The sequence below is a fragment of the Exilibacterium tricleocarpae genome (genome assembly GCF_007004655.1).
GTDB classification, from domain to species: Bacteria; Pseudomonadota; Gammaproteobacteria; order Pseudomonadales; family Cellvibrionaceae; genus Exilibacterium; species Exilibacterium tricleocarpae.
In genome coordinates this window covers 1-115343 of the sequence record NZ_ML660106.1, presented here as the reverse complement: position 1 = coordinate 115343, position 115343 = coordinate 1, and the positions used below count along the sequence as shown (strand labels likewise).

General features: G+C 58.3%; 92 protein-coding genes and 1 pseudogene (1 of these 93 running past the window's edge). 44 read left to right on the top strand and 49 right to left on the bottom strand.

The window, feature by feature from the left end:
- The 11 genes from FKG94_RS23730 to dksA form a co-directional block, all read right to left on the bottom strand.
- Nucleotides 1-7460 carry the 5' portion of a hypothetical protein gene (locus FKG94_RS23730; protein ID WP_142929434.1) on the bottom strand. Its footprint begins 1978 nt before the window's first position, so only the first 7460 of its 9438 coding nucleotides appear in the window; it begins with the start codon at nucleotides 7458-7460; the stop codon falls past the left edge of the window.
- 112 nt (nucleotides 7461-7572) lie between these two features.
- Nucleotides 7573-7842, bottom strand: a complete 270-nt coding sequence (locus FKG94_RS23725; RefSeq protein ID WP_142929433.1) for a hypothetical protein — start codon at nucleotides 7840-7842, stop codon at nucleotides 7573-7575.
- 877 nt (nucleotides 7843-8719) lie between these two features.
- A complete protein-coding gene (gene panB / locus FKG94_RS23720) occupies nucleotides 8720-9547 on the bottom strand; it encodes a 3-methyl-2-oxobutanoate hydroxymethyltransferase (RefSeq protein ID WP_142929432.1) in 828 nt (275 codons plus the stop codon).
- Between the two features lie 2 nt (nucleotides 9548-9549).
- Nucleotides 9550-10245 (bottom strand): deoxynucleoside kinase, encoded by a 696-nt coding sequence (locus FKG94_RS23715; RefSeq protein ID WP_142929431.1) that lies wholly within the window; start codon nucleotides 10243-10245, stop codon nucleotides 9550-9552.
- 109 nt (nucleotides 10246-10354) lie between these two features.
- Nucleotides 10355-10852 (bottom strand): 2-amino-4-hydroxy-6-hydroxymethyldihydropteridine diphosphokinase, encoded by a 498-nt coding sequence (folK, locus tag FKG94_RS23710; RefSeq protein WP_142929430.1) that lies wholly within the window; start codon nucleotides 10850-10852, stop codon nucleotides 10355-10357.
- Nucleotides 10849-12240, bottom strand: a complete 1392-nt coding sequence (pcnB, locus tag FKG94_RS23705) for a polynucleotide adenylyltransferase PcnB (protein WP_142929429.1) — start codon at nucleotides 12238-12240, stop codon at nucleotides 10849-10851. The genes folK and pcnB overlap by 4 nt, the downstream gene beginning before the upstream one ends.
- A 520-nt stretch (nucleotides 12241-12760) precedes the next feature.
- Nucleotides 12761-14170 carry a sigma-54-dependent transcriptional regulator gene (locus FKG94_RS23700; RefSeq protein ID WP_142929428.1) on the bottom strand — a complete coding sequence of 470 codons (1410 nt, stop codon included), beginning with the start codon at nucleotides 14168-14170 and terminating at the stop codon, nucleotides 12761-12763.
- A gap of 98 nt (nucleotides 14171-14268) precedes the next feature.
- A complete protein-coding gene (locus FKG94_RS23695) occupies nucleotides 14269-17226 on the bottom strand; it encodes an ATP-binding protein (RefSeq protein ID WP_142929427.1) in 2958 nt (985 codons plus the stop codon).
- Entirely contained in the window at nucleotides 17216-17392 is a 177-nt protein-coding gene (locus FKG94_RS28800) for a hypothetical protein (RefSeq protein ID WP_179957784.1), read from the bottom strand. The genes FKG94_RS23695 and FKG94_RS28800 overlap by 11 nt, the downstream gene beginning before the upstream one ends.
- A 414-nt stretch (nucleotides 17393-17806) precedes the next feature.
- Nucleotides 17807-18742, bottom strand: a complete 936-nt coding sequence (gluQRS, locus tag FKG94_RS23690) for a tRNA glutamyl-Q(34) synthetase GluQRS (RefSeq protein WP_142929426.1) — start codon at nucleotides 18740-18742, stop codon at nucleotides 17807-17809.
- Nucleotides 18743-18806: 64 nt separating this feature from the next.
- On the bottom strand, nucleotides 18807-19253 hold the full coding sequence (gene dksA, locus FKG94_RS23685) for an RNA polymerase-binding protein DksA (RefSeq protein ID WP_142929425.1): 447 nt from the start codon (nucleotides 19251-19253) through the stop codon (nucleotides 18807-18809).
- Between the two features lie 432 nt (nucleotides 19254-19685).
- On the opposite strand from dksA, the gene sfsA reads away from it, so the two are divergent.
- The gene (gene sfsA, locus FKG94_RS23680; protein ID WP_142929424.1) at nucleotides 19686-20402 is read left to right on the top strand and encodes a DNA/RNA nuclease SfsA; all 717 of its coding nucleotides are present in this window, start codon (nucleotides 19686-19688) and stop codon (nucleotides 20400-20402) included.
- On the opposite strand, the gene FKG94_RS23675 is transcribed toward sfsA, so the two are convergent.
- The 5 genes from FKG94_RS23675 to FKG94_RS23655 all read right to left on the bottom strand — a co-directional run bounded on the left by FKG94_RS23675 (nucleotide 20399) and on the right by FKG94_RS23655 (nucleotide 24303).
- On the bottom strand, nucleotides 20399-20749 hold the full coding sequence (locus tag FKG94_RS23675; protein ID WP_246125370.1) for a Rieske (2Fe-2S) protein: 351 nt from the start codon (nucleotides 20747-20749) through the stop codon (nucleotides 20399-20401). The genes sfsA and FKG94_RS23675 overlap by 4 nt on opposite strands.
- A gap of 21 nt (nucleotides 20750-20770) precedes the next feature.
- On the bottom strand, nucleotides 20771-21838 hold the full coding sequence (locus FKG94_RS23670) for a S1C family serine protease (RefSeq protein WP_425460068.1): 1068 nt from the start codon (nucleotides 21836-21838) through the stop codon (nucleotides 20771-20773).
- A 19-nt stretch (nucleotides 21839-21857) separates the two neighbouring features.
- Complete coding sequence (htpX, locus tag FKG94_RS23665; RefSeq protein WP_142929423.1) at nucleotides 21858-22748, bottom strand: protease HtpX; 891 nt, start codon at nucleotides 22746-22748, stop codon at nucleotides 21858-21860.
- 313 nt (nucleotides 22749-23061) lie between these two features.
- A complete protein-coding gene (locus FKG94_RS23660) occupies nucleotides 23062-23850 on the bottom strand; it encodes a cyclic nucleotide-binding domain-containing protein (RefSeq protein ID WP_142929422.1) in 789 nt (262 codons plus the stop codon).
- A 174-nt stretch (nucleotides 23851-24024) separates the two neighbouring features.
- Nucleotides 24025-24303, bottom strand: coding sequence for a TfoX/Sxy family protein (locus FKG94_RS23655; protein ID WP_142929421.1), 279 nt, complete (start codon nucleotides 24301-24303; stop codon nucleotides 24025-24027).
- Between the two features lie 180 nt (nucleotides 24304-24483).
- On the opposite strand from FKG94_RS23655, the gene FKG94_RS23650 reads away from it, so the two are divergent.
- From FKG94_RS23650 to cysE, 3 genes are read left to right on the top strand one after another with little or no spacing between them, the layout of a single operon-like run.
- Nucleotides 24484-25239, top strand: coding sequence for a M15 family metallopeptidase (locus FKG94_RS23650; RefSeq protein ID WP_246125368.1), 756 nt, complete (start codon nucleotides 24484-24486; stop codon nucleotides 25237-25239).
- Between the two features lie 2 nt (nucleotides 25240-25241).
- Nucleotides 25242-25889, top strand: a complete 648-nt coding sequence (locus FKG94_RS23645) for an HAD family hydrolase (protein WP_142929420.1) — start codon at nucleotides 25242-25244, stop codon at nucleotides 25887-25889.
- Between the two features lie 49 nt (nucleotides 25890-25938).
- The gene (gene cysE, locus FKG94_RS29420; protein WP_142929419.1) at nucleotides 25939-26736 is read left to right on the top strand and encodes a serine O-acetyltransferase; all 798 of its coding nucleotides are present in this window, start codon (nucleotides 25939-25941) and stop codon (nucleotides 26734-26736) included.
- 237 nt (nucleotides 26737-26973) lie between these two features.
- Here cysE and FKG94_RS23635 read toward each other — a convergent pair whose 3' ends face one another.
- The 5 genes from FKG94_RS23635 to FKG94_RS23615 form a co-directional block, all read right to left on the bottom strand.
- Nucleotides 26974-27192 carry a hypothetical protein gene (locus FKG94_RS23635; protein ID WP_142929418.1) on the bottom strand — a complete coding sequence of 73 codons (219 nt, stop codon included), beginning with the start codon at nucleotides 27190-27192 and terminating at the stop codon, nucleotides 26974-26976.
- Between the two features lie 62 nt (nucleotides 27193-27254).
- The gene (locus FKG94_RS23630; protein ID WP_246125365.1) at nucleotides 27255-27542 is read right to left on the bottom strand and encodes a hypothetical protein; all 288 of its coding nucleotides are present in this window, start codon (nucleotides 27540-27542) and stop codon (nucleotides 27255-27257) included.
- Between the two features lie 155 nt (nucleotides 27543-27697).
- Nucleotides 27698-28906 carry an organoarsenical effux MFS transporter ArsJ gene (gene arsJ, locus FKG94_RS23625; protein WP_142929417.1) on the bottom strand — a complete coding sequence of 403 codons (1209 nt, stop codon included), beginning with the start codon at nucleotides 28904-28906 and terminating at the stop codon, nucleotides 27698-27700.
- Nucleotides 28903-29913, bottom strand: coding sequence for an ArsJ-associated glyceraldehyde-3-phosphate dehydrogenase (locus FKG94_RS23620; RefSeq protein WP_142929416.1), 1011 nt, complete (start codon nucleotides 29911-29913; stop codon nucleotides 28903-28905). The genes arsJ and FKG94_RS23620 overlap by 4 nt, the downstream gene beginning before the upstream one ends.
- 113 nt (nucleotides 29914-30026) lie before the next feature.
- A complete protein-coding gene (locus FKG94_RS23615) occupies nucleotides 30027-30365 on the bottom strand; it encodes an ArsR/SmtB family transcription factor (protein WP_142929415.1) in 339 nt (112 codons plus the stop codon).
- Nucleotides 30366-30823: 458 nt separating this feature from the next.
- On the opposite strand from FKG94_RS23615, the gene FKG94_RS23610 reads away from it, so the two are divergent.
- Nucleotides 30824-31660, top strand: a complete 837-nt coding sequence (locus FKG94_RS23610) for a hypothetical protein (protein WP_246125363.1) — start codon at nucleotides 30824-30826, stop codon at nucleotides 31658-31660.
- Between the two features lie 53 nt (nucleotides 31661-31713).
- Here FKG94_RS23610 and ppa read toward each other — a convergent pair whose 3' ends face one another.
- Nucleotides 31714-32262, bottom strand: a complete 549-nt coding sequence (ppa, locus tag FKG94_RS23605; protein WP_142929413.1) for an inorganic diphosphatase — start codon at nucleotides 32260-32262, stop codon at nucleotides 31714-31716.
- A 287-nt stretch (nucleotides 32263-32549) separates the two neighbouring features.
- Between ppa and FKG94_RS23600 the strand changes: the two genes are divergently transcribed.
- Nucleotides 32550-34571 carry a sodium-translocating pyrophosphatase gene (locus FKG94_RS23600; protein ID WP_142929412.1) on the top strand — a complete coding sequence of 674 codons (2022 nt, stop codon included), beginning with the start codon at nucleotides 32550-32552 and terminating at the stop codon, nucleotides 34569-34571.
- Nucleotides 34572-34923: 352 nt separating this feature from the next.
- The gene (gene nhaC, locus FKG94_RS23595) at nucleotides 34924-36408 is read left to right on the top strand and encodes a Na+/H+ antiporter NhaC (RefSeq protein WP_142929411.1); all 1485 of its coding nucleotides are present in this window, start codon (nucleotides 34924-34926) and stop codon (nucleotides 36406-36408) included.
- Between the two features lie 19 nt (nucleotides 36409-36427).
- Here nhaC and FKG94_RS23590 read toward each other — a convergent pair whose 3' ends face one another.
- Entirely contained in the window at nucleotides 36428-40666 is a 4239-nt protein-coding gene (locus FKG94_RS23590; RefSeq protein ID WP_179957783.1) for a PAS domain S-box protein, read from the bottom strand.
- A 221-nt stretch (nucleotides 40667-40887) separates the two neighbouring features.
- On the opposite strand from FKG94_RS23590, the gene msrA reads away from it, so the two are divergent.
- Nucleotides 40888-41502: a peptide-methionine (S)-S-oxide reductase MsrA gene (gene msrA / locus FKG94_RS23585; protein WP_142929409.1), complete on the top strand. Its 615-nt coding sequence runs from the start codon at nucleotides 40888-40890 to the stop codon at nucleotides 41500-41502.
- Between the two features lie 30 nt (nucleotides 41503-41532).
- Here msrA and FKG94_RS23580 read toward each other — a convergent pair whose 3' ends face one another.
- Both FKG94_RS23580 and FKG94_RS23575 read right to left on the bottom strand, forming a co-directional pair.
- Entirely contained in the window at nucleotides 41533-42186 is a 654-nt protein-coding gene (locus FKG94_RS23580; RefSeq protein WP_142929408.1) for a protein-L-isoaspartate(D-aspartate) O-methyltransferase, read from the bottom strand.
- Nucleotides 42187-42286: 100 nt separating this feature from the next.
- Complete coding sequence (locus FKG94_RS23575; protein ID WP_142929407.1) at nucleotides 42287-43549, bottom strand: 6-phosphofructokinase; 1263 nt, start codon at nucleotides 43547-43549, stop codon at nucleotides 42287-42289.
- Between the two features lie 266 nt (nucleotides 43550-43815).
- Between FKG94_RS23575 and mpl the strand changes: the two genes are divergently transcribed.
- The 3 genes from mpl (at nucleotide 43816) to FKG94_RS23560 (ending at nucleotide 46652) form a co-directional block, all read left to right on the top strand.
- Nucleotides 43816-45219 carry a UDP-N-acetylmuramate:L-alanyl-gamma-D-glutamyl-meso-diaminopimelate ligase gene (mpl, locus tag FKG94_RS23570; RefSeq protein WP_142929406.1) on the top strand — a complete coding sequence of 468 codons (1404 nt, stop codon included), beginning with the start codon at nucleotides 43816-43818 and terminating at the stop codon, nucleotides 45217-45219.
- The gene (locus FKG94_RS23565) at nucleotides 45219-45830 is read left to right on the top strand and encodes a flavin prenyltransferase UbiX (protein WP_179957782.1); all 612 of its coding nucleotides are present in this window, start codon (nucleotides 45219-45221) and stop codon (nucleotides 45828-45830) included. The genes mpl and FKG94_RS23565 overlap by 1 nt, the downstream gene beginning before the upstream one ends.
- A 78-nt stretch (nucleotides 45831-45908) precedes the next feature.
- Nucleotides 45909-46652 (top strand): PP2C family protein-serine/threonine phosphatase, encoded by a 744-nt coding sequence (locus FKG94_RS23560; RefSeq protein ID WP_179957781.1) that lies wholly within the window; start codon nucleotides 45909-45911, stop codon nucleotides 46650-46652.
- A gap of 80 nt (nucleotides 46653-46732) precedes the next feature.
- Here FKG94_RS23560 and FKG94_RS23555 read toward each other — a convergent pair whose 3' ends face one another.
- On the bottom strand, nucleotides 46733-47575 hold the full coding sequence (locus FKG94_RS23555) for an FHA domain-containing protein (RefSeq protein WP_142929403.1): 843 nt from the start codon (nucleotides 47573-47575) through the stop codon (nucleotides 46733-46735).
- Nucleotides 47576-47879: 304 nt separating this feature from the next.
- Here FKG94_RS23555 and FKG94_RS23550 point away from each other — a divergent pair, with 304 nt between their 5' ends.
- The 3 genes from FKG94_RS23550 to FKG94_RS23540 all read left to right on the top strand — a co-directional run bounded on the left by FKG94_RS23550 (nucleotide 47880) and on the right by FKG94_RS23540 (nucleotide 51167).
- Nucleotides 47880-48218, top strand: a complete 339-nt coding sequence (locus FKG94_RS23550) for a hypothetical protein (protein ID WP_142929402.1) — start codon at nucleotides 47880-47882, stop codon at nucleotides 48216-48218.
- Between the two features lie 121 nt (nucleotides 48219-48339).
- The gene (locus FKG94_RS23545) at nucleotides 48340-48564 is read left to right on the top strand and encodes a hypothetical protein (RefSeq protein ID WP_142929401.1); all 225 of its coding nucleotides are present in this window, start codon (nucleotides 48340-48342) and stop codon (nucleotides 48562-48564) included.
- Nucleotides 48564-51167, top strand: coding sequence for an efflux RND transporter permease subunit (locus tag FKG94_RS23540; protein WP_142929400.1), 2604 nt, complete (start codon nucleotides 48564-48566; stop codon nucleotides 51165-51167). Before FKG94_RS23545 ends, FKG94_RS23540 begins: the two co-directional genes overlap by 1 nt.
- A 530-nt stretch (nucleotides 51168-51697) precedes the next feature.
- Here FKG94_RS23540 and FKG94_RS23535 read toward each other — a convergent pair.
- The 5 genes from FKG94_RS23535 to FKG94_RS23515 all read right to left on the bottom strand — a co-directional run bounded on the left by FKG94_RS23535 (nucleotide 51698) and on the right by FKG94_RS23515 (nucleotide 56528).
- Entirely contained in the window at nucleotides 51698-53380 is a 1683-nt protein-coding gene (locus tag FKG94_RS23535; protein WP_142929399.1) for a patatin-like phospholipase family protein, read from the bottom strand.
- Nucleotides 53381-53411: 31 nt separating this feature from the next.
- On the bottom strand, nucleotides 53412-54767 hold the full coding sequence (locus FKG94_RS23530; protein ID WP_246125361.1) for an ATP-binding protein: 1356 nt from the start codon (nucleotides 54765-54767) through the stop codon (nucleotides 53412-53414).
- Between the two features lie 28 nt (nucleotides 54768-54795).
- Entirely contained in the window at nucleotides 54796-55497 is a 702-nt protein-coding gene (locus tag FKG94_RS23525; RefSeq protein ID WP_142929398.1) for a response regulator transcription factor, read from the bottom strand.
- Nucleotides 55498-55550: 53 nt separating this feature from the next.
- Nucleotides 55551-55871, bottom strand: coding sequence for a PepSY domain-containing protein (locus FKG94_RS23520; RefSeq protein WP_142929397.1), 321 nt, complete (start codon nucleotides 55869-55871; stop codon nucleotides 55551-55553).
- Between the two features lie 111 nt (nucleotides 55872-55982).
- On the bottom strand, nucleotides 55983-56528 hold the full coding sequence (locus FKG94_RS23515) for a glycine zipper 2TM domain-containing protein (RefSeq protein ID WP_246125359.1): 546 nt from the start codon (nucleotides 56526-56528) through the stop codon (nucleotides 55983-55985).
- Nucleotides 56529-56834: 306 nt separating this feature from the next.
- Here FKG94_RS23515 and FKG94_RS23510 point away from each other — a divergent pair, with 306 nt between their 5' ends.
- From FKG94_RS23510 to FKG94_RS23440, 16 genes and pseudogenes are all read left to right on the top strand, one after another.
- Nucleotides 56835-58091 carry a glutamate-5-semialdehyde dehydrogenase gene (locus tag FKG94_RS23510; protein ID WP_142929396.1) on the top strand — a complete coding sequence of 419 codons (1257 nt, stop codon included), beginning with the start codon at nucleotides 56835-56837 and terminating at the stop codon, nucleotides 58089-58091.
- A gap of 105 nt (nucleotides 58092-58196) precedes the next feature.
- Nucleotides 58197-58892 (top strand): annotated as a pseudogene (gene nadD / locus FKG94_RS29055) (nicotinate-nucleotide adenylyltransferase); the annotation flags it as partial.
- 78 nt (nucleotides 58893-58970) lie between these two features.
- Nucleotides 58971-59312 (top strand): ribosome silencing factor, encoded by a 342-nt coding sequence (rsfS, locus tag FKG94_RS29050; RefSeq protein ID WP_218943623.1) that lies wholly within the window; start codon nucleotides 58971-58973, stop codon nucleotides 59310-59312.
- Complete coding sequence (gene rlmH, locus FKG94_RS23500) at nucleotides 59312-59779, top strand: 23S rRNA (pseudouridine(1915)-N(3))-methyltransferase RlmH (protein WP_142929394.1); 468 nt, start codon at nucleotides 59312-59314, stop codon at nucleotides 59777-59779. The genes rsfS and rlmH overlap by 1 nt, the downstream gene beginning before the upstream one ends.
- Before the next feature lie 223 nt (nucleotides 59780-60002).
- The gene (gene mrdA, locus FKG94_RS23495; protein ID WP_142929393.1) at nucleotides 60003-61889 is read left to right on the top strand and encodes a penicillin-binding protein 2; all 1887 of its coding nucleotides are present in this window, start codon (nucleotides 60003-60005) and stop codon (nucleotides 61887-61889) included.
- A 29-nt stretch (nucleotides 61890-61918) separates the two neighbouring features.
- On the top strand, nucleotides 61919-63037 hold the full coding sequence (gene rodA, locus FKG94_RS23490; RefSeq protein ID WP_142929447.1) for a rod shape-determining protein RodA: 1119 nt from the start codon (nucleotides 61919-61921) through the stop codon (nucleotides 63035-63037).
- A 64-nt stretch (nucleotides 63038-63101) separates the two neighbouring features.
- Nucleotides 63102-64151: a lytic murein transglycosylase B gene (gene mltB, locus FKG94_RS23485; RefSeq protein WP_246125357.1), complete on the top strand. Its 1050-nt coding sequence runs from the start codon at nucleotides 63102-63104 to the stop codon at nucleotides 64149-64151.
- Nucleotides 64144-64986, top strand: a complete 843-nt coding sequence (locus tag FKG94_RS23480) for a septal ring lytic transglycosylase RlpA family protein (protein WP_246125355.1) — start codon at nucleotides 64144-64146, stop codon at nucleotides 64984-64986. The genes mltB and FKG94_RS23480 overlap by 8 nt, the downstream gene beginning before the upstream one ends.
- 186 nt (nucleotides 64987-65172) lie before the next feature.
- Nucleotides 65173-66339 carry a D-alanyl-D-alanine carboxypeptidase family protein gene (locus FKG94_RS23475; RefSeq protein ID WP_142929392.1) on the top strand — a complete coding sequence of 389 codons (1167 nt, stop codon included), beginning with the start codon at nucleotides 65173-65175 and terminating at the stop codon, nucleotides 66337-66339.
- A gap of 15 nt (nucleotides 66340-66354) precedes the next feature.
- Complete coding sequence (locus FKG94_RS23470; protein WP_142929391.1) at nucleotides 66355-66627, top strand: YbeD family protein; 273 nt, start codon at nucleotides 66355-66357, stop codon at nucleotides 66625-66627.
- A gap of 25 nt (nucleotides 66628-66652) precedes the next feature.
- Nucleotides 66653-67318, top strand: a complete 666-nt coding sequence (gene lipB / locus FKG94_RS23465; RefSeq protein WP_142929390.1) for a lipoyl(octanoyl) transferase LipB — start codon at nucleotides 66653-66655, stop codon at nucleotides 67316-67318.
- A 269-nt stretch (nucleotides 67319-67587) separates the two neighbouring features.
- Entirely contained in the window at nucleotides 67588-68571 is a 984-nt protein-coding gene (lipA, locus tag FKG94_RS23460) for a lipoyl synthase (protein ID WP_142929389.1), read from the top strand.
- Nucleotides 68552-69031 carry a GNAT family N-acetyltransferase gene (locus FKG94_RS23455; protein WP_179957780.1) on the top strand — a complete coding sequence of 160 codons (480 nt, stop codon included), beginning with the start codon at nucleotides 68552-68554 and terminating at the stop codon, nucleotides 69029-69031. Before lipA ends, FKG94_RS23455 begins: the two co-directional genes overlap by 20 nt.
- 490 nt (nucleotides 69032-69521) lie before the next feature.
- Nucleotides 69522-70589 (top strand): DUF3080 family protein, encoded by a 1068-nt coding sequence (locus FKG94_RS23450; RefSeq protein WP_342779117.1) that lies wholly within the window; start codon nucleotides 69522-69524, stop codon nucleotides 70587-70589.
- A 250-nt stretch (nucleotides 70590-70839) separates the two neighbouring features.
- On the top strand, nucleotides 70840-71400 hold the full coding sequence (locus FKG94_RS23445; RefSeq protein ID WP_142929386.1) for a hypothetical protein: 561 nt from the start codon (nucleotides 70840-70842) through the stop codon (nucleotides 71398-71400).
- A gap of 324 nt (nucleotides 71401-71724) precedes the next feature.
- On the top strand, nucleotides 71725-73788 hold the full coding sequence (locus tag FKG94_RS23440) for a thioredoxin domain-containing protein (RefSeq protein ID WP_142929385.1): 2064 nt from the start codon (nucleotides 71725-71727) through the stop codon (nucleotides 73786-73788).
- Nucleotides 73789-73893: 105 nt separating this feature from the next.
- On the opposite strand, the gene FKG94_RS23435 is transcribed toward FKG94_RS23440, so the two are convergent.
- Nucleotides 73894-74610: a glycerophosphodiester phosphodiesterase gene (locus tag FKG94_RS23435; RefSeq protein ID WP_142929384.1), complete on the bottom strand. Its 717-nt coding sequence runs from the start codon at nucleotides 74608-74610 to the stop codon at nucleotides 73894-73896.
- Between the two features lie 153 nt (nucleotides 74611-74763).
- Here FKG94_RS23435 and FKG94_RS23430 point away from each other — a divergent pair, with 153 nt between their 5' ends.
- The 4 genes from FKG94_RS23430 (at nucleotide 74764) to FKG94_RS23415 (ending at nucleotide 80640) form a co-directional block, all read left to right on the top strand.
- Nucleotides 74764-76236: an SLC13 family permease gene (locus tag FKG94_RS23430; protein ID WP_246125353.1), complete on the top strand. Its 1473-nt coding sequence runs from the start codon at nucleotides 74764-74766 to the stop codon at nucleotides 76234-76236.
- Nucleotides 76237-76423: 187 nt separating this feature from the next.
- A complete protein-coding gene (locus FKG94_RS23425; protein WP_142929383.1) occupies nucleotides 76424-78712 on the top strand; it encodes a putative bifunctional diguanylate cyclase/phosphodiesterase in 2289 nt (762 codons plus the stop codon).
- A gap of 367 nt (nucleotides 78713-79079) precedes the next feature.
- Nucleotides 79080-80243 carry a hypothetical protein gene (locus tag FKG94_RS23420; RefSeq protein ID WP_142929382.1) on the top strand — a complete coding sequence of 388 codons (1164 nt, stop codon included), beginning with the start codon at nucleotides 79080-79082 and terminating at the stop codon, nucleotides 80241-80243.
- Nucleotides 80236-80640, top strand: a complete 405-nt coding sequence (locus FKG94_RS23415; protein ID WP_142929381.1) for a hypothetical protein — start codon at nucleotides 80236-80238, stop codon at nucleotides 80638-80640. Before FKG94_RS23420 ends, FKG94_RS23415 begins: the two co-directional genes overlap by 8 nt.
- Nucleotides 80641-80673: 33 nt before the next feature.
- Here the strand turns inward: FKG94_RS23415 and holA are convergent, their stop codons facing one another.
- Genes holA through leuS form a run of 3 tightly spaced genes read right to left on the bottom strand, consistent with a single transcriptional unit; the run spans nucleotide 80674 to nucleotide 84983 of the window.
- Nucleotides 80674-81735 carry a DNA polymerase III subunit delta gene (gene holA / locus FKG94_RS23410; protein ID WP_142929380.1) on the bottom strand — a complete coding sequence of 354 codons (1062 nt, stop codon included), beginning with the start codon at nucleotides 81733-81735 and terminating at the stop codon, nucleotides 80674-80676.
- 11 nt (nucleotides 81736-81746) lie between these two features.
- The gene (locus tag FKG94_RS23405; RefSeq protein WP_142929379.1) at nucleotides 81747-82328 is read right to left on the bottom strand and encodes an LPS-assembly lipoprotein LptE; all 582 of its coding nucleotides are present in this window, start codon (nucleotides 82326-82328) and stop codon (nucleotides 81747-81749) included.
- A gap of 42 nt (nucleotides 82329-82370) precedes the next feature.
- Nucleotides 82371-84983, bottom strand: a complete 2613-nt coding sequence (gene leuS / locus FKG94_RS23400; protein WP_142929378.1) for a leucine--tRNA ligase — start codon at nucleotides 84981-84983, stop codon at nucleotides 82371-82373.
- A gap of 150 nt (nucleotides 84984-85133) precedes the next feature.
- Between leuS and FKG94_RS23395 the strand changes: the two genes are divergently transcribed.
- Both FKG94_RS23395 and FKG94_RS23390 read left to right on the top strand, forming a co-directional pair.
- Entirely contained in the window at nucleotides 85134-85895 is a 762-nt protein-coding gene (locus FKG94_RS23395) for a YdcF family protein (RefSeq protein ID WP_142929377.1), read from the top strand.
- A 9-nt stretch (nucleotides 85896-85904) separates the two neighbouring features.
- Nucleotides 85905-86366, top strand: coding sequence for a riboflavin biosynthesis intermediates N-glycosidase (locus FKG94_RS23390; protein ID WP_142929376.1), 462 nt, complete (start codon nucleotides 85905-85907; stop codon nucleotides 86364-86366).
- Between the two features lie 179 nt (nucleotides 86367-86545).
- On the opposite strand, the gene FKG94_RS23385 is transcribed toward FKG94_RS23390, so the two are convergent.
- From FKG94_RS23385 to FKG94_RS23355, 7 genes are all read right to left on the bottom strand, one after another.
- A complete protein-coding gene (locus tag FKG94_RS23385) occupies nucleotides 86546-87211 on the bottom strand; it encodes a transmembrane anchor protein (protein ID WP_142929375.1) in 666 nt (221 codons plus the stop codon).
- Nucleotides 87212-87223: 12 nt separating this feature from the next.
- On the bottom strand, nucleotides 87224-87913 hold the full coding sequence (locus tag FKG94_RS23380) for a HupE/UreJ family protein (protein WP_142929374.1): 690 nt from the start codon (nucleotides 87911-87913) through the stop codon (nucleotides 87224-87226).
- 4 nt (nucleotides 87914-87917) lie between these two features.
- Nucleotides 87918-88160 (bottom strand): hypothetical protein, encoded by a 243-nt coding sequence (locus tag FKG94_RS23375; protein ID WP_142929373.1) that lies wholly within the window; start codon nucleotides 88158-88160, stop codon nucleotides 87918-87920.
- 9 nt (nucleotides 88161-88169) lie between these two features.
- Entirely contained in the window at nucleotides 88170-91352 is a 3183-nt protein-coding gene (locus FKG94_RS23370; RefSeq protein ID WP_142929372.1) for an efflux RND transporter permease subunit, read from the bottom strand.
- Between the two features lie 11 nt (nucleotides 91353-91363).
- Complete coding sequence (locus FKG94_RS23365) at nucleotides 91364-92611, bottom strand: efflux RND transporter periplasmic adaptor subunit (protein WP_142929371.1); 1248 nt, start codon at nucleotides 92609-92611, stop codon at nucleotides 91364-91366.
- On the bottom strand, nucleotides 92608-93906 hold the full coding sequence (locus FKG94_RS23360; RefSeq protein ID WP_142929370.1) for a TolC family protein: 1299 nt from the start codon (nucleotides 93904-93906) through the stop codon (nucleotides 92608-92610). Before FKG94_RS23360 ends, FKG94_RS23365 begins: the two co-directional genes overlap by 4 nt.
- A 71-nt stretch (nucleotides 93907-93977) precedes the next feature.
- Nucleotides 93978-94355: a hypothetical protein gene (locus FKG94_RS23355; RefSeq protein ID WP_142929369.1), complete on the bottom strand. Its 378-nt coding sequence runs from the start codon at nucleotides 94353-94355 to the stop codon at nucleotides 93978-93980.
- Between the two features lie 625 nt (nucleotides 94356-94980).
- On the opposite strand from FKG94_RS23355, the gene FKG94_RS23350 reads away from it, so the two are divergent.
- Complete coding sequence (locus FKG94_RS23350; protein WP_142929368.1) at nucleotides 94981-95937, top strand: nitrate- and nitrite sensing domain-containing protein; 957 nt, start codon at nucleotides 94981-94983, stop codon at nucleotides 95935-95937.
- 282 nt (nucleotides 95938-96219) lie between these two features.
- Nucleotides 96220-96633, top strand: a complete 414-nt coding sequence (locus FKG94_RS23345) for a hypothetical protein (RefSeq protein WP_142929367.1) — start codon at nucleotides 96220-96222, stop codon at nucleotides 96631-96633.
- Here the strand turns inward: FKG94_RS23345 and lnt are convergent.
- Together lnt and FKG94_RS23335 are read right to left on the bottom strand one after the other, a co-directional pair.
- On the bottom strand, nucleotides 96602-98173 hold the full coding sequence (gene lnt / locus FKG94_RS23340) for an apolipoprotein N-acyltransferase (protein ID WP_246125351.1): 1572 nt from the start codon (nucleotides 98171-98173) through the stop codon (nucleotides 96602-96604). The two genes, FKG94_RS23345 and lnt, sit on opposite strands and share 32 nt — an antisense overlap.
- Before the next feature lie 128 nt (nucleotides 98174-98301).
- Nucleotides 98302-98934 carry a response regulator gene (locus tag FKG94_RS23335; RefSeq protein ID WP_142929366.1) on the bottom strand — a complete coding sequence of 211 codons (633 nt, stop codon included), beginning with the start codon at nucleotides 98932-98934 and terminating at the stop codon, nucleotides 98302-98304.
- Nucleotides 98935-99179: 245 nt separating this feature from the next.
- Here FKG94_RS23335 and FKG94_RS23330 point away from each other — a divergent pair, with 245 nt between their 5' ends.
- On the top strand, nucleotides 99180-101168 hold the full coding sequence (locus tag FKG94_RS23330; protein ID WP_179957778.1) for a sensor histidine kinase: 1989 nt from the start codon (nucleotides 99180-99182) through the stop codon (nucleotides 101166-101168).
- A 76-nt stretch (nucleotides 101169-101244) separates the two neighbouring features.
- Here the strand turns inward: FKG94_RS23330 and FKG94_RS23325 are convergent, their stop codons facing one another.
- The 4 genes from FKG94_RS23325 to miaB all read right to left on the bottom strand — a co-directional run bounded on the left by FKG94_RS23325 (nucleotide 101245) and on the right by miaB (nucleotide 105252).
- Nucleotides 101245-102114 (bottom strand): CorC family transporter, encoded by an 870-nt coding sequence (locus FKG94_RS23325; RefSeq protein WP_179957777.1) that lies wholly within the window; start codon nucleotides 102112-102114, stop codon nucleotides 101245-101247.
- A gap of 42 nt (nucleotides 102115-102156) precedes the next feature.
- Nucleotides 102157-102645, bottom strand: a complete 489-nt coding sequence (gene ybeY, locus FKG94_RS23320; RefSeq protein WP_142929364.1) for an rRNA maturation RNase YbeY — start codon at nucleotides 102643-102645, stop codon at nucleotides 102157-102159.
- Nucleotides 102642-103757 (bottom strand): PhoH family protein, encoded by a 1116-nt coding sequence (locus FKG94_RS23315; protein WP_142929363.1) that lies wholly within the window; start codon nucleotides 103755-103757, stop codon nucleotides 102642-102644. Before FKG94_RS23315 ends, ybeY begins: the two co-directional genes overlap by 4 nt.
- Before the next feature lie 124 nt (nucleotides 103758-103881).
- Nucleotides 103882-105252 (bottom strand): tRNA (N6-isopentenyl adenosine(37)-C2)-methylthiotransferase MiaB, encoded by a 1371-nt coding sequence (gene miaB / locus FKG94_RS23310; RefSeq protein ID WP_142929362.1) that lies wholly within the window; start codon nucleotides 105250-105252, stop codon nucleotides 103882-103884.
- Between the two features lie 289 nt (nucleotides 105253-105541).
- Here miaB and FKG94_RS23305 point away from each other — a divergent pair, with 289 nt between their 5' ends.
- On the top strand, nucleotides 105542-105883 hold the full coding sequence (locus FKG94_RS23305; protein WP_179957776.1) for a DUF1820 family protein: 342 nt from the start codon (nucleotides 105542-105544) through the stop codon (nucleotides 105881-105883).
- A gap of 58 nt (nucleotides 105884-105941) precedes the next feature.
- Here the strand turns inward: FKG94_RS23305 and FKG94_RS23300 are convergent, their stop codons facing one another.
- The gene (locus tag FKG94_RS23300) at nucleotides 105942-107636 is read right to left on the bottom strand and encodes a sodium:solute symporter (protein WP_142929361.1); all 1695 of its coding nucleotides are present in this window, start codon (nucleotides 107634-107636) and stop codon (nucleotides 105942-105944) included.
- Nucleotides 107637-109011: 1375 nt separating this feature from the next.
- On the opposite strand from FKG94_RS23300, the gene FKG94_RS23295 reads away from it, so the two are divergent.
- From FKG94_RS23295 to FKG94_RS23280, 4 genes are all read left to right on the top strand, one after another.
- A complete protein-coding gene (locus FKG94_RS23295) occupies nucleotides 109012-109944 on the top strand; it encodes an RHS repeat domain-containing protein (protein WP_142929360.1) in 933 nt (310 codons plus the stop codon).
- Complete coding sequence (locus FKG94_RS23290) at nucleotides 109941-110384, top strand: DUF7684 family protein (protein WP_142929359.1); 444 nt, start codon at nucleotides 109941-109943, stop codon at nucleotides 110382-110384. Before FKG94_RS23295 ends, FKG94_RS23290 begins: the two co-directional genes overlap by 4 nt.
- Nucleotides 110385-111054: 670 nt before the next feature.
- A complete protein-coding gene (locus FKG94_RS23285) occupies nucleotides 111055-111573 on the top strand; it encodes a hypothetical protein (protein ID WP_142929358.1) in 519 nt (172 codons plus the stop codon).
- A gap of 90 nt (nucleotides 111574-111663) precedes the next feature.
- Nucleotides 111664-115343: RHS repeat domain-containing protein (locus FKG94_RS23280; RefSeq protein WP_142929357.1), on the top strand; the 3680-nt coding region annotated here is incomplete at its 3' end.

Sequence of the window (115343 nt, the reverse complement as noted above, 5' to 3'; positions counted from 1 at the left end):
CCGGACGATGTTCCAATAATGCCATAGCCTCCGTAATAATGAGATCGAACAGTTAGCGATGTCGATATGTCCTCGGAAGTGGCGTTGGTTAGTACCTCCAGATAACGTGCGTAGTTTCCATCCGCCGGCACATAAATTCTTCTTGTGATATCCAGTCCACCCAAAGTTCCCGATGGTGTCGTCACCTCCCGGCCATTGTTTACCAGCAAGCCCGTATAGGATGAAGGAGAGAACGACGTCAATTCAAGGCCGTATTGATTAAACCCACTCTGATCCAATCGACTAATACTGCCGTCGGCATCGAGAAACCAGCCAGCACCCGTGGCGTCCTCTAGCGAACGATACGGAAAGGTAATGCTCTGAGTGGTAAAACCCGGGTCGAGCGCATCGAGTGGATCGGTACCACCAGCCTGCACCTCCTGTCCATCACTGAGTCCGTCCCCGTCGCTGTCGGCAGTGGTCGGGTCGGTGCCATAGATGTTGACTTCTTGATCATCGGTCAGATCATCACCATCAGAGTCGATAGCTACCAGGCTTGATCCCGAGGCTGACTCCTCTGCATTGGTCAAACCGTCCTCATCCAGATCGCCGCCGGCATCGGCCGGGTCTAATGGATTGAGACCAACAGCCACCTCATATCCGTCATCAAGACCATCGCCATCCGAATCAACATTGAGCAAATCAAACCCGTAAAGCCTTTCCCGCCAATCGACAATCCCATCTCCGTCGGCATCTTGAAGGTGGTAGGCCTCAAGGTTAACCACTTGAGCCCTTTCCAGCGGCGACATACCGGCTGTAATCTCCTCGCTAAGCCCCGCCAGTGCTTCGACCGATGCAACAGCACTCTCGGCATCCGGTTCGTGCGATTGTATATGCATTAAAATACGTGTCTGCCCCGAAGGAACAAATAAGCTGAACTCGTATTCAGGCGTCGGTTTTGATGAGGCCAGACCCGTAAACCTGATGGGTTCCAGCAATCCTGGTTGAACATCAGAGAACATGTAGAAGATAGCGTCTTGGGTGCGACGATATGCCTCGCTCGTATCAGTTACGAAATAGTTATCCTCCACAGAGAATTCGAGGTCTCGAGTCGAAGTAGCCACCACACGCCTTTGATACTGTGCCCCATCGGACCTGAGCTCGACAGGTACCCTGATATTCGACCCTGTGGGATTGTGGAAAATATCCATCACCCTGGCAAAGTTATCTGTCTTCGGGATGTACAGTTTACGTGACATGATAAGTCCCGACCTTAAGGTAAATGGGGTTATGGTAACTTCATCACCATCTCGATTTACTGACAACCGGTCTACGGTTGGGAAAGACTGCCCCCAGCGGCCATCTACACGCACTAACAGCGTTCGCGAAAAACCGTCATCGCTAAAATCACCATCGGTGGCCACTTTGCGCACAAAACCATCACCATCGTGCGACACAAATGTGCCCTCAAAAGCCGACGTGGTAACAAGGTCATCGTTGCTCAGCAGCGGGTTCGTACCGTCTTCAAGCACTTCTATACCATCGTGCACACCTCCACCATCGGTGTCACGGCGAGTGGGGTCTGATGCGTAAATGTTAACCTCATCACCGTCAGACAAGCTATCGCCGTCGGAGTCTTGCGCCCTGGGGTCAAGACCCAGGGCGTGCTCCTGGCTATTTGTCAGTCCATCGCCATCGCTGTCCAAAGCCGCCTCGCCCACCGTCAGGGGATCAAAGCCAAAGTAGCTTTCGAACCTATCGTTAAGCCCATCGCCATCAGTGTCAGCGGCATCGGGTCGGGTCCCCAGATTCATTTCATGCAGAAGGGTCAATCCGTCGCCATCGGTGTCATCCTCACTGCTGTCGGCGACCAATGGATCGAGCCCGTTTTCAACTTCAAATCCATCGGGAAATCCGTCGCCGTCACTGTCTGCCTCCAGCGGATTTGATCCCACATGCTGTTCTTCCAGATTGGTGAGGCCGTCACTGTCGGTATCGACAGGCGCATCGCCATCCACTAATGGATTAAACCCAAACCTGACCTCGAATCCGTCCAGTAAACCGTCACTGTCGGTATCTGCTGACAGCGGATTAGTGCCCAATTCAGCCTCGTCTGCGTCTTTTAGGCCATCGGCATCGGAGTCCAGGTAGTTATAGGCTTCGAAGTTAATCACCTGCCGTCTCTCGGTGAGGGTCATACCGGAGAGCTTTTCTGCATCGAGATGAATCAAATCCTCTGCCGCAGCCAGGGCACTTTCTTCACTGGCATTGCGAGATGCAAAATGCATCACGATGCGTGTTTCTCCGGCGGGAATCGCCACTTCAAAGGTAACTGAGGTGACAGTGGCACTGGCTGTAATACTGGAAGGCTCGACGACATTGATATACGCATCGGAAAACGCATGTACCCTGCCTCTCCTGCCCGGATCATCTGACGCTGATATGTTGGTAATAACATAATTGTCTTCCGGTGTGAGTCTTTCATCCCCGGTGGAAGTCGTTACCACACCTATGTCATTGTATTGATCGCCGATGTAAAACATTCTGACAGTGGCTATCGAGTCTAACTCTGAGGGGTTGTGAAGCACTTCGAGGAATCTGGCGAAGTTCGATGTCTCGGAGATGTAAATTTTCCGACTCACTGAAAGGCCGGAGAAATCGACTGTGCCGATACTGACTTCACGCCCCTGGTTTTCAGTGTGCGCCGTATCTACAGTTGGCATGGATACCCCATCTACCGACAGCCCATAGTTCAGTCGACTCATCCGTGAGCTGCTAACAGGCCAGGACACTCTTCCTCCCCCTGTCGCATTAATATGCCAGGGAAAACCACCCCCATCGCTTAATTCGTAGGGTAGGGTCACCGGTTCGGGAGCGGCGTAGAAATCCGTCGCATCCAAAGGATCGGTACCATCCTCAAGCACTTCCCGACCATCGTTGACCCCGTCACCATCTGTATCATCAAGGCCTGGATCGGTCCCATATTCATTGACCTCCTCACCATCCAACAGACTATCGGCGTCGCTATCGGCCACCCTTGGGTTTGTGCCCAAGCTCTGCTCTTCGAGATTGGACAACTGGTCGGCGTCGGTATCCAGGGGCGCCTCTCCTGGAACCAGGGGATTAAAACCGTATTGGTGTTCAAAACCATCAAGCAGAAGATCGCCGTCACTGTCCGGGTTGTTGTAAATAGTGCCAAGTGTCACTTCCTGAAGGTTGGTCAGGCCATCCGCATCAGGGTCCTGCTCGGCTTCTCCGGGCGCCAGCGGGTCCCAACCATTTTGCACCTCTATACTGTCACTGAGTCCATCGCCATCCGTGTCGACACTAATGGGTGATGTTCCGAGTGTCTGTTCGTCGATATTACTGATACCATCACCATCGGTATCCAGATTTTCCTCCCCCGGGGTCGTCGGATCGAGCCAGTACTGAACCTCGAAACCGTCCAGCAAGCCGTCATTGTCAGAATCCGCGTTATTGATATCTGTGCCAAGGTTTTGTTCGAGCGTGTTTATCAAGCCGTCGCCATCGGTATCCAATAACCCTTCTCCCGCCACCAGTGGGTTCCAGCCTTGGGCTATTTCTATGCCGTCCAGCAGGCCATCGTGATCGCTGTCTCCTAAATAGGGATTTGTGCTCTCCACCTCAATTTCTTCGTAGTCGCTAAGGCCATCCCCATCGGAATCTGCAACCGCGATTAACGTGCCTAAATTAACCTCTCGCAAATTGGAAAGCCCGTCACCGTCCTTATCACCGGCAGCATCGGTATTGTCTGCCGGGTTTAAACCCAACTGCGTCTCGAGACAATCAGTAATACCGTCGCCATCGGTATCTATCAGGTGATCCATTGTTTTATCGTCGGAGCGGGCAAGTAGAATGGCTCCGATACGTATATAATCAGTGCTTTTACAGTCGAGAATACTGTCTTCAAAAATCAGATGGCCGGCCCGACTGTAGAGACTGTATTGAATATCATAGCTACCATGATTCCTGACAATTGTGCGCTGCCCATTGCCATCGTATGAAAAGCTTTTATTTACCTCGCCATCGGCCTTGACATAATAAAGGTTGTTCGCTTTGCTGTAGAAAAGTTCCTGATAACTCACGGGGATTTCCTGGTTGCCTATCTGTTCATAACGAACTTTTCTATTGGCATTACCCAAGTCGTCATAGCCATACACAATACGTTTAGCGCCTGCGTTCATCTGTGCCAGACGACGGGAAGAGTAGGCGTAACTGAAATTGTCTACACCCTCTGCCTTGGATGAAATATTGCCAAACACATCATAATCCATAACGCTGTCGCCCCAGGGACCGCTGGCCGCTCTGAGCCGATCCAGTCCATCGTAATCACCGGGCCGACTCATGTCTATGTTTTGCGCTGTGTCTATGGTATCTACGATGGATGTTATATTACCTATCTCATCATAGTCGTAGTTAAGGTCGACAAGAGCGGTACTTGTGATCCGTTGCGGAAACAGGCGTTGATTAAGCGATATCGTCGTTTCAACGCCGTTGGCACGGTCATAACCCCTAAGCTGACCATTGGGGTGGTAGAGCAGATTTGAGACAAAAGCACCAACCTGTGTTGGGCGATTGAGATTGTCGGGTTGATAATCTACGATCAATCCGCTGGGATAGGTGACACTGCCGGCAATATCCAGATTGTTGTAGGTATAAGCTACTTGATAGCTTCGACTTAGTGGCTTGGTAATTGTCACTGTTTCAGATAGCAAATTGTCATTGTCATCGTAGCCGTAGACCCACTGTATATCGCCTTTTGTAAGTTTCTTGAGCAGATCGTTCTTGTAGTACTCGCGCACGATGTCCGGGGTAGTATCCGGATAGTCAGTTAAAATCAATCGATTCAGGTTGTCATATCTGAAGATGGTTTCTGGAACGCCTTCCACTGTTTCCCTGATTAAATTTCCTACTTCATCGTAGTCATACTTTGTGGTTCCGATCTCGGGCTGAGTCTTGCTAACTAAAAGGAATCGGCTGTCATATTGGTATTCGTGCGCATAACCTGAGACCACACTGCCAATCAACTCGCCCTGAAGAACCCTCGTTGGCTGGTCGAATACATTGCGGTCTATAATCGTCGCGCTGCTCTCTGGTGATTCTATGTAGTGTAAAGCTTGTTTGCCTTGATCCACACCATACATACGGTAAACGTATTTAGTGACATGAGAGCGCTCATTGATTAGCGTCATTTCAGTATCGTTGTATCGATATTGCCGGTAAACCCCGTCGGGATGCCGCTCTCGTGTCACGCGATCCAGGCTATCATGCTCGTAGCTGACACCTGAGATTGAGTTGGGATAGGATGTAAAAACCGCGCGACCCAAGGCGTCATACTGAGTCGACAGGGTGATCGCCTCATTTAAATTCACGTCTTTTCGCTCCGTTTGAATTAACCGGCCAAAGCCATCAAACGTTTCAGTTTGCTGATAACCACCGCGATTTAAAATTCTTTTATAAGTTGAGCCTTGCGTCTGATAACTAATGCTTGCATCTGCATTAAGCGGGAAATCGATACCGCTAAGCCGGTTTAAGCTGTCGTAGGTAAACCGGGTGGTACGTGCTAAAGCATCTGTTTCGAACTCGACAGTACCGGTGTTGTTTACACCCCGACTGATGATAACAGATTCAGGATGGGTTTCCTGGCGGGCAATACCGCGCTTATAGTTGGAATAAGAAACTGTGTTGCCGCGGGCATCTTTTATCGAAGCGATATCACCTTCAGGCGTGTAGGTGTAATGTGTGGCAACGCCAAAGCGGTCTTCTTTCTGCAAACGGCCCTTATCGTCATAAGTTCGGTCAATAATTCCGACAACATCAGCGGACCCGCTGCCGTCATTTTCTACCAATGCTATTTCTTCGACTTCGGCCAGGCCTATGATCCATTTGTCGGCATCGTTGTAGTAAGTGTAACGCGTCTGTTTGTTGTCGCCCTGAAGGTTGGACTTCTCAAGCACCCGGCCAGGGTTGCCATACTGGTCATGGTCGTAGTACTCCGTGGCATGCAGGTAGCTGCCGGGCTCAACGGTGTCGCGTGAGTAATACTGACCTATCAGCACCGGCGTATTGGTTTCATGCTCTATCCACCAATCCCTGTAACCGGCGCCATGCCAATAATTTTCTTCTGAAATTTTTCGGTTACCCCAAACATACTCAACACGCTCCAGCAGGCTGTCTGACAGATCATATGTCTCTTTTATAGCCTGAGATCCCACGTAAGACGGGCGAAAATAAAAGTAATTGTTAGCGTCGGTATGGAAGGATTTACCGAAATGAAAATACTTATATCGAGCCGCCGGCGTGGTAATGGTGGTCACATCGTAATAGAGGTTGTCTCTATAAATCTCACTGGCCGGAGAAAATTCATATAACCAGGTGCCATCCTGTATAGAAGAGCCGGAGGTATTTTTCGTTTTAATCGACGTAGTTTTCAGTCGTGAACCCGGGTCAAATTCCACGTACTGGTAAGTGTAGTTTATCTCCGCGCCGTAGGGGTATCTGACGCTCTTTAAAGAGTAACTACCCACGCCGTCTTCATCAATCCCGTCATCCGGATCCGGATCATCAATTTGTCCGTTGTAACTATACACCCAACTCTGTCCGTCGGGACGCTTAACCTTCACTAGCTGTTGATAGACACCGCTTAAAAACCCTGGAATGGGCCGATATTCATACTCCCAGCGCTGCCCATTGGCAACGATTGCAGTCAGCGAGATTGCCGCAGTTGTTTCATTCGTATATTCGTATTGAACGATCGGTATGGATGGTCCGACATCGCTGCGAAAAATTTCTGTAATGTAGCTTATTCCCGCTGCATTAGTGGCATAGTCAATAGCGATCCAGTTGCCGTTGACATCTTCGATACGCGTCGTCAACCAGTTTGGCTCGCCCTGAAAAGCATCGTATTGATCCATGGTATAGCGCGTGCCATCCGGGCTGGTCACGATCATTCCCGAGGCGGTATCATTACAACGGGCACGCCAATTGCTTCGGGTAATCAGGCTGCCGTCGTTGTTGATACTGTTCAGCACTAGCAGTTCGCGACCACCATCAGCATACTCCAGGGATGGGTTATCGGCAGTTGTAACGGAAAACAGATGCTGCGCGCAAATCTTGTCGGCATTACTTTTTGAGGCAACAATTCGGCCAAAATGCATGACCCAACCGAAACCATTGATATTCAGCGTTGGATATACATTTGCCTGTATGCTCGTATAAACCCGATTGATGTTAATGTCCAGGCCTCCATTGCCTGGCACGGTGATATCCGTGTACTTCAATTGTAAGGTTCCGGAAAAAGGGTCTATATTTTCGCTAAAATTTTGATTGAGCGTTTCCTTAAAAGGGTTGATACCAGGTTCAGCATAGTAATCCCGAATCTCTTCAGCAGCGGAGAAAAGACTCATAAAAGAAAAATTGAAAACGAGTGCGCTTACAAAAAAGCGAAGTAAAAAATTCATGAGTATGTCCCTATTGTCGCTAGAATGCGCTTTGCTGATTACTTTCGAAATACAGCGATCTGCGCAATTCAACCTTTCCCTGTGAAAGTAATTAGTAATGGGAAGGCGGTGTTTACTGCTGATAATCCTTCGAATAACTACCGATTACCGATGACTCCCGATAGCTGGGTGTCGAGCGCTTGGGCACGGGCTTTTCCAGGGAGGATGTCTCGCTCGTCTTAGGAGCCGAAGTTATTGGCAATATTTTTCTATTTTCCAAATCTTCCGGTTGGCTCGAAAAAGTTAACAGCCAATACATCAAGGCGATAATAAAAACTGCGAACAGAGAAAAAACTACTAATGTACTGGTTTGAGTAAAAAAACCAAGTCGTCCTTCATTCATAACTATTCCCTCACAATTGTATCGACATGGCTGTATCGGAATGCTTGCCTTTAGAGCGCTGACAAAAATCGTGAACGCAATTCACGCAGGCTCGCTTGCAAGCCTAAAACAAGCTTCGCAACGGAGGCTCACACTAAAAGTGCTTCAAAGACAATTTCTAAAACACGCTGATTGTATTGCTGAAATTCTCTTACGCTTGTGCCTGTATTGATTGCATACAGAATAAGACTGTTAACACTTATTTCTCGATTAACATGCTGTCTTTCTCCCAGTCCCTGACATGGAAGGCAAGTCCAATATTCGCAAAGCTACGCCCACGCCAAAATATTGTCAAGTCGGCTCAGCACTCTATATGGCATATATTATTTTGGTTGCTATCAACAACAGAGCGGGTAAGAATTTAAGGGCGCAAATTATCGGTATTCTCGGGGAGTGTAGATCTACAGTAAAACCGGTCGAATCTGATTGATATATTGCACGATACCGAGCTGTGACACAGCCGCATGTCACTCAAAACGCATGTCGCTCAAAAGGGGAATCGAGTAGTGTCTGGAAAATCCTATCAAAATAGCCCCGGCGTATCTTATTTTTTCAACAAAAAGCGTTGTTCATGCAAAACACTACATCTTGCCGCGAGCCGCAATTCTGAAATTGAAACGTTGAAATTACCACTAACCTGTGCTTGTCCATAAATAGTGAAATTTTTAAAATTAGAAAAAATAGTCTTCCGCTTTATTTATCAACAAGTTGAAGAATGAGATTTTGCAAAAGTGTCTGTTTAAGGGCGGGCACTAAATAGCATGCATTTGGTCAAGGCAGTGCGTTCGGGTCGGGGATTACCGGTTACCGGTGGGTTGGGACATCGCCGGGCGCTCAGCTAACCAAACGTATGACTGTCGTCCGGAAACACTCGGGCTTTCACATCCGCCACATACTTGCGCAGGGCGCCCGGAATGTCCTCCGCTTCCACTAAAAAGTTCTTGGAAAATTTCGGCGGCTGCGGTGTCAGGCCGAGAATATCATTGATCACCAATACCTGGGCATCGGTATCGCGGCCGGCGCCGATGCCGATGGTCGGCATATTCACGGCGGCGGTGATCGCCGCCGCCAGCGCATTGGGTACGCACTCGAGCACCAGCAGGTCGGCGCCGGCCCGGTCCAGCCGTTTGGCATCCTCGAGAATTTGTTCGGCCTGGGCCTGATCCCGCCCCTGCACCCGAAAGCCGCCGAATTTATTCACCGATTGCGGTGTCAGGCCCAGGTGTGCGCACACCGGTATGCCGCGCTCACCGAGCATGCGCACGGTATCGGCGAGCCAGGCGCCGCCCTCGATTTTCACCATATGGGCGCCCGCCTGCATAATGCGCGTTGCGTTGACCATGGCCTGCTCGGTGGTGGCGTAAGTCATAAACGGCATATCGCCCATAATCAATGATTTGTCGTTGCCGCGCTTGACCGCCTCGACATGGTAAATCATCTGTTCCATGGTCACGGGAATGGTGCTGTCGTAACCCAGCACCGTCATACCGAGACTGTCACCTACCAGTAGCACCTCGACGCCGCTCTTGCGGGCCATGGCCGCCATAGGCGCATCGTAGAGCGCCACGGTGACGAATTTGTCGCCCTCGGCTTTCATTTTGCGCAGGGTGTTGATGGTGATCGGCTGACTGAGCGCCGTATCCGCGGACGCGTTAGCGTATGGCATGGCTAGCCTCTGGACTGGTTGTGATGGGGATTGTAGTAGTGACGGCCGCTGTTAATGGTCAACATATACTCGACTAACTGGGCGTAGTGTTCGGCGTTGCCGGCCAGATCGATCTCGGTGGCGTTGACGATCAGCAGCGGCGCGCTGTCGTAGTAGTGGAAGAAGCGGGTGTAGGCATCGTTGAGCGACGCCAGGTAATCGGCATCGATATGGCGTTCTGCCGCCACCCCGCGCTTGCGGATGCGGTCCAACAGAATATCGATGGGGGCCTGCAGGAAGATCACCAGATCGGGCGTGGGAGCGTCCACCGTTATCTGTTCGTAGACTTGGTTGTAAAGGCGCAGCTCGTCGTCATCGAGCGTGACCTGGGCGAACAGCGGGTCTTTTTCCAGCAGGAAATCCGCCACCCGCACCGGTGCGAACATATCGGCCTGGCGCAGCGCCTGTAATTGTTTGCTGCGCTGGAACAGGAAGAACAGTTGTGTGGGCAGGGCGCTGGCGCGCGGGTCGGTATAGAAGCGCTCCAGGAACGGATTGGCCTCGGCCTGCTCCAGCAGGGTCTCATAGTTGAACGTGTGGGCGAGGTGTTTGGCCAGAGTGGTCTTGCCGACGCCTATGGGCCCTTCGATGGCAATATAGCGCGGTAGCGCGATACCCGAGAAGTCGAAGTGCAGGTCGAAACCATAATCCACAGCCATCAAATCCCCATTTTATCTACGAAAACGCCAGCCTACATGAACTTTACGCGTCAGTATGAACCATAACCGTTCACCGTGCCCGTTATCCGCTCCCTTTCGGTCGACCGGTTCAATTGTCCAGGCGCCGCAGCCCGTCCGCCGCGCACTTCGCTAATAATGACTCAACTGACACACCGTTGGGAAGGGTTAAGTCTCCCCCCAGGTCCGCCAGCGGATAGAGCACGAAATTGCGCTCCGCCAGGCGCGGGTGTGGTATTTGCAGGGTGTCGGAATGTATCTGCTGGCTGCCGTAGAGCAGGATGTCCAGATCCAGCGTGCGCGGGCCCCAGTGTTGGGTACGCACCCGCCGGTGCTGCTGTTCGATGGCCTGCAACGCCAGCAGCAGCGCCTGGGGCGCGAGGCGGGTACGCAGGTGGGCAACACCGTTGATATAGTCGGGCTGTGAGCCGGGCCCCACCGCGCGGCTCCGATACCAGGGAGAACTGGCCAGCAGTCGCGTCTGTGCCAGGTCCGACAGCTCCGCCAGGGCAGTTGTGACCTGCTGCAGCGGATCGGCCAGATTGCTCCCCAGGGCGATATAGGTATCGGTGGCGCCGTCGTCGATCATTCGGGGTCGGTGGGTGTAGCGGCCGGCCGGCGCCGGCGCCGGCGCGGTTTGCCGGCGCGGCGTCCGCCCAGTTGTTCCTGCAGTTTACTGCGTTGCGCGGCGTCGCCGTCCTGGTAGCGGGTCCACCATTCGCCCAGTCCCTGTAGATCTTCGCCGGCCTCTTCGCGCAGGAGTACGAAATCGTAGGCGGCGCGAAAGCGCGGGTGTTCCAACAGGCGCTCGGCGCGCTTGCCCTGGCGCCGGGGCAGCCGCCACTGCAAATCCCAAATTTCCCGCATGGTGATCAGAAACCGCTTGGGAATCGACGTGTGCGCCAACTGGGCGCTGATCACCGCCTGCATCGCCTGCTGCTGGGCCTCGACACTGGGTTCGCCACGTTGTTGAAACTCTTGTTGAAACTCTTGCTGAAGCCGGCGCTGCAGGGCCGGCCACAGCAGGGCGGCATAGATAAAGGCCGGCGTCACCCGTTTGCCGCGCTGGATCCGGTGATCCGTATTGCGCATGGCCTGGTGTACCAGGGCGCCGGCGATCTCATCGCCGCCGGTCAGAACGGCGTCGGTGGCGGGAAACAGATGGCCGAGCAGATTGTATTCCCGCAGCAGTTCGAAGGTGGCGGCCGCGTGACCGCCCATAAACAGCTTCAACACCTCCTCGAACATTCTGGCCGGGGGTATATGGCGCAGGAGTTCACCGAGCCGTCGAATTGGCGTCGCAGAGTCGGGCGCGATATCGAAATCCAGCTTGGCGGCGAAACGCAGGGCCCGCAACATGCGCACCGGGTCTTCCTGGTAGCGGGTCTCGGGATCGCCGATGACCCGCACCAGGCGCTGCTCGATGTCGTTTATGCCGCCGGTGTAGTCGTGAATACTGAAGTCTTTGGGGGTGTAGTAGAGCGCGTTGATAGAGAAATCGCGCCTGGCCGCATCCGATTGGATATCGCCGTAGACATTATCCCGGGTGAGCATACCCTGATCGCTTTTGGCCGCCTCCTGGTGGCCGCTGGCGTCCTCGTGATGGGCTCGAAAGGTTGTGACTTCGATAATCTCGCGGCCGAAACGCACATGCACGATACGAAAGCGGCGGCCGATGATACGGCTACTGCGAAACAGGCGTTTGACCTGCTCCGGCGTGGCATCGGTGGCGACATCGAAATCCTTGGGGTGGCCGCCAAGCAGCAGGTCGCGGACACCGCCCCCCACCAGGTAGGCCTCGAAGCCGGCTTCGTGCAGGCGCTTGATGACCTTCAGGGCACTGGCGCTTATATGCTTGCGGGAGATACTGTGCTGGTCGCGGGGGATGATCTGGTAATCCGTCTGGTCCCGGCCGGAGGACCTGTTGCTGATCTGGTCGTAAAGCTTTTTGGTAGAGTGATAAAGCCTTTTTAACATAATGCCTGGCTAGTGATAGCGACCTGTGAAAGCTGGTAAAAGTCGCGCAGTGTAACACGGCGGGGAGGAGGGGAGAATTGTATTCAGACAGTAAAACGGGAAAGCCAAGGCTTTCCCGTTGAATATTCTTTTTGTTATCCAGATAGTTGTTATTAAGCGGTGCTTCCCTGCTCAATAAGCAATTTGCTTTACTGGCAAACCCTCTCCAAGGTATTTTTAGTCAGTTTGTAACGCTGTTGTTATTGTTTGTTGTTGTTATTTTCTGTTTTTGTCTTCTTTTATTATTGTTTATTGTTTTTATTCTTCTGTTTTTGCGTTGTTTTTATTGTTTGTTGTTTTTATTGTGGGAACTACGTAAGCACTTTATGTGCCAGTAGTGGTTTTTCTTTACAAAACAATAATTTACATTTTTTAACACATAATTTGATTTTCTGGGGAACTTTCTATTCGTTACTTATTGTGCCGAAACCTGTTACTCGCGCCGGCTTAGGTAACACTTGCTCAAATAACCGCGGGCGGGTTACTTGACCGCTGTTACCGTGGCCTTTTTGCGCGGGATACCCAGCCGCTGGCGCCGCTCCCACAGGCACTTGCGGCTGACCCCGAGCTTGCGGGCCAGCTCGGTCTCGCTCATGGAATCCTGGTGCTCGAGGACGAAACGCTGGAAATAGTCCTCCAGCGACAGGTCCTCGTTGGGTTCGCTACCGTTGTATACCGGTATGTTGCCACCGCGCGCCGCGGCGTAGGGGTCGCTGTCGGTGATGTCGATATCCACCTTGACCAGGTCCAGATCGATAGACAGCAGTTCATGGCTGATTTCGGCGTCATCTTCACACAGGATCACCGCCCGCTGGATGGCGTTTTCCATCTCCCGGACGTTGCCCGGCCAGGTGTATGTGGTTACCGCCTGTACCGCCTCCGGCGACAGCCCCAGCAGGGGTTTGCCGAGCTGTTCGCAGTAGCGTTCCAGCAGCGCTTCAGCCAGGGCGATGATATCCTTGCCCCGCTCCCGCAGCGGCGGCAGGGTAAGCTGTACGACGTTGATACGGTAGAAGAGGTCCTCGCGGAACTGGCCGTCCTGGCACAGCTTGCGCAGGTCCCGGTGAGTGGCGGCGATCAGGCGCACATTGACCTTGTGGGATTCCACCGAACCGATCGGCCTCACCTCGCCCTCCTGCAGCACCCGCAGCAGCCGCGCCTGGGCCTCCAGCGGCAGCTCGCCGATCTCATCGAGGAACAGCGAGCCGCCGTCGGCCGCCGCTACCAGCCCTTCACGGGTGCTGGCGGCGCCGGTAAAGGCGCCTTTTTCATGGCCGAACAATTCCGATTCGATCAGGGTTTCGGGAATCGCGGCGCAGTTGACGGAAATCAACGGTTTGTCGGCCCGCGGGCTCTCCTCGTGAATGGCCCTGGCCACCAGCTCCTTACCGGTGCCGGTCTCCCCGTGCACCAGCACCGTGGCCTGGGTCGGCGCGACTTTGTGAATCCGGTTGTAGAGCTCCTGCATCACGGTGCTGGAGCCGATCATACCGCTGATGGCGTGGCTCGAGGTCTTTGACTGGCGCTTGTTTTTGGCGGCGTTGGCCTTGCCGATCACCCGTTTGACCGCGGCCACCATTTCGTCGTGATCGAAGGGTTTGGCGATATAGTCCACCGCCCCCATGCGCATGGAGTCTACGGCGGAGCGCAGGCTGGCGTAACTGGTCATGATCAGCACCGGCACCTCGCCCGCCAGTTTGATCAGGTCGGTGCCCGGGGCGCCCGGCAGGCGCAGATCGCTGATAATCAGGCTGAAGTTGGTGAGTGTATACTTATTGATCGCCTCTTTGACGGAACCGGCTTCACTGACCTGGTACCTGTTGCGCTCCAGCAGCTTGCGCAACGCGGTGCGGATGATGACTTCGTCTTCGACAATTAGTATCTGACTCATAGGACTCGGATATCTCTGAACATCTGTGCGTAGTTTTACCTTCCTTGCCGACATATTCAACCGCTAATGATAAGGAAATTCAGTTCCGCAGCGTCGGATCAGGTCATTTGGGTCAGTGGCTGGCGCGGCAGCTTTATGTTGAACCTGGCGCCACTGCGCTTTTCGGGATTGGCGGGGCTTTCGATGTCTATATGGCCGCCGTGGTCCTCGATAATGCTGTAGACCATCGACAGGCCCAGCCCGGTGCCCTCGCCCGGTTCCTTGGTGGTGAAAAACGGTTCCAGGATGCGCTCCATATGCTCCGGGGCGATACCGGACCCCTCGTCGGTAACGCTGATGACGATGATCTCGTCCTGCTGGCTGGCGCTGACCACCACCTCGCCGCCCTCGGGGCTGGCGTCGCGGGCGTTGGACAGCAGATTGACGAACACCTGAATCAGGCGCTGGCTGTCGCCGCGCACGGTGATCGCGCCGCTCAGGGTGTTGCGAAACTGCACCTGGGTCTTATCCCGCTGCAGGCGCAACAGGTGCATGGCTTCGTCGACACAGGCCTGCAGATTGACAGGTTGAAAATCCTCCGGCGACTGTTTGCCGATGTGGGAGAAGCTCACCAGCGACTGTACGATCCTGCTGATGCGGCTGGTTTGCGACAGAATCTGATCGGCGGTTTCGCGCACTTCGGCGCAGTCCGATTCGTAGCGCAGATTTTGCGCCAGGCAGTCGATGCCGGTAATGGGATTGCCGATTTCGTGGGCCACGCCCGCCGCCAGGCGACCGACGGAGGCGAGGCGCTCGCTGTGCACCAGTTCCTGTTCCAGCAGTTGGGTTTCAGTGACGTCCTCAAGCAGGATTACCTGGTCTTCGGTGCTCTGTGCCGCCGGCCCCTGAATACTGGATTTATGCAGGCTGATCCAGTGGATGTGCGCGTTCAACTGCACCTGCTGTTTGTACCTGTGGGTGGAGCGGCTGCGGGAAAAGCTGCCGATCAGGGTGCCCCAGGGTTGGGCGATATTGTCCAGGTGGGAGCCCATGACCTCATCGGTGGGAATACCGGTGAGTTCTTCCATGGCGCGATTCCACATCAGTATTTCCAGGTCTTTGCCCAGCGAACACACCGCCAGCGGCAACTCCTGCAGGGTGTTGCGGTGATAGAGTCGGAGGTTGTTGAGTTCGGCCGCCATGCCGGTGAGGTGATTGCGGTATTGCGCCAGACGGCTTTCAATCAGGTTGATATCGGAGGTGGCGCGGGTCTGGGGCACTTTATAGGGAATGTAGTCATCGAGAATTTCGCTCGCGACCCCGATTCCCATCAGTCGCGACAGGTTGATTTCGAGCTGGTCGCGCAGGCGCCGCAAGGCATAGGGCCGCCGCTCGTTGACGCTGAGGTTCAGTTGGCGCAGGGCGCGATCGACCTCTTCGCGGGCGTTGGCGTGGCCCAGGCTCTGGCTCAGGCGCTGTTGGAATTCCGCCGGGCTGTAGACATCCAGTGCCAGGCGCATGGGGTGGCTCAACTCGTCGCCGGCGCAAATTTCGGCGCTGTAGCGCTCCTCGTCACTGGCCTCGGTGGCCAGCGACAGCAGCACGAAAAGGGCTACGTTGACACTCAGCGACAGCAGTGTGATGCCGTTCCAATACTCGAAGCCCAGGGGAATCGGGGTGGCGACGCCGGGAATATAGAGCGCGTTCATACCGGTGATCAGCGGCAGCAACAGGCCCACGCCCCAAATCAGCGAGCCGGCGCTCAAACCGACGATCACACCGAGGCGGTTGCCGCGCGGCCAGTAGATGACCGCCAGTATGCCCGGCAGGAACTGCAGGGTTTCGATAAAGGCCATCAGCGCCAGGTTGGTCAGGCTGTACTCGTTGTTCAACGACAGGTAAAACAGGTAGCCGCCGATGAAGATGGCGGCGATCAGGGAGCGTCGCAGCCACAGTAACTGCTGGTAAATATTGTACTTGCCGCCGAAGTGAAAAATCGGCAGCAGCCAGTGATTGAGCAGCATGGTGGTCAGCGACAGGGTGATGGCCACCAGCGCGCCGGTGGCGGCGGACAGCCCGCCGATAAAGGCGATGATCGACAGCGTCGGGCTGCCGAACAGCATGGGTACTCCCAAGGGGAAATACTCGGTAGCCATGGGCGCATTCAGTTCGAAACCCGCCCACAGAATCGGGAAAATGGGCAGCGCCATCAACAACAGAAACAACGGAAACGCCCAGGTTATGGTGACGGTGGCATGTTTGGCGGTGTTTTCCACCACCGCCATATGGAAGATGTGGGGCATGGCCACGGCGGTGGCGATAAACACCAGCAGCAGGGTGTGGGAGGAGGTGCTGCGGATGGGGTCATACAGTAACTCGAGGTTTTCCGGATTCTGGCTCAACCACACATCCAGTTGGTCCAGGCCGCCGAACACGCCGTAGACCGCAAGCAGGCCGATAATACACAGCGCGCAGACTTTCACCAGCGACTCGAAGGCCATGGCGGTAATCAGGCCGCGATGGTGTTCCTGGTTGGAGCCGAACAGGATGGTGAACAGGGCCAGGATTACACAGTAGAGTAGTGCCATGGCCTCGCGGAAAGTAAAGGTATCTTGCAGCGGCGCCGGCGTTTCGCCCTCGGTCAACAGCCGCAGGGTATCGGCGACGGCCTGTATCTGCAGCGCCAGCAATGGCAGTACTGCCAGCAGCATGCACAGTGTCGCCAGACCGCCGATAGCCTGGCTGTGGTAGCGAAACACCAAGAGGTCCGCCAGGGTCAGGATTTGGTAGCGCCGCGCCAGTTCCGCCAGCGGCGCCAGCACCACCGGCGCGAACAGGAACAGGGCGCCGGTGCCGAGGTAATAGGCGAGGGCGCCGTAGCCGTGCTGGAAGGCCAGGTCGATCACGCCGTAGAACGACCAGGCGCTGGCGAAGATACCGAGGGAAAGGATATAGGTGATCGGGTGCTGGACCACCGCATCGGGAATCCAGCCGCGCTCGGTACTGTAGGCGATGCCGAACAGCAGGAGTAAATAGGCAATACTGAGAAAAGCGACCTGGCTCAGTTCAAATGTCATGTCGTTGCCTGCGGTTTTGAATAACGTAGGCAATGACAATTACCAGCATCCAGATGATGTAGGGTCGGTACCAGGCGCCGTCCGGGTTGATCATCCAGTTAAACAGCGTGGGTGAAAACACATAGAGCACCAACAGCAGGAACATCAGGGGGCGCTGGCTGTTCATTGTGGGTTACCCATGGTTAAAAGGGGCAAAGTAAAACATAAGTGTGTGAAAATCCAAAAGTCTGTTTTTGGTGGCCCCTTCTTCCGGCGGCACGGTGGGGGGACGTAACTTCAGTTGCGTCCCCCTAGAATGGCGCCACTCCCCTTTCTTAGGGCACTTCCTCCGGCGGCCCGGTGCGGGGACGTAACTTTAGTTGCGTCCCCTTAGAATGGTGCCACTCCCCTTCTTTCAAGGCACCTGTCCGGTGTACTGCGGTTTTCTTTCACCTTCCAGCCCAGTTTTGAGCGATTGACAATGCTTTTGTAACACCATGCCGCCGGAAGCGGTGCCGCTTGGGACTGGCGTGGTCCCTCTCGAGGGGGACGCAACTAAAGTTACGTCCCCACACCGTGCCACCGGGGGAGTATCCTTAACTCACTCCTGCCCCTTCGGTTCATGATTCGGATTTTCCAACTCAAGACACGCCGGCACTCGCTGCCGTTGCCAATGCTGTGTGCCCCAGTCCAACAGTGCCTGCGGATCGGCACTTTCCAGTTCTGCCGGCACCGACTGTCGCAGGCACTGCAGCGCCCGGTAGATATTGCCACCGGCGCGATCATCCTCCAGCGCCGCCGCGCCGGTCTGCTTGCTGAGTTTCTGCCCGCGGCGGTTGGTGATCAACGGCACATGGCCGTATTTTGGTATCGGCCCATCCAACAGTTGATATAAAAAAATCTGCCGCGGGGTGGAACTCAACAGATCGCTGCCACGAATGATATGAGTGATACACTGGTCGATGTCGTCGACCACCACAGCCAGTTGATAGGCAAACAACCCGTCTTTGCGGCGAATAATAAAATCGCCCACCTCGCGACCCAGGTCCTGGCGCTGGTGTCCCTGAAACAGATCGACGAAATCGATGGCGGAGCTGCCCGGCTCCGCCGTTGGCAGCCCTGTCACTTTGAGACGCACGGCAGTGGGCCCCCCGAAACCCTCGAGGCCGCGGCGGCAGCGCTCGTCATAAATACCACCCATGGCGGCGATGTCGCGACGGCTGCAGCGGCAGGGATAAGCCAATTGGCGCTCGAGGAGTCGTTCAAGACAGTCGATATATTCAGGTTGCCGCAGGCTTTGATAGCTTACCGCGCCGTCCCAGTGCAGGCCGTGGGCGTCCAGGCTGCGCAGGATGGCATCGGCGGCACCCGGCTGTTCCCGCGGCGGGTCCAGGTCTTCCATCCGCACCAGCCAGCGGCCGCCGGCGCAACGGGCGTCGAGAAAGCTGGCCAGGGCGCTGACCAGAGAGCCGAAATGGAGGGGGCCGGTGGGGGATGGCGCGAAACGACCGATATAGCCGGTGCCGGCGTTTGTCATCTCAATGTACGGGACGGTTAAGTGTTCGGGGCGGCGCTCGACGCCCCGTCTCCGGCCGGGGCGGTCAGCCGCCGGTGGTCTGTTTTTCCTTAATCTCGTCGAGGGTCTTGCAGTCGACGCACAGTGTCGCAGTGGGGCGGGCCTCGAGTCGGCGGATACCGATTTCGACACCGCAGGCGTCACAGTAACCGTAGTCGTCGGCCTCGATCAGTTCCATGGTGCTGTCGATCTTCTTGATCAGCTTGCGCTCGCGATCGCGGGTGCGCAATTCCAGACTGAACTCTTCTTCCTGACTGGCGCGATCCGCCGGGTCGGGGAAGTTGGCCGCCTCGTCTTTCATATGGCTCATGGTGCGGTCGACTTCTTCCATCAGCTCTTTTTTCCAAGCCTGAAGCAGACCCTTGAAATGCTCCTTTTGCTTGTCGTTCATATACTCTTCACCCTTGGCTTCCTTGTAGGGTGAGAATCCGTGTAGCGCAAAGCTTTCTGCGGTGTTCGAACTTTTCGGCATCGTTTTAGCGCCTCGTCATATACTTCCGGTGGTACTGTTGACCTATACCCTGGCGCCCTGAACATAAAGCACCCGGATATACTGTACCCTTTAGATATACCCTAGACCTGTTGAGTCCACAGTCTCACGGGCCCTCTAACTCATTAGCCCGCTATCACAGGCCTTCTTCTGTAACAGGCCTTCTTCTGTCATAGGCCCTCTTTATGGGGTCTACCGCCCTGAATTCAAGGCCCCCCAATTTTGAACCGTGCAACCTACCAGATCTCCCCCCCGCACGCTAGTAGTAATTAACAGGTATAAGACAGTCCCAAAAAAACTGTCAAATAAAACCGGAGGTTAGTGCGATTTGTAACAGTAGCGGCCCCTTTTATAGAAAAAAAAGGCACAATAGCATCCCGGTTTTAACATTTTGATGAATCCCCGCCATCTGCCATGAAGTTCGCACCCCCGCTGCAGCAAGCCGTGCTGCTAAAACGCTATAAACGCTTTCTCGCCGATGTGACCTTGGACTCCGGCGAGCAGACCACGATTCACTGCCCCAACACGGGGTCGATGAAAAACTGCATCCTGGAGGGCAGCCCTTGCTGGTTTTCCACCTCCGCCAACCCCAAGCGCAAATATCCCTATACCTGGGAGATAGCCACCACGCCGGCGGGCGCCCTGGCGGGGATCAACACCGGACGCAGCAACGCCCTGGTCGTCGAGGCTGTCGAGACCGGGGTCATCACTGAGTTGCAGGGCTACGAAACCCTGCGCACAGAGGTCGCCTATGGGGCCGAGCGCAGCCGGATCGATATCCTGCTGCAGGGGCGTGCCGGTGAAACCGGCGCCCGCTGCTACGTGGAGGTCAAGAATGTGACCCTGGAGGATACCGGCGGCCGCGGCCTGTTTCCCGATGCCGTCAGCGCCCGCGGCACCAAGCACTTGCGGGAATTGATGGGGGTGGTTGCCGGCGGCGATCGGGCCGTGCTGCTTTACTGTGTGCAACACACGGACATCCGCTGGGTGGAGCCGGCCGACACCATCGATCCGCACTACGGTGAAACCCTGCGCGAGGCAGTGGCCCTGGGTGTAGAGGTGGTGGCCTATCGGGCTTCGCTGTCGCCACTGGAAATTGTGCTGCAGCGGCGCCTCGAGGTAAAAATCTAGCCGCCGCCAGCCGCCGGCTGCAGGTACAGGTTGCCGTCTGCCAGACTCACAGTTACGGGTTCCAGCGACTGGCCGCGACAGGGGCCCGCAACACAGGCACCGGTTTCGATCACGAACAGGGCGCCGTGGGTGGCGCACATAATCAATTCGTTACCGCTGTCCAGAAAGCGATCGGGCAGCCACTCCAGCCTTACGCCCAGGTGCGGGCAGCGATTGCGATAGGCGTAAAAGCGACCGGCCTGTCTGACTACGAAAACAGCCTGGTCACCGAGATCGAAACCCTTGGCGCTCGCTTCCGCTATGGCGTCCTGGCGGCATAGATAGATGGGCTTGTCAGCAGCGTTCACACGGGCGTCCGGCACTGCGAATCAGGGCGCAGCCAGGGTGAGGGCGCGCTTGTCGATATCGCCGTCGCGAACGAAAGAGACGCTGACCCTGTCTCCGGGTTTGTAGCGCTCGAGCGCCGTCAGCAGGTCGTCGTAGGTTTCCACCACATGGGTGTCGACGCCGATAATGATATCGCCCAGTTCAGCGGCACCCCAGGCGTTGCGCCTGATGCCCCTGAGTCCCGCTTTCTGCGCCGGCAGGCCCCGCGTCACCCGCATGATCGGCACCCCCTTGATACCGTTGCGCCGCGCCCACTGCTCCGGCGCCAGCTCGATGCCCAGGATCGGCCGCACCAGGCGGCCGTGGGCGATCAGTTGCGGCACTATCTTTTTTACCGTATCCACCGGAATTGCAAAGCCGATGCCGACGCTGGCCCCGGAGGGGCTGAAGATAGCGGTATTGACACCGATAAGTTTGGCCTCGGAGTTGAGCAGGGGGCCGCCGGAGTTGCCGGGGTTGATGGCCGCATCGGTCTGGATAACGTTGCGAATCTTGCGGTTGTTGGGCGCCTGGATTTCACGCCCGAGAGCGCTGACCACGCCGACAGTGAGCGTGGTGTCGAGGCCGAAGGGGTTGCCGATGGCCAGGACTTTGTTACCCACCGTCAGGGCCGAGGAATCGCCCAGCGCCAGCGGCTGCAGGGTCGCTGCCGGCGCCTCTATGTGCAAGACGGCGAGGTCTTTCTCGGGGGCTATGCCCATGACTTTGGCTTTCCAACTGCTGCGATCCTGCAGGGTGATGGTAATCTGTCGGGCCCCCTCGATAACGTGGAAATTTGTCACGATATAGCCCCCGTCATTCCACACGAAGCCGGTGCCCGAGCCGCGTGGCACTGTGTGTAAATCGAACGAGCGGGGGTCCCGGACCACGGTTTCATTGGTCACATACACCACCGACGGACTGGCCTCTTTAAAGACCTGAATATTGTTGGTTTCATCGTCTGTGGAAAACCCGGCGCCGGCGCCGGCGCCGGCCAGGCTCATCAGGACAGCCCATAACAGCAGCATCAGGGTGCCGGGTCTGCCGGTGTCGCCGCCTGTCTTTGTCATAGTGGCCTCGGTGCTGGCTTTAATACTGTTGCAGAGCCTGGATACGCTGCTCCAGGGGCGGGTGACTGGCAAACAGCGCACCCAGGTTTTTCTTGAAGCCGCTGCTGATACCGAACGCATACATGGAGTCGGGCAGGGAACTGGGCACCCGCGCGTCGCTTTCGGCTTTCAGGCGCGCCAGGGCGCCGATCATGGCGTTGCGGCCGGCGAGACGGGCGCCGGCGGCGTCGGCGCGAAATTCCCGATAGCGGGAAAACTTCATCACGATCATCGACGCGAGTACCGCCAGTATCATTTCCGCAATGAAGGTCACGATGTAAAACGCAATGCCGTGGCCGCGCTCATTTTTGAACACCACCCGGTCAACGGTGTGGCCGATAATCCGGGCAAAGAACATGACGAAGGTATTGATCACGCCCTGCAACAGCGACAGTGTCACCATATCACCGTTGGCGACGTGGCCTATCTCGTGGGCCAGCACCGCGCGCACTTCATCGCGACTGAAACGCTGCAGCAGACCGGCACTCACCGCCACCAGGGCCGCATTGCGGTTCCAGCCGGTAGCAAAGGCGTTGGATTCCTGCGCGGGGAAGATACCGACCTCCGGCATGCGGATGCCGGCCTGTTGGGAGAGTTGCTGCACTGTCTGCAACAACCAGCGCTCGTCGGCATTGCGCGCCTGCTCGATAATCGCGGTGCGGGTCGACATCTTGGCCAGGGTTTTAGACAGAAACAGTGAAATCAGAGAACCGCTAAAGCCGAAAATGGCGCAGAAGATCAACAGATTCCCCAAATCCAGGTCAACGCCGTTGGCCTGGAGGTAGTGATCTACACCAAGCAGATTCAGGGTAACGCTCGCCACCGCCAACACGGCGAGATTGGTCAGCAAAAACAGGCCGATTCTCATCAGTGGGTAGTCTCCTATGCCAAAGCCACAGGGCTTAAGATGTGTGCGATCGGTAAAAATTCAATCCGCTGCGGTGAAAAGAAGCGTTAACCTTGCCAGCTTTGGGTTGGCGGGAGGGGAAAAAGGCGGTGATTGACTAAAAAAGGCCGCCGAGTTGGCGGCCATAACCGTGATTAGCCTGATATTAAAGGAGAAGAGGCCTCTTGCGGGAGGTTCTTCCTACCGGCCCGAGCAAGGCCGATATGCAAATAGTAACCATTATCATTCTCATGTCAAGGGGAAATACCGATAAGCAGCCCATGTCCTGGATGGAACACTAGCCGGTCTGCAGGCGTGTGACCGTATTGTTGAGCATGTTGATCTTGTTGGCCATCTCCTCGATCAGCTCGGCGCAGATGCGGGGCTGGTGTTCGACCAGATGGACGAAATCCTCTTTACGCACCGCCATCACGCTGCACTCGGCGGTGGCTACCACTGAGGCCGTACGCGGTTGGCGGGTAAAGACCGCCAGGGCGCCGAAGATTTCCTCGGCGTTGATTTCGCCTACCTTGACACCATCGTGAATGGCATCGGCACTGCCTTCCAGCATGGTGAATACCAGGTCTGCCTCGGTACCCTGCTCAATGATGGTATCGCCGGGAGAGAACTGCTGGAACCCGGTGACCGGCTGAAACTGGGGCCGGATGGCGCTGGCCATGCCGTGGCGATAAAAGCCGCACAGACACAGCAGGTAGTAGGTCCAAAGCTGTTGGCGCTTGGCGCTGCCGTTGATATGGATCATAAGCTGATCCCACTCAAACGGTATCAGCGTTATCGGGTCCTCTGCAGTAAGGGTATAGCAGGGCAACTGCAGGGCGCGGGAGAGTCCCAGCAGATCGCCGGCGTCGGCGATGTAAATCAGCTTGTCCTGGTGGCGACTCTGGACTTCACCGGCCTGCAGCAGAAATAGCCGCTTGCTCGGTTGACCGCGGAACAGGTCGGCAGTGTGGTCGAGGGTCTGGGGTGTTCCGGCCGGGGCCAGGCCGGCCATGATTTGCGGGGTCAGACTGCGTAACTGGTTGGTAAGCTCGGTAAGCGGGTCTTGCTGCTTATCGGGTAAATGCATGCATGGTCCTGCGCGGTTTTGGGTAAAGTTGGCGCCTAGAATACCCTCGAACAGCGGTCGATGCGGCCTACGGTGTCACAAACGGGAAGCTAAACTGCACCATCTCCCCGTGTACCAAATACGCGGCGACGGTTTACGCTCTATTGGCTGCGCGCTCTGGTCGATGCTCGAGGTTCAGGCGTCGGTGAGGCTGCGGTTTTCCGCTTCCGTTACCAGTTTTGCCTTGAGTCCCGGCTCCAGTTCGTTCCAGTGCACATCCAGCAATGCGCCCTGCAGGGCGTAGAGCATGACTTTTGATGCATTGATGCCCCGGCCTCTAATGCGGCGGTAGGTTTCAACCGCGCCCAGTGCCTGCAGATCCTCGTAGGAGTGAACGCCGACCGCATTCAGAATGTTTACCGATGCCATGCCCAGATTTTTTAATTTGAGCAATTCACAATGGCCCTTGGTCATAAAAATACTTCCGCCATAATATTCGTTATTGTTATTGAGTCGTGGCTTGCCCGGCCTTAGCAAGTTATAGCTCCGGGTTATAATACATACTTGCCCGACCACCGCAAAGCGTTTACACGTGAAAGTGTAAAATTGTCGTCCAATAAACTTTATTGGCAACCTTACAACACTAGTGGCCCCATGTTGGTTGCCAGCCGCGAGGGAGCAATGATCGTTACGCAGGAACTCACCGGACAGATTGACGCCCATGTTATTTGTTTGCCGGCATCCGACCAGCGGGTGCACCGGGAGCTGCTCGGGCCGTTGGCCGCCCTCACAGAAAGTGCGCGACAGGCCGGCTTCGATTTGCAGGTGGCGAGTGGCTTTCGCAGCTTCGAGCGCCAACTGCATATCTGGAACGCCAAGGCGCGGGGTTTGCGACCGGTGTTGGACAGTGCGGGAGCGCCGTTGGACATTGCGAGTCTCGATAACACCCGGCGCATGTTTGCCATTTTGCGCTGGTCGGCGCTGCCCGGCGCCTCGCGCCACCACTGGGGGTGCGATGTGGATATCTACGACGCCGCCGCCGTAGCGCATGATTATAAGTTGCAGCTATCTGTGGCGGAGACTTGCGCCGGCGGTCCTTTTGCAGAGTTGCACGCCTGGTTGGACGGGTTTTTGTTGCGGCGTGAGGACCTGGGTTTTTTCCGTCCTTACGGGGCGGACCGCGGCGGTGTTGCACCGGAGCCCTGGCATCTCAGCTTCGCGCCGCTGGCGCGGCAGTTTCAGGCAGCGCTGCAGCCCGACTGTGTGGCGGCGGCGATTGAGGCGGCCGATCTCGCCTTGAAGGCGGAGGTGCTGGCCAATATCGAAGAAATTTTTCAACGTTTTATTCACGTGCCGCAATCGGCTTACCCCGGGGAATCCGGCAACTTTGAGCCGGATCGGGAGGGCTGAATATGCTGGTGATTTTTGATTGTGACGGCGTGTTGGTCGACAGTGAAACCATCGCCAATGAAACGCTTTACCGGCATCTGACCGCACTGGGTTTATCCACCAGCCCGCAGGCCTGTGATCGGCGCTACCGGGGGCGCTCCATGGCCGCCTGTGTCGGGCTGATCGAGGCGCAACTGGGGCGAGCGCTGCCGGAGGATTTTCTCGAAGGACTGCAGCGGGATACTTTCAGTCAATTCGAACGGCAACTGACGGCGATACCGGGTGTTGTCGAGATTGTGGCCCGGCTGCACGCCGCCGCGGTGCCGTTTTGTGTCGCTTCGAGTGGCTCCCATGCCAAGCTGCGCCTCACCTTGACGAAAACCGGTTTGTGGTCGTACTTTGCCGGTCGTATTTACAGTGCCGAGGATGTCGAGCGGGGCAAACCGGCACCGGATTTATTTCTCCATGCCGCCACGCAGATGGGTGTCGATCCGCAACTGGCCTGGGTGGTGGAAGACTCCCTGCCCGGGGTCGAGGCCGGACTGGCGGCGCAGATGCAAGTGCTGGCTTATCACAGCGACAAGGAGCGCCCGGCTCCGCTGCCGGCGGCGGGTGCTGTGACCTGTTTCTCCGCGATGGCGGAGTTGCCGGCACTGCTGGGGTTGGAGTGAGACGTTTGCAGTGACAGATTTGCGGTGAGAAGTTTGCAGTGAGGTGACCATGAGTGAGATCACAGAGACGGATTTTGTCTGGCAGGCGATCAAGGACGAAGCCCTTGGCGCCAGCCGCAGCGAGCCGGTGCTGGCCAGTTATTACCACGCGGCCATTTTGAATCACGCCAGCTTCGAGGCGGCCATTAGCTTTCATCTGGCCAATCAGTTGGACAGTGCCGCCGTGCCGGCGATGTTGATCAGGCAGGTGTTCGAGGAGGCGATGCAGGCCGATGCGCGCATTCCCGAAGCCATGCGGCGCGATATTCAGGCTTACAAAGAACGCGATCCGGCCTGCGATAAATTCTCCATGCCGTTTTTGTACTTCAAAGGCTTTCACGCGCTGCAGGCCCATCGTGTCGCCCACTGGCTGTGGCGGCAGCAGCGCCGGTCGTTGGCGCTGTTTTTTCAGAATCAGATATCCCAGGCGTTCGACGTCGACCTGCACCCCGGCGCCCGCATTGGCAGCGGTATTATGATCGATCACGCCACCGGCGTGGTGATGGGGGAGACTGTGGTAGTGGGGGATAATGTGTCGCTGCTGCACTCGGTGACGCTCGGCGGCACCGGCTCCAGCGAGGGCGATCGGCATCCCAAAATCGGCGCTGGGGTTTTGATCAGCGCCGGTGCCAAGGTGCTTGGCAATATCACCGTGGGAGACGGTGCCGTGATTGGCGCCGGCAGTGTGGTATTGGAGTCGGTTGCGCCCCACACCACGGTGGCGGGGGTACCGGCCAAAGTACTTGGGCGCCCCGCCGCTGAGCAGCCGGCGCTGACCATGGACCAGCAGTGGTCGATCGATACCTGACCCCTTCGAAAGGAACCCTGCCACCGCCAACCGACACCTCCCCCGGTGGTACGGTGCCGTAAAGGGCATTGCCACTTGCCCAAAACGTTGCTGGACAAACTTCGTTAGGCAACAAAAGAAAACCGCAGTATGCCGTACAGGTGCCTCTAGGGAGGGGAGTGGCACCGTGCTAAGGGGACGCAACTAAAGTTACGTCCCCGCACCGTGCCGCGGCGGTTTCGCGCTTCAACGCGCTCGTTAGAGTCGCGACCGCTCTTCCACCCAGCGCAGCACTGTGCGGCGCTGGCGCAACAGATCGGCAAAGTGGTTGATACAGTGCAGGTTCGGCCGTTCCTCCTGCTGCAGTATGTTGACGCGGCGTTCAAGGTCGCGGACTTCCTGCTTCAGGTTTTGGCACAGCACCTTGGTATCCAGGCTGTCGCCGCCGATGACTATCTTGTGGTTTTGGGAAATCATATTACGTCCCTGTATCAAAACGGATGGACACAGTTTGGGTTATTGAACATCTTCAGGTCTCGTCAACCGGCGGACTTGTGAACGTTTTTGTGAACGTCTTTGTGAACTTCGGTGTAAGGCTTGCGATCGGACACGTCTCCGGCGCCGTGCTGCTGCAACCAGGCGAGCACCGACTGGCGGCTTGCCAGCATCGACTCGTAAGTCTCGACGACGACTTGATTGGGCGCGCGCTGGCGGCGCATACGCGCGATACGGTCCTGCAAAAAGGCGATGTCTTTTTTGACTTTTGCACTCATGGCGTCAACGTTGACCCGCTGGTTGCCAATCATTAGCTGTTGGTGATGATCCATGTGCGATACTGCTTTAACTAAGTGTGACAGACAATGTTCACTACAGTATGTACGGCACCTTCCGGGTTCGCCAGTCGACGATGGATGAAAATGTTGTGAGATATGGCTTACAAAATGCAGAATTTCGGCGCCGCTAATGAAACCGGTGCCAGGTCTCAGGCCGGCACCTGGGCGCGGGGTAATTGCAGGGACAGCAGGGCCGCCGCGGTCACCAGCAGCGCCGCTGCCAGCAGGCAGGCCGGCAACCCCAGGTACTGGTAGATCACGCCCGACAGCAGAGTCCCCAGGAGCCGGCCGGCGGCATTCGCCATGTAGTAGAAACCGACATCCAGGGAGACGCCGTCGGCCCTGGCGTAGGCAATAATCAAGTAGGAGTGGATAGAGGAGTTGACGGCGAACAGCACGCCGAACAGCCCCAGTCCGATGATCAGCGTCGCCTGCGCGTCAAACCCCGCCGCCAAGGACAGTGCCATGCCCACAGGCAGGCCGGCCAGGGCCAGTCCCCAGCCCACCAGGGCATCCCGGCCGGGCGGAGCGGCCGCGCGTCCGGTAATCGCGGGGGCCAGCGCCTGAACGGCGCCATAGCCGATAATCCACAGGGCCAGCAGCGCGCCGACCCGGGTGTGCTCCCAGCCGAGTGCCGTTTGCAGGTACACCGGCAGTGCCACCACAAACCAGGTATCCCGGGCGCCGAACAGGAACAGGCGGGTGGCGGACAGGCGGTTTATCGGTCGGCTTTTGGAAAACAGTTGTTTGAACTTGGGTTTGCGGCGCGATTTACCCAGCTGCCTTGGCAACAGCGCCAGGGCCAACGCCAGTGCCAGGGCCAGAACGGCCGCCATGGCGAGCAGGGCATGCTTGAAGCCCAGCGCCGCCAGTGCGGCGGCGCCAAGAAAGAAGCCGATGCCTTTAAGGGCATTCTTGGAGCCGGTCAGCAGTGCAATCCAACGGTACAGGCGTCCCTGGGCTGCCGCCGGCACCAGCATTTTGATACTGCTTTTGGCGCTCATTTTATTGAGGTCCTTGGCGATCCCCGACAGCGCCTGGGCCGCCATCACATAGGGTATCGTCAGGTAAAGGCTGTCCACCGCCAGCATCGCCAGGGCGGCAATCTGCAGAGCCATACCCAGGTGCATGGTGGTATTGAGGCCGACCCGGGCCGCCAGCCAACCGCCGGTCAGGTTGGTGACGACGCCGAACAACTCGTAGAACAAAAACAGGCTGGCGATAGCCAGCGGCGAGTAACCCAACTGGTGGAAGTAGAGCACCACCAGCATGCGCAGGGCGCCGTCGGTGAGGGTGAAGGCCCAGTAGCAGCCGGTCACCAGCGCGTAGTGGTGAAGTGTCTGCACCGGCGCTGTCAAGGCGCTGCCGGCGCCACTTTTCTGGCCAGCTCCAGCATGCGGTTGACGTAGCCGATTTCGTTGTCGTACCACGCCAGGATTTTGACCTGGGTGCCGTCTATGACCAGGGTCGAGAGGGCATCTACGATCGATGAGCGGGGGTCGCCGGTGTAGTCGGCCGAGACCAACGGGCGCTGCTCGACACCGAGAATGCCTTTGAGTGTTTGCGCAGCTGCCTGCGCCAGCAGTTCGTTGACTTCCGGCGCTGAGGTGGCGCGACTGACCTCGAAGACGCAATCGGTCAGCGACGCGTTGGCCAGCGGCACCCTGACCGCGAGGCCGTTCAGCTTGCCCGCCAGCGCCGGGAAGATCGCACCGATTGCCTTGGCGGAGCCGGTGCTGGTCGGGATCAGGGACAGGCCGCCGGCGCGGGCGCGGCGCAGGTCGCGGTGGGGGTGGTCGAGTATGCTCTGGGTATTGGTCAGACTGTGGATGGTGGTGATACAGCCGTGCTCGATGCCGAGAGATTCGTGGATGACTTTGACCACCGGCGCCAGGCAGTTGGTGGTGCAGGAGGCGGCGCTGACAAGCGGATGCTGCGCCGGTTGATAGATAGGGTCGTTTACCCCCATGACGATGGTGGGGATTTCGTCGCCGGCGGGGGCCGATACCACCACCCGGGCCACACCGCAGTCCAGATAGGGGATAAGCGCCTCACGGGTTTTGAAGCGACCGCTGCACTCGAGAACCAGGTCCACCCCCTTGGCCGCCCAGGGCACCGCGGCAATACTCGAATGTTGGCTAAAGCTCAGGCGCTTCTCGCCGATGTGCAGGTCGCTGTCGCCGGCCCGGGCCTCGTGGTGCCAGCGGCCGTGCACGGAGTCGAAATTGACCAGATGAGCGGCGGTACCGGCATCGCCGGCAACTTCGTTGATATGCGTGAAGGTGAATTCAGGCCAGTCCCAGGCCGCCCGCAGGGCCAGGCGCCCCATGCGCCCGAAACCATTGATACCGATACGAACTGTCATGATGTTTCCTTAAGTTGGCTATGGCTCAACGCCTTTGCGGGCCGATGGCGGCCACTGTAGTTATGGTTGTCGATAGCAGTGGAAAACAGCATTGCGGTGTTGGTCCGGCCGCTTCAGTCACAGCAATTATTGGGGGTGCCCAGCCGCTCCAGGTCGCCGGCCAGCTCGGCGGATTCGCCCCCGAAATCCCGGTAGAGTGCCAGTACTTGCTGTTGCCAGGTTGTATCGGCGTTGATTTTGTAGAAAATCCATACGCCCTGGCGCCGGGTGCTGAGCAGTCCCTGCTGGCGCAGATAGGCGAGGTGACGTGACACTACGCTTTGCGGCAGGGCCAGGGCATCCACCAGATCGCACACACAGAGCTCGTCGTGGGCGGAGAGCAGGTTGATAAGACGCAACCTGACCGGTTCCGACAGGGACTTGAAGAAATCTGCAACCGACTTTACATGCATCGGGCAATTATATTTGCTTAGCCAAATATAAGGAAGCGGCAATTAGTCCATGAGGCCCCGCCACCATCAACAGATACCTCTTCCGGTGGCACGGTGCGGGGACGTAACTTCAGTTGCGTCCCTCTAGGAATGGTGCCACTCCCCTCTCTAGAGGCACCTCTCCCCGCGGCACAGTGCGGGGACGTAACTTCAGTTGCGTCCCCCTAGAATGGTGCCACTCCCCTATGCCAACAGCACCGCCATATCTTTACTGCGGGCTCGCTTTACCACAACCCAATTTGCCATATCTGATTGATCCTACCTATATTCATGACACCCTATGCCACATTTGTCAGATACTGCTGCAGCGGGGCGAAGCTCTGATCTGGCTCCGCGGCGGCGAGCGCCGGTACAGCGGCTCCTAGACGAGCCCGGCCGGCACCGTGCTATCATCCACCGAGAATAAGTTGCAACCTGTCATGGCTATGAGTGAACCCCTGTTTGATATTGTTTTTCGCGGCGATATTGTCATCGGCCACCAGATCGGTGCCGTCAAGCAACGGCTGGCGCAGCTTTTCAAAGCCGACCAGGCGCGTATCGACAGCCTGTTTTCCGGTGCCGCCGTGCCGCTCAAGCGCAATCTGGATCAGGCGACCGCAGCCAAGTATCAGGCAGTGCTGACCAAAGCGGGGGCTCAGGTCGATATGGTGCCGGCCGGCAAGATCGCTGCCCGACCTGTCAAACAGCGACCCGCAGCAGCGCCGCGCCGCAAGGTGACCCTGGCCGAGCGCCTGGAGGCCCAGGCGCGTGCCGAGGCCGAGGCGGCCAAGCTCGCAACGGCGACGAAAACGCGGGAAACCGAGGTGCAGGAGGCCGAATCGGGTTGGACACTGGCGCCGGTGGGCGCAGATTTGCTGCAACCTGTGGAGAAAAAGCAGGTTGTCGAGGTGGAAGTCGACACCAGCGGTTTGAGCTTGCGTCCGTCCGGTGTCGATCTGCTCGATGCCAGCGAAAAACCCGAAGTCATGCCAGTCGCCGGGGATTTTTCCGATTTCGATCTGGCGGAGCCCGGGGCCATGCTGCTGGCGGCGGACGAGAAGCTGTCGCTGCCGGAGGTCGAGATAGTATTGCCGGAGCTGGACGTGGCGGAGCCCGGTGCAGACCTGTTGCCGGTGGCGGCAAAACGGCAGGTGCCGAAAGCGGCACCGGATATCAGCAAATATGAACTGGCACCTGCCGGCGCGGTGCTCGGCGGCCGGCGGCAAACATCGCCCCCGCCGCCGCCGGATACCAGCGGGCTCAGCTTGGTGGATTAAGAAAGGCCCGGCGGATTAATAACGGTCTGACAAATTCACACCTGTCTTTCGGATTAAAAATGCGGTTTGTCGTCGGTCTGCTGGAAGCGCTCTATCGCCTCAGTGATTTCCCGCCGCGCCGCTTCCGGCCCCTCCCAGCCATCGATATTCACCCACTTGCCGGGTTCGAGGTCCTTGTAGTGATCGAAAAAATGGGCGATCTGGTCGAGCGTCAGGCTCGGCAGGTCGCGCACTGAGTCGACCTGGGCATAAAGTGCGGTCACCTTGTCCACCGGCACGGCGATGACCTTGGCGTCCTCGCCGGATTCGTCGGTCATCTTCAACACCCCGATCGGACGGCATTTCACCACCGAACCGGGTATCAGCGCCAGCGGCATCACCACCAGCACATCCACCGGGTCGCCGTCGCCGCACAGGGTGTGGGGCACATAGCCGTAGTTGCACGGGTAGTGCATGGCGGTGCCCAGCATGCGGTCGACAAAGATAGCGCCGGTATCCTTGTCGACTTCGTATTTGATCGGATCACCGTTGAGCGGAATTTCAATGATGACATTGATGTCTTCCGGCGGGTTTTTGCCGGGGGCCACTAGATCTAGACTCATAACTCTCACTTGGGCGGGTAATAAAAAGAGGCGCGATTTTACCATATGCACCCCCAGACACAATCGATGCCGGTGACCGGTGCCGGCAGTGACAGACAACATATAGCCGACTATAACCAACATAGGCGCACAACCGGGGTTTACTGTCGTTGCAAGATAAGCATAGAATCGGGCGGGTAGCCGAGCGATATCTTGAGGATAGCTTCGACCTGAAACACGAATAAGGATTTGAGGTCGGGCTTGCTGTAGCCCTCCGGCGCTATTTAACAATAACTTGGGGGTTAATCATGGATCCACTGCTGTTGCCACCGATTTTCGGGGTGGCCGGGTTGCTCGCGGCCTTTGTCGTCTATCAAATTGTCAAACGTTACTCTCCCGGGGAAGGTGCGATCGCTGAAATAGCCGACGCCATCCACTCCGGCGCCATGGTGTTTATGCGGCGCGAATATACGATTCTCGGCATGTTCCTGGTGGCGATTACGATTTTCCTGTTTGTCGGTTTTCAGAGTTGGCAGACGCCGCTGGCGTTTGTGGTGGGGGCGTTCTGCTCGGCGTTCGCCGGCTATGTGGGTATGTATACTGCCACCAAAGCCAATGTGCGCACGACCGTGGCGGCCAATACCGAGGGCGCCGCCTCGGCGTTGAGTGTGGCTTTTTACGGTGGTTCCATTATGGGACTGGCGGTGGCCTCGATGGGATTGCTCGGTATCGGTGCCCTGTATCTGTTGTTCGGCGGTGACCCGGCGCACGCCGAATCGATTCACGGTTTTGGTATGGGCGCTTCGACCGTCGCGCTGTTTTCCCGTGTCGGCGGCGGTATTTTCACCAAGAGCGCCGATGTCGGCGCCGACCTGGTGGGCAAGGTGGAGGCGGGTATTCCCGAGGACGACCCGCGCAACCCCGGTGTTATCGCCGATAATGTCGGCGACAATGTGGGCGATGTGGCCGGTATGGGATCGGATATCTTTGAATCCTATTGCGGCTCGATGATCGCCACCATCGCCATTGCCTCGACCATGGCCGCGGCAGCGGTGGCGACGCTGGGCGGCGCGCGCGAACAATTGATGTTCGCACCGCTGGCGCTGGCCTCGCTGGGACTGGTCTGTTCGATCATCGGCATAGTGCTGGTGCGCCTGGCTTCCTCGAAGGCGCCGGACGTGGCCCTGCGGATGGGCACTATCGGCTCCACTGTGATCTTTATCGGCGCCGCCTGGGTGCTGGTGTCGAGCATGGGCCTTACCCCGGCGGTGTGGCTGTGTGTGGTGTGTGGCGCGGTCGGCGGCATTACGATCGGATTGGTCACGGAGTATTACACCGGCGGCCGGCCGGTGCGGTTGATCGCCGAGGGCGGCGAGACAGGCCCCGCTACGGTGATGATCTCCGGCCTTGCCACGGGTATGGAATCGGTGGTGATACCGGTGTTGACCATTGCCGGCATTATCTTTGCCACCAGTGTGATCCTGCCTGAAGGGGCCGGTGTCTACGGTGTCGGTATCGCCGCCGTGGGTATGCTGGCCACTGTCGGCATCACCATGGCGATCGATGCCTATGGTCCGGTGGCGGACAATGCCGGTGGCATCGCCGAGATGGCGGAGCTGGGCGAGGAAACCCGGGCCATTACCGACGGTCTCGACGAAGTGGGCAACACCACCGCCGCCATCGGCAAGGGTTTTGCCATCGGTGCGGCCGGTCTGGCGGCGCTGGCGATCATTGCCGCCTATATCGAAACCGTCTCCCACCATGTGGATGGGTTTGCGTTGAATATCAGCAACCCGCTGGTGTTGATGGGCATGTTTTTGGGCGGGATTTTCCCGTTTCTGGTCAGTGCCCTGACCATGCGCGCGGTGGGTGACGCCGCCTTCGATATGATCAAGGAGATTCGTCGCCAGTTCCGCGAGATTCCCGGATTGATGGAGGGTACCGCCAAACCCGACAGTGCCCGCTGCGTAGATATTGCCACCCAGGCGGCCCTGAAGCGGATGGTGGCGCCGGGCGTGCTGGCCGTCGCCGCACCGGTGGTGGTGGGCTTTGGTATCGGGCCGCAGGCGCTCGGCGGTATGCTCGGTGGCGCCCTGATTACCTGCGTACTGATGGCGCTGACCATGGCCAATGCCGGCGGTGCCTGGGACAACGCCAAGAAATACGTCGAGAAAGGCAACCTGGGCGGCAAGGGTTCCGATGTGCACAAGGCGGCCGTGGTGGGCGATACGGTGGGCGATCCCTTCAAAGACACCTCGGGCCCGTCGATGAATATTCTTATCAACGTCATGGCCATTGTGAGCCTGGTGATAGCACCGCTATTGGGGTGACCTGATGAGATCGCCGCGTCGTTCGTCGTAAGAGTAGACCGGAGCGGACGGCCGGAGGCTGAAGCTATATCGGTTGGGGGTTTGGCTCTCCGTTAAACCCTCGATATAGGGGAGTGCCACCCGGCACGGGCCGCGCCGGTACAGGGTATTTTTCAGCCTTCCGGAGCGAGAACCTCTGCCGTCTGGGACCGCTTGCTACTACACCCCACTTCCGGCGCGAAATTTAAGTGTGGGGCTGAAAAACACCCTGCACCACCCCGTCCCTGGTCGGGCAGATCACTGTAAGTTGGATGCTTAATGGTGATTACACTCTACCAGGGCCTGTTTTAAAGTTTTGTTATAGAGAGTCACAATGCCGCCCGAGCCCGAGTCATCCGCGCCAGTTCCCAGTCTCACCGATGCCCTGATTCCCCTGATCACCCTGGTGGTGTTGCTGGCGCTGTCGGTAAAGCTGTACGGCGCGGATTCCTCCTACGGCGCCAACCAGATCGTGTTGCTGCTGTGTGCCTGTCTCGCCGCCGCCGTGGGAATGAAAAACGGTGCCAGTTGGGACGAGATGCAGGAAGGCATGGTGCACGGTATCGGTCTCGCGTTTAAAGCGATTTTGATTCTGCTGACGGTCGGTTCACTGATCGGCAGTTGGATTCTCGCCGGTGTGGTGCCGGCAATGATTTATTACGGCCTGCAAATTTTCACACCCGATTTATTCTACGCCACCGCCTGTTTTATCTGCGCGCTGGTGGGTATCAGCATCGGCAGTTCCTGGACCGTGGCCGGAACCCTTGGCATCGGCCTGATGGGCATCGCCGGCGGCCTTGGGCTATCGCCGATGATCACCGCCGGGGCGATTATTTCAGGTGCCTACTTCGGCGATAAGCTGTCGCCGCTGTCCGACACCACCAACCTGGCCGCGGCGATCACCGGCAACGAGCTGTTCCAGCATATTCGCCATATGCTGTGGACCACATTGCCCAGTATCGCCGTGGCGTTTGTGGCGTTTCTGGTGCTCGGCGCCGGCGTCGAAGCGCGCAGTTCCAGTGTCGAGGTCGAGCAGGTGCTGGCGGCGTTGAAGCAGAATTTCAGCATCGGCTGGTATCTGCTGATTCCGCTGGTGATCCTGCTGGTGATGGCCTACCTGCGCGTACCGGCTTTTCCCACCTTGATTTTCGGCTCCCTGGTCGGCTGCCTGTTTGCCGCCGTATTTCAGCAGCCGGCGGTAGTGACACTGGCCGGCGCCGACAGCCTGGCTTATCCGCTACAGGTTCTGAAAGGTGTCTGGTACAGCCTGTTTGACGGTTATAAGGCTGACACCGATAACGCGGTGGTCAATGAGCTGCTCTCCAAAGGCGGTATGAGCAGTATGATGAACACCATCTGGCTGATTATCAGCGCGATGGCGTTTGGCGGGGTCATGGAAAGGACCGGCAGTCTGCAGAAGATCGTCACCGCCACCCTGGCCGGCGTGCGCAGCACGGCCTCCCTGATCGCGACCACCGTCGCCACCTGTTTCGGTATGAATGCCATGGCCGGCGACCAGTATATGGCGATTATCCTGCCGGGGCGGATGCTGCGGGAGAAATTTGCCGAGCAGGGTCTGCAGACCATCAACCTGTCCCGCACCCTCGAGGACGCCGGTACCCTGACCTCGGTGTTGATTCCCTGGAATACCTGCGGCGCCTTTATGTCGGCCACTCTCGGTATTGCGACCTGGCACTATGCGCCCTATGCGATTTTCAATTACGTGTGTCCGTTGATTGCCATTGCTTACGGTGTTGCCAACGTGAGATTGCCGCGCACCAGTACCCCGCCACCGAGTGAGGTGCCGGAGAGGGCCTGACGGTCGCATGCCGGTCCGGCTAAAGGCCGGCCACCGTGGCAATCAAATTACGCATGGCGTTGTCGACCTGTTCGAATTGCTCGCTAAGCAGCGCCGCCTCGCTGCTATTGCTGCGCAGCGCACTCTCCAGTGACCGGGCCGAGGCGTAGAGCGCGGTGGCACCGAGATTCCCCGAGACGCCCTTGATCGCGTGGACGATGTGAATGGCGTCCTGGCGCTTGCCGGTATCGATCAGCTCGCGCACGTTGTGAAGTCGCGGACTGTAGTCGCCGGTAAATTTGTTCAGTAGTTTGAGATAGAAGGCTTTGTTGTAAGAGCAGTTGATCAATCCCAACTCGATATTCAAACCGGGCGCCTGTTTGGGCAGGGGCAGATCCGCCGCCGGCGGCGGCTGGCTCGAGTCGCTGTCGGGCTCCTCCAACTGCAGCCAGTGTCGCAAGGTCGTGCCGAGGCGCTCCAGATTGATCGGTTTGCCGAGAAAGTCGTTCATGCCGGCGACCAGGCACTTGTCTCTGTCGGAGGCCATGGCATTGGCGGTCATGGCGATGATCGGCAAGTGCTTGCCGCCGGCGGTTTTGCGTATTTCCCGGGCGGCGGCGTAGCCGTCCATCACCGGCATCTGCACATCCATCAGCACGGCGTCGAATTGATGGTGTTTGATTTTTTCGAGTGCCTCCTCGCCGTTGCCGGCCAGATCGACGTCATAGCCCAGGTCCTCGAGTATTTCGCCGGCGACCAGCTGGTTGATATCGTTGTCCTCCACCACCAGAATTCTCTTCTTGGTGAGGGCGCCGGCATTCGCCGCCGGGGTCGCCGGCACCGGCGTCCTGGCGCCGGCCCGCTCTCCGGCGGCGGCCCGGTTCAAGGCGGTAAAAAACTCGCTGCTGTTGAAGGGTTTGGTCAGCATACTGCCGATGCCGAAGGCCTGCGCCAATTCGGTAAACTCGTCGCGATTGTGGTGAGTGACCATGGTAATCACAGCGGGTTGCTGCAGGTCTTTAGCCGCCCTGATTTGCCTGAGCAAATCGCCGCCGCCGGTATTGTCGAGCTTCCAGTTGAGCAACAACAGGTCGATCCGCGATGCGGTGCTCGCCAGGCGATCAAACAGCTCTGCCGGCTTGTCTACCGCCGTGGCGGTGAGACCGGCGCGCTGCAGTTGCGCCAGCAGGATGCGCCGTGATGCCGGCTGCGACTCCGCCACCAGGATGGCGGCCGGTGCCAGGTCGGCGTCGACCTCGGTTGTTGCGACGGCCGGTTGTGACCTGTCCAGGCCGAACGACAGGACGAAAGAAAAGCGGCTGCCTTTGCCCTCTTCACTGTTGACGCTGATGCTGCCGTCCATCAAGGTGACCAGCTTTTTGCAGATAGACAGACCCAGGCCGGTGCCGCCGTATTTGCGCGTAATGGTGGCATCCGCCTGGCTGAAGGCCTGGAACAGGTGTTTCTGGTTGGCCTGGCTGATGCCGATGCCGGTATCGGTGACCGAGAATTTGAGTATCACTTTTTGGTCATCGCCGCGCAGGCGGCGCGCCTGTAGAATAATCTCCCCGCTGTCGGTGAACTTGACTGCGTTGGAACACAGGTTGGTAAAAATCTGATTGAGGCGCAGCGCATCACCGGTCAGGTGCAGGGGTACATCCCGGGCGATATCGAAAATAAACTCCAGGCCCTTCTCCTGGGCGCGGGCGGCCGCCATATCCGCCACTGTGTCCATGACATCGTTGAGATTGAACGGGATGTCCTCGATGTCCAGTTTGCCGGCTTCTATTTTCGAGAAATCCAGAATGTCATTGATGATGCCCATCAGATTGTTGGACGCGGTGTTGACGGCGGTTAAGAAGCGCTTCTGCTTGTCGTTGAGATCGGTCTGCAGCGCCAACTGCGTCATACCGATAATGGCGTTCATGGGCGTGCGGATTTCGTGGCTCATATTGGCCAGAAACTCGGATTTGGTCTGACTGGCCTCCTCCGCCATGGCGGTGGTGGCCTCCAGTGTTTTTTGGTGTTCGAGTCGCTCGGTGATATCGCGGATGATACCGGTGAAGATGACCTCTTGATCGACGGTCGCCTGGCTCAGGCTCAGTTCGATGGGGAAGTGGTGACCATCTTTGTGCACCGCTTTCAGTTGCAGCGTTCTGCTCGCCAGCGGCGGGCTGCCGGGGGTGCTGTTGCGCGCTATACCGGCCAGGTGTCCGCCCTGCTGGTCATCCGGAATCAGCAGTGTGACGTTTTTACCGATGACCTCGTCGATACTGTAACCGAAGATTTTTTCAGCGGCGGGACTGAACAGCGTGATGATGCCGTTGCCGTCGACGTTGACGATACCGTCGGCGGCGTTGTCGATCAGCGCGTTCAGGCGGATTCTTTCGTAATCGAGCTGTTGGGTGCGCTCTCTGACCAGACTCGCCAGGTGTTGCCGGTGGGCTGCCAGTTCTTTGTCTATCTGCTTGCGATCGCTGATATCGGTGACGAAGCCTTCGATAAAGGCAATGTCGTCGTTGTAGTCATAGATGCCGCGGCCGCGTTCCCACACCCATTTTTCGGCGCCGTTGGCGCTGCGGATACGGTACTCCACTTCAAAACTGCGGTGCTGATCGAGGCTGGCTTTGATGGTCTGCATAACCAGTTCGCGGTCCTGCGCATGGATGATGCTGAGAAAACTCACCTCCTCGTTGATAAAACATTTGGGCGGGTATGCCGTCAGTGTCAGGCAGCCCTGGCTGAGGTACACCATAGCGTAGCTGTCGTCGCCGCGGCGCCGGTAAACCATACCGGGCAGGTTGGCCATCATACTGTCGAGAAAGCGCTCGCGCTCCTCCAGCGCCGTTTCGATTTCCCGGCGCGAGGTGATGTCGGTAGAGACCGCGCCGATGGCGTAGGTGCGTTCCTCTTGATCGCACATGGGGAATTTGACGGTCAGGTAAACGCGTTTCTCGCCTTGCAGTGCCAGGGTTTGCTCATACTCGACCGGGCGCTTCTCCTCCAGTACCAACTGATCGTAGTAGTCCGACTGGGGCACGCTGGCGGGCATCAGCAACTGCTGCAGGTTTTGCCCGAGCAGGGTTTCGTTGCGGCGGGCGAACGCCTCGTTGAAGGCCCGGTTTGCCAACAGCAGCCGGTCCTCGCGGTCCTTGATATAGATCAGCGATGTGGTGTTGCTGAGGATGGACTCCAACTGATGGGACAAATCCCGGTACTTGTACTGGTTGCGCACCTGCAGCCACAGCAGTGTGGCCAGGATGACACCGAAAAACAGTGCGGTCAGCAGCGTTAGATTGCGATTGCGGGTGTAGATAAGGTAGGCATTGTCGTAGTCGATTTCCGTGGCCAGGCCGAAGTTCAGCTCGTCGTCCCAGAGCCAGGCGCCGATGACGTTGACACCGCGGTAATCGCGGTAACCGCGGGTGTTGACATCGCTGCCACCCTGGATGGCGCTGGCGGCCATTTGGGTCAACGGCAGATGGGTAAAGTCCGGTTGTGGCTGCGGCGCAGCGGTCAGATCGACCCCGGGGTTGCGCAGCGCCACATTGAGTGCGGAACGCTGCTGCGGTTGCAGCAGGCCTATGTCGCGCAACTGGCTTTCGAAGCGGCTTTCACTCAACAGCAACCCGGACCGGTTGAATGCCAGGGTCTCTCCGCCGCTCACCCGCCCGCGGCTGAGCAGCGGATCGAAGTATTGCCGCGGGTCCACGTGCAGACTCAACAGGGCGATGATGTCATTGCGCCCGTTGCGGATGGGGGTGTTGACGAACATCAGCGGCAGCGGTTGCGGCGACGCCTGCCGGCGCGCGGCGGTGCCGCTGAGGATGGGCGGCGTCATGGTCGTTTCACCGTGCCAGGCCCGGCGGGCTTCCTCCCGGTCGCCGGGCAGCAGGCTGGCGGTGCCGATCAGTGCCGGGTTCGAGGCGGCGATGACCCGGTGGCGCGGGTCGATAATGGAGAAATCTCGCTGCGGGTCGGCGCGGAACAGGGCTGCGGGCAGGTCGATTGGCGCCCGGGTACCTGCGCCAGAGTCCAGTAGCACTTCGGTGAGTCGCAGTAATTCGGGGTCGCGAGCCCAGAGCTGGGCCGCACGTTTTTCCTCATTCACCCAGGAGCGTACAGCCTGCTGCGTTGTCAGCAACACCGTCTGCAGTGACTCTTCCAGCGCCAGGCGGTGCAGGCTTTTCAAGTGCCATTGAGACCCGGTTGTCAGGACCAGCAAGGCGAGAGCCGCTATGCAGGCAATGGCGATCGTATGGTCTGTCTTGTGTCGCATAGCGCCCTTATAGAGTACCGGGCCTGATACTGCAACAATGAACTTACGGGTCGGTTCGGGCGCTGTGGGGCAATCCCTACCAGCGCCGGCGGCAACGAAGGGCTGGTTGTTCGATTGCCGCGTGGCGATGGGCGTTGAACCTCGGCGCGGGGACACAGTCATAGTCATACCCCGGCGATACCGGCGGCGGTAGCGTTTACAGACAGTGCGGTGGGTCAATTATGTATGTATTCAAATGGATAGTGTTGCTGGTGTGGGCGGGGCTGTCGTTACCGGCAGTTGCACAAGAAACCCGTCAGGCGATTTTTGCCGGCGGCTGTTTCTGGTGCATGGAGCCGCCGTTCGACAAGTTGCCCGGCGTGATCAGCACCACCTCCGGTTATATTGGCGGCCATGTCGCCAACCCCACTTACAAGCAGGTCACCCGCGGTCGCACCGGCCATACTGAAGCGGTAAAAGTGGTGTATGACCCACAGGTAGTGAGTTACGAAACCCTGTTGCAGGTATTTTGGCGCAATATCGATCCCGTGGATAAGCGCGGGCAGTTTTGCGACAAGGGAAGCCAGTACCGCCCGGGTATTTTTTACCGGGATGAACAGCAGAGGGCCGCCGCGCAGAGCAGCAAAGATGCCCTGGTGGCCTCGGGTCGGTTCACGCAGGAACTGGCGACGGAGATAACCGAGGCCGGGGTTTTTTACATCGCTGAGGAATACCACCAGGACTACTACCAAAAAAATCCGCTGCGCTACAAGTTCTACCGCAGTCGTTGCGGCAGGGATCAGCGGCTGGCCGAGTTGTGGGGCCCTAGTGTTCAGCTCCCGAAACAAAGGCGATAACTTTCACATCTATGCCGCGCTTGCGGGCGCTTAATCCGAGCGGGTCAGGGGCACAAACCTGACCGGCAGCAGTCGCGTGGTTGTCAGCTTTTCCTCCGCATCCAGTTCCCCCCGTACCAGCCACTGCTCGTCGCCCTGTTGCAGCGGAATCACCAGCCTGCCGCCGGGCGCCAGTTGGGTCACCAGCGGCGATGGGATTGCCGGGGCGCAGGCGGTGACCATGATTGCGTCAAACGGGGCAGCCTCCGGCCAGCCCCGATAACCGTCGCCGCGGCGCAGGTGGATATTGTCATAGCCCTGGGCTGCCAGGCGTGCGGCGGCGTCCTGTGCCAGCGGCTCGATAATCTCGACGCTGTATACCTGCGCTGCCAGTTGCGCCAGAACCGCCGTCTGGTAGCCACAACCGGTGCCTACTTCCAGGACCCGGCAGCCCGGACCCAGATCGAGCAAATCCGTCATCAACGCCACCATGTAAGGCTGGGAGATGGTTTGCCGGTGGCCAATGGGCAGGGGGTAGTTGTCGTAGGCGCGGTGAATGTCGCCGGCAGGTACGAACGCGTGGCGCGGCACTGCCGCCAGTGCTGCTGCCACCTCTGCACTGAGGTGCTTGCGGCCGGTCAGGTGGGCCGTCTCGCGGTACTCGGTTTTGATGTCCTCGAGCAGTTGTTTAACGTCGCTTGGCATGGGCGGGCACCCGATCTTGACTAAAAATACCGGGGGTAGGCCTGCCCAGAGGCAGGCCGATCAGTTGGCACCTTGTCACTTAGGTGCTACAACCCGAGCTTTATACCCGAAAGGCCGTCTTTAGTTTTTGCGGGACCAGCACTTTCTTCAAGCGGGTATAAACCGGCAGCCCGTGTCGATAGGGCGGATAATCCTCCCCCTGGATCAGCGGCTGCAGGTACTGGCGCGCTTTGTCGGTGATCCCGAAACCGTCGGCGCTGATATAGTTGCGCGGCATCTTGCGCTCCACATTGGCCACTTTGGCCAGCGGTGCTTCCTCTATGCGCCAGGTGTAGCGCTTGCCCTTGCCGCGCACTATCGCCGGCATCACGGCATTCTTGCCGGCCACCGCCATTTCCACGGCGGCCTTACCCACCGCGTAAGCCTGCTCCACATCGGTGCCCGAGGCGATATGGCGGGCCGCTCTCTGCAGGTAATCCGCTACCGCCCAGTGATATTTGTACCCCAGGGCGTCTTTGACCAGGGTGGCCAGGGTGGGCGCCACACCGCCCAGTTGGGTATGGCCGAAGGCGTCCTTGGAGCCGGCGTCGGCCAGGAAGGTGCCGTCTTTGTATTGCGCGCCCTCCGAGGCGACGATCGCGCAGTAGCCGTATTTTTTTACACAGCGCTGCACGCGCTTTAAAAACTTGTCGCGGTCAAAGGCAATCTCCGGAAATAAAATGATATGGGGTCCGTCAGCCTCGCTGTCGGCCGCCAGGCCCGCAGCGGCGGCGATCCAGCCCGCGTGCCGGCCCATAACCTCCATGATAAACACCTTGGTGGAGGTGTCGCACATGGAGGCGACATCCAGACTGGCCTCCCTGATAGACACGGCAACGTACTTGGCCACCGAACCGAAGCCCGGGCAGTTGTCTGTCAGCGGCAGGTCATTATCGATGGTTTTGGGTACGTGAATCGCCTGTAGGGGATAGTCCAGGGTTTGCGACAACTGCGAGATCTTCAGGCAGGTATCCGCCGAGTCGCCGCCGCCGTTGTAAAAGAAGTAGCCGATATTGTGGGCTTTGAAGACATCGATCAACCGCTCGTACTCGGCCCGGTTCTGCTCCAGGCTTTTGAGCTTGTAGCGGCAGGAGCCGAATGCACCCGACGGTGTGTGTTTCAAGGCGGCGATCGTCTTGGCCGATTCCTTGCCTGTATCGATCAGCTCCTCGCGCAGCGCGCCGATAATGCCGTTGTTACCGGCGTAGACCTTGCCGATGGCGGTTTTGTGCTGGCGGGCGGTTTCGATAACGCCGCAGGCGCTGGCGTTGATGACGGCGGTAACGCCGCCGGACTGCGCATAAAAGGCATTCTTTTTGGTCATTGAAGGGTCCCCGATTGTCCTTGTTGGCGGTCCTTGTTAAGGCAGCGTAATGGCCGTGCCGAGACCTGCTTTTTTATAGCGGTTTACTGGCGGCGAATGATACTGGAAAGCGGTGGCAATTGCATTTTATCGGGGCGGGATCGGGCGCGCGCTGCCGCTTTGGACAGGGCCTGCATTTTCGACCGTGAAAAAGGCATGATAAGCTGCCCACCGAACAGTGCGGCCGGCTGGCGCGCGGCAATTGAAACCGGCGATGAGTGACATTTATGCATATCCATATACTCGGCATCTGCGGCACCTTTATGGGCAGTCTGGCGCAGTTGGCCCAGGCCCTCGGGCACCGCGTCACCGGCGCCGATGCCAACGTCTACCCCCCCATGAGCACCCAGTTGCAGGCGGCGGGCATAGCGCTGACGGAAGGCTACGATCCGCAGCAGTTGCAGCCGGCGCCGGACCTGGTGGTGGTCGGTAATGTCCTCAGTCGCGGCAACCCGGCGCTGGAGTATCTGTTGGATACCGGTATTCCCTATACCTCCGGCCCGCAGTGGCTGCGCGACCACCTGCTGCGCGACAAGTGGGTGCTGGCGGTGGCGGGCACCCACGGCAAGACCACCACCAGCAGTATGCTGGCCTGGATTTTGGAGTATGCCGGAATGGCGCCGGGGTACCTGATCGGCGGTGTGCCGAATAACTTTCCCCAGTCGGCGCGACTCGGGGAGTCGGCGTTTTTTGTGGTGGAGGCGGATGAATACGACAGCGCGTTTTTCGATAAGCGTTCAAAATTCGTCCACTATCAGCCCCGCACGCTGGTCATCAACAATTTAGAGTTCGATCACGCCGATATTTTCCCGGACCTGGCCGCTATCCAGCGACAGTTTCACCACCTGGTGCGCACCGTGCCGGGTAACGGCCTGATTCTGTCCCCGGCCGCAGACCCGGCGATCGCCGCGGTCTTCGAGCAGGGCTGCTGGACGCCGCGCCAGTACCTGGGACTGGCGCCGGCGCCCGATGGTGCCGCCGGCCCGCAGTGGCAGGCGCGGCTCGGCAGTCCCGACGGCAGTCGGTTTACCGTGCTGTTCGAAGGGCGCGAGGCGGGTTCCGTCACCTGGGGCCAGACCGGTGAGCACAGTGTGATGAACGGCCTGGCGGCCATTGCCGCCGCCCGCCACGTCGGTGTGACGCCGGCGCTGGCGACTGCGGCACTGGGCGAGTTTGCCGGCGTTAAACGGCGCATGGAATGTCTGGGCGAGGTTGCGGGGGTGCGGGTTTACGACGATTTCGCCCACCACCCGACCGCCATCAGGACTACCCTGGCCGGCCTGCGCGCCAAGGTAGGTGCGGATAAGATACTGGCGCTGATCGAACCGCGCTCCAATACCATGCGGCTGGGGCTGCACAAATCCCAGTTGGGGCAGGCCTGCAGCGATGCTGATGATGTGCTCTGGTATCAGCCCCGGGGTGCCGACTGGGGGTTAAACGAGGTGGTTAATCACAGCCCGGTGCCGGCCAAACTGGCTACCGACCTGGATACCCTGGTGGCGGACGCCCTGGCGCTGAGCGGCCCCGGCACGCACATAGTGGTGATGAGCAACGGCGGTTTTGGCGGGGTGCATCGACTGTTGTTAGAGCGCCTGGCACAGGTGAACGGACGCAAGGGGGCGGCGGGCTGATGGCGAAGTATTCACGTACCGTAACCCTGGCGATGACCGGTGCATCGGGAGCTCAATACGGGTTGCGCCTGCTGCAGGCCCTGTTGGCGGCCGACTGCCGGGTGTACCTGTTGCTGTCGCGCGCCGCCGAGGTGGTGATCGCTACCGAGACCGATTTGTCGCTGCCGGCGCAACTGGAGCAACAGCGCGATTACCTCGGCGCCCGCTACGGGGCCGGGGCCGGACAGTTAGTGCTGTTTGGCCGGGAAGACTGGTTTGCCCCGGTGGCCTCGGGCTCCAGTTCGCCGGCGTCCATGGTGATCTGCCCGGCCAGCGGCGGCACCCTGGCAGCCATTGCCTCTGGCGCCAGCAATAACCTTATCGAACGGGCCGCCGATGTCGCCATGAAAGAGCGCCGGCAACTGCTGCTGGTGCCGCGCGAGGCGCCTTACTCGGCGGTTCATCTGGAGAACATGTTGAAGTTGACGCAGTTGGGCGCCGTGGTGCTGCCCGCCAGCCCCGGGTTCTACAACCGGCCCAGGACACTGGAGGACCTGGTGGATTTTGTGGTCGCCCGGTTGCTGGACCAACTGCATATCGAGCAATCCCTGCTGCCCAAATGGGGTGAGTGAAGCAATGGATTGAGGGAGGCGCGGCGATCCGGTGAGATAGCGCTGTAGGGGGTCGGCCGCACATTGAGGAGGTTGCGTTTGCGCTATCAGCTCGCCGGCAGTACCCACCGCGGCGCCGTCAGAGATCACAATGAGGATGCTATCGACTGGGTGGCGGCTGAGCAGTGGGCACTGGCGGTGGTGGCTGACGGTATCGGTGGATACAACGGCGGCGCCCTGGCGAGCAGCCTCTGTGTCGAGCGCTTTGTGGCGGATATCGAGCAGCGGCTCAGCGGCGTGGATGTGGCCACCTGGACGCCAGCGCAGATGCAGACGTCGCTGCGCGCGGCGGGGCAGGGTGTCAATCGGCAACTGAAGCGGGAACAGCGCCGCCAGGTGCAGTTTGGCAGAATGGGCACAACGCTGGTGGCGGGTCTGGCCTGGGGCGACTATCTCTGCGTGATCCATGCGGGCGACTCTCGCTGCTACCGGCTGCGGCGCCGGCAATTGGCCATGCTCACCCGCGATCATACCTATGTGGCGGAACTGGCAGCGCGGGGTGAACTGGATGACCAGGCTCTGCGGGCGCACCCCCTGCGCCATGTCCTGACGCGGTCGCTGGGGCGCCGGGAGCCGTTCGAGTTTGCCGTCAGTACCCGGCGTGTCGAGGCCGGGGACATCTATCTGTTCTGCAGCGACGGCCTCTCCAATTGCCTGGCGCCGGCAGTGCTGAAACGGTTGCTCGGTGGCGTTGATAGGCCGGCCGCTATTGCTGCCGGGCTGATTGACGCGGCGCAGTCCCGGGCCCGGGACAATATCTCCGCGGTGGTGATGGCATTCTAACGGCCTGTGTCGTGCCGGGTGGTCCGTACCGGGTTAAACAGCCCGATCCGGGCCAACGGTCCCGCATCTGGCCGGATGGCCTATACCATGCCAAACAGAAAGATCAGGGTGGCGATCATCAACAATACCAGGCCGGCGCTCACCCAGGCCAACAACTGATGGCCGGCCCGGCGCGGCGGCTCGTCGCGGTTGCCTGGTGAGGTTGAACGCGTTTTCCACTGTTTTGCCGCTGCGGGCGTTTTCGGCATGGCGCTACTGCGCGACGGCTGGCCGCTGGCAGTTCTGACCCGGGTTTTTGCCCCATCGGTATCGGGCCCGACGATACGAAAGCTGTAAACATCCAGGCGCAGGCGATCGCCGTCGCCGGCAACGCCTTCCTGAATACGGTTGTCGTTGATGTAAGTGCCGTTGGCCGAGGCCAGATCGCGTATATGCAGGCGGCTGCCCCGACTGCTGATTTCCACATGCTGGCGCGACAAATGGGTACCGGGGATGGTGATATCGCAGTCACTGCCGCGACCGATAGTGACAGGTGAAGTCACTATCCTGAACGACTGCCCCGCCAGCCAACTGCTGTCTGACACCAGCGTCCAGGTCGGCTGATCGACCCGGGACGCGGCCGCAGGTGCCGGCGGCTGTTCCTCGGGTGCAAGTACTTCTATCTCCACCTCACCCAGGCGGATCAGGTCGCCGGGGACCACTTGTTTCCGGGTAACGCGACGGTTATTGACATAGCTGCCCGCGCGACTGTTATTGTCTTTTAGGTACAGTTTGTTGTCGCGGGTGATCAACTTGGCGTGATGGGGGCTGATGCTGCTGTCGTCGAGAACCAGGTGATTGGCGGCATCGCAACCGATGCCGTAGTGTTTTTCCATCACCCAGACGGCATCAGTATTCGGGCCTTTCAGTTTGATTCTTAACATCCCGCAACGGCATCCGGTGGCAAAGCTTTTACAACTATAGAAACTGTAACGGGGATTATAAAGCGCGCAGCGCATTCTCAACACTGTCGATCGGATCTGTTGTCACCGTCTGCCGTTAAGCTGCGATTAACGGTTGTTTGCTATTATGTTGTAGGCGTCAAGTTGACGGGCGGGCTGTGCCCGCGATCGGCCATATGCCGGATTGATGAAAATATAGGCGGACAGTGTGCGGCGGCATTGTTTTCACCGCATGTGGGTGCTGGGCTGTTACAGCAGAGTGCCGCGGCAGTGGGAACTCCGGGCTATGGCAATGGTTTTGGCAAAATTTGCAGTAGCTTGTCACCAGGGTGCCGGTATTGCAATAGGTCCGGGGTGTCGCTTTCAGCGTATCAACCGCGTTGGTGCCGCCTGCATATTTACAGTGATGCAGGAACGGTGTAGGGGGAGCCGGCAGCTACCGCAGGGCAGCAATCTGCCATTAAATAACGGCCGGGTCGGTAAAGCTGTTGGTAAAGTTGTTGGTGATATTGTTGGTGATATTGTTGGTACTGCCGCTATTGTTATTGTTGTTACTGTCGCTTTAAGCCGTCGATACCAGGTACCTGGCGGGGCGAGTTTTGCCGGGTATTGGGGTGACAAATAACGCATTTTCACTACCCCTTAAACTTTCTTTACCTAGACCGGAGGTTTTATTGTTGTGTTTTTTTACCGATAATAGGCGGCTGCCCGGAAGCCGGAATGCAAATGTATAGGGATTTATACCTATGATGCTACAGCCGATACTGCCGCCGACGCCGTCAAAGACGCGCGTTTCGGCCTCGCAAGTCCCGCTGCCACTGCCCGTCTACCGTCGCACTTCTGCCGCCATCTGCGGTCAGATGGGTAGTTTTGATGGTAGTCTCGAGAGTAATGGCAATCTCCAGTTGCGCGCAAGCGCCGATCGGCACGCCGTGAGTGCTGGGGGTTTTCTGTCGATCATGGAGAAGTGATGTTACACAGGCTAGCTCAGTTTTATCAGGCGATGGTGATCGGCCGTCCGCGCTTGACGCTGGCAATCATATTGCTGCTGACGGTGGGACTGGCGCTGGGTCTGCCGAATTTCAAACTGGACGCGTCGGCCGATTCGCTCACCCTGGAACACGACGCCGACCTCGATTATTTTCGCGAGATCAACAAGCGTTACCAGAGTGGCGATTTCCTTGTCGTCACCTACAAGCCGCAGGATGACCTGTTTTCCGACGCCTCGATCGCGACGCTGAAAGCGCTGCGCGATGAGCTGCTGGCAGTTGAAGGTGTGGTCGGCTCCAACTCGATGCTGGATGTGCCGCTGCTCTACAGCCCCAGGCAGACGCTGACCGAGATTGCCAGCGCGCCGCGCAATCTGTTGACGCCGGGCGTCGATCGGGCGCTGGCCAAGCAGGAATTTCTCTCCAGTCCCATCTACCGCGATATGCTGCTCAGCCCCGACGGGCAGACCACGGCGTTGCTGTTGAACCTGGCGGTCGACAACCGCTTTATCGAACTGGTGCGCGAGCGCGACAGCTTGCGGTTAAAGCGCGATACCCAGGGGTTGACCGAAGCCGAGGCCGAGGAGCTGGCTCGGGTGAGCCAGGCGTTTCTCGATTACCGCACCGCCGCGGATACGCGCGCCCGCGCGCGGGTGGCGCAGGTGCGTCAGATCGTCGACGACTATCGGGACCGAGCCGAAATCTTTCTCGGTGGCGTCACCATGATTACCGCCGATATGATCGACTTTATTCGCAGTGATCTGGTTGTTTTCGGCACCGGCATCGTCATCTTTATCATTGCCACCCTGGCTTTTATTTTTCGCCAGCCGCGCTTTGTGATCCTGCCGCTGATGATCTGCATATTGGCCGTGGTCATGATGTTGGGCTACCTCAGTTGGGTCGACTGGCGCCTGACGGTGATCTCGTCCAACTTCGTGGCGCTGCTGCTGATTATTTCCCTCGCCATCACCATTCACCTGGTGGTCCGCTATCGGGAGTTTCACGCCGCCAACCCCGACTGGCCCCAAAGCCGATTGGTGATGGAAACCGTGCGCTTTATGGCGCGACCCTGTCTCTACACGGCACTGACCACTATGGTGGCATTTGCGTCGCTGGTGGTCAGCGACATCCGGCCGGTGATTGATTTCGGCTGGATGATGAGTATCGGGTTGATGGTGGCACTGGCGCTGGCCTTTGTGGTGCTGCCGGCAGGCCTGATGTTGTTGCCCAAAGGCGAACCCCGCGACCGCGGCGACTCGTCCCATGTGCTGACCCTGCGCTTTTCGAAGTTCACCGAAAAACACGGTAACACAGTGCTGGTGATCAGCCTGCTGGCGGCGATGGTCAGTTTCTACGGTGCCAGCAAACTGGAAGTGGACAATCGCTTCATTGACTACTTCCGCAAAGACACGGAGATTTACCAGGGCCTGCTCGCCATCGACCAGCGCCTGGGCGGCACCACCACGCTCGATATTATTCTGGATGCGGACCCCGAGTTGATAGAGGACCTCAGCTCGTCGTTTAACGGCGCCGGTTTCGGGGATGTCGACGATCCGTTTGCCGAGGCGGACCCCTTCGACGAACCGGACCCCTTCGAGAGGCCCGAGCCACTGGCCCAGGAAGACCCGTTTTCGGAAACCGATCCGTTTTCGGAAAAGAACCCCGAGAGTCCCGGCGCCAGGTACTGGTTTACCAAGGCGGGGCTGGGGGAGTTGGAACAACTGCATGACTACCTGGAGAGTCTGCCGGAGGTGGGTAAGGTCCAGTCCCTGGCCACCGCCTATAAAGTGGGGCGGGATATCAACGGCGGGCAGTTGAACGATTTCGAGCTGGCGCTGGTGCGACAGAAATTGCCGGATGAGGTCAAGGATGTGTTACTGACGCCGTTCCTGGCCGAATCGATCAATCAGACCCGGGTGTCGCTGCGAGCCCGGGAGACGGACCCGAATCTGCGGCGCCTGGAACTGGTGGACAAAATTCGCCGCTATGCGGTCGATGAAGTCGGTTTGAAGAGCGATCAGATTCACTTCACCGGTATGCTGGTGTTGTACAACAATATGCTGGAAAGTCTGTTTCGCTCCCAGATCGTCACTCTGGGCGGTGTGTTTCTCGGCATTATGGCAATGTTTATGGTGTTGTTCCGTTCCGCGACTATTGCCCTGATTGCGATTATTCCCAATATGCTGGCTGCGGGTGTGGTGCTTGGCGGCATGGGGCTGGCGGGTGTGCCACTGGATATGATGACCATCACCATTGCCGCTATTGCCGTGGGTATTGGTGTGGATCACGCGATTCACTATTTGCACCGGTTCCGCCGTGAGTTTGCCGAACTCGGCGATTATCTGCAGTGTATGCACCGGGCCCACGCGTCTATCGGGCGGGCCATGTTTTATACGTCGGTGACGATTATCGTCGGCTTTTCCATCCTGGCGTTGTCGGAGTTTATTCCCTCTATTTATTTCGGCCTGCTGACGGGGTTGGCGATGTTTGCGGCCATTGTCGGTTCTCTCACTTTGCTGCCGAAGCTGGTGCTGATTACTCAACCTTTCGGTCGCGAAGCGCTGGCCGATGCGGCGCCTACATGAAATATGGGGCCAGAGTAAAAACTTCCGGGAGCTTTTACTGATTCTTAGGTACGGTTGGGGTTTGTCCCGATTGGCGCTTCTTTAAGCAAATATGTGCTAATTGATCGGTCTGGCACTGACTGGGGCTTTCAGAAACACGTCGTGAACCCATCCGTGGGGACTTCCCGACAGCATCCCTGCTGTCGAGAGTTTCTGAAAGCCCCAGTCAGTACCAAACCTACCTTCAGCACACTTAATTGAGGTCGATTCGATTCCTGCAATTCGGGCCCGTCCCGAATGACACTTACTTAAGCGCATGTGCATCAGTTTATCGATTCTCGCCCCAACCGCATCGACCTTGGTTAAGCGTACTGAAGTAAGGCCTGGCTCTGGCTGAAGCTTTCAGAAACTCTCGACAGCAGGGATGCTGTCGGGAAGCTCCCAGGGACGGGTTCACAGCGTGTTTCTGAAAGCTTCAGCCAGAGCCAGGCCGATCAGGTGGCACATATTTGCTAAAGGACGACCCCGACCCTGGCGTGCCCAAGGCTTTTTTAGTCGCTCACGGCTGTTTCACCGCTTCGAGTCTCTGCCTGCAGTTGTGCCAACAACCGCTGCCAGTTGCCGTCGGTGTCGAGCAACTGGCCGGCTACCTGCATCAGTTCATCGACGGCTTCCGGTGCTATACCGAAACTGGTGGGAATGGTGTCGAAGTAACTGCGGGCCTCGGCGTCCATCAGGTGATCGAACGAAACTTCCGTCAGATAGACATCGAGCCCCGAGTTGTCCTCGCCGGGCTGGCGCGCGGTGTCTACATAGTTATCGATTCGCTCCAGCGTGTCGCGGGTGAAGTTATTTAGCGGAATGGTCGCTGTCTGGGTAAGCAGATCGCCCAGGCCGGGTATGCTCGCGGTCTGGTCCCGCTCGTTGGGCGGGTTGTTGGCCGCGTTTACCACCAGGATCAACAGTTTGCGAATCTTGCGTTCGTCGATCAAGGTTCTGATAGCGTTGGCCGAACCTTTGGTTTCGAGGGCAAACAGCAGGTTGCGCAGGCCCAGGTTGTCCGCGACGCCGCCGTCGATCAAATGCACGAACGGGCGTTTCAGCACGTCGTTTTCAGTAGCGGTATAACTGTGCAGTTCTTCGACGTGCTCGGCCAGGTCGGGGTTGGTGCGGCGCCGGGATTCCGCCTGCGACCACCATTTGGGACTGCGGTGCTGGCAGCGATCGGCGTGGTTGCTGTAGGTCATGGGGGTGAAGGCTCCGGGAAAAGCCGACGACGATGCCACCGCCCGCGCGAGTTTGATCGCGCCCAGGTCGACGCACATCAGGTCGAGGTAGTCCTGGGTAAAGGTAAACTGGCTGCCGCTGCTCATATCGGTGGCATTGATAAGAATCATGGGCCGCAGTGCCGCCTCTGTCAGGGTGGCGAAGGTGGCACCGCCGTAGAGGGTATCGTCGTAGTAGTTCGACGCCAGGTCGCTGCGGCCGTAATCGGCGCTGGCCAGGCTCGGCCAGTTGCTCGGGGTGAGCGTTTCGTGCAGCAACGCTTTGGGGGTGTCCTGTTTCAGAAAGCGCTCAAAGCTGCCGTCGAAAATGGCTTCGCGGTGCAGAGCGTAGTAGGCCGCGGTAAAGCTGCCACCGGACACAGAGGAAATCACGTCCACTTCATCGAGCAGGGTCTTTTGTTGCCCGCGCCACTGAATCGGGGTTTGTCGCAGCTTTTCGAGGACGCCGTAAGAGAGGGCCGAGGCGCGCTTGCCGCCGCCGGAAAACGCCACTATGACAAACAGCTCGTCGGTGTTTTTTTCGCCCTTTGCCAACTGTGAGAAGCGGTAGCCCTGCTCCGGGGTGATCTCGGTGATGGCCCGGGTTTGCGGTCTGGCGTCGCAGCCGGCGAGGGTACAGGTCCAGGCCAGCAGGGCGATCAGGTGCCAGCCGCTGGTAAGCGGTGTCCTGACATCTGACTTGGCAAGGCGAGGCTGTCCGGCTGGCGTCTCTTTGATCGGCGGTTGTTTGGTAGGTACTCTTTTGGTGGATGGACCTCTGGTAGGCAGTCTTCTAACAGACAGGCTTCTGGTTGACCGTCTTTGGTCAGATAGTCTTTTGGTTGATCTGCCTCGAAACAACCCTTTGGCAGACACCTCTGTTGCAGCTGATTTTGCAATAGCAGATTTTTTAGTAAAAAGTGCGGTAAAGCGTTCAGCGTTGCGCAACGCTGCGACAGTTAGCTCCATAGCGGACCCCAGGCAATGTTTTTATTGATTTTTATCGTTCAAACCCGGGCAGAATCAGGTTGAAGCTGGCACCGCCCAGACTCGACTTCCCTATGCGAATGCTACCATTGTAACTGCTGATAATGTCCACGGCGACGGCGAGCCCGATACCCTGGCCGGGGGTTGCCGTATCGGCCCGGGCGCCGCGCTGCAAAATGGTCTGGCGGTTTGCCTCGGGCACCCCGGCACCATCGTCCTCGATACACAGGTGCAATTGGCCGTCGCGGCGCGAGGCGCTGCAGCGCACTCGCGATCTGCCATACTTGTACGCGTTTTCGATCAGGTTGCCCAGCGCCTCCATCAGATCCCGCTCGTCGCCGTGAAACGCGATATCCTCCTCGATGCCGGCTTCGAAGACGATGCCTTTCGCGCTGTAGACCTTGTCCAGCGCCTGGCTGAGGCGCTGGACCACCGGCGCCACCGCCGTGGCGCGAGCCACCAGGGTGCGGGAATTGAGGGTGGCCCGCTGCAACTGATGGCTGACGATCTGGTCCATGCGATCGATCTGTTCATTCAGCGTGGGGTCAGGGGACTGCCCGCGACTGGCGGTGACAGAGCCGCGAATCACTGCCAGCGGCGTTTTCAGGCTGTGGGCCAGATCGGCCAGGGTGTTGCGGTAGCGCTCCCGCTGCGCTTGTTCATTGCGCAGCACCAGGTTTAAATTGTCGGTTACCGGCTGGATTTCACTCGGGTACTGGCCTCGAAGCTGTTCGGTCTCACCCGATTCCACCGCCGTCAGGTCCTCGGCAAGCTGCCGCAGGGGGCGCAGACCCCAGCGCAAAATCAACGCTTGTGTGATCAGTAACAGCACCACCAGGGCACCCAGCCAGCGCCAGAGCTGGGCGCGGTATTCGGTCAGTTCCGCCTGCAGGCGGTCCTGGGCGTGCAGGGTGGCAAAGCGGAACACCCGACTGCCCTCGTCGATATCCCAGGACACATCGTAATAGTAAGCAAACAGTGCTTTACCGTTGAGCTCGGTGGCATAGAAGTGCTCCGCCCCCACCCGCACCGGCGCGTTGCCCACTGCTGTGTCCGGCGGCAGCATCAGTTGTGCCGAATCTGAACGCCACAGCGTTTTGCGCTCGGCATTGCCGACCCAGCCGTAAAGGCCCGATCCCAGTTGCGAGAAACGCGGTTCTGTCAGTTGTTCCGGGAACCACAGCTCGCCGGCCTCCACTTCCGCGGCGCCCAGTAACAGGTAAATATGGGTTTTCAGCCGCTCCGCCTCGGCGGCGTAGAGGCTGCGGTGAAACGCCGCATCGAGCATATAGCCGCTGGCGCCCAGAAACAGCGGCAGCACCAGCAGCGAGGCGAGGGTGAGGCGAGCGGCGAGGGAGCGGGGAATCACGGCGGCGGACGTTGGTCGGGGTGCCGGTTCAAGTGACCTCGGGGGTCCGGTCGGTGCTGGCCGGCAGGGTAAAGCGGTAACCCTGGCCGCGCACTGTCGCGATGGGTTTGAGATCGCCGCCAGGGTCCAGCTTCTTGCGCAGCCGGCCGATAAATACCTCGATAACATTGCTGTCGCGGTCGAAGTCCTGGTCGTAGAGGTGCTCGGTCAGTTCCGTTTTCGAGATCACCTCCCCGGCCCGGTGCATCAGGTACTCCAGGGTGTTGTATTCGAAGCCGGTCAGTTCCAGCAGGTCGTCGTTGATCTGCACGGTTTTGGCGGCGGTATCCAGGCAGATGGGACCGAAACGCAGTTGCGGTGTGGCGTGGCCGGCCGAGCGGCGCAACAGGGCGTTGATCCGCGCCCGCAGCTCCTCGTTGTGAAACGGTTTTACCAGGTAGTCGTCGGCGCCGGCCTCCAGACCCTCCACCTTGTCCTGCCAGTTGCCGCGGGCGGTCAGGATCAGTATCGGCTGTGATTTGCCCAACTCGCGCAGGCGCCTAATCAGGTCGATACCGTTGATCTCCGGCAGGCCGATATCGATAACGGCGAGGTCGTAGGGGTATTCCTCGCCGCAGTAGAGGCCCTCGCGGCCGTCGGCGGCGGCGTCCACCACATAGCCCAACTCGCTCAGAAAGCTCTGCAACTGTTCGCGGATATGGCTTTCGTCTTCAACTACCAGTAAGCGCACGTCAGTGTTCCTTCTTGTTGGTTTTGATGGGCTGGTGGAGTGTTTTCCCAGGGTCAGCCGCCGATAATGGCGCCGGTTCTGGCATCGACGGTTACTTGCCTGACACGTCCGGAGTCCTGCAGCAACTTCACCCGGTAGACCAGGCGATCGCCCGACTGCTTGCGTTGGACCTTGAGTACTTTGCCGCCAAAGCGCTGTTTGACCAGCGCTGCGGCGCGGGACTGGCTGATGGCCTGCTGTTCCTTGCGCAGGTCCTTGCGCAGATAGTCACCGGATTTGGCCGCGGCGCTGGTGGGGCCCACCAGGCCCCCCAGCGCCAGCAGCAGGGCCAGCGCCAGGGTTAAAAAGCGGGGGGTGGCGGTCGTGTTGCGCATAGTCGGCTTACTCTGTCGATTCTGACCCTGGGTTTCGGTCCTAAATTAACTCACAGGTATCCGCGCTTGTCGACCCGCGATGGCGCCTTTAAGGCGCCTGTTCTGCGTCGCTCAGTAGACCGGGCGGACCTTGACGGCTACCTTGAGGCGCCTGCCGGGGTCGCGATCCATACGGGTATGGTAGGTCATGCCGTGGTAGCGGTAGGTGATGTCATAACCGATAACCTTTTCCTCGTATTCGACGGTATGGCGGACCTCGCAGCGCTCCTCATCGCGAAATTCGGTGATACTGCCGCGGTTGGACTTGCGGTTGCTGATATCGCGGCCGATGGAGGCGCCCAGTACCGCGCCGGCCACTGCGCCCACCTGTTTGTTGCGCTTCTTGTGGCCCAGTTCGTTGCCGATGGCCGCGCCGATGATACCACCGACGATAGTGCCGGTATTGGAGCGGTAGCCGTCCCGGGGGCGCTCATAGCTGACGGTTTCGACCCAGCACTGGCGCTCGGGCCGGCGGTGCTCGATGGTTTTGTAGATCGGGGTTACATTGGTAACCTTGGCGTAGTCAAAGCGGGCATCGTTACGGGCCAGTGCCGGTGTCGCGGCAGTCGCCAGGACTGTGGTGATAGCGGCTAGGGTACTGATCATTAACGTCTTCATGATATCAACTCCATTGCGTTTAACTGGTCTAGGTTGCCTTGTGTAACAGGGTATTGGTTAATCGTGGGGCCAGAATAGCGGTCGCAACCTGAATGAAAGCTGAAATGTTGAATTAGCTCTATTTAGGTCGTTGCCAACCGATCTGGGGTAGTACAGTGTGGGTTCAGCGGCCCGACCCCGCGCCGGACCCGCCGCAATCCCCACTGCTGCGAATATATAGCCGGGCATCCGCTAGCCCAATTCGGTTATAATGGCTGCCCTTATCAGTCTTTTTTGTCCGTTTTGACCCGCTTTCGGGAACCGAGTATGAGTGTAAAAGCCTATATGGCAGACCTGGGCCAGCGCGCCCGCCAGGCCTCCAGCACAATGGCGGCGGCTACCACCGAAACCAAGAACAACGCCCTGGCGGCCATCGCCGAACAACTGGATAACACCCGCGAACAGTTGCGCCAGGCCAATGGCGAGGACCTCGAGAGCGGTCGTGCCAATGGTCTGGAGCCGGCGCTGCTGGACCGACTGGAACTCACCCCCGCGCGTATCGACGATATGATTGAGGGACTGCGCCAGGTGGCGGCCCTGCCAGACCCCTGTGGTGAGGTCACCGACCTGCGCTATCGGCCCAGCGGTATCCAGGTGGGCAAAATGCGGGTGCCCCTGGGTGTGGTGGGCATTATTTATGAGTCCCGCCCCAATGTAACCATCGATGCGGCGAGCCTGTGCCTCAAATCCGGCAATGCCACCATACTGCGCGGCGGTAGCGAGGCGATAAACTCCAACCGCGCTATTGCCGGCTGTATCGCCCGGGGCCTGGAGGCGGTGAATTTGCCGGCGGATGCCGTACAGGTAGTGGAGACCACCGATCGGGCGGCTGTGGGAGAGCTTATAACGCTGGCGGAGTATGTGGATGTGATTGTGCCGCGCGGCGGCAAGGGGCTGATCGAACGTATCGCCCGGGACGCCAGGGTATCGGTTATCAAGCACCTCGACGGTATTTGCCACGTCTATATCGATGATGCCGCCGATTTGGCCAAGGCCCATGCCATTGCCTTGAACGCCAAGACCCATCGCTACGGTGTCTGCAACGCCATGGAAACACTACTGGTGGCCGCCTCCGTGGCCGCTGAGTGCCTGCCGCCGCTGGTGCAGGCTTATGGTGATAAAGGTGTTGAGCTGCGTGGTTGCAGTGCCACCCGAGAGCTTTTACCACAGGTGGCGGAGGCCACCGCGGCGGACTGGTCGACGGAATATCTGGCGCCGGTGCTGGCCATAAGAGTGGTAGCGGACCTGGAGGCGGCCATCGCCCACATCAACCGCTATGGCTCCCGGCACACCGACGCCATAGTGACCGAGGACTACAGTCGTGCCCGCCGCTTCCTGGCCGAGGTGGATTCCAGCTCCGTGATGGTCAATGCCTCGACCCGCTTTGCCGATGGCTTCGAATACGGCCTGGGCGCTGAAATCGGGATCTCCACGGATAAGATCCACGCCCGCGGTCCGGTCGGCCTTGAGGGGCTGACATCGCAGAAATGGATTGTCTTCGGCGACGGTCATATACGCCAGTGAATTGCTATAACCACGGTGCCGCCGTGCGCCGAGGATCGAACACAGGCAAGCGGACACTGTCTTGCCCCGGCTGTTGCCCTCAGTGCTGCGGGGTTTGCTGTTGTCATGGATGCCGCGGAGGGTGCCTGGGCGACGGGCAGAAAGGACCTTCCAGTGAATGCCCCGGATGGTCCCGTGACTAGGCGCCGCGCAATCGGGCTCTTCGGGGGTACTTTCGATCCAATCCATATCGGCCACCTGCGTATCGCGCTTGAGCTGCAGCAACACTTGCAGCTCGATCAGATGCGGCTGGTACCCTGCCACTTGCCACCCCATCGTCAATCCCCGGCGCGCAGCAGCCGGGACCGGGCCGCCATGGTGCGACTGGCGGTGGAAAACTGTCCCCAACTGACGGTCGACGAGCGGGAGCTGCGGCGCCGCACCCCTTCCTATACCATCGACACCCTGGTGGAACTGCGCCGCGAATTAGGTGAGCAGACGGCCCTGTGCCTCACCCTGGGTATGGACTCCCTGGTGCAGTTGGATACCTGGCACCGCTGGCGCGAACTGACCGACTATGCCCACCTGGTGGTCGCCGCCCGCCCCGGCTGGCAATTACCCGCGACCGGCCCGGTGGCGGCGCTGGTCGCCGGGCGCCTGGCCGCTGCCACGGCGATCCGCAGCCAGGCGGCGGGCCTGGTGGTGGTGGAGCAATTGAGCCTGCTGCCCATCTCGAGCACGGATATCCGCCGGCAGATAGTCGCCGGGAGCTCGCCCCAATACCTACTACCAGACCCCGTCTGGCGCTATATTTGTGAACATGGGCTGTACCCCGGGGCGGGCGCCACTGCGCGCCGCTCGCCCCCGCTTATCAGTCCGGCAATCAGCAAAGAGAGTCTTATGTCGAGTGAATTGAATCAAACCATTATTGACGCCCTTGAAGATGTCAAAGGCAAGGATATCGTGCGCCTCGATGTGCGCGAGCTGACCGACGTGATGGATACCCTGGTGATTGCCAGCGGCACTTCCAACCGCCATGTCAAGTCGCTGGCCTCTAACGTGGTGGACGAGGCCAAGGAAAAAGGGTTTCGCCCGATCGGCGTAGAGGGGCTGGAGGCGGCGGAATGGGTGTTGGTCGATTTCGGCGACACTGTGCTGCATGTGATGTTGCCCGCAACCCGGACGTTCTATGAGCTTGAGAAGCTCTGGTCGATGCAGCCGAGCCACCGCGCCGAAGACTGATGCGGATCAGAATCCTCGCCGTCGGCGGCAAGATGCCGGCCTGGGTGACCCAGGGCTACCAGGACTATGCCCGCCGCCTGCCGCGCGAGCTGGCGGTAGAGCTGGTGGAGCTGCCGTTGGGCACGCGCGGCAAAAATGCTGCAGTGCACAAGGCGGTCGCCCGGGAAGGCGAGCAGATGCTGGCCGCTGTGGCGGCCGCGGATCGGGTGATCGCCCTGGACGTGCGGGGCCGGGCCTGGTCAACGCCGCAGTTGGCAGAGCAGTTGGCGGGCTGGCGTATGGAGGGAGATAACTACAGTTTGCTGATTGGCGGGCCCGACGGCCTGGCGCCGGCCTGCCTGGCGCGGGCGGATATGAGTTGGTCGCTGTCGCCGCTGACGCTGCCGCATCCGCTGGTGCGGGTGCTGCTGATCGAGCAGTTGTACCGCGCTTGGACTATTTTGCAAAATCACCCCTATCACAAGTGAAGCGGTAAAAACGGCGCGCTGCGCTGTGAAACCTGGTTAACAGAGTTTATCGGAAAGCTGTATCGAAAAGCTTTGCCAAATGAAGGTTCGTTAACCAGTTCGCCATAATATTCGCCATATTGGTTGAAAAGTCGCTAAAATAACCGCAGTCTTGCCGATTAAACGGACGCTGACAAAAATGATGCTGCCCGGTACCCCGCATCCGGGATAAATATTTTACTCTATGCCAGAACCTCTGCACCTGAAAGACCACTCCCTGGAGGGGCGAATTTTCGCCTACCGGTTAGTCGTCGCCGCGGCATTGGTCATGGGGCTCTCCCTGTTGCTGGTGGCCCGTTTTTACAACCTGCAGGTAACCAATCACCAGGACTACGCCACCCAATCCGATCGCAATCGGGTGCACGTGCAGTCGATCCCGCCGATCCGGGGTTTGATCTACGATCGCAACGGCGTATTGCTGGCGGATAACCGGCCCAGCTATACCCTCTCCATCGTCAAGGAGCGGGTAGCCGATCTCGATACCACCCTGGCGTTGCTGCAATCGCTGGTGGAAGTCTCTCCCGGCGAGCGCGAGAATTTTGCCAAGCGCCTCAAGCAGCGGCGCCGGCCGTTTGAGGCGGTGCCCCTGCGCTATCGCCTCAACGAGGAGGAAATCGCCCGTATCGCCGTCAACGAGTATCGACTCGAGGGCGTCGAGGTGGAAGCGCAACTGGTGCGCCACTATCCGCTCGGCAGTCTGCTCGCCCACAGTGTCGGTTATGTGGGTCGTATCAGCGACCGCGAATTGAGCGCTTTCGACGAGGACCAGTATCGCCGCTACAGCGGCACCCACATCATTGGCAAGATCGGTCTGGAAAAACAGTATGAATCGGTGCTTTTGGGTGAGGTGGGCTACCAAAACGTTGAGACCAATGCCCGCGGGCGGGTGCTGCGGGTGCTGGAGCAAACCAGTCCCCGGCCCGGAAAAAATCTCAACCTGCATCTGGACATCGAGTTGCAGCGGGCCGGCTTCGCGGCCCTCGGCGATAACCGCGGGGCACTGGTGGCGATCGATGTGGCCAGCGGCGGTATCCTGGCCATGGTCAGCACCCCCAGTTACGACCCCAACCTGTTTGTTACCGGCATCAGTTACAAAGACTACCGGGAGTTGAATGAATCCCTCGATCTGCCGCTGTTTGACCGCGCGTTGCAGGGGCAGTATCCGCCCGGTTCCACCCTCAAACCGGTGTTGGGTCTGGGCGGCCTGCAGCACAAGGTGATCGATACCGAATTTGGGATCAACGATCCGGGTTTCTATCAGCTCGAGGGTGAAGAGCGGCTCTATCGCGACTGGACCTGGCGCAAGAAACGCGACGGCCACGGCAGCCATGTGGATTTGCATATGGCGATTCAACAGTCCTGCGACACTTTTTACTACGATCTCGCCTTCCGCATGGGCATCGATTTGATGCACCAGGTGGGCAGCGAATTCGGCCTCGGCCAGCGCACCGGGGTGGATATTCCCAGCGAGCGCGCCGGACTCTGGCCGTCGCGCCAGTGGAAACGCGGTGCGCGCGGCCTGCACTGGTTTCCCGGCGACAGCCTGAATGTCGGCCTCGGCCAGGGCGATGTGCTGACCACGCCGCTGCAGCTTGCCTCCATGACGGCAACCTTGGCCGCCCGCGGCGAGCGGCGGGCGCCGCGGCTGGTCAAAGCGGTGGACGGTATCGATGTGGTGCCCGGCGCGGTAAAAGGCGCGGTGGCTGACAGCCCCCACTGGGACTACGTGTTTAACGCCATGAAAGATGTGGTGCACAGCGCCCGCGGCACGGCCCAGGGCATCGGCCGCGGCGCCAAATATCTTATGGCGGGCAAGACCGGCACCGCCCAGGTGGTGGGCATAAAGCAGGGCGAAGACTACGACGAGGACGCGGTGGCCGAGCGCCAGCGTGACCACGCCTTGTTTGTCGGTTTTGCGCCCTACGAAGCGCCGGCCATCGCCGTCGCAGTGATCCTGGAAAATGCCGGCAGCGGTTCCGCCGCGGCAGCGCCTATCGCCCGCAATATGTTCGATGCCTTTATGGCGCAGGAAAACCGGGAACTGGCGGGCGTGCGGGAGGGTGAGGATTGAGCCCGGCCGGTCAGGACTTTTTGCGCCGCATGCCCGAGGCCAGCAGCGATCTGCGCCGCCCCCTGGGGCTGTGGCGGCGTATTCATGTCGACCCGCCGCTACTGCTGGCGTTGCTGCTATTGACCGGCTATGGCTTAGTGGTGCTCTACAGTGCCAGCGGTCAGAACCTCTATTATTTGCGGCGCCAGATGGTCTTTTTTGTCATAGCCTACTGCATGATGTTCACCGTGGCGCAGGTGCGCATGCATGTGCTGGAGCGCTGGGCCCCCTGGCTGTATCTGGGCGGTGTCGGGCTGCTGGTGCTGGTGCTGTTTTTCGGCACCGGCGCCAAGGGCGCGCAGCGCTGGCTGAGCCTCGGGGGCTTCCGTTTCCAACCCTCGGAAATACTCAAGCTGGCGGTGCCCATCGCCGTGGCCACCTACCTGGCGCAACGCATTCTGCCGCCGCGGTTCAAACACGTGATCTGGACGCTGATGCTGATCCTGATTCCCACGGCGCTGATCATGCGGCAACCGGATTTGGGCACTTCCCTGTTGATTGCCGCATCGGGTCTGATCGTGTTGTTTTTCGCCGGTCTGCCCTGGGGTTACATGTTTGGCGCATTGGGCACCCTGGTGGTCGGCTCCTGGCCGATGTGGCAGTTCGTGCTGCGCGATTACCAGAAGCAGCGTATTCTGACCCTGTTGAATCCGGAGGCGGACAAACTCGGGGCCGGCTGGAATATTATCCAGTCAAAAACAGCGATCGGCTCCGGCGGCCTCGACGGCAAGGGCTGGCTCAACGGCACCCAGTCGCAACTGGACTTTTTGCCCGAGGGGCACACGGACTTTATCATCGCGGTGCTGGCCGAGGAGTTCGGCCTGGTCGGTGTGCTGGTGCTGATGGCACTTTACCTGTGGGTCATCGTGCGCGGTTTGACGATCGCCTTCAATGCGCAGGATACGTTCAGTCGCCTGCTGGCCGGCAGCGTGACCATCACGTTTTTCGTCTACGTGTTCGTCAATATGGGAATGGTTGCCGGAATGCTGCCGGTAGTGGGGGTGCCGCTGCCGCTGGTCAGCCACGGCGGCACCTCGATTGTCACCATGATGATGGGCTTTGGCTTGCTGATGGCGATCGGAACTGAACGCCGCCGGGGGACTCAATAAAGGCTGAAGCGGGATTTGTAAGGAGTTTGGTAAATAACGGAGCAGACTGGGGGGAGTTGTACTGGTGTTTTATTTATTGTCTTTGCGGGTGGCGCGCGCCGGGGGCGGCGGTTTAACGGGTATGTTGGCATTGGCGTGTTGGTTTTTTTCCTCCGCCGTGGCGGCGTCGGAAAATTACGGTGATCATCCCCGCGCCCGGGCGTTGATCGAAGAGCTGGCGACAGAGCACAACTTCGACAGCGCCGACCTCACCAGAATTTTCGGCCAGGCACAGAAAAAACAGGCGATCCTGGATGCCATTGCGCGGCCGGCGGAAAAGACCAAACCCTGGAAGGACTACCGCGCGATTTTTCTGACCCCGTCGCGTATCGACAAGGGTGTGCAGTTCTGGCGCGACAATCGCGCGGTACTGGAGCGCGCCCACGACAGCTATGGCGTGCCGCCGGAGATCGTCGTGGCGATTATCGGCGTGGAGACCCGTTACGGGCGCAACACCGGCAGTTACCGCGTCATCGATGCGCTCTCGACACTGGCCTTTGATTACCCCAAACGGTCGCCGTTTTTCACCAGGGAGTTGAAGCACTTCCTGCTGTTGACTCGCGAGCAGCAACAGGACCCGCTGGCGTTAAAGGGGTCCTACGCCGGTGCCATGGGGTACGGGCAGTTTATGCCGTCCAGCTATCGCGCCTACGCGGTGGATTTCGACAATGACAAGTTTGTCGATATCTGGTCCAATACCACTGATGCCATCGGCAGTGTAGCCAATTATTTCAAGCGCCACGGCTGGCAAAGTGACGCCGCGGTGGTAGCGCGGGCGCGCATCAGCGGCGACTATGATCGCGAGCCGGTGAATCAATCCCTGAAACCTACCCATACGGTGCAGCAACTGGCGCAGTTGGGGTTTAGTTCAACCGTCGAGCACGATCCCGAGCAACCGGCGACGATTATGAAACTGCAGGGTGAACACGGCGCCGAGTTCTGGATCGGGTTGAAAAACTTCTATGTGATCACCCGCTACAACCGCAGCCGACTCTACGCGATGGCGGTATATCAGCTCAGTGAGGCGATAAGAGTGAAAGCACAGACTGAAAAAGTGGCTGCAATCATTGAATAGGAAAACAGACAAGACCGTGTCCGCGCCGCTGCCGCGGGCAATCCGCCTATTGGCGCTGGCCGGCGTGCTGGCGCTGTCCGGTTGTATCAGTGCGCCTCTGCAAGTTCCCAAGCCGGAACCCAAGGACGGCGGACCGCCGCAACCGGTGGATGTTTCCGGGGTGAAAGACGCGGTGCCGCGGGTCGAGCGCCGCACCCGCGCCGGCAACAGCAGCCCTTACACGGTATTGGGAAACACCTATCATGTACTGAAAAGCAGCCACGGTTTTCGACAAACGGGTATCGCCTCCTGGTACGGCACCAAGTTTCACGGCAGAACCACTGCCAACGGTGAGACTTATGATATGTACGCGATGACCGCCGCCCATAAATCACTGCCGATCCCGTCCTATGTGCAGGTGAAAAATCTGGAAAACGGCCGCAGCGTCGTGGTGCGTGTCAATGACCGCGGGCCTTTCCACGGCGATCGCATCATCGATTTGACCTATGCGGCGGCGGCCAAGCTCGGCTTTGTCGACCAGGGTATTGCCAAGGTCGAGGTGGTGGCGCTCGAAGCGGATCCGCAGCTCGCGGGTAGTGCGGCGGCAATACCCTCAGATGCCGTGAGACAACCGTTTCTGCAGGCGGGGGCTTTCGGCTCCCAGTCTGCGGCGCTGGCACTGCGCCAGCGGCTGACCAAACTCACCGCCTTGCCGGTCACGGTAAAGCGGGGCGCGACGGGCGATTCTCTCTACCGGGTGCATATCGGGCCGATTACCGACAGCGGCTATATGCGCAAGTTGAAAACCCGCCTGCAACAGCAACAGCGGGTATCGGCCCACGTGGTATATGAGTGATCACGCCTGCGCAGGCGGGGTAGGTGAGCCCCCGAGTTCCTGTTAAACTAGCGCCACTTTCAGTTTTCAGTTGTCAGTTGTCAGTTGTCAATACACGCAAGCATCATCCACACAAACATCAATAGACGCTTTCCTTTACCTATGTTCAAGTCTGCGAACCCGACGCCAACACGATTTAATGAGTTTATGGGCAACCTTGCCGGACTCAAAAGCCGCCTGCTTCTGCTCGGGGTCGGCGCCTTGCTCAGCGCCCTCGCCGAGGCGCGCCAGACGCTTATTCCGGCCCCGCCGCAGTTGACCGCAACCGGGTACCTGTTGGTGGATGCCGACACCGGCAAGGTGCTGGTGGAACACAATGCCGACGAGCGCCTGCCGCCGGCAAGCCTGACCAAGATAATGACCAGCTACCTGGTAGCGGCGGAAATTTACGGCGGCAATATGCGCAAGGACGAAACGGTGCGCATCAGCGTCAAGGCCTGGCGTATGCGCGGCTCGAAGATGTTTATCCGCGAGGGCACCGACGTCCTGGTAGCGGATTTGCTGCGCGGTATGATCATTCAATCGGGTAACGATGCCAGCGTCGCCCTGGCCGAGCATGTGGCCGGCAGTGAAGAGGCGTTTGTGGATGTGATGAACCAGCAGGCGGCGCTACTGGGCATGACCAACACGACCTATAAAAATTCCACCGGCTGGCCGGCCGAGGACCACCTTACCACCGCCCGGGATCTGTCGCTGTTGGCCCGGGCGTTGATCAATGACTACCCCGAGCACTACAAGATATACTCTGAGAGGTATTTTGCCTACAACGATATCAACCAACCCAACCGCAACCGGCTGCTGTTTCGCGACAGCAGCGTAGACGGCATGAAAACCGGTCACACTGAAGCGGCGGGGTTTTGCCTGGTTTCGTCGGCGCGAAAAAATGGTATGCGCCTGATTGCGGTAGTGATGGGTACGCGGTCTGAGGAGGCGCGGGCCGCGGAGTCGCAAAAACTGTTGACCTATGGTTTTCGCTATTACCAGACCCACAAGCTATACAGTGCCGGCGATGTGTTGAACCGGTCCCAGGTCTGGGCGGGAACGGCGGACGAGGTTGAATTGACCGTCGCTGAGGACGTTTTTCTGACCATTCCCCGCGGCGCCCAGGATACCCTGAAGGCGGAAATGTTTATCGACGACGTCATCAAGGCGCCGCTGAAAAAGGGGCAGGAGTTGGGTAACGTAACGGTGCATCTCGAAGACGAATTGCTGGTGGACATCCCGCTGGTGGCCCAGCAAGTGATCGAGGAGGGGGGCTTTTTTGCCCGCCTGTGGGATGCCGTGCGCCTGTTTTTCTTTAAATTGTTCAACTGAGGCTGGAGACGCGCGATGAGCGACCCGCAGGCGCCGAGAATCGAGTTTCCCTGCCCGGACTATCCGGTCAAGGTGATGGGTGATGCGGGCCGTGACTTTATTGACTTTGTATTGAGCGCCACCGAACGCCACGCGCCCGGTTTTGATCGCGACAAAGTCAGTGTGCGCGACAGTCGCAACGGTCGCTACCAGTCGGTTACCGTTTTTATCACTGCTCAGGGTGAGGCCCAGTTGCAGGCCCTGTTTGAGGACCTGAAAACCAATCCCAAACTGAAAATGGTGCTGTAAGCATCGGTTTTAAGTACCAATGGCAATGACGGCATCGGACACTCTCCTAGTAAGGCGCCTGGGTTCGCAGGACTACCGCCGCTGCTGGCAGCGGATGCTCGACTTTACCGACAGTCGCGGTAGTGATGACCGCGACGAGCTGTGGTTGCTGCAACACCCCGCCGTGTTTACCCAGGGCCAGGCCGGCAAAGCGGAACATCTGCTGGCCCCCGGTGCGATTCCCGTGATTCAGGCCGACCGCGGCGGTCAGGTGACTTACCACGGTCCCGGGCAACTGGTGGCCTATGTGCTGGTGGACCTGCGGCGGCGCCACCTGGGCGTGCGCGAGCTGGTTACCCGGCTGGAGCAGACGTTGGTGGATACCCTGGCGCACTATGATATCGACGGGTTTGCCCGCGCTCAGGCACCGGGCGTCTATGTGGGCAGTGTCGGGGCACCGCGCAAGATCGGCTCTTTGGGTTTGCGGGTCAGGCGCGGTTGCAGTTTTCACGGCCTTAGTCTAAATGTGGATATGGACCTGTCGCCGTTTGCGCGGATTAACCCCTGTGGTTATGCGGGCATGAAGATGACCCAGATTAAAGACATGGTCGATATCGATCGAGAACTCGATTTTATGCAGGTGGAGAGGTATATTATCGAGCATTTCATTAACCGCATGGGTTATATCGATAGCGTCTATCTTGATGGATAGAGCCTGGTGGATGGTTCCCGGTGAGTTGCTTCCGGTGAGTTGCTTCCGGTGAGTTGCTCCCGGTGAGTAGTTTCCGGTGAGTAGTTTCCGGCGAGCAGTTTTCGGTGAATGGTCTCCGACAGGTAACTCCGGATAGAATAGTCTTGGATGAGCGGTGCTTGCATCTGCCCCGTTAGTTAGCCGGCAGGTAGTTTACCGCCACCCGTTAAATGGTTATCCGTATCGATTGACCGGGATTTTCCCAGCAGTGCCTTCGAGAGTCAGCGCCGATGTCCAATACCCCCGAATTGTCCCCCGTAAAGCGCACCCGGCGTCACCAGCGCGGTGAAAAACTCCGCGACGGTGATAAAGTCGAGCGTATCCCCGTCAAAGTGATACCCACAGAGGACCTGCTGCGCAAGCCGGATTGGATTCGGGTCAGGATGCCGGTGTCGCCGGAGGTAGAGCGGATTAAAAAAATCCTGCGCAAAAATTCGCTGGCGACCGTATGTGAAGAGGCCTCCTGTCCGAATCTGGGCGAGTGCTTCAGCGGCGGCACCGCGACCTTTATGATTATGGGTGAAATCTGCACCCGCCGCTGTCCGTTTTGCGATGTGGGCCACGGTAAACCCAATGCGCTGGATGCCGGGGAGCCGGCACACCTGGCCGGCGCGATTGCGGAAATGCGTCTCAACTATGTGGTGATTACCTCGGTCGACCGCGACGATCTGCGCGATGGCGGGGCGCAGCATTTTGCCGACTGCATTCGCGAGGCGCGCCGGCTGTCGCCCAATCTGGAGGTGGAAATCCTGACGCCGGATTTTCGCGGGCGCATGGATGTGGCTCTGGATATTCTCGAGCGCGAGCCGCCGGATGTGTTTAATCACAACCTGGAAACTGTGCCCCGGCTTTACCGCCAGGCGCGCCCCGGCGCCAATTACCGCTGGTCGCTGAAGTTGTTGCAGGACTATAAGTCGCGCAGGCCGGACGTGCTGACCAAATCCGGCCTGATGGTGGGGCTCGGAGAAACCAAGGAGGAAATCCTTGAAGTGCTTGAGGATATGCGCGAGCACGATATCGATATGCTGACCATTGGCCAGTATTTGCAGCCGTCGCGGGACCATCTGCCTGTCAGTCGCTATGTGCACCCCGATGAGTTCGAAGAGTACACAGCGGCGGCCGAGGCGCTGGGATTCAAGCGTGCCGCCTGCGGACCGCTGGTGCGCTCGTCTTACCACGCCGACAAGCAGGCCCATGGAGAAAAAGTCAGCTAGGCTGTCGATTGCCCCCCTGCGGCGCTACCCGCAGGCCGTCGCTTTGCTCGCCGGATGGCATCAGAGCCAAGAGCGGCAGCCGGGCGGCGTTGCGGTCCGGCGCGCATACGAACAAAAACTGCGCGACCATCTTCACCCCGGGGCCGTGCCCCAGACATTTGTTGCCTGTGCCGGCGGCGAGGTGATCGGCTCGGTCAGCCTGGTGTTGTACCGGCGCCGCACTGCGCCTGCGGCCACTCCCTGGCTGGCCAATCTGTTTGTGCGCGAGGACTGGCGCCAGCGAGGTGTCGGGGCCACCATGGTGCGGTTTGTACAGGAGTATGCCCGCCGCCAGGAGGTTGATCGGCTGTATCTGGTAACGACGGACCGGGCGCCTTTTTATCGGCGCCGGGGCTGGGAGGTAGTGCGCCGTGCCTGTTGGCGTGGTCGGGCCGTAGATATAATGTCGGTGAATTTGTAGCGTTGTGGGTATGCGAAACCGGTTTGGTCCAGCGCAGGTAAAATATAAATTGGCTTGGTCGGGTACGGGTAAAAAATTGCTGTCTTAGATTTTAACCATTGTACTAATGTTATTCGTTGTAGGCGTCTACTTGTGCTTCAAACGACTACTTTTGGCAATGTTGATGGTGATGGATGCACTTAAGCGAAGGTGTGCCAATCGACTGGTCTGCCTCTGGGTGGTGCATTCAGAAACACGTCGTGAACCCGTCCATGGGGACTCGCCTAAAGCGCCTGCTTCTGGTCCCGACAGCATCCCTGCTGTCGAGAGTTTCTGAATGCACTACCCTGAGGCAGACCTACCCCCGGTATTCTTAATCAGGATTGGTGGCGCTGGAATGGGGAGCGATAAATAGTTGCAAATCTTTTTAAGTACCACCAACAGTAGACGCCTGAGCAAGTGCTACGAACCACCGTTAGTCACTGCAGATAGTCAAGTGCAAACCAATATCATGCCGAAGTTTTACTGTTTGTTGCTGACCTTTTTTTTCATGACGGCGTGCAGCGACCGTAATTCCTCAGGTGCGCTATTCGAAAACTATCACTATCGAATGTCTAACATTACCGGTAGTGATATAGCCCCCGATGCGTCGATCGACCCTCCCGCCTATCCCTCCAGGCGCCAGTTGGCGGCGCCGATACCGGCAGTGAAAATTGATCTATTGGAATATCTTCGGCTCTCTCCCTGCGACTTGCAGCGCCTGATCGGCAAACGCAACAGCGGCCTGGGAAAAGTGATGGAAACTTCCCAGCGCCTGATCTATGAAATCGAGTTTATTCGACTGTCTGACCAGTGTCTGGAGTTGCTGCGCGAAACCGATGCAGACAGTCAACTGCAACAAAAGCTCCAGCAGGCTGTCGACGCCAAGCGGCAACACCTGCCGGGTGTTGCCTGGAATGCTACCTTTGCCGGTGCGGAATTCAATCGGTTTTTTTCCGTTGCCGCCGTATCCGTCGACGTCGAAGCGGTGCGGGTGCGGCCCAATTTGTTGTTGGAAAGCCTGGGGCGTCTGCATAACCGGCTGGCGCCGCTGGCGCAGGCAACAGGTGTCGAGGGCATCGAACAGGAGCTGGCGGTGATAGGTTCGGAGAAATACGGTGGCCGTTTGCTGCGCTCGCTGGCGCAGGCGGAGAGTTATCTGCGCGCTGTCAATCTCGCCATCGACGCCCGTCTGGCGCAGGGGCCGCTGTGTTTTAATCAACGTGCCAATCGACGCGCAGAAATCTGGCAAAACGTTTTTTATAAATATTATATCGGCCAGGTGCAACCTTACCTCGCGGCTCTGCACCAGCGTACTCGCGGACTGGTGCAGGTCGTCGAACCGCTCTTACAAGTTTTTGCGCCACCGCCCGCTGCCTTTGCCGATTACTGGCGCGCCAGCTTCAGCCTTGACGACGATGCCAGTGTGTTGCGACGTTTCGAGCGGGCACTCGATCGCCATACGCGCCTGTGGCAGGATGTTTTAAACCAGTGCGGTATGATGCCCGGCAGCGAATCGACCACTCACAAGCCCGTTTGAACGGCGGCGATCGTTTGACGCCATCCGCTGTCTGCTTAATTTACAGCCTTCGGCCTGAGTCTCGCTTACAGTCTTTTACAGTGTCCTGGTTTTTTCGATTTTTGCCGTTGATTTTATTGAAAATTTTTTATGCATAACAAGACTTTTGTTATGTGAATTTAGCATGCGATACAGCAATAAACTTTCATGACAAGCCTGTTTTTTTCCACAATAATCCCCGGACCTAACACAGTGAAAAGAGGACCTGAGAATGAAAAAAACAACGGCGAAAAAAAACAGAATGTCCATGCTTTTAACCGGTTTGCTGCTGGCCTGGTCTGGCTTGAGTATGGCTACCGATCCCTTCGGCGAGGGCGATGATGTCAATTGCGACAGTTTTATGGCGCCGCCGACTCCGGTTATATCGGGTAGTCGGGCGATAGTCGGCTGGCACGGTGCATCCGATTGCGTGATTGGCGATATCGACGGACTCTGGCGGATACCCGCTATCGCCAACCGGGGCTATTGGGAAAAAGTAAGTATGCGTTTTGAGTGCGACGGTACCGCGGGCGGCAGCCAGCAGGTTACAGTAAATGTTGGCAGTGTGAGCGCTTACTGGGACGATCAGGATTCCGGTTCGAGCACCAAGTTTTTCAGTCCCTGGGCGCACACCGGTTCGCTTCGGGTCAGTTTTGACAAGTCCGCATACCCGGCCCGCAGTTGCGAAGACTTTGAGGTTTCGGTGAAAGCCTATTACCAGTTCGGCACGCCCCCCGATGGCGAAGAGTGTGAAGAGGAGAGTGATGAGTGCGAGAACGAAGATGACGGTTAAATACCCCGCGGCAATGCCGATTGCTATCGACCGGGAAACGCCGGGCCGACAGGCGCATGGGGGTAAACTGAAATCCGAGTAGGCGACCAGGGTGGAAACCTGGCCATGTGATTTGATGACAAGACCCGGACCGCATGGATGCGGTCCTTCTTTGACTGCTTTCCCGCTCCCTGATAAGCACAGGCTGAACCCGATAATATCATCGCATTTCGTCGGGCTTTAACAACCTCGCCAGCCGTTGAGACAATCCTGTATGATGGTATGAGCCGGCCTCTAAGGCAGTGGCCTGAATCCCCGAATTTCCCTGTGCGAGGCAGTGGTTTTATGGCGATACAATCGAACCGTCTGGGTGTACAGACGAGTCCCTACCTGTTGCAGCACAAGGATAATCCCGTCGCCTGGCATCCCTGGGATCAAGAGGCCCTGGACCTCGCCCGCCGCGAGGATAAACCGATCCTGCTGTCGATCGGTTATTCCGCCTGCCACTGGTGCCATGTTATGGCACACGAGTCATTTGAAGACGCCCGCACGGCGGCGTTGATGAATCAGTTATTTGTCAATATCAAGGTCGACCGGGAAGAGCGCCCCGATCTCGATGATATCTATCAGACCGCGCACCAGCTCCTGACCAATCGGGTGGGCGGCTGGCCACTGACCCTGTTTTTGTGTCCGCAAACCCAACTGCCGTTTGTGGCCGGCACTTACTTTCCCAAAACCAGCCGCGGCGGGCAGTTCAGTTTTCAGGAAGTGCTGGCGCGGGTGAGTGAGTTTTACCGTCAGCAAAAAACCGAACTTGATGATTTGAAAGCGCTGGTAAAAAAAAGCTACGCCAAGCTTGCACACCGCGATGACACCGGCGAGCCGCAGACGCTGACGCCGGCGCCCCTCGAGCAGAGCATCGAGCTGCTGCTCAAACAGGCGGACCCGGTTAACGGCGGCTTTGGCGGCGCACCCAAGTTCCCGATGCCGGCCAACCTGGAGCGCCTGCTGGTTGCCGCCCGGCGCGAGGGCAGCGCGCACGCCGGCGAAGCGCGCCGGCACTTGATACTAAGTCTGAACGCTATCGCCCTGGGTGGGATATACGATGTGATCGGCGGCGGTTTTTTTCGCTACGCCACCGACGCCAATTGGTCAGTACCGCACTTTGAAAAGATGTTGTACGACAACGGCCTGCTGCTGGGTGTCTACGCCGCTGCCTGGGCCGACACCGCCGAACCTTCATATGAACAGGCGATGCGGGGTGTGGCCGACTGGGTTCTGTTGCAAATGCGGGCACCGCAAGGCGGCTTTTACAGTGCGCTCGACGCCGACAGCGAGGGCGAGGAGGGCGGCTATTATCTGTGGTCCATCGGCGCCATCAAGGGTTTGGTAACAGACGCGGAGTACGCCCTGTTGGAGCTGTTTTTCAACCTGACTGAACCGCCCAATGTCTCCGGCCGCTGGCACCTGCATCCCGTGCAAAGCTGGCCGGAGCTGGTGGCGGCAAGCGGTCTGGGTGAGGAGCGGGCACGGGCGTTGTTTTTGAGTGGCCGGGAAAAACTTGCCCGCGCCCGGGCGCGCAGAAGCCTGCCCGGTCTCGACGATAAAATTCTCTGCGGCTGGAACGGTTTGATGGTTCGCGGCCTGGCCCTGGCGGGGCGGGTACTGGGCGACGACGATTACCTGGCGGCGGCGCAACGGGCGATCGACTTTGTGCGCGGACACCTGTGGGCCGAGCGCCGTCTGTTTGCCACCTGGCAACAGGGCGAGGCCAGGTTCGCAGGCTATCTGGACGACTACGTCTTTATTATGGATGCGCTGCTGGAGCTGTTACAGGCGCGCTGGCGCGATGAGGACTACCGGTTTCTGATCGACCTGGCGGAGGCGACGCTGGCCAACTTCGAGGATGGCGAACACGGTGGCTTTTTCTTTACCGCTCACGACCACGAGCAACTGATCCACCGCAGTAAACCGTTGCACGACAATGTAACACCCTCGGGTAACGGTATTGCCGCCAAGGTGTTCGGTCGCCTCGGCCACCTGGCGGGTGAACCGCGCTATCTCGATTGTGTCGAGCGCACCTTGCAGAGTGCCTGGGCCAGCATCAACCGCCAGCCGGACGCCCATCACAACCTGTTGCTGGCATTGGCGGAGTGGCACAGTGCGCCGCCGCTGGTGATGCTGGCGGGCGATGATGCGCTTACGGACTGGCAACGGCAAATTCAGCGGCGCTCTGGCGATCGGGTGCCCTGTTACCGAATTCCGCCAGCGTCTTCGCTACATCCCGCCACCGCTTCGGCGTTGCCGCACAACCACGGTTTGGTTTGTGTGGGGCAGAGATGCCTGGCGCCGCAGGAGACTCTGGCCGGACTGCTGGAACAGTTGAGTGAAGAGGTAAAGTGTCTTTAAAAAAACAGGCGTTGACAGTAACCGGCGCCAGTTCGCCACCAGAGCACTCGATCTTGTCGCTGTCAGTGCCGGGAAGGTCTTTAACCCGGATGGAGAGCGGCCGCCTCAATCCGGGTTTATTTTCAACAACAGCGCCGGCTCATCGGTAAACACCCCGTCCACCCCCATAGCCGCCATGTTTTGCATATCATCAACGGCGTTGACCGTGTAAACCCACACTTTCAAACCGCGGTTGCGGGCATCATCCACCAGGGCCCGGCTGATGCAATCGATACTGGGGTGAAAACTATAGGCGTCGATCGCCTCGCAGCAGGCGGCGTAGTCGAGGGGAATACCCGCGGTCAGAACCCCGCGTTTTACCGCCGGCAGTTGTTGCTTGAGGTCAAAGAGCTGGCGATGATCGAAACTGGAAATAATGTAGGGTTCGAGTGAGCCGCCGCTATCGGCTGTAAAAGCGGCCAGCGCAGCGGCGGTTGCGGCGGCGCAGTCGCTGCCTTTGAGTTCAATATTCAGTGTTACGCGACCGTCGACCAGTTGCAGCACTTCCTCCAGCGTCGGTATTTGAATGTCGCCGGGCAGCCGCACCGCCCGCAGCGCCGCCGGTGATTGTTCGATCAGTCTGCCGCTGCCGGGTATCTGTTTGCCCAGGCGGCGGTCGTGAGTCACCAGCAGGGTGCCGGCGATATGCCAGACGTCTATCTCAATGGCGTCGACCCCCAGCGCCAGGGCGCGGGCGATCGCCGGCAGGCTGTTTTCCGGCGCATCGGCGTGGGCTCCGCGGTGGGCGATACACGCCAGGCGGCGGCTTAGCAGTGAGGACATGGGTGCTTCCCGTTGGGTATTTTGAGTATCAGTCTGCAGTGTAGATGAGAGCGGGCCACGGTGTACATTCTCGCAGGCTTGGTTATATTAGGCGCTGTTTATTCACCGGCAGCGCTGAGCCGCCGCACTGACGCCGTACCCATGACTGAGCCTATGTCTAAAAACGATAAGTCTAAAAACGATAAGTCTAAAAACGATAAGCCCGATAATTCCAACGACCACGATAATAACGACATTAACGATCATCGCCCTGACAGGATAAGAGCCATAGCGCTCTGGGTCGGGCCGGTATCCGGGGCTTTGCTGGCGCTGGCGATGGATCAGTACGGCTGGCAGCGCGAGGCCTGTCTCGCCGGGGGCATGACCCTCTGGTGTGCGGTCTGGTGGATGCTGGAGCCGGTGCCGATTCCGGCCACCGCCATGATTCCCCTGGGGTTGTTTCCGCTGCTCGGCGTCCTCGATGGCGAGCAGATCGCCCAGGCCTACGGCAATCCGCTGATTCTGCTGCTGATGGCGGGGGCCATACTGTCCAAGGCGATGGAGAAGAGCGGCGCCCACCGCCGTCTGGCCATCGGGATGGTCAATCTATTCGGCGGCAGTAACAGCCGCAACCTGGTCATGGGTTTTATGGGGGCCGCTGCCGTGTTGTCCATGTGGATTTCCAACACCGCTACCACCCTGATGCTGCTGCCGGTGGCGCTGGCGGTACTGGAGAAGACCCGCGACCAGCGTCTGGCGGTACCGCTGCTGCTCGGTATCGCCTACGCCGCCAGTATCGGCGGCCTGGGCACGCCGATCGGTACGCCGCCGAATGTCATTATGATGAATGTCTATACGGAAAATACCGGGGTGGAAATCGGCTTTATGCAGTGGATGGGCTGGGCCATGCCGGTGGTGATCCTGCTGTTGCCGGCCGCGGCCCTGTGGTTGACCCGCGGGCTCGGCGATTGTGAACCCATCGAGCTGCCGGTGGTGGGGCGCTGGCAACCGGCCGAGCGGCGGGTGCTGGTGGTCTTCGCGTTGACGGCGCTGGCGTGGATGACGCTGCGGGAACCGTTCGGCGGCTGGACCGCCTGGCTGGGCCTGCCCCAGGCCAACTACGCCGCGGTGGCCATGGCCGCGGCCCTGGTGCTGTTTGCCGCTCCCGACGGGCGCGGCGGCCGGCTGCTGGATTGGGAGACGGCCAGCACCATCCACTGGGGCGTGCTGTTGTTGTTTGCCGGTGGTATCGCCATCGCCAAAGCGTTCGTGGCGACCGGTATCAGCCAGTCCCTCGGCGAGGCGCTGGGTGGCCTGACGACGCTGCCGCTGTTGCTGGTGATACTAACCATCTGCCTGGGGGTGATGTTCCTGACCGAGATCACCAGCAATACCGCCACCACCACGTTATTGATGCCGATACTGGCGGCGGCGGCCCTGGGCGCCGGTATGGAGCCGGTACTCCTGATGGTGCCGGCGGCCCTGAGTGCCAGTTGCGCGTTTATGTTACCGGTGGCCACGGCGCCTAATGCCATAGTGTTCAGCAGCGGGCGATTTGCCGTAAAGCGTATGGCGCGCGAGGGTCTGGGACTGAATTTCATCGCCGCCGGTCTGGTGGCTTTGATATGTTGGCAAGTGGTGGGCTGAGGGAGCCTGCCGGCGCCTGTGAGTACAATCGACTTTAGAGTCGAGGTAATAAATGTATTACTTTAACTTAGGTGGTTGTGTGTTATTTATACACTCTGGTAATATCTGCCGATCTTACTGGCTGCTGGCATTTTGAACTGAACTAGTGTGAACCGGCCCTACGCCAAAACACTTATCCCGGACTAGCATGCAGAATAAAAACGGCGCGGTAGAGCTAATCAGGAAGTACCAGCGGCTCTTTACCGACTTAAATCACAGACAGATTGCCGAACGCCTGGTGCGACTGGTGGTGACCAAACCGTCGTTCAGCCGCGTGGTGCTGGTGATCGAGCGGGATCGGCAGTTGTATGTCGAGGCGGTCGGCAGTTACCGCAACCCGCAAAACATCGTGGCCCTGGACACCGAGATTGAAAAAGTCAGCCGTTTGCCGGTAGACCTGATCAGGCATTGTTTTGCCACCGCCGCCCCCCAGTGTCTCGATCTTTCGAGTCCTCACCCTTTAAAACACCACGAGTACCAACTCGGCACTAAAGCGTTATACCTGCACCCGATTGTCGAAAACGGGCGGGTGGTGGCGGTTTTCCATATGGAATCGGAAACCGGCCCGGTCTCACTGAGTCAGGCCGTGCAGGAACTGGAATCGGTGTGGGTGTTCAGCGCGCTGCTGGTGCGGCAGATCATAGAGCTGTGGCGCAATGAAGAGCAGGGCGAAAAATTCCGCCTGGCCGAGCAGGCGCTGTGGGCCAGCGAGACCTACCTCAATGCCATCCTGTTCCACTCACCGGCGCTGATATCGGTGAAAGACCTGGACGGCAACGTCGTCCTGGCCAGCGAGCACTACAAGCAACTGTTGAATGTGGGGGAGGAGGGCTATGTCGGCAAAACCGTGCACGACGTCTATCCCCCCGAAGTGGCCGAGATCCTGTGGGAGAACGACAGCGCGGTGTTAGAGGAAGCGTCCCAGGGCACCGAGTCTGAATTCACCGTGCAGCATAAAGACGGCACTTACCACACGTATTTAATGCTGAAGTTCCCGCTGCGTGACCGGCAGGACAAGGTGTTCGGCGTCTGCACCATCTGCACCGATATCACCGAGCGCAAAGCGGCTGAGGATGCTTTGCGCGAACAGCAGTCGCGCCTCAATTACCTCGCCTTTCACGATGCGCTGACCGGGTTGCCGAACCGCACGCTGTTCTACGACCGTATCAGCCAGGGTCTGGCCCGGGCCCAGCGCAACGACAGCAAGCTGGTGCTGATGTTGCTGGACCTGGATCGGTTTAAAAACATTAACGACAGCCTCGGACACGATGCCGGCGATTTGTTGCTGAAGGCGGTGTCCCAGCGGCTGCACGAGGGCATTCGTGATATGGACACCGTCGCCCGCCTCGGGGGCGACGAATTCGTGGTGGTGCTGGAGGGCATCCACGACCGCGACGATGTCACCTTTATCGCCAATAAGCTGTTGGCCACCCTGGCGCGGCCGGTCAGTATTCACGGGCATGAAATCACCACCACGGTGAGCATCGGCATCAGCGTCTATCCGCAGGACGGCGACAATACCGATGAGCTGTTGAAGCACGCCGATATTGCCATGTACAAGGCCAAGGAGGCGGGCAAGAACAATTACCAGTTCTATACCCGGGGCATGAATGCCACCGCGGTGAATTACCTGCTGTTGGAAAATGATCTGCGCCGCGCCATCGAGCAGGATCAGCTCAGCATGTACTACCAGCCGCAGATCGATCTGCAAACCGGCAGTCTGATGGGGGTGGAGGCCCTGGTGCGCTGGCAGCACCCGGAGCGGGGGTTGATCGGTCCCATCAACTTTATTTCCCTCGCCGAGGAGACCGGCCTGATCGTGCCGCTCGGTGAGTGGGTGTTGCGTGCCGCCTGCCAGCAGCAAAAAACCTGGCTGCAGGCGGGCAAATATGTCGGCAAGGTGGCGGTAAACCTGTCGGCGCGCCAGTTCCGGCAACAGCGTTTTGCCGAACGTATCGCCGACATTCTCACCGAGACCGAGCTGCCGGCCAAGTACCTGGAGTTGGAGATCACCGAGAGTTCGGCGATGGAGCACGCCGGGGAAACCATCAATATGCTGAATCTGTTGAATCAAATGGGTCTGTCGCTGGCGATCGACGACTTCGGCACCGGCTACTCGTCGCTGGCCTATCTAAAGCGTTTTCCGATCCAGAAATTAAAAATCGATCGCAGTTTTATCAGCGACATTTACACCGACCAGAACGACGCTTCCATTGCCCGTTCTATCATCGGTCTGGCTCACAATATGATGCTCAATGTGGTGGCGGAAGGCGTTGAGGACACCAACCAGGCCGAGTGGCTGCGGCGCCAGGGTTGCGACCAGGCACAGGGCTTTCTCTACGCGCAGCCGATGCCCGCCGGCCGCCTCGAGTCTTTTTTCAAGGGCGGGACATTTTCCATTAACAATAATGTTGTCAAGTTGGAGTTGCCGGCGTAAGGGCGCCTGGCCGTTTGATGTGTCCTTAACTGAGCCGATCTCGCGGGGCTATTCCCCCATCGAGATTTAAGTGCCACATGAGTGAAAACACTTTCTGGTCAGTGGTCGATGCACTGGCCTGAATGTGGCACGAATACCCGCAACTTCACAGTAAGTGACTCCTGTTTTTGCTAAGAGGTGTTAAAAAGAGGCGGCTGGCGAGTAGGCAACAGGAAGCAAGTTTTTAAGCACAAATTTCCGGCGTAAATCCTCCTTGCTCCCAAGTATGTGTCGGCGTGCCGGGGCAGCACTTGCACTGATGGATGGCATTGACGGCCTATGCTGGCCGGCGCTAAGCTGCCTGTTCAACCTAAACAGGTATTGCAAAATGAACAGCTCGGCGTTCGACCTGGACGTCACCTTCACGGGAAATACGGACGGAGATATCCTGACACCGTTCAGTGTGCCCGACTATCGAGAGCTTCGATCCGCAACGACCGGTAATAGCGACGGCGTGGGGTTCGAAATCGATATCCGAAACAGTGGTGTTGACACGCTGGTTGCAACGATCATGGCAGGCTCAGGGCTGGTCCGTCAGGAGCAACTGCCCGCGCCCCTGCGTGCGGTCGGGCGGCACCAGTGGCAGTGGGACGGCTTCGGTACCAACGGGGTCCTCGATACCCGGATTCTCAAAGAGCCGAGCCTTTCCCTCGAGTTCCTGGCCACGGGTGGAGGGGTAAGTAAGAAAAAAACGCTGCGGTTCAGTAACGAGTGCGCCGAACAGGATTGGATCGACATAAGGATTGACAGGACGAGGAAGGCGGTCTTCGTCGAGTTGCGCATCAATGTCAAGGATGGCGGTCAAAGCGGGGCCGGCGGGCTGCCGCCGCGGGGTGTCCAGGCCATGCCGCGCTACCGTGGGATTCCGGCCAACGATGTCAGGCGCCAGAAACATATCCGCACGCGAAGTCTGCAGGCGCTGAAAGGACTCTTACAACTGGGCCTGAAACGATATTGGAGCCGGCGTATTGTGGTCGGCGGTGCCTCCTACAGGGTGCAGGTCGATCCGGTCTTTGCGACTCGTGACGCAATGGACGACATTGATGTCCGCTACAACACCAATGGCGCCTGGGCGCGTTCGAGTAACCCCGGCAGTGTTCGCGGGTTCTATTCCCTTTTTGGTAACCTGGTGCCGGAGCAGGTGGTTTACAACGTCGGATGGATCAAGTACGGCAATGGCTGGGCCTACATCATGCCCGCCGCTGCCGACCAGGAGTTCTCAGAGACGGCGGCTCACGAAATCGGGCACGAGATCCTGAGCGCCTACGGCGGCGACGCATACTCTTATGGCCACCGCGGCTCGTCCACTGTGGTGACCCAGGAACCCAGGCCTTTGAACGCCGGCGGTGTTTCCTACCCCGGTAGTGGTGAGATTGACCTAATGAAGTACTACCACGGCCCCAGGCCGCCCGGCTTTTTCTCCCGGCTCAGCGCTTCGGAACAAGACGTCAAGTCCCTTATTTGGCTGGCACGAGTGCGCTTCAATGCCTAGGTCACTGTGGTCCCCGGCACTGTTGGCCGTCGTTTTCGTCCTCGCCGTATCGGCATGCGATTTCGATGGAGGCCGGCAAGCTGAGATCGCCTATCCGCGGATCGTGGAACTGAAAAACGCCTCGCCGGACCGGATCGATTTAACAGCGTTCTCCAGTGCACCAGACGCCAAGGCGACCTTTTTCCTCGAGGGCGTGCGACTATCGCCCGGTGCCGCTCAAAACTGGCGCATCCGGCTGGATGCCTACGAGGATATCCTCACAGGCCGCTTCGTGCTGGACGGCACCTGCGGCGACACCACGGGCTGGCAACTGGCGGGTGAGCTTCTAAAGTCGCATATCGTCGAACAGGCAGATCAGGGGAAGGTGGTCGTCACTGTTCCGGCCTGTGGCGGCTGAGGGTGCCAACGATTTCCCGGTCACCGCCGGTGCTCAACTGTAAGCTCGGGTCAACGCCAGCTTTTGTACCCGCGGGTGCAGGCTCACCGTGCCCGCCAGATTCAGGGTCAAATCCAGCAGTTCGCCCCAGGGGTCGGCGTTGTGCATGCCTTTGATCGCCTTGTCGATGGCGTTGGCTTTGCGCAGCAACACTTGCAGCAGCGGTGACTTCAAGCGGCGCAAGGCTGTTTTTATCAGCGGCTTGCGCTTGTCCCAAACGCCGGCGTTTTTCGCCGCCCAGTCAAAATTCTGCCCCTGTTCGCAGGCGTAGGCCACCTGCGACAAGGTGCGAATTTCCCGCGCCAGCGCCCATAACACCACGGTGGCGTCGGTGCCTTCACCCCGCAGCCCGTGCAGGTTTTTGACGGCGCCGCGGGCATCGCCGTGCAATGCTTTGTCGACCAGGCCGAAGACATCGTAGCGGGCGCTGTCGGCCACTACCGTCGACATCATCTCTGCGGTGACAAAACCGTCTGCCTCGACCAGCAGTTTCAGTTTTTCGATTTCCTGGCTGGCGGCGAGCAGATTGCCCTCCACCCGCGATGCCAGCACCTCCTGGGCCTGGCTGTCGGCCTTGAGCCCGGCCCGGCGCAGGCGCTGGCCGATCCAGCGCGGCAGTTGCTGTGCCGTGACCGGCCAAATCTGTACGAAGCAGCCGGCTTGCTCCAGACCCTTGAACCACTTGCTGCGCTGGGTGCTGCCGTCCAGTTTCGGTGCCGCCAGCAGCAGCAGTGTGTCCGGTGCGGGTGCGGCGGCGTATTCCAACAGGGCTTTGGCGCCTTTGTCGCCCGGCTTACCATTGCCGAGGCGCAGTTCTATCAGTTTGCGCTCGGCAAACAGTGACAGGCTATTGGCCGAGGACAGAACCTGCCCCCAGTCGAAACCGGGTTCATTGTGGTAGAGTTCCCGTTCGCAAAAACCGGCGGCCCTGGCGGCGGCGCGGATGGTGTCGCAGGCCTCCTGCACCAACAGGGGCTCGTCGCCGCTGACGATATAGATGGGGCTCAGCCCTTTGGCGAGAGCTTTGTCGAGCTGGTCGGCGCGCACTTTTGTCATGGGGGTCGCCGCTATCCGGCGGGCCGCTGCGAGGGCGCGTCCTGGGGAGCCGTGCTGTCGGCGGCGGGGGTTGACTGGGCGGCAAACAGCAGCCGGCGAATGATTTGCTGGGCCAGTTCGCGCCGCATCTCCGTGCGGATCACGCGCTCCTCTTCGGCCCCGCCGGTGACATCATCGACATCGAAGTTAAAAGAGCGCACTACCCTTGCGGTAGCGGGGGTCACGGCGTCGCTGCCGTCGCTTCTGAGAATGCGGTAGTCCGCCTCCATGCTCAGTTCGTACTCTGCCGCCAGGGCGTCGCTGCCTACCGAAACCGTGCGGCGCCGATCCCGTTCCGCCTCGATACTGATGCTGTACTGGCTGTCCGCCGCCCGGCTGACGATATCAATATCGTTGGACTGCAACAGGCGCCGCATATCGGTGGCGAGGTTACCGTGGGTATCCCTGGTGCTCAGGTGGACGGCGGTCAGGTCGCTCGGCAGCGCCAGCGAGCCGCGCAGGCGCCAGCCACAGCCGCTGGCCAGGGCGGCGCTGAGCAGGAGGACAAATAGTGGTTTCAACAGCGTTGTCATAATGGGTTTAAAGGCTTGCATCTTAACCGTGTTCCAACCATGGTTCAGCGAAAGAAAACAACGCTACTTCACTGCAAAGGTGACTAATTTGCCCGGCACCACTTTGCACATCTTGATCTCTTTGCCGGCCAGAAACTTTTGCACATTCGGGTTGTGTTTGGCCTGGTCGATAATACTGGCTTCGGCGGCATCGGCGGCGACTTCTATTTTGGCCCGCACCTTGCCGTTGATCTGCACCACCATCGCAATACTGGCTTGTACCAGCGCAGCGTGATCGACCTGGGGCCAGCGGGCGTCGATAACGGCGTCGCGGTTGCCCAGGGCCGACCACAGGTGATGGCAGATATGCGGCACTATGGGTGCCAGTAATTGCACCGCCGCCTGCAGGGCCTCGCGTTCCACCGCCAACCCCTGACCGCTGTTGCGATCGGCGTGGCGGCTCACCTCGTTGAGCAGCTCCATCACCGCGGCGATGGCGGTGTTGAAATGTTGCCGGCGGTCGAAGTCGTCGCTGACTTTGGCAATGGTCGCGTGGGTCTTGCGGCGCAAGTCTTTTTGTTCCCCGCTCAGCGTGTGCACCTGCAGCGCCTCGGGCGCGCCGGCGGCGAGATGAGCGTGCACCAGTTTCCACAGCTTGCGCAAAAAGCGGCTGGCGCCCTCGACTCCGGCGTCGTGCCACTCCAGCGTCTGCTCCGGCGGCGCGGCAAACATGGCAAACAACCGCACGGTGTCGGCGCCGTAGTGATCCACTGCGGTTTTGGGATCGATGCCGTTGTTTTTCGATTTCGACATCTTGGTGACGCCGCCAAGCTGCAGCACGGTGCCGGTAGTGATGTGCCGGGCGCGGATGGCGCGACCTTTGTCATCGCGTTCGACGTCGACCTCAGTCGGGCTGAACCAGGTCCTGTTGCCCTGCTCGTCCTCCGTGAAAAACGACTCCGCCAGCACCATGCCCTGGCACAGCAGGCGCTTGATCGGCTCGTCGCTGCCCACCAGGCCCTCATCGCGCATCAGTTTGTGAAAAAAGCGCACGTATAACAGGTGTAAAATAGCGTGTTCAATACCGCCTACATATTGGTCGACAGGCAACCAGTAGTTGGCCGCACCCGGTTCCAGCATGCCCTCGCCGTAGTTGGCGCAGGTGTATCGGGCGTAGTACCACGACGACTCCATAAAGGTGTCGAAGGTGTCGGTCTCCCGCTCCAGCGCCTGCCCATCAAGCGCGTAGCGGCGCCAGTCGGGGTCCTGTTTGAGCGGTGAGTGCACCCCGTCCATCTCGACATCTTCCGGCAGCAGCACGGGCAGTTTTTCCGCCGGCACCGGAATCTCGCCGCCGTCCGGCAGGTTGAACATGGGAATGGGCGCGCCCCAATACCTTTGCCGGGATACCCCCCAGTCGCGCAGGCGAAAATTGGTCGTGATCTCGCCCTTGCCCGCCGCCGACAGCGCCTTGGCGATCGCTTCGAAAGCGGCCCTGAAATCCAGGCCGTCGAAGGCACCGGAGTTGATCAGGCGGCCCTTGTCGAGAAAGGGCGCCGCGTCGATATCCCAGGCTGTGCCGCTGGCCGGCTCGACGACCTGGGTAATGGGTAAGTCGTGGGCCCGGGCAAACTCCCAGTCGCGCTGGTCGTGTCCCGGCACCGCCATCACCGCCCCGGAGCCATAATCCATCAGCACGTAGTTGGCTACCCATACGGGGACCTCCGCGCCGCTGATGGGATGGATGGCTTTGAGGCCGGTATCCAGGCCCCGCTTTTCCATGGTGGCCATATCGGCTTCGGCCAGCGATTGTTTTTTGCAGGATTCGATAAACGCCGCCAGCGCCGGGTTGTCCCGGCTCAATGCGAGGCTGATCGGGTGCTCCACCGCCAGGCTGACATAGGTGACGCCCATCAGGGTATCGGGCCGGGTGGTGTACACCTCGAAGGCGCCGATGTCAGCGATCTGCCCGCTGAGTTTGCCGGGCGCCAGATCGAAGCGCATATTGATGCCCCGGCTCTTGCCGATCCAGTTGCGCTGCATGGTCTTAACCTGCTCCGGCCACTCGGTCAGGTCATCGAGGCTGGTCAGCAGTTCATCGGCGTAGGCGGTGATTTTGATAAACCACTGGGGAATTTCCTTGCGCTCGATCGGGGCGCCGGAGCGCCAGCCGCGGCCGTCGATCACCTGCTCGTTGGCCAGCACGGTCTGGTCCACCGGGTCCCAGTTGACGGTGGCCATTTTTTTATAGACCAGCCCCTTCTCGTAGAGGCGGGTAAAAAACCATTGTTCCCAGCGGTAGTAGTCGGGTTGGCAGGTGGCCAGTTCGCGCTGCCAGTCAAAGCCGAAGCCCAGTGATTTGAGCTGGGACTTCATATGCTCGATATTGCTGTAGGTCCACTTGGCGGGGGCGGTGCGGTTTTGAATCGCGGCGTTTTCCGCCGGCAGGCCGAAGGCGTCCCAGCCCATCGGGTGCAGGACGTTTTTGCCCAGCATGCGCTGGTAGCGGGCGATGACGTCGGAGATGGTGTAGTTGCGCACATGCCCCATATGCAGTCGCCCGCTGGGGTAGGGGAACATGGACAGGCAGTAGAACTTTTCCCGCGCGGGGTCTTCGCTGACTTCGAAGCTACGGTTTTGCGCCCAGTAGGTCTGGGCCTCGGTTTCGATCCGGTCGGGGTGGTAGTGCTCTTCCATCGTTTTTTCGTGGCCCTGGGTAAAACGCCTCGCCGGCTGGGTGGCATGTCAATGAGAAAACCCGTAATTATAGGGCCTGGCTTAGGTCGGGTATAGGGAAAAGTCGACAATTCTGCTAGGGTGCGCACTGGCCGGTAAAAGTTGGAAGACATGATAGTTCGCGCAATCCTGAAGGCGCTGGCGTTACCCCCCGGGTTGAATGTGCTGCTGCTATTGTTGGCACTCGCCTGCTGGTGGCACTACCGGCGCTTGTCGCTGGCGCTTGCTGCCGTGTCGCTGGTGTTGTTGATCGCACTGTCCCTGCCGCGGGTGGCGCAGGTGCTGGCGCACCAGTTGGAGCGCCCCTATCCGGCGGTGTCACCCGAGCAGGTGGTGCGCGGGGCCCAGGCGATTGTGGTGTTGGGGGGCGGTGACTACCCGCGGGCCGAGGAGTTCGGCGGCGCCGATCTGTTGAACGCGGCGGCCCTGGTGCGAGTGCGTTACGCGGCTTACCTGCAGCGCCGGACCGGCTTGCCGATCCTGGTGAGCGGCGGGCGGGTGTACGGCCACGAGCGCGAGGCGCAGGCCGAGATCATGGCGCGGTCGCTGCGCGATCACTTCGGGGTCGATGTCGAGTGGATCGAGCCCGCCAGCCGCACCACCCTGGAAAATGCCATTTACAGCGCCGAGGTACTGGCCGCGGCCGGCATCGAGCGCATTGCCCTGGTGAGCCACGCGCTGCATATGCGGCGCTCGGTGGCGGTGTTTTCCCAGCGCGGGCTGACGGTGCTGCCGGCGCCCACCGGTTACTTCGCCCGGACGCCGATCCGCGGCTGGCTGGCTTTTTTGCCGCGCGCCGACGCCCTCGACTTGAGTCGCAGGGCATTGCACGAGCAGTTGGGCTATTGGGTGTACAAGCTGGAGTCGCAGTAGGGGGCGCCGATGTTCGAACACGACTTAAGACTGGAAAACGCCTGCCACTTTTCCCGCTTTGATGCGGGCCATCCCTTGTCGACTTTCTCCCCCCACGACTTTCAATTGGAGGAGGCGGTCTGGGCCACTGCCGAGCATTATTTTCAGGCGCATAAATTTCGCGACCGCGCCTATGGTGAAAAAATTCGCCTCGCTATCGATGCCAGGCTGGCCCACAAACTCGGCAACACCTGGTGGAAGCGCAAGCGCGCCGACTGGAAGTCCATACGCCGCACAATCATGACGCGGGCCATGTACAGCAAATGTATCCAGAACAGCGCGGTGAAGCAGGCGCTGCTGGACACCGGTGACCTGCTGCTGGTCGAAACCTCCGCTTACGACCATTACTGGGGCATCGGCAGAGACCAGCGCGGCGAGAATATGCTGGGTCAGGTATTGATGGCGATTCGGGAAAAGCTGCGGGAGCGGTGACCAATGGCGCCAGCTCCGGAGGTAGACTTACCCCCGGTAGTGTTAATCAAAATCGCTAGAACTACTGTTCTGTTGCGGAAATAACGTTGCAAAGCCGCTCAGTTTAACGATTTACAATCGCCCTATGCTCTCATTATTCCAGCCGCATAAGCGTTACGGAGAGCACATAGCGACGATCGCTACAGTACACGCTTGACCTGTGTGTAGTCGCCGCGGACCTTCAACGTCACTTCGACAGCGACATCACTGCGGTTGCGCCAGAACCATCCGTGGGCCCCGTCAAAAGCTGCCGTGAGAGCATCTGCATCGACAGTTTCGGCGCGACCCTTCCGATAGCTGACAGATTGACCTTCGGTACCGTTGCCATGAAGGTCAGAATTGAGGTGCCCTGCGGAAACAGACCATTCATAGTCGGCAGTGGCGCCTTTGTTCATGATGAGCTTGATCTCGGCGGCCGCGCCGGGTTCGAGCGTTAAACTTACAGTGTCGGTCCATTGTGGCGCATCCGCATCGGTTGTTTCCGCAGCGGCAACTTCCGGGGCGATTGCTGCCGGTACTGGCGCAGCCTCAATGTCTTTGGTGGTGACAGGGGGCGCGGTTGTTTCAACCAATTCGGCCCGCCCTGCTGCCTCGCTCGCCGCTTCTTCGGCAAGCTGCACTTTGATCTCGCCCATTTCAGTGAGGCCGAGTGTGCGCCCGATGCCTGTTGGGTCGACGCCATATTCTGCCGGCAAAATGGCGGTTATGAGCAGGGCGATCGCCACACCCAGAGCGATAAGGGTAGAGCGCAGCAATTGCGCACTGGTGGGGAGGTCTTGTCGTTCGGGAAGGTCAGTGTTGTACATATCGAATTCCTCTTAAGACACGAAATAGCCGGTCAACTGGTAGCCGATCAGCATGAAGCCGGCGGACATCACAGCGACGTTAGCGGTATAAGCGTGTTTCAGGAAACTGGGTGTGCGGCGCCAGTAACCCATTGCGATCAGGATGGCGGCCAGAGCGAGTAACTGGCCGATCTCAACGCCGATATTGAAGGCGAGCAGGTTCGGTAAGAGGCCGTCGGGAGACACCTCATAGTCGAGGATTTTGCTCGACAGGCCGAAGCCATGAAAGAAACCGAAAACCAGCGTAGCGAGCTTCATATTGGGCTGGAAGCCGAACCAGCGCTGATAGGCGCCGAGATTGTCGAGCGCTTTGTAAACCACAGACAGTCCGATGATGGCGTCAATGATGTAGCTGTTGATGCCGATATTGAAATAGACGCCGGCGAGCATCGTTGTGGAATGGCCGAGCGCAAACAGACTGACATAGATGGCGATATGTTTCATCTTGTAGAGAAAGAAGATCACGCCCAGCAAAAACAAAATATGGTCGTAGCCGGTGACCATGTGCTTGGCGCCGAGATAGATGAACTCAATGAAATGAACGCCTGTGATCTCCTGGATATAACCCTTGTCGCCCTCGGCGACGCCATGGGCGAAAGCCTGACTCCACAGAGCCAGAGATGTGAGTAGGAAAACGCCGAGTACCCGGCCTGGATGTTTCATAAAATTAGTCCTTATCGGTGCCGTGATGTGACGAACGCGGCCACTGCGGATGCAGATCATCGATCACGAAGGGGTGGGTGAAATCGCCCGTCGGGTGGCCCTCAAGAAGATGCGGATGATCGGCGGACAAGTGCTTGTGGTCATGGGTGAGTCGCATAGTATCGCTGTGCAGCCATGAAACGAGGGCGGCAAGGCTCCCGGCCAGAAAGAAACGCCTACAGGCGCGACTGGAGAGGACACTCAGCATGTTCGGCACCTACGGCCGCGCCGGCGCCGCTTTGGTCAGCGGGCTCCGGGGAGCAGGCATCGTTAGACGCCCGACACCGCCGATGATCCGATAGAGCGCCGGCAGGACGAGCAGTGTCAGCAGCGTTGACGAAATGATCCCGCCGATGACGACCGTCGCCAGCGGGCGCTGCACTTCGCTCCCCGCCCCGACATTGAACGCCATCGGGACAAAGCCGAGGCTCGCCACCAATGCGGTCATCAGAACCGGCCGCAGGCGCTGCATGGCGCCGGTGCGGATCGCCGTTTCCAAATCGATCCCGGCGGCCAGGCGCTGCTTGATAAAGGTCAGCATGACGACGCCGTTAAGAACGGCGACGCCCGACAGAGCGATAAAGCCGACCCCGGCGGAGATCGACAGCGGCATATCCCTCAAGGCGAGCGCCGCGACGCCGCCCGTCAGTGCCAGCGGCACGCCGGTAAAGACGACCACCGCATCGCGCGCCGTGCCGAACAGCATCATCAAAATGCCGAAAATCAGGAGCAGTGCTGCCGGCACGACGATCGATAAACGCTGACCGGCGGAGATGAGTTGCTCGAAGGTGCCGCCATAGGTCATCCAATAGCCGGTTGGCAGGTCGACTTGCGATCTGACCGACGCCTGGAGATCGCGAATGAACGAGCCGAGATCGCGATCTCGTACATTGGCGGTGACGAGCATCTTGCGCTTGCCGTTCTCGCGGCTGACCTGGTTCGGGCCGGGTGCAATGTCGATTGCCGCCACTTCCGATATCGGTACGGACAGGGGGCCGTGCAACGAGCGACGGTGCTCCGGGAGCGGAACAAGCATCTGCCCGATCGCCATCACATCCGAGCGAATGTCCTCGGGCAGCCGCACCACGATATCGAAGCGGCGGTCGCCTTCAAAGAACTGGCCGACCGTCTCACCGCCAAGGGATATGCCTGCGACACGCTGGATGTCGGCGACCGACAGACCATAACGCGCAAGCGCCTCCCGGTTCGGCGTGATCGACAGGATCGGCAGACCCGTCACCTGTTCACGTTGGACGTCGGCCGCACCGGGGATACCCGCGACAACCGCCTCGACGGCTTCGGCGAGCGCTGCGAGTTGATCGAGGTCGTCGCCGTAGAGCTTCACCGCCACATCGGCGCGCACGCCGGAAATCAGCTCATTGAAGCGCATCTGGATCGGCTGGGTAACTTCATACTTGCTGCCGGGCACGGCCTCTGCGGCCGCCTCGATTTCCGCCAGCAGGACGCTTCGCGGCTTTCGCGGGTCCGGCCATTGCGCGCGCGGCTTCATAATGAGGAAGGTGTCTGCAACGCTCGGCGGCATCGGATCAGTCGCTACATCGGGTGTACCGATCTTGCCGAAGATACGCTCCACTTCCGGCAGTTTGGCGAGTTCTTTCTCCAGCATGGACTGCATCTCGATCGCCTGGCTGAGACTGGTGCCGGGAATGCGCAGCGCATGCAGCGCGACATCGCCTTCATCAAGGTTCGGAATGAACTCCGCACCGAGCCTGGTCGCGCCATAGCCGGTGACGCCAACCAGGACGACCGCCGCGGCGATTACGCCGTAACGCATCCGCAGGGCAAAGCTTAGCACCGGGCGATAGGCCCGGGACGCGCCCCGCATGATGCGGCTTTCCCTTTCCTCGACCTTGCCGGTAACGAATATGGCCACAGCAGCCGGCACAAACGTCAGAGAAAGGATCATGGCAGAGGTCAGCGCGATCACAACCGTAAACGCCATTGGGTGGAACATCTTGCCTTCGATGCCGGAGAGCGCGAAGATCGGCAGATAGACGACCGTGATGATCATTACCCCGAAGATCGAGGGCTTGATCACCTCGCAGCTCGCCCTGGCGGCAATATCGAACCGCTCATCCCGGGTAAGCAGGCGACCGCGACGTTTTTGCTCATCCGAGAAGCGCCGCAAACAGTTCTCCACAATGATCACGGCGCCGTCGACGATCAGGCCGAAATCAAGCGCACCGAGGCTCATAAGGTTGCCCGACACCTGGTTCTGAACCATGCCGGTAATGGTCAGGAGCATGGCGAGGGGAATGACAGCCGCCGTAATCAGCGCGGCGCGGACATTGCCGAGCAGCAAGAACAAAACGACGACGACGAGCAATGCACCTTCGGCGAGGTTCTTCTCGACCGTGGCGATAGTCCGCTCGACCAGCGTGGTGCGGTTGTAGACGGTTGTAATCGAAACGCCGGACGGCAGGCTTGCGGCGATCTCGGCAATGCGCTCATCGACCGCGATTGAAACCGCCCGGCTGTTTTCGCCGATCAGCATGAAAGTCGTCCCCAGAACAATTTCCTCACCGTTCTGGGTTGCCGCGCCTGTGCGCAGTTCCCTGCCGACAATGACCTCTGCGACGTCGCGCAGCAGAGTGCTGGTCGCACCACGATCCGCGACGGCGATGCGTTCAAGGTCTGCCAGGGTCTGCACCTGCCCGGGGACACGGATCAGGTTTTGCTCGCCGTTGCGTTCGATGTAACCGGCGCCGCTATTGTGATTGTTGCGTTCGACGGCTTCGAGCACGTCTTCCAGGGTCAGGCCCAGGCGCACCAGCGCCATCGGGTCGGGCGTGATATGGATTTCCTTTTTGTAGCCCCCGACAGTGTTGACTTCGGTGACGCCCTCCACGGTGCGCAGTTGTGGCAGCACAACCCAGTCATTCAGGGTTCTGAGCGCCATGGCGTCATAAGGCCGGCCGTCCTCATCGCGCGCGTTTGCATCGGCGGAGAGAATATACATGTAAATCTCGCCAAGTCCGGTCGCGATGGGGCCGAGTTCGGGCGCAATCCCCGCCGGCAGAGAACCCCGAACCGCCTGCAGGCGTTCCGATATCAATTGCCGAGCGCGATAAATGTCCGAGCCGTCATCGAAGACAACAGTGACCTGGCTGAGGCCGTAGCGGGAGATGGAGCGCGTATAGTCGAGGTCCGGCAGGCCGGAAATCGCGGTTTCCACCGGAAAGGTGATACGCTGTTCGGTTTCGAGCGGCGAGTAGCCTGGCGCCTTGGTATTGATCTGCACCTGGACATTGGTGATATCTGGCACAGCGTCAATGGGGAGTTTTTGAAAGTTGTAGACGCCAAGTGCGGCGAACACGAAAACCAGCGCGAGCACGGTCCAGCGCTGACGTATGGATAGTCGGATCAATTGCTCCAGCATGTGGCGACCTCCTAGTGATCGTGGCCGGCGCCGGACTTTTCGACGTCGGCTTTAAGCAGGAAGGCGTTGGCTGTCACATACTCCGTCCCCGGCTCAAGGCCGCCATGGACAACCGCCCATTCACGATCCCGAGCGCCAAGATCGAGCATGCGTACCTCGTAGGTTTCATCAACTCTGGCGAAGACGACGGTGAAATCGCGAAAGCGCTGCAGACCTGACGTGCGCACTGCAAGTGGCGCGTCTATGGTCTCAACGACGATTTCGCCATTCACCCGCATACCCGGATAAAACCCAGCGTCGGCTGGCACAGGTGTGCGTGCAATAAGTGTCTGAGACAGTGGGTCCGCCATTGGCATGTACGCGGAGATTTCCGTCTGTACGGCTTTGTCGCCAATCGGTGTTTCAATCTTCACCGCCAGACCGGGTGTTACTTTTTGCCGGTCTTTCGGAAAGATGTGAAGGCGTGCTTCCATTTGCGAGGTGTCGCCGATCGCAAACAGCGCCTGGCTGCCCGCGACATCGCCGACATTCGTGTTACGCTCAATGACCACACCATTGAACGGTGCAGTAATGGTGAGCGGCTGTAAAGTCGAAACATTCTCGAGCAGCGCAAGCGTCTCGCCGCTACCGACCCTGTCGCCTACGGATTTGGTAATCGATAAGACGCGAGCGGTATATGGCGACTTAACCTTCGCCGTCGCGCCGGGTGCGAAAGTGATCTTGCCGGTGACCGGGATCGAGATGTCGACTGTCGCAGCTCCGGCTATTTCGGTTGTAATACCTGCCGCTTTGGCAAGGGCGTCGGCAATTTCGGTGCGGCCTTCAATGGCGTCATAGGTCCAGGCGCTTGCCCTGCCGTTATATCTGGCGTTGATTGTGACGACGAAGGAATGCGGCTCGGTGACGATCCCATCGCCGACAAGATAGTTCCCTTGCGGGCTGAATTTGAACCGGTCTACCTGATCGCCCAGGCGTTTCAGCTCCAGCGTCAGGTCAACCTGGTCCGGTGACAGCGGTTCGCCGTCTTGATACGCGTAGAGACGAAATTGCGGATCGACACCGGTTTCAAAGATGGTGACCTCGATGGCGAAATCTCCGTCCGACAGCAGCCGTCCGCCATTGGGACCTTTGATTGCTTCGGTCTCAGCCAGTTCGGGCGTGTCAGTCGTTGTCGCCGAATCAGCGCTGCAGCCGACAAGACCGATTGCGACGGTAAAGATCATAAGGCTGTAGAGAAGGTAAGTTGTACAGTGTTTCATGGTTGTGCCTCCATTGCAGCGACGTCGCCGGTTAGTCGCTGCAAAGCTGCGTCGTTCATCAGGAGTGTTTCGAGGTGATCGACACGCAGCTTGTGCAGCGCGATCAACACTTCGTGGGCGTCGAGAATATCGCGGAAAGAAAGCGCACCGCGCCGATAACCTTCTTCGGCAAGTTTGAGTGCTGCGCCGGCCTCCGGAATGAGCTTCTCATCAAGCGCTGCCAGCATATCGACGGCTTGCGCTGAGGCTTGACGTAAGGCCGTGGTTTCGCGAACTACCTGCTGCAAAAGCACACGCTTTTCGGCTTCGATCGCCTGTTCTTTGGCGCGTGCCCTGGCCACCTTCGCATCACTACGGGCGCCCATGCCAAACGGGATAGAGATGCCGGTAGTCACGCCGAAGTCATCGGATGCCCCAAAGTTGCGGATGCCAACATGCCAGGTGATGTCAGCTTTGCGGCCCGCTTGTTCGAGTTTGCTGATGGCGCGTGCCTCGCGTTGTCGGGCCTCCAATGCCAGGAGATCTGGCCAGGATGAAAAACTCAGGTCAACTGCGCGGACATCGGCCGTTTGCGCGAGCGCAGATCGGTCGAGAGTGAAGCGCCCACTTTGCCCGGTCAGGTTGGACAGTTGTTCCAGAAACGCGTTTTGCTGTGCTCGGTGAAGCCGCAATTCCGACTGCGCTGTCAACAGCTCTGTTGTAGCGCGGACGGTCGCTAAGGCGGGATCGGCAGACCGCCGGACACGCTCGTCGATCGCGCCTTTGATCGCGTTAACGTGCTCAATTTCCATGCAGACCACAGCCTGCCGGGCCGATGCGACCAGCGCTGCGGCGTACAGGCGGCGCACATCATAGGCGATCTGGTTGGACGAAACGGCTGCCGCTGCCCTCGCAATATCGACCCCGCTCGCGGCGACGGCTGCGCGCGCTTCGCGTTTTCCGCCCCGTTCCCAGACGCGGGCATAACTGCCGGTTACTTCCAGGGGGTCAGTATCGCTGAGGCTCTCCGACCGTGGGAAATCCTCTGTCTGAAATCGGATTTCATCGGGCGGGCGCAACGACGCGATCCGGTTCTCAGAGCGAGCCGCAGTCACCGCCGCCAGCGCTGCATCTTTTCGAAGATCATTTTTGAGCGCTAATGCAACCGCCTGCTCGACGGATATCGAAGGTGAGCGATCAGGCTGCGCCTGAATGGCAGTAGGTCCGGCCGTTGTCCCCGGGCAGGGCGGATTTCGCGCCCATACCGAAACGGCCACAGTCAACGCCATAAGCGCGACCGTTGATTTCATCAACATGTCGGAAGACTCCAAATCTATGTATGAGAATCATCCGCTCAAAGCGGACGGATTGCGGGTATAGATTCGGATTAGTCGGGAATGTGATCTATCAGATAGAGCGGATCGGCAAGGAACGATACTGCCCCAAGTGCTTTTGAGTCTTTGTTTGAAATATTGACGTCTAACGCTTTCAGCGAGTCTACAGCGGCGCTTCCGTGGCCATGTGAGGCGTGATCTTCAACGTCATGGTCAGCGTCGCTTTTATCAGTGTGGTCATACCTGTCGTGGGGAAACACCGCTTTGTGAAAGGCGATCGACAAATCCCCGAATGTCTCTTCTGAATTCTCAGAGCCGTGGACAAGATGCAGTTGTGCTTGAGCGAACACCGAAATGCTGCTTGATAGCACCAGAACCAGGCAAAGAAATTTAGTAAAGCACGGTTTCATAGCGCCGGATTGTACTGCCATATCAAATAGTTAACAAGGCGAGTCGTTCACGCTCGTCGTCACTGAGTTCTATGCGTTGGGTCTTTCCGCCTGGTTTCGCCACCTGGAAGACCGTGGTTCTTGGGGCAGTCTACGCACAGTGAGGAAGCTTGCAGTGTGTCAGTTTTACGACCTCACTCCACGGAACCTCTGAATAGATTCGCTTGTTAAGGAACATCCTCTCCGTCACCCTTTGAGATTAAGGGGGCAACAATTGAAAAAGACCTTAATCGGGGTATCCACAGAGGGAAGGGGTGGCAAAATGAAGGACTGTTCTTGAGCACGCCACCACCGGAAGTGGGCCTCGCAAGTGAAAGTAGAACCCGAAACGAGTGCCGCTGACCGTGACAGTCAACCTCAACGCCTGCGAGGAATAATGGCAAGATGTGTGGTGAGGCGGGTGCGGAGGTTCTGTGAGAGGTGGCCGCTATTGGTGCCGAAACGGTGCCACCGCCCTCAAATGGTGCCGATTACGCCCGGTCGCCGTCGGGTTTGGGCCGCGACTGGGCGTAAACTCCAAGCTGGCATGGACCTTGCCCAATTAAAGACCACTGAAACTGAATGAATTATGACCGCATAAATGAAAGCGGTGAGGTGTACTGTTTATATGAATGAGATGGTTGCCGTCCTCAACCGTGAGCGAGACCCGGCGGATACGGCGAAGTTTATCGACTGTTGTGCTATTTACCGGCGGCGTCTCGATGCCATTCACCTGATCAAGCAGATCAATCATCTGGTCAAAGCGGTGCAGAAACATCGCGGGCTGAGTATGGCGGTGCTGGCGGGGGACAAGCTGTTCGAAGGTGAACTGCTGGCACTGCAGCAGCAGGTGGATCGCCGGATTGCGGTGCTGGATGCGTTTGCGGCGCAGTCCTCGCCACTGTTGGACGCGCGCGAGCGGGAACAGATTTATCACGCCTGGGCGACGCTGAAAACGGACTGGCGCGATGACAATGTGATCGACAATTTCGAGTTGCACTGCCATTTTGTCGAACAATTGCTGAACCTGATGACGCAATTGGGCAAGCACCTGGAGCGCCCGATCTCCGACTATCTGTCGACTCTGGACCAGGTGCCGCGCCAGGCCGCCGCTTCCCAACTCAACAGCCATGCCGCTTGCAAACAGTTGGCCCTGCTGGTCTTTGCGTGCAAACAAATGCCGGATATGGTGGAACTGGTGGCCAAGATCAGAGGGCTGGCCACGCACGCGATCGTGCAGGGGACCTGCGACTATGTCAATGATCGCAAGCTGCGCTACCTGTTGCAGTGCACCAAAGCGGAAAACGAAAAACTGCGGGTGCAGATGGGCCGGATGCCGGCCTCGATCAAAAATCACCTCGCTTCGCTGCCGATGATCAAAACCTACGATCTGAAATTGATGTTTTTGCTCAACAGTGTGGAGCAGGACATTCTCAGCGGCGGCCATATCTCCATCGACCAGCGCCAGTTGTTCGAGTTGGCTACCCAGATTATCAATGTCTATGTCGATGTCATCACCGAGGGGCTCGAGCTGCTGCAAACCTGGCAGGAACACCAGTTGGAGGCCTGGCTGACCAGCGGTTGACTCGCAGCCCGGCCTGAACGCCCGCCGGTTTCGCCCCGCCACCCCAAGTCGGGCGCCCACTCGTACGCCCCGGCTATCCCCCGGCCGCAGAATATAGGATTTAGCGTGACTCAGACGGTTGATTCACTCTGGTTTTTGTGGCCCTATGTCGCCTGTTCGCACATAAAAACGAATTAAACTGCAGCGCCGGGCAAAAAAAGTTACTTTTGACGCCAGAGTGTTGAATTTGCGGACATCTCGATTCTTATAAAATCCATTTCAAACAACTGGGTCAGGTGTGTAATGAAAACCAATTTACTGCCGAAGATGACTGCTATTGTGGTCACCGACAGGTACGGTAATGAGGCGGGTATCGATATAAAGTTGGTGCGTTACGATGGCCAACTGTTTATCTTCATGTCGGACCGGGACCGTTTTACGGCCTCGGGCATCGCTCACAATACCGGTCAATACCTCACACAACTGGTTGAGCGACTGGGGCTCGATGTGACCAGGAGCGTTTTTTTTCGCCATATCTACACGCCGGCGACGGGCAGCGTGTTCGGTCGCTTCAACATCAAGTGGGGCGCTGACGGTCTCGACAGCTATACCTTCAACATGCTCAACAATATTGATGGCGCTCTCGATGTGCGCCGGGCCCTGGTCGAAGGGGAGATGGTTCCCGTCAGTCAGCTCCATAAGCTGGAGGCGAGTTAAAGCGGCGCGCGCCGATCAGGCCGAGCGCCAGCAGGCCCAGGCACAGCGCGATCACCGGTGCGCTGCCCCAGCGCATAAACGGTGTGGTGCCCACCACCGCGGCGATTTCTCCGGACAGGGTTTGTTGCACGAACTGTTCGCTCCTGTGCAGGATGCGCCCGCGGCGGTCGACAATGGCGCTGACGCCGTTGTTGGTGGCGCGGATAAGGTAGCGGCCGGTTTCCAGCGCGCGCATCTGCGCCATCTGCAGGTGTTGAATCGGACCGATGGAGTCGCCAAACCAGGCATCGTTGCTGATGGTGATCAGGGCGTGGCTGGTGGCGGCGCTGGCGGCCACCAGATCCGGATACACTACTTCATAGCAGATGAAAGGCGCGAGCCGGTAGGCGCCCGCCCGCAGTCCCGGTTGTCCGTCGGGGCCGGCATCGATAATGGAAGTGGGCAGATCGAAAAAGGCGATCAGGCCGCGCAGGTAGCGGTCCAGCGGCACGTATTCGCCGAACGGTACCAGGCGTCGCTTGTGGTAAATGCCGCTGCCCTGGCCGAGGCCGATGATGCTGTTGTAGTAGGCCGGTTCCGGGTTGACCTGGCGAAAGTAATCGTCAAATAAAATGCCGGTAATCAGCGCCGTATCGGTAGCGCTCGCCTTTTCGTGCATCTCCTCCAGGTAGGGGCCGGCATCGTGGAACAGCAGCGGCACCGCCGCCTCTGGCCACACCACCCAATCGTGCTGCCACAGGGGTTCGCTCATATCGCGATAGCGTTGCAGTGTCGGTTGTAAAAAACTCGGCGCCCATTTCAATTCCTGGGGAATATTGCCCTGGGCCATGCCCACGGTCAGCGGGCGATCGATGGTTTGGGTCCACTGCGGTTTTTGCAGGCCCCACCCCGCCAGCCACAGCGGTGCTATCAGGGCCAGGCAGAGCAGGGCGCGACGCTGCGGCAGGCCGGTTGCAGCGGCCAACAGGGCTGCGCTCAGCGTACATGCCAGGCCGACGCCGAAAATGCCCGCCACCGGGGCCCAGCCCGCCAGCCAGGTATCGATATGGGCGTAGCCGATATACAGCCAGGGAAAGCCGGTAAACAGCCAACTGCGCAGCCACTCTCCCAGAATCCAGCAGCCGCTGAATCCCAGCACCAGATTGGCCGGGCCGGCGCGCAGCCAGCGACCCAGCAGGTAGAACGGCAGGCTGAAGACCGCGGCCAGAAACAGGATGAAAATACCGGTCAGCAGCAGCGCCAGTGGCAGCGGCGCACCGCCGTAGCCGCTGATACTGACGATGACCCAGGAGGCGCCGGAGCCGTACATGCCCAGGCCGAACCAGAAACTGCGCCACATTGCCTGGCGGCCGTCCAGGTGTTGCAACGTCCAGGCCAGCAGCGCCGGGCAGGCCAGACTCAGCGGCCAGATATCGAAAGGTGCCAGCGACAGCGGCAGCGCCAGGCCCGCTAGCAATACCAGTACATGACCCCGCCAGCCGGGTTGGAGCAGAGACAGGCCCGGGGAGAGCGGTCCCGACAGGGATGGATTGACGTGCACTGGCTACTGCTTCCTTCTGCAAAAAAAGCGTTAGTGTAACGGCGAATAGCCGCCGGCACGAGTTTCGTGTTTCCGGAACCTGGCCAAGCGTTGGCAATTACCGCCCGGGCTGTCTCTGGCGGCGCAGCTCAGTCGATAAGGCCCAACTCGAACGAGCGTCGCATCAGTTCCGACACTGAATGTACCTGCAGTTTTCTCATCAGGTTGGTGCGATGCCGGTCCACGGTCTTGGCGCTGATGTGCAGGAGTTCGGCGATTTCGCGATTGGTGTGGCCGAGGGTTATGAGTCGCAGCACCTGGGCCTCGCGTTTGGTGAGGCCGCTGTCGTCGTCGCTGCCGGCCAGTTCCCGCACCGATGCCGACAGCGTCGCCGTGCCCTGCAGTATTTCCGGCAACGCCAGCAGTACCTGCTCGAAATCGTCGGACTTCAGAAACACACCCGCGGCGCCGGCATTGACCAGGGGCAACAGCGTCTGGCGCTGGGTCTGGCCGGTGAAAAAAACCACGCGGGTGGCGGGGCAGCGGCGTTTGATTTCAGCGCAGACATCCAACCCCGACATCCCCGGCATCTGTGCATCGAGCAGCACAATATTCGGGCGGTGCTGCCGGCACAACGCCAGTGCGGTAATGCCGTCGGCGGCATCGGGCAGCACCTGATAGTGCCCGAGTTTTTCCAGGCGGGCGCGCAGCCCGTCGCGCACCACCTGATGATCGTCGGCGATCAGAATCGATATTTTTTTACTGTTGAGAGTGTTGCTCATGATGGGCGGGTTTGTTGGCGGGACCGGTTTTCCAATATACTCAGTTCCGCTCGATCAATCCAGGCACAAAAACAAGACGCCGAATCAGCCGCGCCGGTTCGGGCGAACATGCAGCCAAACGAGATCAATAGCGTATGCAGCCAGCCCGGATATTGCCGAGGTGTTGGATTAACCAGCAGTTGTCTGAATGGCCTGGCAGGCGTTGTGGGCTTCAGTCGAACTGGCGCCGCGGCCCGTTATCCGCGTTGGCCACCGCGATCTTGCTGCTGGTCCTGGTACCGGCGGCGCCTGCGTTCGCCGCCAGCGGTTCGGATGCGGGTGGTGGTGAGGCTGTTGTTGAGACCCTTGTTGAGACCGTTGTCACTCACCTGTCCCACGCGCTTAACCCGGGTACCGATCTCCGTTGTGATGAGGCGGCGCAGCGCCTGGAAACCATTGCGTTCAGCCCCACCGATGGGTTGATCGACTACGGTTTTTCCCCGGCGCAAGTACTGGTGAAAATCAACTTGCGCAATATTTCAGCAGTAGCGCAGGAGCGGGTTATCGATCTGAACTCCACCTTTTGGCAGTCGATAACTGTCTGTCAGATCGCAGCGGGGGCGGCACCGGCGGAGCTGCTGCGGCTGCACCGCGATGCCCCTTTTGGGCAACGCCTGATTGCCTACAGAAATCTGGTGATTCCCGTGGTGACCGATGCCGGCGCTGAGCAAACCCTGCTGCTCGCCTACCGCTCCGGGGGCACCGCGCAGATGAAAATCGACATTTACGATCGCCAGGCCTTTTTTTATCGCTCGGTCAGTGAAACCGCCCAGTTGATGTTATTTGTCGGTGCCGCAGCTTTTATGGTGTTGTACAGCTTTCTCAACGCTTTGAAAAGCGCGACGTCTGTCTATATCGCCTACGCTGTCTACGTCACCACCGTGGTGCTCTATGTTATTCATATGGAGGGCGTCAGTTTTCAGTACCTGTGGCCCGATTCGCCGCGCTGGAACGCGGTGGCCTCGGCTTACCTGGGGCTCGGAGCCATTCTGTTTGCGGTGCTGTTCGGCGTGTTGTTTCTGGATTTGCGCCGCCGTTTTCCCGCGCTGTTTTACCTGGCACTGGCGCACATGGGGGTGACCCTGGCGGCACTGGTGATATTCAGTTTCGGCTGGCAACAGGTGATAAAAAAATGGGCGTTTATGATCAGTCTCGCGGGCGGTTTGCTGTGCTGTGGTTTTGGCGTTTACTCCTGGATCAAGGGCTATCGGGAAGTCAGGTTTTACGTGCTCGGCTGGTCGATACTGTTTGCGGCGGGACTGCTGTTGACGGCCAATCACTGGCTGTCCGGTTTTATGGCGGTGCAGGTCGGTTATGAGCTGACGCGCTGGGCGGTACTGGTGGAAATCGCCCTGTTCGCCCTGGCGCTGGCGGACCAGAGTTCGATGGTGCGCAGGGCCTACCAGCACAGCCTGGTGCGCGAGGCGGAATTGTCGGCCAGCAAAGCGCGGGTCACGGCGCGGTTGCTGGAGAGTGAGAAGCAGCGCGGCAATATGCTTGAACGCCTGCGCGAACAGGCACGCTACCTCGCCACGGCCACCCACGATATGCGCCAGCCCCTGGCGGCGTTCAAGCTGTCGCTGGCCAACCTCGCCGGCGATCAGCCACTCGAGGAGCGCCAGGTTGCGCATATGAAACAGTGCGTCGATTACCTGGATGAGGTGGTCGAGCAGACCCTGGAGGGAGAACTGAGCCGTTCGGGTGAACTGTTGCGGGAAGACGCCGCCGTCGACAGTGTGGCGGAGCGGTTTGAATTGTCCGATGTGCTGGATAACGTCGCCTACATTTTTGGCAAGGAAGCGGCGAAGAAAAATATCGCCTTCCACTATCTCGGCACCTCGGTGGTGGTGGAGGCGAACCCGACGACGGTGATGCGCATCGTCAGTAACCTGGTGTCCAATGCGGTGAAATATACCCCGGCGGGCCGGGTCGTGCTCGGTGTGCGCCGCCGGGCCGGGGAGGCCTGTATCGAGGTTTGGGATACCGGTCCCGGTATCGACGCCCGGCGCCTGCCGGCGTTGTATCGCCCCCTGCAACAGGAGAACAGCGCGGCCGAGGGTAGCGGACTGGGTCTGGCGGCGGTAAAAGCGCTGTCTGAATCCATGCGCTGCACGCTCACGATCCACCCGAAAAATGCCGCCGCCGCGGTGGTTGGCACCCATGCCTGCCTGTGTCTGCCGCGGCCGGTGCTCTAGTGCCTGGGCGGGAAAAACCCTGCTCGGGCGGCGTTCAACAGAACTCGATTGCGTAAGTTCGAGCCTCGCATTGAGTTCAGTGAGATAGAGGTTCCGGCGTTGTCAGGCGCAGTAAATGAATCTGGCGATTGTCGGAATAGAGTACGCGAAACTGGTAGCCGTTGACCTCGGTGGCTTCATTGCGCTGCGGCAAATGGCCGAAGGCGCGCATTAAGATGCCGCCGATGGTGTCGAACTCATCGTCGCTGAAGTCGGCCCTGAAATGCTGGTTGAACTCTTCGATGGGCGTGAGTGCCTTGATGATAAAGTCGTTGTCGGAGACCTGGCGGATAAAGGTATCCTCCACGTCTTCGTCGGTTTCGTCCTCGATTTCGCCGACGATTTCCTCGAGAATATCCTCGATGGTGACCAGGCCGGAGATACCGCCGTACTCGTCAATGACCAGCGCCATATGGTAGCGGTTTTCACGAAATTCCCGCAGCAGCACATTCAGCCTTTTGCTTTCCGGAATAATATTGGCGGGTCGTAAAATACTTTCCAGGACGAAATCTTGTTGGCCGTTGAGGATCAGTGGCAAGAGGTCCTTGGCCAGCAAAATCCCTTTGATATCGTCCGCCGATTCGCCGACCACCGGGAAACGCGAGTGTCCCGATTCGATCACTTTGGGCAAAAAAGCTTCCGGTTGGTCGTCCACTCGCACCACTACCATATGCGAGCGCGGCACCATAATTTCGCGCACCTGCTGTTCGGATACGTCGAATGCCCCTTCGATAATGCTCAGCGCTTCCTGGTCCAGCAGCTTGTTGTCGGCGGCGTCTTTGATAATGTCCCGCAGTTCCTCGCGGGACTTCGGCTCGCCGGTGAAGGCGTGTAGCAGTCGGTCGAGCCACGACTTTTCCTGTTGTTTGCCGTTGGCCTGGCCGGTACTCGGGGGTTCTTCGCTCATGGTCTTCAGAGTTCTCCTGGTGCGTCGGTGGTGAGGTTGGGGTCAGTGCCCGGCTGCCTGCCGGTCGAGTTCGTAGGGCGCCGGATAGTGCAGGTCCAGCAGGATACGGGTTTCCAGGTCCTCCATAACCAGCGCGTCGGCATCCGCAACGTGATCGTAGCCGAGCAGATGCAGGGTGCCGTGTACCAGCATATGGGCCCAGTGGGCCTCGACCGGCTTGCCCTGGTCGCGCGCCTCGGCGATCACCACCGGCGCGCAGACCACCAGGTCGCCGAGCAGCGGCAGTGGCAGGTCCGGGGGTAAATCGGCGGGAAATGACAGCACATTCGTGGGCTTGTCCCGGCCGCGGTACTGGCGATTGAGCCGGCGGCTCTCGTCCGCGCCGACAATGCGCACACTCAACTCTGTCGGCGCGTGCGGCCGCACCGCGGCGCCCGCCGCCAGTGTCGCTGTTACCCAGCGGCGGATTTGCGAGGGGTCGGGGACCCGGTCGCCGGTGCTGGCGACTTGTATATCGATATCGAGGCTCATTGGTTTTGGTCGTGCGCCTGTTCGAATTGATCGTAGGCTTCGACAATACGCTGCACCAGCGGGTGGCGTACGACATCCTTGGCGGTAAAGAAGATAAAACTGATACCGGCTACATGTTCCAGGACCTGCATGGCGTGGCGCAGGCCGGAAGCCTGGCCGCGGGGCAGGTCAATTTGCGAGGGATCGCCGTTGATCACCGCAGTGGAGCCGAAACCAATGCGGGTCAGAAACATTTTCATTTGTTCGCGGGTGGTGTTCTGGCTCTCGTCGAGAATCACAAAGGCATTGTTGAGCGTGCGGCCGCGCATATAAGCCAGCGGTGCGACTTCGATGACATTGCGCTCGATCAGCTTGTCGACGGTTTCAAAGCCCAGCATTTCATAGAGGGCATCGTAGAGCGGGCGTAAGTAAGGGTCCACTTTTTGCGCCAGGTCGCCGGGCAGGAAGCCCAGCTTTTCCCCGGCTTCCACCGCCGGGCGCACCAGCAGGATGCGCTCGACTTCGTCTTTTAACAGTGCCTCGACGGCACAGGCCACGGCCAGGTAGGTTTTGCCGGTGCCCGCCGGCCCGACCCCGAAGTTGATGTCCTGGGTCTGCACCGCCCGCACATAACGCTGCTGGTTGAGCCCGCGCGGCTTTACCGTGCATTTCTTGGTGCGAATCAGGGTGAGTTCTTCGATATTGGAATCGGTATCGATACTGCTGTCAGCGCTGCCGTCGACGGCGTCGCCGCTGTCAACCGCCCGGGTTTGATCGTCCATCTGTGCCTCGACACGGGGTTGGGGTGATGACTGGATAAGGGTTTGCAGTAACTGCTGGAGCGCCAGGTGCACTTCATCCGGCGTCAAATCGACACCCCTGTCGGTTTCCCGATACAGGGATGTGAGCAGGCGTCCCGCCGCGCGGGTGGAGTTTGGGGGTCCGTGCAGGGAGAAATCGTTGCCGCGATTGCGAATCTCGATATCCAGACGCTGCTCTATTTGGCGCAGGTGTTCGTCAAATTGGCCGCAGAGGCTGGCTAATCGACGCGCGTCGTCAGGTTCGAGTGTAACCCGTCGAGCTACTACCTTTTGTTCAGTGGCAGCTTGTTCAGTGGCAGTGTGACTGTCCAAAATACGTAAAACTAGGTCCTTTCGGCAACCGTTTCGAGCTAGCCTAACCCATTCAAGTGAAGCTGGAAACCCCAGGAATCAGCTATATGGTTCTTAATAGCCGGGCCTTTATAGCGGCTCGAGATTACTCGCCATCCAGCTCTGATCCCACCAGCTCGCCGCGCAGGGAGTTCGGCAGGGCCTCGGCAATCAGAATGTCGGCGAAACGGCCAATTAAAGCGGCATTGTCGCAGTGGAAATTGACTACCCGGTTGTTCTCGGTGCGGCCGGCCAGTTGGCCGGGGTCCTTCTTCGAATAACCGGTCACCAGCACGCGCTCGGTATTGCCCACCATCTGCCGGCTGATGCGCTGGGCCTGCTGGTTGATGCACGCCTGCAGACGTTGCAGGCGTTGCTTTTTCACCAGCTCCGGCGTCTCGTCGGCCAGATCGGCGGCGGGGGTGCCGGGGCGCCGGCTATAGATAAAGCTGAATGATATATCAAAATCCATCTCCTCGATCAACTTCATGGTGGCGGCGAAGTCGGCGTCGGTCTCGCCGGGAAAGCCGACGATAAAGTCCGATGAAAAGCACATATCGGGCCGGATTTTCTTCAGGCGCCGCAGTTTGGATTTGTACTCGAGTACCGTATGGCCGCGCTTCATGGCGGCCAGAATCCGGTCGGAACCGCTCTGTACCGGCAGGTGCAGATGGCTGACCAACTCCGGCACCTCGGCGTAAACCTCGATCAGGCTGTCGGAAAACTCCACCGGATGGGAGGTGGTAAAGCGGATGCGGTCGATACCGTCGATGGCGGCGACATAGGTGATCAACTCGGCCAGGTCCACCGGCGCGCCGCTTCTGCCGGCGGCGGGCGCCTCGCCGCGGTAGGCGTTGACATTCTGCCCCAGCAGATTGATTTCGCGCACGCCCTGGGTGGCGAGATGGGCCACCTCCGCCAGTACATCGGCCGCCGGGCGGCTGACCTCTTCGCCCCGGGTGTAGGGCACCACGCAGAACGTACAGTACTTGGAGCAGCCCTCCATGACAGAGACAAAGGCGCTGGCGCCGTCCGCCTCCGGCTCCGGCAGGCGGTCGAATTTTTCGATTTCCGGGAAGCTGATATCCACCACCACGGCACCGCCGGCTGTTGGCGTTTCAATCATTTCGGGTAGGCGGTGCAGGGTTTGCGGGCCGAATATCAGGTCGACGTATGGGGCGCGGTCGGCGATGGCCGCACCCTCCTGGCTGGCGACACAGCCGCCGACACCGATCAGCAGGTCGGGTTTCGCCTCTTTGAGGTGTTTCCAGCGCCCCAGTTGGTGAAACAGTTTCTCCTGGGCCTTTTCGCGGATGGAACAGGTATTGATCAGCAGCACATCGGCCTCGGCCGGATCGTCCGTGGCCTCCATCTGGTGGGACTCGCCGAGCAGGTCGCGCATGCGGGCGGAGTCGTACTCGTTCATCTGACAACCATGGGTCTGGATAAAAAGCTTTTTAGCGCCTTTGGCGGCCATAGAGGGTTCCTGCTGACAGACAATCGGCAACCGGGTGGTGGCGGTACCGACTGCCGGTGTTTGTTTAAAATCTAACCAGCTAAAACGGGCCGAGCATTATAGCGGGACTGGCCGGCAAAAACGATACCCCGCGGGGTCGGCCGGCGCGGTTACGCTCGGTTACGGGGGTTGTATTTGCGGGAATTGTCCCCATCTTGAGCTACAAGTCGTTTTACTACGCCGGCGGGCTAAACCGCCTGCTACTTGCCGCCGCAGGCGCAACCGTGACACCAGACGAGCAAAACCCGATATGGCAGCCAACCCGATTTACAAGATTATCTTCTACAACCAGGGCCAGGTGTATGAAGTCTACGCCCGCGCCATCTATCAAAGCGATATGTACGGCTTTATAGAAGTGGAGGAGTTCGTTTTTGGCGAGCGCACGCAACTGGTCGTGGACCCCGGTGAAGAGAAGTTGAAAGGCGAATTCGAATCCGTAAAGCGCTCCTACATACCCATGCACTCGGTCATCCGCATCGACGAAGTGGAAAAGGAAGGGCCGGGTAAAGTGAGCGACATCAAGGCCGGTGACAAGGTAACCCACCTGCCGTTTCAGTCCGGCTTTTCTCCCAAGCCCGGCGCCGACAGCTAATCCGCAAAATACCTCTCCATACCTCTTCTGCCGCGCTACAGCCGCGGCGGTTCCCAGATCACCAAAACGTTACGACAATGCCGGCGGTAACCAACAGCAGGCCGATGGAGAGCACGCGATAGTTCTGGTACCAGGGCAGGGCGGCCAATTCTCGAGTTTCAGCGTGGTAGAGCGCCGGTTTCCAGGTGTAGTGTTCCACCACCTCGGCGGCGGGCGCCGGCGCGGTGGCGCTGATCACTATATTGGCGGCCGCACAGATAACCAGCAGCGCGGGCACCTGCAACAGGAAGTGGATATTGGTGATGGCCGGCGCCCAGCCGGCGGTTTTTACCACCAGAAAGGCGATCGAGATACCGTAGCCGAGCAGCAGGCTGGCGAAGGCGCCGCGGGCATTGGCCCGCTTGTAAAAAAGGCCCACCAGGAAGGCCGCCGCAATCGGCGGGGAGATATAGGCCAGCACCGATTGCAGGTATTCCCACAGTGATGAAAAGCGCTCGATCTGCGGTGCCCAGGCGGCCGCCAGGATCACCAGCACCAGGGTGTTGATCTGGCCTACCCGCACCAGTTTTTTACCGCCGATATCGGGGCGCAGTTTAGTGACCAGGTCCATGGTAATCAGCGTCGAGGCCGAGTTCAGGGTGGCGGAGATACTGGAGGCCATAGCCGCCAGTATGCCGGCCACCACCAGGCCCAGAATACCCACCGGCAGCAGTTTATAGATCAGCACCGGATAGGTCATATTGGGGCAGTCGTGGAGGCTGGTGCAAAGTGTCTGCCCGCCCGTCGCCGCCGGAATTTGGTAGCCGAGAAAGCTGATATCCAGATCGGTGTAAAGCACCGTGGCGACGGCACCGGGAATCACCATGATAAACAGCACCGGCAATTTCAACAGCCCGGCAAACAGAGCTCCCCAGCGGCCGTGGTTGAGGTCTTTGGCCGACAAAACCCGCTGCACGATAAACTGGTTGTTGACCCAGAAATAAAATCCCAGCAGGGGCACGCCGAGTAACAGCCCGGTCCAGGGCATCTGCGGGTGGTCGGCGGGTTTGACCAGGCTCAGCACCTCATCGGCGGGCAGTCGGGTCTGGCCGCTGGCAAAGAGCGCGTCGAGGCCGCTGGTCATCCCCTCCCAACCGCCGACTTCGCGAAAGCAGAACCAGGTGAGCAGGCAGGAGCCGGCCACCAGCAGCAGCGCCTGCAGCACCTCGGTGTGGACGGCGGAGGAGAGTCCCCCGGGGATGGTGTAGGCAGCGGCGCTCAGTGCCAGCAGGGAAATAATGATCCAGGTGTCTATCTCGGGGAAAATAATTTTCAGGATCAGGTTGCCGGCGTACAGGCCCGAGGCCATATCGATAATGATATTGCCGACGATCATAATGATGGAAAACAGGTAGCGGCAGCGGCTGTCGAAGCGGCGCTCGAGAAACTCCGGCATGGTGTAGACCTTGGAGCGCAGATAAAACGGCAGGAAGAAGATGGCGAAGAACACCAGGATTACCGCCGCCATCCACTCGTAGTTGTAGACGGCGACATTGCCTTGAAACGCCGATGAGCTGAGCCCGATAAGGGTATTGCTGCCGATATTGGCGGCGAACAGTGAAATGCCCACGATCGGCCAGGTCATACTGCGGCCGCCGAGAAAGTAGTCTTCGGAATTGGATTGTTTGCCCTTGCGGATGCCGTACCAGATGATGCCGACAATGTAGATCAGGATGATGATCGAGTCGAGGCGGCTCAAGCCCACGTCGTCCATGCCTGGAACCTCTTGTGTTTGTTATTGTGCGCGGGTTTTTTGCCCGGTCGGTATCCGGTCAAGCATGCCTGTTATATGGATATTTCGGTAGTGTAACTGGGTAAAATAGCACCTGCAACCGGTTGTTTTTGATGGTGCTTGAAATGATGTAGGCGAGTAAAGGTGTCTTTTTCCGGCTTATAGTTGTGCTAGTGGAGCGGCGTCAATGGAGGTCGATGGCTGCGGTGGCGCAATATATTTCAAGGATGGCCAACCGGTGGCACGGTGTGGGGACGTAACTTTAGTTGCGCCCCCCTGGAATGGCGCCACTCCCCTGCGCTAGAACTACCCCGCAGTATCCTGTAAGCGGGGCTACTGGCACAGAGGAGTGGTCCCCTCCGAGAGGGACAGGTAAAACCTGTCCCCACATCCACACCCTGCCACTCGAGGCGGCGCTCCCATCAAGATTTGAAAGGGTGGGGCGTTATCTTTTTGTTTTCGTTAAGTTATTTTTAAGCCGTCTACAACTAAGGAGAGGGTCGCCTGCAACTTAGCAACTAAAGTACATTTGCTGCGTTGTGTAAGTCCGACGATATATCTAAGTTGCAGGCGTCCCTAAAGGCGAGATGTAAAACGCTTTAGGTTAACTGACTTTCTCTTATTTTCTCTAAGTTGATAGTTGTTTTTGTCAACGGATTCTTAGGCATATTTGGAAAAATTGATAAGGCTTCTATCAGGTAGGTCGTTATAAATCGAGTAACAAACAACTGAGATTTTCCACACCTCGCTGTGCCGAATATATTGAGCCTATTTTATCGAAATGTAGATGACGTGATCGTCTTGAATGCGTTACAGTAAATGCGCCGTCCAAAATATAGCAGTGACTGTTGCATTTTACCCCAATCTATTTTTACAAATGCGGAAGCTTTTGCAGCAGTGAAAAGAGATTTTGAGGTAGAACCTATTTGCGAGAGGGAGAATAATTTCCGTTTCTGGAAGAAATGTGTTTTTTGTTTTGGGTTTCCTATCTGTCTTGGCATTGTCGGTCTATGGCAGCGACGTTATCGATGCACGGGAACACGCGTTACCGTCTGCAAAAGAAGTCCGCACAATGCCGGTGATGCATCAAGGTCACAAGGCGTCAACGATTGTACCTGCAACCAGCTATATTCACTTATGCAGTTTGCTGGTGGCGTGACTGGACGGCTGTGTCTTCCCCGCCTACTCGGAGTGCAGATGGCAAGTCGGGTTGTGTCGCACCACCGGTGGGCTTGAATCGGGACAAGGCTGCCGGTGTTAAATTAGAGCGCCACAGTGTCACGCATCGCCCTGGAGCTCACACCGTTTACACGCTCATTTTTGCTCACGATCACGTTTCTCCGCTGAGGGATTAGTTATGGATACAGATATAAAGTCATTGGAAACCCGTGCTGATGCACAGTCGAATACGACAGCGCGACAGGGTGTTGTTCGACCGCTCGCCTTCTTACTGTCCCTGTTTATCGGTTGCTTGCCGGTCGGCAGCGCCCAGGCCGAGCGAACCACGACCTATTACCACACCGATGCGTTGGGTTCGGTGGTGGCGGCTTCAGATGAAACGGGCGCCTTGCTGTGGCGAAAAAGTTACCGCCCTTACGGTGAGAAAGTGACCGATGGAGAAGGTAGCCTGCAATCGCTGTCGTTTACGGGCAAGCTCCACGATGAAGTGAGTGGCTTGACCTATATGGGGGCGCGGTATTACGATCCTGAGATGGGTCGATTTATGGGCTTAGACCCGGCTGGGGTCTTGGGTTACCTTGAAAGCAACCCGAAGCTGTTTAATCGGTATGCGTATGGGAATAATAATCCGTATCGGTATGTGGACCCGGATGGGCGATTGCCGGTAGATACACTTTGGGATGCAGGGAATGTTGCTTATGATATAGGAAAAATAGCGGTTGGCTGGATTATTGGCAATGATAAGCTCGTTGTCGAAGGTGGCAAGGACCTTGTGGCCGATGGGGCGGCGCTTTTTGTGCCCTATCTGCCGGCAGGATCGACTAAAGGGATGAAAGCGATTGCGGATAAGGCTGGCGATGCGACAAAGGGAGTAAAAGAGCTAACTAAGCAACAACAAAAAAGTATTAGATCGCTAGAAAAACAAATTTCTAAGCATGAGAAAAAGTTGCAAGAGTTTAGGGACAATCCCAGCGTTCGACCTGGAATGGAAAAGCTACCAAAAGAGGTTATCCAAAAACAGCAACAGCGCCGAATCAATCACTTGGAAACAGAAGTTAGAACATTCAGAAACAATATTGAAAAGATTAAGCGGGGGGATATAGATTCATGATGACTAAATGTTCTAATGGACGATCATTACTTATAGCCAATAAGTCACTTGCGGTTACTGAGCTTGGCAGCAATCTAATGCCTTGCATAGTTTTGCTGACGGCATGGAGTGTTAGTAGAGCCTCTATTAGCTTTTGGGAATCTTTGATTAAATTCCTATTGAATAAAGGAACTACATATTTTGTGTGTGTTGGTACATTTTCCGAAAAATTGCACGACGACATTGATGAGCTGATTTATCAGTATGATGACGAGCATGGCACAGAACATAGTATTAATATGGTTACGACATACCATGCTGATGACACACTTGAGGAGGTGGTAGATTACTGTGTATATGCCACAGAACTTAGAGATAAAGACAAAGGCTGTATTCTGGCGATATTGGATGATAGTTCCGAAGAAGACGAAAAAATGGGAATCCTTTTAAAAAAAGCATAATTTAATGCTACAAAGGGAGGAAACACTTTTACAAAGCAGGTTATCAAACGGAAAAAATCTGGCCGATATGGCGGACAATAACAGCATGTTGTTGAAAAAATAAATGAAGAACTGCCTCAACCACTCATCAAGTATTTAAAGACGGTAAGACCATCCTTCAACATCAGGACCATGTTGGTAAGCATGGTGCGGTTTGTCGATTCTCAGATGAGCTTCAGTGCCATTAGAGACACCTGCAACTCAAGGAAAAAATTTTCTGCGTTGTGTGAGCCCGACGATATATCTAAGTTGCAGGCGTCCCTCAAGACGAGACGTAAAACGATTTAGGTTGACTGATTTTCTCTTATTTTCTCTAATTTGATAGTTGTCTTTGTCAACGGATTCTTAGGGATTTTTGGAAAAAATCGATAAGGCTATCTAATCAGATAGGTCGTTATAAATCGAGTAACAAACAACTGAGATTTTCCACACCTCGCTGTGCCGAATATATTGAGCCTATTTTATCGAAATGTAGATGACGTGATCGTCTTGAATGCGTTACAGTAAATGCGTCATCCAAAATATAGCAGTGACTGTTGCATTTTACCCCAATCTATTTTTACAAATGCGGAAGCTTTTGCAGCAGCGAAAAGAGATTTTGAGGTAGAACCTATTTGCGAGAGGGAGAATAATGTCCGTTTCTGGAAGAAATGTGTTTTTTGTTTTGGGTTTCCTATCTGTCTTGGCATTGTCGGTCTATGCGGTTCAGAAAGTGTGGTTTGACGCCAAGCCCCCCAACATCTCCGACTCACAACCGCCTCCTCTGGCGACTGCTTCAAGTATTAAGCCGGAACCATGGAGGGTGTTAAATACCCATCCACAAAAAAGCCCGCCTTTGTCCGGTGAAAAGGTGCCAATCGAAAATAAAAGAGAGTCGAACGCAAAGGTGTTGGCGCCAAGTGAAACAGTGGGGGTGTCCGATGAAAAGGCGCCGGCGTCGGATCTGTCGGCGAGTAACGGCAGTGACGGTGCAGAGGGCGCAGCAGTGGCATTTGCCAACGACATTATCGATGCACGAGAACACGCGTTACCGTCTGCAAAAGAAGCCCGCACAATGCCGGTGGTGCATCAAGGTCACAAGATACGGTCGACGCAGTTTGCCGGGTCCTATGATGCTCCGTCGATCGATCCAAAAAACCTGCATAAATGAGGGAAGAATAGATCGTTGTACAGTGATCTTATCGAAGAGGTCACGGCTTTCTTCAAGGTTAGCTTCATACTTTATAAGGAGTGGTAGATTATGATGAAGAACCTGTTAACTTTCGTGTTGTGCGGTCTGTGGCTATTGTGGGGGAACCCTGCGGTCGCTGAAGAAATACGCGACTACTATGCCGAACCGGGGTTTAACCCTTTCAAAGAAACAATCAACCAGAACTTCAATGAAACCGTAGACCCTTTTTCCGGCACCTTGCAACTCCACTATACGGATATTCTAGTGCCGGGAAATAGTGGTATGGATATCCGCGTGAACCGCGTCTATACCAGTCTGCAAACCAATGCTTATCCGGTCCGGTCACTGGCGGGGCTGGGATGGTTAATGCATTTTGGCCGTATTGTGACATCCAACCGCCATACGGATAAATTATGCAATCAGGGTCTTTGGTCCGTCAGCACGCGGGACAATCCGTCGCTAGAGCAACCCGACGGTGGTCGGGAACTCCTTGTGCTAAACGCTATCGACAACGATGGCACATTGATTACCCGCAGTAACTGGAAAGCTGAGTGTGACAGCGTCAACCCCGGTATGCTGGTGACCGCACCGGACGGTACGCGTTATACCATGGATAGATATGATTTCTATCAAGAAGAGCCCAGTTGGCTCACTACACGTATCGAGGATATTCACGGTAACTGGATTCGAATTGACTATGAGGAAAATGCTGCGGGCGAATCCTATATTGTCGCTGTCTATCGCAGTGAGGAAGGTGATAGCCAGCCGGTGTTGCGCTATGACTATGACGATGGTGCCGGCGCTTATGCGACACCCCGGCTGACCAGTATTGAAGCCAATGGTCAGCGTTGGGAGTACGAGTATGAGAATATTGTCGGCTACACAGACCCTCGCCATCAACTGGTCAAGGTCAGGCGGCCCGACGGCAAAACGTGGGAGTACAGCTACAATAACAAAATTGATGATCCGGACCCTAATGATGGCATCGTCGAAGATGGCCTGGGTAGCTATTCGCTGAAACAGGTGAAATATCCTAATGGTGCACGTATTGACTATACCTACCAGTACGTGCAGTTTGATAAGGGATCGGCTTTTAGGACCACTTCCATACACACGAAATCCGTTTCCGGCGGCAGTGTGCAAAGCGGTACCACCACCTATGAGTTTGCACCGCATAGCGTGCCTTATACCGCTGCAGATGGAACTGTTTTGCGCGTCGATTCGACAACCGTAACCGCGCCGCACGCAAAGTATGTATACCAACACTACGGTAAAGACTTCGTACAGCCTACACCCGGCACCTATCGATTTATCAAACCTTCTTTCGTGGGGTTATTGTATAGAAAGGCTACCTATGAACTGAACGATACCCTGAAGGAAGTCGTGGTCAAGGCGTGGGGACAGAGAAAGATTTCAGATGAGAACCTCTTCCACGGCGGCGATCGCAGTTGGTGGATAGAGGAAGAGACTAACTCGCCGATATTGCTGGGACACTATATCAGTCGTGACAGCAATGCCGATATTGATAATGTTACGGCGACCCAGGCTGTCGATTATTCCGACTACGACGCCTTTGGTAACGCGCAGACGATAACAGAATTTGTCAATTTACAGGATGTTCCGGAAAAAGTGACTGCCGTCACCTATATCAACGACCGTCAAAACTGGATTCTCAGTCTGCCTGTCAGCGAACGGGTAACCCATAATGGCCAGTCTTCAACGATCAGCCGCGAATATTTTCCCAACACCAATTTGTTAAAGGAAGAGAACAAATACGGCGTGGTAACAAAGTATAACTACACCACCGCAGGTGACTTGGCGTCGGTGGAGGATGCCCGGCGGAATGTAACAAATTATTCAGCTTATAAAAGAGGCATTGCCACACGAGAAGAGCGTCCGGAGTCAGTTGTTTTAACGCGTGTCGTTAATGATACAGGTACTCTTGCATCGGAAACGGATGGCAGGGGGTATACCAAAGCGTACACCTATGACGACCTCAATCGACTAACGGGTATTGTTTATCCGATACATCTACCGGCATCGATAAGTTATGTCGGTAATACCAGGCGTCTACTGAGAGGGAATTACCGGCAGATTGACTCTTTTGATGGGTTAGGTCGTCGTATAGGCATTCAGCGCACTGACATCGGCACCAATGAAACCATTAGCTCGACGATTGAATATGACGCATCCGGGCGCAAGGTATTTGAATCCTATCCCAATTCACTCGAGGGTATGAGCTATGCCTATGATGCACTCGGTCGTCAAATGCGCAGAACTTATCCGGACGGCAATTACGTGAGTTTTGATTACGATGACTTTTTAATGGCTGAGACAAACGAGAGGGGTAAGATCACGCGGTATACTTACCGAACGGTTGGTGTTTCCAGCCGAGAGTTGTTCAGTATTCGCCAGCCGGACTCTGTTACGACGATCATTCGGCGCAATATATTTGATCAAATTATTCAAATCTTTCAAGGGCAGCAACAGTCCAATGGAAGTGTTTTGGGTTTTCCCAGAGACTTTGAATACGATAGTCGACTCTTTTTAGTGTCGAAAACTGAGCCGGAAATTGGTGTTACAACTTATGGCCGAGATGAGGTCGGGAATTTAGAATCAGTAAGCGTGTCGGGATCGGCTACTACCTATTATGAATATGACGGGCTCAACAGGCTCAAGAAAGTCGATTACCCTGATGAGACGGATGATACACTTTATGAATACGACGGGAATGATAATTTAGACAGGCTCATTTCCGGCATTACAGAATGGCTGTATATCTACGATGAAAACAATAATTTAAAGCGGGAAACGCTTAGTATAAATGCACGGCTAGCGCGTAGCTACACATTAGAATACGCCTATGATGGACTTGACACGATAAGCTCTACTGTTTATCCCGACGGTTTGGTTGTCGACTATGCGCCAAATGCGCTGGGGCGCGCGACAAGAGTGGGTGATTTTGCCACCGATGTGGTATTTCACCCCGCCGGACAGGTGAGTGCCTATACTCTCCATAACGGTGTTCAGGTATCGCAGACTTACGACAGGCGGCTCTTTCCCGAGACCATCGTCGCGGATTCTCTGGTGAATCTCACCTACTCCTATGACCCGAGCGGCAATGTGTCGGCCATTATCGATGGCATAGACAGTGCGCAGAATGTCTATATGAACCGGGTGAATGACTATGATGCGTTAGATCGACTTCGCGACGTGCGCGGCGGTTGGGGTCGCACCACGGTCAGTTACGATGAGCGTGGCAACATAACGGAAAAGTTTAACAGTGACAGCGGTAACTCTCGCTATATATATAGTAATGAAAAGCTACTCCGTTTAGAGGGTTACAGCTCCAGCAATATTTTTCAGTATGATATCTACGGCAATACTACAGAAAAACTGCGGTATATTCCCCAGGGAGGATTTTTAAACGAGGTTCACAGAGATACCTATCTTTATGATGATGCTTCCAGACTGATGCAAAGTAAAGTCGCTGGCGTGGTAAAAGACTACATCTATGACGGACACAACCTGCGTTCACTAAGCCGGACCGGCGAAGGTTATGATCTCAGGTACAGTGTATATTCCAGCGCAGGACAGCTTTTATTTGAGGAGTCCATCGTCGACTGTACGCGCACCAGTTATATTCGTCTTGGTAGCTTGCTGATCGCTGGATCAGACAATGTGTCCTTCCCCGCTGAGTTGGACTCAGACGGCGATGGTATTACGGACTGCTTGGAGTCCCAGTTAGG

Coding starts and splice junctions, on each gene's coding strand:
- FKG94_RS23715 (WP_142929431.1), bottom strand. CDS start 10,245: ATGGCTGTGGATTATGGTTTCGACCTGCACTTCGACTTCTCGGGTATC.
- FKG94_RS23385 (WP_142929375.1), bottom strand. CDS start 87,211: ATGTACAACACTGACCTTCCCGAACGACAAGACCTCCCCACCAGTGCG.
- FKG94_RS23420 (WP_142929382.1), top strand. CDS start 79,080: ATGAACAGCTCGGCGTTCGACCTGGACGTCACCTTCACGGGAAATACG.
- dksA (WP_142929425.1), bottom strand. CDS start 19,253: ATGCCGAAAAGTTCGAACACCGCAGAAAGCTTTGCGCTACACGGATTC.
- FKG94_RS23600 (WP_142929412.1), top strand. CDS start 32,550: ATGGATCCACTGCTGTTGCCACCGATTTTCGGGGTGGCCGGGTTGCTC.
- FKG94_RS23540 (WP_142929400.1), top strand. CDS start 48,564: ATGTTACACAGGCTAGCTCAGTTTTATCAGGCGATGGTGATCGGCCGT.
- FKG94_RS23590 (WP_179957783.1), bottom strand. CDS start 40,666: ATGCGACACAAGACAGACCATACGATCGCCATTGCCTGCATAGCGGCT.
- FKG94_RS23285 (WP_142929358.1), top strand. CDS start 111,055: ATGTCCGTTTCTGGAAGAAATGTGTTTTTTGTTTTGGGTTTCCTATCT.
- FKG94_RS23510 (WP_142929396.1), top strand. CDS start 56,835: ATGAGTGTAAAAGCCTATATGGCAGACCTGGGCCAGCGCGCCCGCCAG.
- FKG94_RS23645 (WP_142929420.1), top strand. CDS start 25,242: ATGCTGGTGATTTTTGATTGTGACGGCGTGTTGGTCGACAGTGAAACC.
- FKG94_RS23335 (WP_142929366.1), bottom strand. CDS start 98,934: ATGAGCAACACTCTCAACAGTAAAAAAATATCGATTCTGATCGCCGAC.
- FKG94_RS23375 (WP_142929373.1), bottom strand. CDS start 88,160: ATGCTGAGTGTCCTCTCCAGTCGCGCCTGTAGGCGTTTCTTTCTGGCC.
- panB (WP_142929432.1), bottom strand. CDS start 9,547: ATGCCATACGCTAACGCGTCCGCGGATACGGCGCTCAGTCAGCCGATC.
- FKG94_RS23355 (WP_142929369.1), bottom strand. CDS start 94,355: ATGGCAGTACAATCCGGCGCTATGAAACCGTGCTTTACTAAATTTCTT.
- FKG94_RS23475 (WP_142929392.1), top strand. CDS start 65,173: ATGGGCAACCTTGCCGGACTCAAAAGCCGCCTGCTTCTGCTCGGGGTC.
- FKG94_RS23380 (WP_142929374.1), bottom strand. CDS start 87,913: ATGAAACATCCAGGCCGGGTACTCGGCGTTTTCCTACTCACATCTCTG.
- rodA (WP_142929447.1), top strand. CDS start 61,919: ATGCCCGAGGCCAGCAGCGATCTGCGCCGCCCCCTGGGGCTGTGGCGG.
- lipB (WP_142929390.1), top strand. CDS start 66,653: ATGACGGCATCGGACACTCTCCTAGTAAGGCGCCTGGGTTCGCAGGAC.
- FKG94_RS23350 (WP_142929368.1), top strand. CDS start 94,981: ATGAATGAGATGGTTGCCGTCCTCAACCGTGAGCGAGACCCGGCGGAT.
- ppa (WP_142929413.1), bottom strand. CDS start 32,262: ATGAGTCTAGATCTAGTGGCCCCCGGCAAAAACCCGCCGGAAGACATC.
- FKG94_RS23390 (WP_142929376.1), top strand. CDS start 85,905: ATGTTCGAACACGACTTAAGACTGGAAAACGCCTGCCACTTTTCCCGC.
- FKG94_RS23660 (WP_142929422.1), bottom strand. CDS start 23,850: ATGCATTTACCCGATAAGCAGCAAGACCCGCTTACCGAGCTTACCAAC.
- FKG94_RS23565 (WP_179957782.1), top strand. CDS start 45,219: ATGGCGAAGTATTCACGTACCGTAACCCTGGCGATGACCGGTGCATCG.
- FKG94_RS23535 (WP_142929399.1), bottom strand. CDS start 53,380: ATGGAGCTAACTGTCGCAGCGTTGCGCAACGCTGAACGCTTTACCGCA.
- FKG94_RS23655 (WP_142929421.1), bottom strand. CDS start 24,303: ATGACCAAGGGCCATTGTGAATTGCTCAAATTAAAAAATCTGGGCATG.
- FKG94_RS23290 (WP_142929359.1), top strand. CDS start 109,941: ATGATGACTAAATGTTCTAATGGACGATCATTACTTATAGCCAATAAG.
- lipA (WP_142929389.1), top strand. CDS start 67,588: ATGTCCAATACCCCCGAATTGTCCCCCGTAAAGCGCACCCGGCGTCAC.
- FKG94_RS23635 (WP_142929418.1), bottom strand. CDS start 27,192: ATGATTTCCCAAAACCACAAGATAGTCATCGGCGGCGACAGCCTGGAT.
- FKG94_RS23295 (WP_142929360.1), top strand. CDS start 109,012: ATGGATACAGATATAAAGTCATTGGAAACCCGTGCTGATGCACAGTCG.
- FKG94_RS23615 (WP_142929415.1), bottom strand. CDS start 30,365: ATGCATGTAAAGTCGGTTGCAGATTTCTTCAAGTCCCTGTCGGAACCG.
- holA (WP_142929380.1), bottom strand. CDS start 81,735: ATGACAAAAGTGCGCGCCGACCAGCTCGACAAAGCTCTCGCCAAAGGG.
- FKG94_RS23440 (WP_142929385.1), top strand. CDS start 71,725: ATGGCGATACAATCGAACCGTCTGGGTGTACAGACGAGTCCCTACCTG.
- FKG94_RS23365 (WP_142929371.1), bottom strand. CDS start 92,611: ATGAAACACTGTACAACTTACCTTCTCTACAGCCTTATGATCTTTACC.
- FKG94_RS23425 (WP_142929383.1), top strand. CDS start 76,424: ATGCAGAATAAAAACGGCGCGGTAGAGCTAATCAGGAAGTACCAGCGG.
- FKG94_RS28800 (WP_179957784.1), bottom strand. CDS start 17,392: ATGAACAGCCAGCGCCCCCTGATGTTCCTGCTGTTGGTGCTCTATGTG.
- FKG94_RS23395 (WP_142929377.1), top strand. CDS start 85,134: ATGATAGTTCGCGCAATCCTGAAGGCGCTGGCGTTACCCCCCGGGTTG.
- gluQRS (WP_142929426.1), bottom strand. CDS start 18,742: ATGACAAACGCCGGCACCGGCTATATCGGTCGTTTCGCGCCATCCCCC.
- sfsA (WP_142929424.1), top strand. CDS start 19,686: ATGAAGTTCGCACCCCCGCTGCAGCAAGCCGTGCTGCTAAAACGCTAT.
- rlmH (WP_142929394.1), top strand. CDS start 59,312: ATGCGGATCAGAATCCTCGCCGTCGGCGGCAAGATGCCGGCCTGGGTG.
- FKG94_RS23620 (WP_142929416.1), bottom strand. CDS start 29,913: ATGACAGTTCGTATCGGTATCAATGGTTTCGGGCGCATGGGGCGCCTG.
- FKG94_RS23435 (WP_142929384.1), bottom strand. CDS start 74,610: ATGTCCTCACTGCTAAGCCGCCGCCTGGCGTGTATCGCCCACCGCGGA.
- FKG94_RS23555 (WP_142929403.1), bottom strand. CDS start 47,575: ATGTTAAGAATCAAACTGAAAGGCCCGAATACTGATGCCGTCTGGGTG.
- FKG94_RS23300 (WP_142929361.1), bottom strand. CDS start 107,636: ATGGACGACGTGGGCTTGAGCCGCCTCGACTCGATCATCATCCTGATC.
- FKG94_RS23445 (WP_142929386.1), top strand. CDS start 70,840: ATGAAAAAAACAACGGCGAAAAAAAACAGAATGTCCATGCTTTTAACC.
- FKG94_RS23610 (WP_246125363.1), top strand. CDS start 30,824: ATGGCTATGAGTGAACCCCTGTTTGATATTGTTTTTCGCGGCGATATT.
- FKG94_RS23325 (WP_179957777.1), bottom strand. CDS start 102,114: ATGAGCGAAGAACCCCCGAGTACCGGCCAGGCCAACGGCAAACAACAG.
- rsfS (WP_218943623.1), top strand. CDS start 58,971: ATGTCGAGTGAATTGAATCAAACCATTATTGACGCCCTTGAAGATGTC.
- FKG94_RS23370 (WP_142929372.1), bottom strand. CDS start 91,352: ATGCTGGAGCAATTGATCCGACTATCCATACGTCAGCGCTGGACCGTG.
- FKG94_RS23345 (WP_142929367.1), top strand. CDS start 96,220: ATGAAAACCAATTTACTGCCGAAGATGACTGCTATTGTGGTCACCGAC.
- msrA (WP_142929409.1), top strand. CDS start 40,888: ATGTATGTATTCAAATGGATAGTGTTGCTGGTGTGGGCGGGGCTGTCG.
- FKG94_RS23575 (WP_142929407.1), bottom strand. CDS start 43,549: ATGACCAAAAAGAATGCCTTTTATGCGCAGTCCGGCGGCGTTACCGCC.
- miaB (WP_142929362.1), bottom strand. CDS start 105,252: ATGGCCGCCAAAGGCGCTAAAAAGCTTTTTATCCAGACCCATGGTTGT.
- FKG94_RS23430 (WP_246125353.1), top strand. CDS start 74,764: ATGTCTAAAAACGATAAGTCTAAAAACGATAAGTCTAAAAACGATAAG.
- FKG94_RS23725 (WP_142929433.1), bottom strand. CDS start 7,842: ATGAATGAAGGACGACTTGGTTTTTTTACTCAAACCAGTACATTAGTA.
- FKG94_RS23650 (WP_246125368.1), top strand. CDS start 24,484: ATGTTGGTTGCCAGCCGCGAGGGAGCAATGATCGTTACGCAGGAACTC.
- FKG94_RS23630 (WP_246125365.1), bottom strand. CDS start 27,542: ATGGATCATCACCAACAGCTAATGATTGGCAACCAGCGGGTCAACGTT.
- FKG94_RS23700 (WP_142929428.1), bottom strand. CDS start 14,170: ATGAGTCAGATACTAATTGTCGAAGACGAAGTCATCATCCGCACCGCG.
- FKG94_RS23580 (WP_142929408.1), bottom strand. CDS start 42,186: ATGCCAAGCGACGTTAAACAACTGCTCGAGGACATCAAAACCGAGTAC.
- FKG94_RS23545 (WP_142929401.1), top strand. CDS start 48,340: ATGATGCTACAGCCGATACTGCCGCCGACGCCGTCAAAGACGCGCGTT.
- pcnB (WP_142929429.1), bottom strand. CDS start 12,240: ATGTTAAAAAGGCTTTATCACTCTACCAAAAAGCTTTACGACCAGATC.
- FKG94_RS23305 (WP_179957776.1), top strand. CDS start 105,542: ATGGCAGCCAACCCGATTTACAAGATTATCTTCTACAACCAGGGCCAG.
- mrdA (WP_142929393.1), top strand. CDS start 60,003: ATGCCAGAACCTCTGCACCTGAAAGACCACTCCCTGGAGGGGCGAATT.
- FKG94_RS23360 (WP_142929370.1), bottom strand. CDS start 93,906: ATGTTGATGAAATCAACGGTCGCGCTTATGGCGTTGACTGTGGCCGTT.
- leuS (WP_142929378.1), bottom strand. CDS start 84,983: ATGGAAGAGCACTACCACCCCGACCGGATCGAAACCGAGGCCCAGACC.
- FKG94_RS23550 (WP_142929402.1), top strand. CDS start 47,880: ATGGCAATGGTTTTGGCAAAATTTGCAGTAGCTTGTCACCAGGGTGCC.
- FKG94_RS23455 (WP_179957780.1), top strand. CDS start 68,552: ATGGAGAAAAAGTCAGCTAGGCTGTCGATTGCCCCCCTGCGGCGCTAC.
- folK (WP_142929430.1), bottom strand. CDS start 10,852: ATGATCGACGACGGCGCCACCGATACCTATATCGCCCTGGGGAGCAAT.
- FKG94_RS23520 (WP_142929397.1), bottom strand. CDS start 55,871: ATGCGCAACACGACCGCCACCCCCCGCTTTTTAACCCTGGCGCTGGCC.
- FKG94_RS23695 (WP_142929427.1), bottom strand. CDS start 17,226: ATGACATTTGAACTGAGCCAGGTCGCTTTTCTCAGTATTGCCTATTTA.
- FKG94_RS23450 (WP_342779117.1), top strand. CDS start 69,522: ATGCCGAAGTTTTACTGTTTGTTGCTGACCTTTTTTTTCATGACGGCG.
- ybeY (WP_142929364.1), bottom strand. CDS start 102,645: ATGAGCCTCGATATCGATATACAAGTCGCCAGCACCGGCGACCGGGTC.
- FKG94_RS23415 (WP_142929381.1), top strand. CDS start 80,236: ATGCCTAGGTCACTGTGGTCCCCGGCACTGTTGGCCGTCGTTTTCGTC.
- nhaC (WP_142929411.1), top strand. CDS start 34,924: ATGCCGCCCGAGCCCGAGTCATCCGCGCCAGTTCCCAGTCTCACCGAT.
- cysE (WP_142929419.1), top strand. CDS start 25,939: ATGAGTGAGATCACAGAGACGGATTTTGTCTGGCAGGCGATCAAGGAC.
- mpl (WP_142929406.1), top strand. CDS start 43,816: ATGCATATCCATATACTCGGCATCTGCGGCACCTTTATGGGCAGTCTG.
- FKG94_RS23470 (WP_142929391.1), top strand. CDS start 66,355: ATGAGCGACCCGCAGGCGCCGAGAATCGAGTTTCCCTGCCCGGACTAT.
- FKG94_RS23515 (WP_246125359.1), bottom strand. CDS start 56,528: ATGAAGACGTTAATGATCAGTACCCTAGCCGCTATCACCACAGTCCTG.
- FKG94_RS23670 (WP_425460068.1), bottom strand. CDS start 21,838: ATGACAAAGACAGGCGGCGACACCGGCAGACCCGGCACCCTGATGCTG.
- FKG94_RS23405 (WP_142929379.1), bottom strand. CDS start 82,328: ATGCAAGCCTTTAAACCCATTATGACAACGCTGTTGAAACCACTATTT.